Source organism: Curvibacter sp. APW13 (assembly GCF_032337135.1).
Classification (GTDB): domain Bacteria; phylum Pseudomonadota; class Gammaproteobacteria; order Burkholderiales; family Burkholderiaceae_C; genus Allorhodoferax.
In genome coordinates this window covers 57,104-165,022 of the sequence record NZ_JAVXZZ010000003.1, presented here as the reverse complement: position 1 = coordinate 165,022, position 107,919 = coordinate 57,104, and the positions used below count along the sequence as shown (strand labels likewise).

Sequence of the window (107,919 nt, the reverse complement as noted above, 5' to 3'; positions counted from 1 at the left end):
GAACGGGCCCTTCAGTTCGGCATGGGCGGTACCGGGGTTCCAGGTGGACCAGCGGTTGACATCCGACCACAGGGCCCAGACGGCTTGGCGGCTGGCAGTGGTGGTGGTCTTGAATTCACGGAAAAACATGGCGACTCCTTGTGGTTGAAGTCGACAGTGTGCGCAGGGGCTCCTGACAACGTGGTGTCAGGAGTGCAGCCAGGCCTTAGCGAAATTCCCGAAGCCACTGGCACGCCTCGGAGCCCTGCAGTGCCAAGGCAAAACGCTGCTTGGCCTGCGACCTGGCACCGAGCCGGTGGTAGAAGCGGATGGCGCCTTCGTTCCAATGGGGCGTCTGCCATTGCAAGTTGGAGCACCCCTGCGCACGTGCGAAGCGGATCGCCTCCTCGACCAGCAACTGCCCCGCACCAAGCCCACGCACTGGCGCGCTCAGGTACAGGCAGTCCAGGTGGGCAAAGGGTTGCGCCGCCAGGGTGGCCCAGTCCAGCGTGACGCTGGCATAGCCCACCGCGTCCTCGCTGCCCGACTGCTGCAACCACCAGGCGTGCACCCGGCCACTGGCCAGTGCGGCCTGCAGTCGCTGCACATGCCCTTGCGCCACGAAGTCGCATCGCTCATAGGTAGCATGGGCTGCGCACAGGGGCGAAAGCAGTTCGGCGTGCTCAGGCTGCGCGCGGTGCACCTGCCACGCACCCTGGGGCTGCGGCATCAGCACGCGCACTCGATGGCCGGTGCGTCGGCGGGCATGGCGCCGGGTTCGCTGCCCGTCGCAACCGGCTGGCCGTCGCGCACCCAGAAGTCCAGACCACCGAGCATCTCCTTCACGGTGAAGCCCAGGCTGGCGAGCTTGTAGGCCCCCTTGGTGGAGCCGTTGCAGCCGATGCCGTCGCAATAGGTCACGTACACCTTGCTGCGGTCCAGCGCGGCCGTGCTTTGCGCCGTCATCAGCCGGTGCGGAAAGTTGATGGCGCCGGGCACATGGCCGCGGGCGTACAGCAGCTCGGAGCGGGTATCGATGACCACCAGAGCGTCTACCCCAGAGCGCAGGTCTTCGGCCACGTCCCAGGCGTCGGCGTGGAAGCTGAGCTTGTGGGCCATGAATTCGGCGGTCTGGGCCGGGTTGGCCGGGGCGTAGGCAAGAACCTGGGATACGGGCTGCGTCATGGGGAACTCCTTGTTGGACAGGACTCCACTGTAGAAATGATTGGTCTTATGATTAATACCAATATTTAAACATCTATAAGACCAATGGAATCCACCCAACCCAGCTTGTGGACCACGCTGTTCGAAGGTGCTCCCGGCGCAGGAGGCTTGCGCGAGCGCCTGTGTGCGGCGCTGCGCCAGGCCATGCGCAGCGGTAGCCTGGCGCCGGGCCAGCGCCTGCCCGCCAGCCGCGTGCTGGCACAGGACCTCGGGGTCTCGCGGGTGACGGTAGAAGCTGCCTACGCGCAGCTAGAGACGGAAGGCTATGTGCTGCGCCATACCGGGCGCGGCAGCTTCGTGGCCGAGCTGCAAGGCGGCCTGCAGGCCCCGCCCGCGTTCCCCAGCCCAACCGCCCGCACACCAGCCACCCCGCTCGCCTTGCTCTCGCAGCGCGGCCAGACGCTGGTGGACACCGGCGGCTGCCAGGAGCCACTGCAGCTGCAGGCCTTTGCTGCCGGCAGCCCCGACCTGCGCGCCTTCGACCACGCCCTGTGGCGCCAGCTCAGCGCGCGCCAGTGGCGCACCCAGCCGCAGGCCCTGATGCGCTATGGCGACCCGCAAGGCCGCCAGGACCTGCGCGAGGCGCTCACGGCCTACCTCACGCAGTCGCGCGCGGTGGCCTGCACGGCCCAGCAGGTGCTGGTGCTCACCAGTTCGCAGCAGGCGCTGCAGCTGCTGGCCACCACCCTGATCGACCCGGGCCAGCGCGTCTGGGTCGAAGACCCGGGCTACCGCGGTGCACGCACCGCCTTCGAGGCTGCAGGTGCCACGCTGGTGCCGCTGCCCGTGGACGCCGACGGTCTGGTGCCCGACTTCAGCCTGCCACCGCCCCGACTCATCTACCTCACGCCTTCGCACCAGTACCCCACGGGCCACACGCTGAGCCTGGCGCGGCGCCTGGCCCTGGTGGACTACGCACGCCGCCACGGCTGCTGGATCATCGAGGACGACTACGACAGCGAGTTCCTGTACGACGGCCGCGCCACGCCCAGCCTGCAGGGGCTGGATGGCGGTGAGCGCGTGATCTACGTGGGCACGTTTTCCAAGACGCTATTCCCGTCGCTTCGCCTGGCCTATGCCGTGCTGCCGCCGGCGCTGGTAGCACCGCTGGTAACGGCACGCAGCGTGATGGACGGCCACAGCGCCCAACTGCCCCAGGCGGTGACGGCCGAGTTCATGGCCCAGGGCCACTTTGCCGCCCACCTGCGCCACATGCGCCGCCTGTACCGCAGCCGGCGCGACCTGCTGCTGCAGGCGCTTGCAAAGCACTGCCCTTGGGCGCAACCCTTGCCCTGCAACGGTGGCCTGCAACTGGGTGTGCTGCTGCCTGCGGGCTGCGAGCAGCGATTGACCCGCGACGCCGCGGCACTGGGCGTGGCCACGCCGCAGCTGGGGCCCTTGTATGCCAAATCTTCGGCAGTGGATGGCTGGTTGCTGGGCTTTGCGGCTCTGGAGCCGGCTGAGATCGAGGCCGCGGCGGAGCGCCTGGGCCGGCTGCGCCCCTGACCGCCGACGCCGCTCACGCCGGCAGCGGTGCCGTGTGCCCAGCCGCTTCCATGCGGTCGCGGTAGTGGCACAACGCCAGTGTGGTCAGGCGCAGGTAGGCGTTGGCATTGGCATTGATGTGGTCTTCCATCCACAGGGCTCCCGAGGTGGTTTCCTGCAGCCAGATGCGGTCCTGTCCGAAACCGGGCACCAGCTGCTGGCGCGGCAGGTCCACCGTCAGCCGGTCGAACGTGCCCCACAGGTATTCGGGGGGGCGCGGACCGCGCCACGAAAACCCATTGGCAATGGCGTAGTGGTGGTTGTTGCCGAAGGTCAGATCCACCAGCTCGCGAGGCGTGTGTCCATGCGACTCGATCCAGCAGTGGTAGGCGCCACCCTGCCCGTTGCCGAAGGCGCGTTCCTCGTCCATGGCGATGACTTCGTGGCCGGCGTCAAACGCAGCATGGCCCGCCACCGGGCGGTACTCCCGGCCCGTGGCAATGCTGGCCACATTCGAGCCCAGCACGGCGTAGGCGTGGCACAGGGAATAGAAGTTGTGCGGGAAATGGGTGCGCATGGTCAGGCGCACCCCCGCTGCCACCGCGGCTTGCACGGTGGGGCTGGGCAGGGCATCGGCCATGGCCGGGGCGCTGAAGACGTCGACGCTCGAATCGGGGGCCATGCCTTGGTATCGGCATCGGCGCCCGCGACTGTAGCGCTGACCGCACGTCAGTCCGGGTGGCGCAGTGCCTCCATGCGGCGCTCGCGTGCCGCCAGGGCTTGTGCCCACTGCGCCTTGCTCTCGGGGTAGATCAAGGACTCTTCCAGCGCAATGTGGTCGTTCATCAGTTCCAGAAACACCTCGGCGTAGCCCAGCAGTTCCATCTCGTCGATCCAGCCATTGCCCGAGGCCAGGGCGCGCAGGCGCGGCGCCAGCTCGATCCAGTTTTCCTCGATCCAGCCGTGGTCCTGCTGCAGCGAGCGCACCGCGGCCGCGAGCTCGTCATTGCCACTGGCCAGCAGCGCGGGGAACACGGTGGCCTCCTCCTGCGCGTGGTGCTGGCGTGAGGTGCCGGAGAAGAACGCTTCCACGGCCTGGGCCTGCTGGCGCACGCTATCGTCAATGCCATGGTCCACCACATGGTGGGCGAGCCGCCCCAGTTGCACCAGGTGCTGCTGGATCTGGCGGTGGCACGCGTCCAGGGCGTCGAAAGGGGGTGGTGTGTCCAGCTTGGCCATGCGCTCCTCCAGAGTCGTGAAGGGCCCCATTGTTGCGTTGCAACAATTCCGCAATCTTGACCGAAATCAAAGTTCCGCCACATCGCGCAGCGGGCAGCGTGCAGGCACAATGGCCGCCATGGCGACACCCATACCCACCTTCGAGTCGGACCGGTTGGTCCTGCGCGCCTTCCGCCAGGACGACTTCGAGCCCATGGCCACGTTCTTTGCCGACCCAGTGTCGGCGTTCTACGGCGGGCCCTGCAACCGCGAGGAAGCCTGGCGCAAGTTCGCGGTCTACAGCGGACACTGGGCGCTGCGCGGCTACGGCCCGTGGGCACTGGAGGAAAAGGCTACCGGGCAGTTCGTGGGCCTCAGTGGCCTGTGGTATCCCGAAGGCTGGATCGAGCCCGAAATCACCTGGGCACTGGTGCCCGGACAGCACGGCAAGGGCTACGCCACCGAGGCAGCCCTGCGGGCACTGCGAGCGGGCTACGAGAACTTTGGTTGGACCACCGCCGTGAGCGTGGTGTCGATGGCCAACAAGGCCTCCCAGGCCGTGGCACTGCGCATGGGCGCCGTGCTGGAGCGCGAGGTGAGCTACCGCCACGGTGCCGCCTACCTCTACCGCCACCGCGCACCGGGCTGAGCCGCAGACCACCGCAGCGCAACAGACGCTACGTTTTCGGTAGCAGCCTACGCTTGTTCTTCGCGGGCTCTGGCCGGATTTGACCCTCCTCCACCAGCAACGGGCGCCACTGGCCCGGCGCCAGGCCGTCGAGCGTGTAGGGGCCGATGGCGGCACGCACCAGGCGCAGCGTGGGGAAACCCACCGCAGCCGTCATGCGGCGCACCTGGCGGTTGCGGCCTTCGCGGATGGCCAGCTCGATCCAGCGGGTGGGAATGGACTGGCGAAAGCGCACCGGCGGGATGCGCTCCCACAGCCCGGCAGGCTCGTCGATGTGGCGTGCCCGTGCCGGGCGAGTCGGGCCGTCGTTGAGCTGCACGCCGCGGCGCAGCGCCTCCAATGCCGCCTCGTCCGGTTCGCCTTCCACCTGCACCCAGTAGGTCTTTTCCATCTTGTGGCGCGGGTCGCTGATGCGGGCCTGCAGTGCGCCGTCGCTGGTGAGCAGCAGCAGGCCTTCACTGTCGGCGTCCAGGCGCCCGGCCACGTACACGCCGGGCAGGTCGATGTAGTCCTTCAGGCCCGCCCAGCGCCCCTCGGGCGTGAACTGGCTCAGCACCCCATAGGGCTTGTTGAAGGCGATCAAGCGGGGCGTGCCGGGTGGCGCAGCCATGGCGCTCAGGCCGGGTGGGCACACACGTAGTCCAGCGCCGCGCACACCACCGCCACCTGGGCGGCAATGCACTGCTCGGGCGTGGCACGCGGGCTGTCGGGGTAGACCTCGGTCGTCGTGGTGTAGCGCGCGTCGCTGATGCCCGCGCACAGGCCCAACTCCTTCATGGCGTAATGGATGACGCCATGTGCCACCAGGGGCGAACCGATGATGCCGCCGTGCGCATCCGCCGGAGCGATGTGGGTGACCTGCTCCACCGCGCGAATCAGCGCCTGCTGGAACTCGGGCTGCGGGTTGGCGCTGTCGTCCACGAGGTAGAAGCCGTCGGGAATGGTGGCGGGCTCGAACGGCTTGCCGTCGCGCGCGGCCACGGCCGGGCGGTATTCGGACTCGTCGCTGTCGGTGGTTTCGTGCAGGTCCACATGGACCGCAAACTGCCCGCGCAGCGGCGCCACCAGGGCCATGAGCGCTGCAGACTCCTGGGCCGGGCTGTTGGGTCGGAAGTTGCGGTTGGGGTCCAACGCATCGAAGTTCCAGCGCTGGATGCGTTCAAAAGCCCAGGGGCTCACGCAGGGAGCCACCAGCAGGTTCACCCGCCCCGCCCAGCGCTGGGCATGGGCTTGCGCGAACCGCAGCGCACCGTGCACGCCGCTGGTCTCGTAGCCATGCACGCCACCGGTGACCAGCACGCTGGGCAGTTCGGCCTTCCAATCACGGCTGCGCAACGCCACCAGGGGAAAGCGCTCGTCGCCGTAGACGACTTCGCCGTAGCGCTGCATGTCCCAGTCGTCGTGCAGGGCCTGCACCGCCGTGAGCACGTCATCGGCATAACTGCGCTGGCGCACCTGGCGTGCGCGCCACTGGGCGACTTCGGCAGCGCCCCAGCGTTGGCCCGGGGTGCCAATGGGGTAGAAGCGTTCGGAGGGAGTATTCATGGAATGGAAAACGGCCCCGATGAGGAGCCGTTGCTATGGTTTCAGGAGCTGCCTACGCAGCATTCTCTTGGACTACAGGCCAATTTGACACCCAATCAGGCCGTCACTTGTGCTGGTACACCACGGCGTCGAGCTTGAGCCCCTTGATCTTCTTGGCCGCTGCCTGGGCCTCGGCCTTCTTGGCATAGGGCCCCACACGCACGCGGGTGAGCGAGCCCTTGGTCTTGGACTCCACCGTGTCGAAGAATACCGGCAAGCCTGCGCCACGCAGGATGCCGACGGCGTTGGAGCCATTGGTGGGCACGGCAAACAGGCCGACGTTGATGTAGAAGCCAGGCGTGTTGGGCACGACGTTGGCTGGCGCGGGCTTGGCGGCCGGGGCCTCAGCCGCCGCCTTGGGCAGCGGGCTCGGTGGCGTGAGCTCGGTGGCCACCGGCGCGGCAGGCATGCTCACGGGGCTGGCCACAGCTACCGGTTCGGCGGGAGCGGGGGCCGGGGCACTGGCGGGAAGGCTGGGGGGAAGCGCCTGCGGTGCGATGGGCTGGGCCTTGTCAGCCAAAGCGGGTGGCGTGGGTACCGGCACGGAAGGCGGAGGATCGCTGAAGATGGCATTCCACACCGCACAGCCACCCAAGGCAGTGCTGGCAGACACCAGCACCATGGCGCGCGCTGCGCGCCGTACCGTGGCAAGCGGCCACTGGCGAAGAGACAAGGCATCGACCGGGCGGAAGGAATTCATGCTGCACAGAAGGGAGTTGTGGGGTCTGCCCGCGACTGTAACGCACTGTGTGCACGGCACCTACCGTGAACCCGCCAGCGCAGCACGGGCCGTTGTCTTGGCGCAACCGCCCCCTGCCTCTTCCAAGTCCTCCGTGCGTCGGCGCCAGGACGGGAAGTTGCAGGCAGTGCTGGCATGGGGGTGAGGCGGAGCAACAACGAAATGGGTGAGGTTGGATGGCATTCACACGCTGCGTCCCAATGCCTGGGCCTCCTCCAGCCATTGCGCCCGCTGCGGTGCATGGGAGTGGATGACTGGCCCCCACAGCCGCGTGCGTCGGGTGCGGATACCGCAGAAGTCCAGTGTGGTCTTGCGCATCTGGTGCACGGCAGGCATGCGGTAGATCCAGCGGTAGTACCACGGCGGTGTATCCAGCGGCACCAGCAGATCGGCCGTGCGCCCGCGCAACAAGGGGGTCGGAAACGAGGCCCCGGGCTGGAACTTGTAGGCGTAACCGGAAGTGAAGGCCCGATCCAGAAACCCCTTGAGCAGGGCCGGCACACTGCCCCACCACACCGGAAACACCCAGGCCATATGCTGTGCCCATTGCATGTCCTCCTGGGCCGCACGCAGGTCCGCCTCCAAAGGCTGGAGATGGGGGTTCGAGCCATGCAGCACCGGGTCGAACGCCAACTCACCCAGGCGCAGCATGCGCACCTGGTGCCCGGCGGCGCGGGCCCCATCGGCATAGGCCTGCGCCAGGGCGGCACTCAGGCTGGTGGACGACGGATGGCCCAGGACAACCAGAACGTTGCGGGCAGAAGCGGTAGAAGGCATGAACGGGAACTCCAGGCAATGAAAGCCCCGACCCTAAGTCTGCCCCTCGGGACAGAGTCAAGCACCGTCTTCGCAGTTCGCCAGCTCGTCGGCCAAAGCGTCCAGACTGCGCAGCAAGGCTTGCAGGCGCGCCACCTCCTGCTGCACCTGCTGGCGCTGACGCTGCACCTGTGCGGCCACTGCGCCCCAGTCCGGTTGCGTGCCGGCGCCGCGCAGCACACCCTGCACATCACCCAGGCGCATGCCCAGTGACTGGGCATGGCGGATGAGCGCGACCTGGCGGACGTGGCGCTCGTCGTACACCCGGTACACGCCCAAACGCGCCACCCGCCCGAGCAAACCCAGCGACTCGTACAGCCGAATGGCCTTGGCGCTGGCGCCGGTGCGACGCACCAGTGCACCGATGTACATGGGCTTTTGTGCCGCTGCACCTTCGGCAGGCGCACACAGCGCCGGATCCACGCCTGCACCGGACACCACCGCCGGTCCCTTGCGTGCCGTCATCGCAACCGCTCCACGCGCAAGCCACGCTGGCGCAGCTGCTGCACCAGACCATCACGCCCCAACAGGTGCATGGCGCCCACCACCACCAGCGTGTTGTCGGGTCCGGGCTGGCGCAGCATCGCCTGCACCAGTGTCAGCCAGGCCCGGTTGCGCGCCACGTTGATGCTCTGGTACAGCGCCGGGTAATCGCGGCGCAGCTCGTGCAGCCCGATGCGTTCGATCGTTGCCTCGTCGGCCTGGCGCCAGGCCTGCAGCAGCTCGTCCATCTGCGCCTGGAAGCGTGGCAGGTCGGCCAGCGTTTCCTGCAGGAACTCCAGCTCGGCCTTCGGTCCCAGGCGGTCGAACAGTGCTATCTGCGACTCGGCGCTTTCCAGCCCATCAGTCGCCTTGCCGGCAGCGGCCGCGCGTGCCATGAAATGCTGGTCCAAGCCCTGCGCAGGGTCCAGACCGACGCGCATGCTCTCGGCACTGATGATCATCAGCGCCACGAACCAGGGTTTGAACTGCTGCAGCGCGTAGGACTGCATGCCGCGCGATGCCGCGTAGGCCTCCAGCGCCTTCCAGGTGGCCGGCGGCAGCGCCTGCTGCAGCGACTTGCCGTCGCGGCGCGTGCCCACCTGCAGCATCAGCGGCGCGACCCGTGCCGGGTCCATGCCCTGCGGCGCCACCTCGAACACCAGCTTGCTGCTGTCGTCGAACGCAGCCTCCACCACCGGCGCCAGCGGGTAGTCGTCTTTCGTGAGCATGTGCATGGAGCCCAGCAGGTACACGCTGTTGTCGGCATCGCTGACCTTCCACAGCAAGGGCACGGGAGGCTGGGCCCAGGCCGCAAAGGCTGCCAAGCACCAGAGCAGAACATGCAGCACTACGCGAATCATGGAAGGCAGTGTAAACGCAGGCGTATTGCCATAAACCTAGAATGCTCGTCCATTGCCCGCCAACTTCCACGGCGGGAACCTGGAGACCTCTCATGCCCCAACACACCCTCACCTATTTCGACTTCCATGGCGGCCGCGGCGAGCCTGCACGCCTGGCCTTTGCCGTGGGCGGCATCGCCTTTGAAGACAAGCGCTTCTCGGGTGCCAACTTTGGCGAGATCCGCAAGACCACGCCCCTGGGCCAGGTGCCCACGTTGCATGTGGACGGCGTGCAGGTCACCCAGAGCGATGCCATCACCCGCTACGCCGGCAAGCTCGCGGGCCTGTACCCCACCGACGCCTACCAGGCCCTGCTGTGTGACGAGGTGCTGGGCGTGGTGGAAGACGCCAACAACGCCATCGGCCCCACCTACCGCATGACGGGCGACGCCCAGAAGGCTGCGCGCGAAGCCCTGGCCCAGGGTCCGCTGCCCATGTACCTGGGCTGGATGGAAAAGGCCCTGCTGGCCCGCGGTGGTCGCTACTTCGTGGAAGACCGCCTCACCGTGGCCGACCTCAAGGTGTTCGTGTTCGTGCGCGGGCTCAATTCCGGCCGCCTCGACCACATCCCCGCCGACCTGGTGCAGAGCGTGGCCCCGGCACTCAACGCCCACGCCCAGCGCGTGGCCGAAACCCCCGCCATTGCGGCCTACTACGCCAAGTTCGCCCAGTAAGGGGCTTGCCGTGGCCGTTTCCCATTTCTCGGTACCCTCCATGCGCACGCAGGAGGACGCTGACGCCGTGATGTTCGAGCTGCAGGACTTGCCCTGCATCCATGTGGCCGACGTCGACCTGGCAAAGCGCACGGCCTGGGCAGAGCACACGGCCTTCATCAGCCCCGAGGAAATTGCCACTGCGCTGGCCGAAGCCGGGCACCCCGCCACCGTGCTGGCGCAGTGACCCACCGACCGGCATCAAGGTGCCGGTGGGTTACCCTCACACCTTTTGCAAGGCCTCCCCATGAAAAAACTCTCCGTCACCATCCAGGTTGAAATGTCCGTTCCCGACGACTGGGAACTGCACACCACCTCGGAGGGAACCCAGGTCGTGAAGATGCCCGACGGCCAATTCCTGGACCTGGCCATCGAGCCGCTCTTTGCCAGCGACCCCGAAGACACCTGGACCAGCACCGACAGCGACGACGAACTCAACGACATCCTGGACATGGTGGAAAGTGAGGAAGTCACCTTCACCATGGTATCGCACTGATTCAGCCCTGACCCACCACGCCCAGTGCCTGCGCCACGCGGGCCGCAGCGTAGGCATCGTTGGCGGCATACACCAGCTGCGCGTCGGTCAGGCGTGCATTGGCCCAGTTGCTGGTGGCCGCCTTCTTCGATTTGATGAAGCGCTGCGCAAACAGCGCCGCCACCGCGCCCTTCACGCCCATGTCCTTGCGGTAGCCCTGCGCACGGAACACCGTGTTCAGGTCCAGCACCCCCACCGGCACTACGCCGAGCTTGCGCACGATGCGCTTGTGGTCGTCCCCCAGCCCGAAACCGGCCTTCACGATGCCCGGTGCCGCCAGCAGCTGCGCTGCCACGGCCACGCAGTCGGGCTCGATGAGCTGGAACACCCAGGCATGCTCCAGGGTGGACAACTGAAGCACGTGCGGCCCGTCGGACTGCTGCCCCACATGGAAGGTGGGTTTGCTTTCGGTATCGAAGCCCCACAGCGGCGCCTGCAGCAAGGCTTGCGCCGCAGCCTGCGCCTGCGCGCCGGTACTCACCAGCGTGATGGCACCCAGCGCCAAGCGTGGGAACTCGGGCAGCAAGGCGATGGCGTCCTTGTCGGGAACGGTCTTGGGTGTGGGACGTGTGTGCATGGCAGCGATCATCGCAGCTTGCGCCGCCTTGTTCCGCCCTGGGGCAGCACCAAGAAGCAGGTTGGCCCCTGCGCCGGCTTTTCAAAGCCACGCCGGACCACTACAGTTGCCCCATGCGCCCCCGTTTCCAGCCCCAACCACTGCTCCTCCTACGCGGCGCATGCATTGCGCTGCTGGCAGGCCTGGGGGCCCACGGGGTGTTCGCCGGGTGCTCGCGCCCCATCATCGTCCCCGCAGCCCCCACGGGTTTCAACGTCATCGTTGACGGCGACAAGGTCTCGGGGGTATTGCCGGATTGGCTCAATGCGCTGGGGCGGCGCATCGGCTGCAGCTTCGAGTTTCCGGCGGTGCCCCGGGCCCGCGCCGACCAGATGGTGCTGGACGCCGCCAGTGCCGACATCCTGCTTCCTGCATCGCAGAACAGCGAACGCGACGCCAAGGCCGTATTCGTGCACCTCTACAGCCCCATGCCGGTACTCGTCTCGCACGGCAGCAAAGCGGGGGAGGCGCCCAGGGACACCGTGGCGCTGAAGAAGTCGGGCTGGCGCGCCGCCATGGTGCGCCGCTACAGTTTCGGCGCCGAATACGACGCCCTGGCCCGCGATCTGGACGCCGAGGGCCGCATCGACGCGGTGAACGACCTGGCCACCATCGAGCGCATGCTGCGCGCCGGCCGGGTGGAATTCACCATCCTGCCTGCGACCCTGATGCATGCGGCGCTGCTCGACGGCAAGCCGATCGACAATGCGGCCGAGTTCCGGTACCAGGAACTCACGGGCCTGGTCGCCAGCCCCGCTGGCGCCTACCTTTCGGCCCGCGCACTTCCTGCCAAAGACCTGGAACTGCTGCGCACTGCCCTGTCGCAAGGGGCCCGCGACGGTTCGCTCAAGCGCGCGTTCGAAGCCTATTACCCGCCCAACGTCCTGCGCAACGACCGATTCCTGCGCTGAAATCCGGAATCGCTGCAGACCGGGCGAACGCCCAAGGTCGACAGCCTTGAAATACTTGCCCCCAGCCGCTGTGGAAGCCCTTGTGGATAAGCACGGGGACAAGCGCCAGAACCCGCACCAGCACTGGGTTTGCAGAGCGTGCCGCTTTTTTGGGCAGCCCAGAGCCCGAAAAAAATACTTTCCCCCACCGTCTGTGGAAGCCCCTGTGGATAAGCGCGGGGACAAGCGCCGAAACCCCCGCCGGGCTTGGCTTTTCAGGCCGTGCCGCTTTTTTAGGCACTGTCTGAATGCCCCGAAATCCACCCGGAAAAGTGTGCTAGCGCGCCGATAATCGCCCCATGCAAACCCTCTCCTCCCTGTTTCCGCTGGGCTGGCAGCACTACCTGTTCGGCGGGCTGCTCATCGGTGCCGGTACCGGCTTCCTGTACCTCATGACCGGGCGCATTGGCGGCATGAGCACGGTGTTCTCCAGCACCTGGTCCTACCTGTTCAAGACCCCCTTCTTCCAGCAGGCGCGCTTCACCGGCTCGCGCCAGTGGCGCCTGGTCTATGCCGCCGGGCTCATTGCCGGGGCATTGGTCTGGTTCAAGCTATATGGCGGCGGTGTACCCCTGCGTACCAGCGTGCCCACCTGGCAGCTGGTGGTTGGCGGCTTCTTCGTGGGCTACGGCGCACGGCTGGGCAACGGCTGCACCTCGGGCCACGGCATCTGCGGCCTGGGTTCGCTGCAACTGCCCTCGCTGGGCGCCGTGCTCACCTTCATGGGCACGGCCTTCCTCACGGCCAACCTGATGGGGGCGCTGGCATGAACACCGTGATGCAACACTTTGGCCGCTCGGTCTCCACGCTGATCGCCGGCATGCTGTTCGGCTTTGGGCTCTCCTACGCCACCATGGTCCGCCCCGAAGTCGTACTGAGCTTTCTGCGCTTCCAGGACTGGGGGTTGATGCTGGTCATGGGCGGCGCGGTGGTCGTGGTGATGCTGAGCTACCAACTGCTCCCGCGCCTCATGCGCACCCCGGTGCTCGACGACCATTTCCACACCCACCCCAGCGTCTGGAACCGCGACACCGCCGTGGGCGCGGCGCTGTTCGGCATTGGTTGGGGCCTGTGTGGCGTGTGCCCGGGCCCGGCCATTGCCGGCTTGGGCACCGGCAATGTCGATCTGCTGTGGGCCCTGGGCGGCATTGCCGCCGGTGCCCTGGCCCAGGGGCTGCGGGCCAAGGCCTGAGCCCTGCTTTCAGTCGCTACTGTTTTTCTAGCGGCCTGCGCAATCCCCACAAGGGCTGCAGGCCAATTTGACACCCACAAGGAGCCAGCATGAGCCTTCACCTGTTCCCCGCCGCCATCTACCAGCAGCGCCGCGCGCGCCTGCGCACGCTCTTGCGTGAGCGCTTCGACGCCCGTGGCCTGGTGCTGCTGCCGGGCCACTTCGAAGCGCCCATGAACTATGCCGACAACGCCTACCCGTTCCGGCAGGATTCGAGCTTCCTCTACTTCTTCGGCCTCAACCAACCGGGCCGCTTTGGCCTGCTGGACCTGGACGCGGGTGACGACACCCTGTACGGCGACGACCCGGACCTGCTGTCCATCGTCTGGACCGGGCCGCTGCCCGCGCTGGCCGAACTCGGCGCGCAGGTGGGCACCGCGCACACCGGCACCGTGGCCGCGCTGCTGGCGCGCCTGCAGCAGGCCAACAGCCAAGGCCGCAGCGTGCACTACCTGGCCCCCTACCGCGGCGACACCGTGCTGTGGCTGGCCCAGGCCCTGAACCAAAGCAACGCCCAGGTGCAGCAAGGTGCCTCCACCGCGCTGACCGATGCCGTAGTGGCACTGCGCGAGATCAAGGGCGACGAGGAAGTGGCCGAGATGGAAAGCGCGCTGGCGGTCACCGCCGACATGCACCACGCCGCCATGCGTGCCAGCCGCGCAGGCACTGTGGAGCGCGAGGTGGTGGGGCTCATGGAAGGCATCATGCGCCGCCACGACTGGCAGCTGGCCTACCCCAGCATCTTCTCGGCCCACGGTGAAGTGCTGCACAACCACGGCCACGACAACGTGCTGCGCGAAGGCGACCTCATCGTCAACGACACCGGTTGCAGCTCGGCCCTCGGTTACGCCAGCGACATCACCCGCACCATCCCCGTGGGTGGCAAGCTGGCCGGGCTGCAGCGCGACCTGTACAACGCCGTGCTCGCAGCCCAGCAGGCCGTCATTGCCGCTGTGAAGCCCGGCGTGCCGTTCGTGGACATGCACCGCCTGGCAGCGGGCATATTGGTGGACGGCCTGCGCGACGCGGGCGTGTTCCGGGGTGCCACCGAAGACGTAGTGCACAGCGGTGCTTATGCGGCTGTCTTCCAGTGCGGACTGGGCCACCAGATCGGCCTGGACGTGCACGACATGGAAGGCCTGGGCGAAGACCGCGTGGGCTACGGCCCAGGCTACAGCCGCAGCCCCCTGTTCGGCATGCGCTCGCTGCGCCTGGCCAAGCCGCTGCAGGCGGGCATGGTGGTGACGGTGGAGCCCGGCTACTACTTCATTCCGCACCAGCAGGCCCAGTGGCGCGCCCAGGGCCTGTTTACCGATTTCATCGACTACGACGCCTTGGCGCGCATCACCCAGGTGCGCGGCATCCGCATCGAAGACAATGTGCTCATCACCCCCACCGGCTCCCGCACCCTGGGCCCCCACATCGCCCGCACGGCCGACGAAGTCGAAGCCGTGATGGCCGCCTGAACCACCGCCATGCCCCACCATCCCTGCGGTCGCTATGCTTTTGCTAGCTGCCTACGCAATGATTTCGCGGGCCAGGGGCCAAAAATGCATGCAAAAGAACCCATGAACACAAGGACAGACGCATGACACGATGGATTCGCTGGGTGGGGTTGCTGGCGCTGGTGTGCGGGCTGTGGGGTTGTGCGGCCAGTGTGGGCTCGGTGCAGTCCGTGGCGCCCAGCGCCAATGCCAGTACGGCGGGCACCAGCCAAGTCAAGGCCGGGGTTGCGCCGATTCCCGGTGGATATTGGATGTACTCCTATGGCCCAGGCCAGACGTACGCAAACTGGGCGAATGTTGAACTCGCTCAGTATGACTATGCCTTATGGGCTGGTCGGCGTTGGCGCGACATGGGAGCTCAAGGACGGGCTTCTGCAAACAAGCTCGGATTGCAAGCCTACTACCCCCTGCACGTGCGCTGGAAGCTCAAGGACGGGCGTGAGTTCATTCTGGAAAACATCGACACCGCCGCCGTCATGCGCGAGTACTTCAAGACCCACCAACTGCAACTGCAGTGGCAGCGCGAACGACGGCCACGCGATGGACTGGGAGACTACGAGCCATTGTTGGCCCACGAAGTCAAGGACAACACCGTGATACTCAAGTGGGTGATCACCATCAACCGCACACCCGTGAACGAGCGGACAGGGCCCGACGGTAAGACCAAGCCGTGGGACACCTACGACGAAGAGCACATCGTTGCCGTCCTTCCGGGCAATCCCACCAGTGGCATTGATTTCACCAAACCCTAGAGCAGCAATAGCGACTCCTGGGCCTATTTCATTTTTTCTCCACCCACCATGCACTTCGCCTCCCTTGGCCTTTCCCCCGCGCTGGCCCACGCCTGCGCCGCACTGGGCCTGGCCCAGCCCACCCCCGTGCAAGCGGCGGCCATACCCGCAGCGCTGGCCGGGCGTGATGTACTGGCCAGTGCGCAGACCGGCTCGGGCAAGACCCTGGCCTTTGCGCTGCCGCTTCTGCACCGCCTGCACAGCGGCGCTGCGCCCAAGACCGCGCCGCGCGGCGTGCGTGCCCTGGTGCTGGTGCCCACGCGCGAGCTGGCGCAGCAGGTGAGCACGGTGCTAGCCCAGGTGGCGCAGAACGCGGGCCTCAGCGCCCGGGTGGTCACGGCGGTAGGCGGTGTTTCCATCAACCCCCAGATGCTGGCCTTGCGCGGTGGCTGCGACGTGCTGGTGGCCACGCCCGGCCGCCTGCTCGACCTGGCGAACCACAACGCCGTGCAGCTGCACACCGTGGGCGTGCTGGTGCTCGACGAAGCCGACCGCCTGCTCGACCTGGGCTTTGCCAAGGAACTGCAGGGCGTGCTGGACCTGCTCCCCACGCGGCGACAAACCCTGCTCTCCAGCGCCACCTTCCCGCCCGAAGTGCAGGCGCTCACCGAAAAACTGCTGCGCGACCCGGTGCGTGTGGAAGTGCAGGCGGAGCAAGCAGCCCCCGTGTCCATCGCCCAGCGCGCGATCCGCGTGGACACCAAGAGCCGCACCCAGCTGTTGCGCCACCTGATCCAGACCGAAAAGTGGGGCCGTGTGCTGGTGTTCGTGGCCACCAAGTACGCGGCCGAGCTGGTTTCTGAGAAGCTCTACAAGGCCGGCATCTACGCCACGGCCTTCCATGGCGACTTGAGCCAGGGCGCGCGCCAGGAGGTGCTGGCCGAGTTCAAGGACGAGCGCTGGGAAGTGGTGGTGACCACCGACCTGGCCGCGCGCGGCATCGACATACTGAAGCTGCCCGTGGTGGTGAACTACGACCTGCCGCGCTCGGCCACCGACTACACCCACCGCATCGGTCGCACCGGGCGCGCGGGCGAAGCGGGCTTGGCCGTGAGCTTTGTCACGGCCGGCGAATTGGCACACTGGAAGCTGATCGAAAAGCGCCAAGGCGTGACGCTGGCGCTGGAGGAAATGGCGGGTTTCACGCCCAGCGAAGTGGCTGTGCCCGTGGCCCCTGCCCCGGTAGGGCCGAACAACGGCGGCATCAAGGGCAAGCGCCCGAGCAAGAAGGACAAGCTGCGCGCCGCTGGCCTGCTGCCACCCCTGCAAAATTAGCCCCTGGCCCGCACGGAATGTGCGCATGCAGCTACTGAAACAATAGCAACTGCTGCGAGGCCGCAGGCATTCAGGTGCTGGCTTCGGCCTGACGCACGCGCGCCACGATGCGGTTCAGCCCCACCGGCGTCAGGCCCAGGTGGCGGGCCAGGTCCTTCTGCGGTATGCGCCGCTCCAGCGCGGGGTAGGCATCGCGGAAGGCCACATAGCGCTCCAAGGGCGCCAGGGTCAGCAGCTCGCGTTCGCGCTGCTCCTTGCGGGCGGCAAACACCATGGTCAGCGCATGCAGCGCCCGCGCCCAGGGCAGGTGCTGCGCAGCCAGGGCGCTCAGCACCCGGTAGTCCACCTGCTCCAGCACGCAGGGCTCCACGGCCGTCACCATGAAGCTGGTGCGGCCCTGCGGCTGCAGCGCGGCAATGCTGGCAAAGAAGCGCCCCTCTTCCGCGAAGGACTTGATCCATTCGTTGCCGTCGTCGCTGTAGTAGCACAGCTTGACCAGCCCGCTGCGCACGCCATAGGCGTAGGGGTGGTGCACGTCCTGCAGGAACACGCTACCACCGGCCTCCACCGTGCGCACCTGCAAGGCGGGCACCACGGCTTGCTGCCACTGCGGCAGCGGCCCGCCGGCGGCGCTTTCGAGCAAGGGGCGCAGCACATCGAACAAAGCGCTGGGGCGATTAACTGCGGTTAATGACGGCATGGCGACGGATTTCTACAGTGACTCCCATGAACACCAAACCATTACAGCACGGCGCGCTGCGAGTCGCCACACAGGGTGCGGCACAGCCGCGTTGGCTGGTCACCGGGGCCAGTGCGGGCATCGGCGAGGCGCTGGCGCTGCAGCTGGCACAGGCCGGGTACGCGGTGCTGGCGCTCGGGCGCGACGCACGGCGGCTGCAGGCCCTGCGCGAACGCAGCCCGCAGATCGACACCGTGGTCTGCGACCTGGCCGACGTGGCCGCACTGCCCGCGCTGGCAGCGCAGTGGGTGCAGCAGTACCCGGATCTGGGCGGCGTGGTGCACAACGCGGGCATCCAGGACAACCTGCGCCTGGACGACACCGGCTACGGCGCGCGCCAGATTTGCCAGGAGGTGGACATCAACCTGGTGGCCCCCATGGTGCTCACGCAGGCGCTGCTGCCCCACTTGCAGTCGCGCCAGGCCGCCTGGGTGGTGAACATCACCTCGGGCCTGGGCTTTGCGCCCAAGCGCACATCAGCCGTGTACAGCGCCACCAAGGCCGGGCTGCACCTGTTCAGCGAAGGGCTGCGGGTGCAGCTGCAAGGCAGCAGCGTGCGCGTGGTCGAAGCCGTGATGCCGCTGGTGGACACGGCCATGACCGCCGGGCGCGGCAGCGGAAAGATTTCGCCCGCCCAGGCCGCCAGCGAGGTGCTGGCCGGGCTGCGCCGGGGCCGCAACGTGGTGTGGGTGGGCAAGGCCCGCGCCGTGCCCTGGCTACAACGCTTCGCCCCGGCCCTGCTGGCGCGCGTCCTGCAGCGCGGCTGAATCCGAACCGATTTTCATCAACCCAAGGAGAAAAGCATGAAACCCCCGCGCATGGCCACGCTCACGCTGGCCCTGACCCTGCTGGCCTGGGCACCTGCCCAGGCCCAAACCCCTGGCGCCGCCCCGGGCAGCGCCTACCTGGCCGACGTGAACACCCGGCTGGTGACCTATGCCCTGCCAGCGCCGGCCCAGGCGCTGCGCGGCATGGCGCGGCTGCAGGTGCCGACCGACCTGTCCAGCCCCGCAGCCCAGGCCCAGGCCGAGCAGCGGCGCGTGCCCGCCGTGGTGATCGTGCATGGCACCGGCGGCATGGACGCCAAGGGCCCGATGTACGCGCAGGCCCTCAATGCCGCCGGCATTGCCACGCTGGAAGTGGACCTGTGGTCACCACGCAACCTGGCTGGGGGCTGGGACGGCCGCCCGCGCCATGTGAAGGAAACGCTGCCCGATGCCTTCGGCGCACTGGCCTACCTGGCACAGCACCCCCGCATCGATGCGCAGCGCATCGGCATCATGGGGTTCTCGTGGGGTGGCGTGGTCAGCATGCTCAGTGCCGACAAGGGCTATGCCCAGCAGTTCGCCCCCGAAGGCCAGCGCTTTGCAGCGCACATGCCCTACTACCCCATCTGCTTCGGCTACAACCGCGTGCCCGGCTACCCGTTCAAGGACCTCACGGGTGCGCCCATCTACATCCTGACCGGGGCTGACGACAAGTACGACAACGACGCCAGCATGTGCCAGCGGCTGGCGGAGCAGTTGCCCGAGGCGCTGCGCGCCCAGGTAAAGGTCAAGGTGTACCCGAATGCCGAGCATGGCTTCAACAACCTGGATGCACCGCGCACCTACCTCGACCCGTTCCACTACCAGGGCAAGGGCGGCCTGGGAGGATCCACGCCCAACGCGGCAGCCCGCGAGGACTCGGTACTGCAGACCGTCACCTTTTTTCGCCAGAACCTGCTGAACCCGCCAGGAGCACAACCATGAACTACGTTTTCTTCATCCTGCTGCGCGCCACCCCGGCCTGGCTGTCGCTGCCCCGCGCGCGCCGCCGCGCACTCGCCGACGAGCACCTGGGCCCGATCCTGCAACGGCTGGAGGGCCAGCTGCAGATGCGCTTCTTTGATGCCGAAGCATTCACCGCGCAGTGCAGTGACGTGGTGATGACGCAGACCGCGGACCCGCAGCACCACTACTTCTTCATGGAAGGCCTGCGCGATTCGCCACTCATCACGCAACCGTACTTTGACGTGGTGCACATCATTCCCGCCATCGAAGAGGGCTACAAGGCCTACGAGGAAGCCACAGGCGCCTAGGTGCGCCCAGGCGGGCGCTGCGTGTCAGCCGCCCGCTTCGTCGTCCAGCAAGGCAGCGGCCGCGTCGGCAGCGCGCGGGCGGGCGGTACGCGGGCGTTCGCTGCGCAGGGCCGGCTTGGCGCGCAGCTCCACATAGAAGCTATCGGCCCCACCCTGGGTGATGGCGGTGATGAGGGCGGGCAGCTCGCCCACCTCGGCCGGCTCGGCCAGGGCCTCGCTGGCACCGAAGCGGCAGTCGAAGGCCCACATGTCGAAGCCCTCGGGCGGGGTGCGGCGCAGTTCGCGCTGCTGGTATTTGCGGATGTCGTGGCGCGCGGCGTCCAGCAGGCGGTCGCGGTTCTTGCCTTCGATATTCAGTTGGTAGGTTTTTTTCACGGTATTCCTATTCAGGGCCGCGATTATCCGCCTTAGGTGGCAGGTAGAAGTTGAGCAGGCGGGTGGCTATGACGGTTTCCACCAGAAAGCAGCCCAGCGCCAGCAGAAAACTGACCACGCCGCACAGGAAGCCCCCCACGGCCAGCTTGCCGCTTTCGAACTCGGTGGTCTCGCCCACGAACAACACGATGATGGTGGCGCCGATGAGGAAAGCGCACAGCGTGAGCAGCGCAATGCCGCTGTTGGCCAGGCGGCCGCGCAGGCGCAACTGGCGCAGCTCGACACGGGCCCGCTCGACGTAGGCGGCGTCCTGCGTGGCCAGGGCTTTTTCCTCGACCACGCGGGCGCGGTCGATGATGCGGGCCAAGCGCCCGGCGATCACGCCGATCATGCCGGCCACGGCAGTGAGCAGGAACACGGGGGCCACGGCCAGCTGGATGCCGTGGGTGACGGTGGTGGTATCCAAGGCAAACATGGTCACAGCGGCGTGGCGTTGAGTTTGCCTGCCAGCAGGCCCGGGAGCTGTTCGGCGCGCAGCTTGAAGCCGCAGGCCTGGGCGTGCCCGCCGCCGCCCATGCTCGACGCCAGCGGAATGCAGTCAAAGGGCTTCTGGGAGCGCAGGCCGACCTTGATGACGCCCTGGTTGGCAGTCCACATCAGCGCGAAGGTGCCGCTGCGCTTGGACAGCATCTCACCCACCAAGCTGTGGAACACGCCGGGCGCATTGACCATCAGGCCCTTGTGCCCGTTGAACACGACCTCCTGCGCGTTCTCGGCAATGTCGGCCGCCAGCTTGGTGAACTTTTCGTCCATGGCCGCGCCACGGGCCATGTATTCGAGCAGGGCCACTTCGTCCATCTGCGCGATGGCGTTCCAGCGCGGGAAATCGAAGGCCTCCATGTCCAGCGCCGCCAGGAAGGCCGCACTGTGTTCGAGCTTCCAGTTCCAGAGGTCGCGGTCTTCCACATGGGCCACCAGGGCAGGTACCCGCAGCTCCGGCTGGAAGAACTCCCAGGCCAGGCGCGCGCCGGACTTGTGCATGTCGAAATGCAGTGCGCCGCAGCGGCAGGCAAAGCCGGCCAGGCTGTCGGCGGCGCTCTTGTGGTGGTCCAGCAGCACGAGCTTGGCGCAGCGCGCATCGATCTCGCGCAGCAGCATCGGGGCAAAGGAGAAATCGAGCACATACACGGCACGGCCGTCCAGCGCCGGCAGGTCCGCCACCGAGCGCACCTGGCCGTGGTCCAGCCCCAGGTATTCGCCCTTGCCGCAGAAGAAGCGCCAGGCCGCCAGCGCGGCGGCAAAGCCGTCAGGGCAGCCCTTGCCGTGGTAGAGGATGAGCGGATTCGCCTCGTCCGCGCGGGGGGCGAACAACAGCGAGGGAGGAAGCAGGGAATGGCCGGTACGTTGCATGCCCCGCACTGTAGCGCCAACGCAGCCACTTTTCCCCACCACGGCGGGGGGTGGCGCCATTTGGCTTACAGTTACGCCCACTATGCAAAACACTTCCCTCGCCCGTCGCACCTTCACCCTCGGCCTGATCGCTGCCGCTGCCGGCACGCTGGTGGCCTGCTCCAAGAACAACGATGCCCCCGCTGCCGCAGCACCGGCACAGCTGAGCCCGGCACAGATGTACGACAAGATCGCCGCAGGCGGCAAGGGCTTCACCGTGGGCGCCATGATGAGCGCCAACACCGTGTATGTGATGTTCGATCCCCAGTGCCCGCACTGCGGCCACCTGTGGGAAGCCGCCAAGCCGCTGCTTTCCAAGGTGAAGTTCGTATGGGTGCCGGTGGCCATCATCAACCCTAAGAGCTCGGCCCAGGGCGCAGCGCTGCTGGCCTCGGACAAGCCGCTGGAAGCCATGACTGCGCACGAAGCCTCCATCCTCGCCGGCACCGGTGGCATGACCGCCATGGGCTCGGTTCCGGCCGAGATCGAAGCGGCCGTGAAGGCCAACACCGCCATCTTCAATGAGCTGGGCCTGGAGTCGGTGCCTTTCGTGGCCGCCAAGAATGGCAGCACCGGTGCCGTGCAGGTGAAGAACGGCGCCATGGAAACGCCGGTGCTGAGCGCCTGGCTGGGTCTGTAAGCGCGTCTGCCGCCGTTTTGCCCTGCCACTGCGCAGGGCCTTGCCGCCGTGCGTACACTGCGCGGCGTTTTGCACCCTCGCCACGCCCATGACCACCCCCACCTTGCTGACCGCCATTTCCGAAACCGAAGACCTGCAGGTGGATGCCTACAGCAACGAGCCGCTGCTGACGGCGCTGGAAATGGGTGGCAGCAACTGGCCCAGCTCCTGCCGCAATGGCTCCTGCCGTACCTGCGTCGGCCAGCTCACCCAAGGCGAAGTGCGCTATGAAATGGACTGGCCCGGGCTGACGGCGGAGGAGAAAGCCGAGGGCTACATACTCCCCTGCGTAGCCTTTCCGTGCACGCCGGTGCGCGTGCGCCAGGGCTACACCGCCTGAGCACACACCGGGGGTGTGTGCACATTGTCACACTTGACACGAAAATCTTGCGCCCCATGGATTGACGGCCACGCCCCAGTCCAATAATCGCGCGGTGACTACCCTCGAAATCGCCCTTTGGTCCTGCATGGCCGGCGGCATGCTCACCGTGTGCATGGCTGCGCTGGTCGACGCCATTTCCAGCCGCAGCAGCGGTGCGTTCATGGGCCTGAGCTACCTGATCGCCCTCACACTGTACGCCGTGCTGCTGTGTGGTCTGCTGCCCCTGGCCTTGCCCGGCCTGCCGCCCACCCTGCTACGCACCCTGCAAGTCGCCCTGGGCCCGTTGTGCTGCACCATGGCACTGGTATTCACCGGCCGCTGGCTCAACGCCCGTGACGATGACCGCTGGATCTGCCCCCTGATGCACAGCGCCATTGCAATCTCCCTGCTGGCGACGTTGGGACTGGGCGTTGCAGCAATCTGGCTGCCCGCCGACCGACAGTCCGAATTGCTGCTGGTTTCGGCCGCCACGTGCTTTGCCACGGTGATCCTGACGGGCCTGTGCTCTTGGCGTGCCTATCGGCTGGGCGACCGGTTGGCGCTGGGCGTGTTGCCTACCGCCGTAGCCCTGAGCGTGTCGATCATCGGCTTGTACAGTGAAGCTGCCCAACCCGGCCTGCTTGCCCCTGCCGCGATCGGACTCACTGCGCTGTGCACCGTCGCCTACGTACTGATGGTGGCCGCCCTGTCCATCATCCGCACACGCGAGTCCAAGCGGCTGGAACGGCTGGCCGGGCTGCACCTGGGCACGGACCCCGCCACCGGACTGCCCACAGGCTCTGCGCTGGTTGCCAAAGTGGACGACAGTTTCTGGCGCAGCGCACGCGCTGGCATGGCCTGCAACGTGGTGTGCATGCACCTGCACAACCTGTACGAACTGGCGGATGTTGCCGGCCACGGTGTCGAAAACCAGATTGCACTGACCATGAGTGCGCGCATACGCCGCGCCGTGGGTTTTCGCTGCGTGGTGGGCCTGTATCACGCACGCTGCTTCATCGCCGTGATTCCGGTCTCCAGGGAATCGAGTCAGACCCAGATCCAGGCCTTCGTGCAGCGACTGCGTGTCCTGATCTCCAAGCCGGTACCCATTACCGGCCACCAACGGACCCAGCATTCGTTCCAGCCCGATTGGGGCATTGCCGTGGTGTCTGCCACAGCACACGACCACGACAGCGCAGCGGTCTTGCGCCAGGCCGAGCGCATGGCCATGCAGGACGGAGCGACGGCTCCCGCCCCCCTTTCCGAAGCCGCCACGGTCACCGCATAAAAAAAGGCGCCGCATGCGGCGCCCGATCTTTGCCACGCAGTGGCAGCTGGCTTCAGCGCACCACGAGCACTGGCACGGGAGACTCGGCCACCACCTTGGCTGCCACGCTACCCAACATCAGGCGCGCAATGCCGGTGCGGCCGTGCGAGCCGACCACGATCAGGTCGGCACCTTCGGCCTGGGCGGCCTGCACAATGCCCGCTGCGGCAGAGACATCTTCCACCAGCTTGACCTCCAGCTGAACCGCTGCGCCGCCTTCAGAACACAGCGAGGCGATGCGGCTGTGGGCCGTGGCCGCGTGCTCCTGGGCCGCCGACATGTAGGCCTGGAACCCCATGGGATTGACTTCACCCAGCCCCACGTAGGGATAGGGGTCGACCGCATACAGTGCGGTCAGCTTGGCGCCATGGGTGCGCGCCAATCCCACCGCTACGGATGCGGCATGGTCTGATGCGGCGGATCCGTCGGTGGCCAGCAAAATGTTCTTGAACATGCAATTGCTCCTGAAATTGGTTAGTGGACCGATAGTGCCCACATCCGTATCCTAACGCCTTGATTCAAGTCAAAGCCGCGGCATTCACGCCGCACCGCGCCCTTTCTGGCTCTGGTAGTACACCACCTTGCGTGCCCGCATCACATCACCCAACGGGCGGTGGGCTGCGAGGGCCTGCCAGGGATCGAACACGCCCGCCTCGGCCTCGGTGGCCAGTGCCGAAGCTGCGTCCAGCGTCTGGCGTGGCAGGGTAAGGCGCGCCACCGTCGTGTAGGGCGTGGGCCAGTCCACGCTGGCATCTTCGATCGGGGTCGTGGCCTCGTCCACGAAGGGTTGCAATTGCAGTTCCCAGTGCAGGTCCTGGGCCTGCAATCGGGCGGCGAACTCGCCACCCCAATCATCGCAGCCGCCCTTGACGGCGGCACCGTTCGAGGCCGCCGGAACCAGCCGCACGCGTACCGCATACGGCCCGCAGGCAATGGGAGCTGCGCTGTACATCGGGTTGGCAGCAAAGCCGCCAAAGGCCTTGCCGAAGGTGCGGGCCGTCTGCGCCACGCGGCGGATGGCACCGACGATGCCGTAGCGCCGGACCAGGAACTTCATCAGGCTGCCCCCACCGGCTGAAGCGGCCACCACGAAGTCCACGAACTCGTCGCTGCGGGGAAAGGCAAAGGCCTCGTGGTTGATGAGCGCGAAGTCCTGGCTCACGGCCGGACCATTGCCCAGCGCGCTGTCACCCTGAACACCCAGCACGCGCAAGGCAAAGCCGCGCACATCGGGCACCTTGTCGGACGCCTTGTCCATGCCACCGTTGGACAGGCGTACGCGAACGTCAAACTGGCCAGGAGCAGCGAAGAGCCCCTGAGCGGCAAAGGCTGGCAAACCACCCAGTACCTTGAGCGTTCCATGAGCAGCAGCGAGCTGCTTGCGGTGCAGGGCACGCCCCTGCCCGTAGCGCTTGGACTTGCGCGCCTGCAGCGCTGCAAACTGTTCGGCATAAGCCGCAAAGCGCTGCGCCTCGTCGGGTGCTATCACTTCCTTCCAGGCAGTCGATGGGATATGTGGGGACATGGGCGTGCTCCTTGGTTCGGGTCGGTGGCCTTGCATGACAAATCTGTAATCGGCCTGCAGGGTTTGCTGCCATTCTGCCAGCGCAGCATCGGTGCCATGGATCAACTGCACGAAAGGCACCCCATGCAACCCAAGTTTTGCGCCCTGCTGCTGGGCACGCTGGTGTCGGCGTCCTGCGCCATGGCACAGGATGCTGCCTGGAACAACTCCTACCAGCTGGAGGCGGCCCAGAAGTACATCGAAGCCATCAATGCGCTGGACTTCGCCAACGCCAGCGGCTCGGAGCAGGAGTTCAAGAGCCTGCGCCGCGCCTGGCTGCTCTACCAGAGCGGCAAGTACGACGACGCGGCGCGCGAATACCGGCAGGCAGCCGAGCGCTACCCGCGCTCGGTCGACGCCCGCCTGGGGCAGGCCCTGGCCCTGCTGGGAGCCAAGCGCTGGCGCGAGGCCGAGACCGTGGCCCGCGGAACGCTGGAGCTGGCGCCCAACAGTTACCTCGCACTGCTGCGTATGGTGCTCGCCCAGGAGGGCGCGCAGGACTGGGCCGCCATGGCCCGCAGTGCCAACCAACTGGTGCAGGCCTACAACTCGGATGCAACGGCCCACCTGTACTTGGCCCGCGCCTATGCCTGGCTGGGTCGCCGCACCGAGGCCATGGCGGCCTACACGGCGGTACTCGCGCGCAACCCGTCGCAAGCCGAAGCCAAGGCCTATGTCGGCGCCAAATCCTGAGGAGAGCAGCATGCGCACATCCCACTTGCACCACGACTTCCGCTCGTTCCTCGCCCCCATCGAATCGGAGCACGCCCACCTGCAGCACGCCTTGCGCATGGCGGGTACACCTTTGGGTCGCCGCGCTTCCCAGGGATCGCAGGGCAAGACTGTTGTCCTGCGGTCGATCGAGGACATCAAGCGCCATTTCGCCCACAACGAGCGACCCTACTTCTTCATCAGCGCCACCCACTTCAACACGCTGGAAATGCACCGATGGGTGAACCACTGGCACAACATCACACTCATCGACTGCATGGACGGTTCGGAGCCAGCCATCTTCAACCATGCAGACGACCACAGCCGCAGCTTTTCCGGCATCGAGGATGTGAACCACTACCTGCTCGACAGCGCCGAGGTGCAGCGCCACATCCGCCGCCTGGCACCTCCGCGTTCGGGTGCACAAGCCCTGTTCCTGTTCTTCGACGAAGCACTCGAAGCCAAGGCGCAACAGCTCGGGCTGTCGGTGGCCTTGCCACGCAATGCGCTGGTACGCCAGGTCGACAGCAAGGTGGTCACCACCCGCATCGGCAACGCGGCGGGCGTGGCCAGTGTGCCCAATGTGTTGGCCCATGTGGACTCGTATGCGGCACTGCGCGCCGCGGCCGATGGCGCCAACCTCGGCCCCCACCTCGTGGTGCAACTGCCCTACGGCGATTCCGGCAAGACCACCTTCTTCATTTCCGACGAACAGGACTACCTCCGGGTTGCGGCTGCCATCGAAGCCGAGCGCACCGTCAAGATCATGCGCAGGGTGCGCTGCGTCGGCACCGCCATCGAGGCCTGCGCCACCCGCTGGGGCACTTTCGTCGGCCCGCTGCTGAAGGAGCTGATCGGCCAGAGCGCGCTCACACCCTACGCGGGCGGCTGGTGCGGCAACGAGAACCACCAGGGCGCGTTCGACATGACCACGCGGCGCGCGGTCCAGCGCAAGACTCAGGCCATCGGCCAGGCCCTCTACGAGCGGGGCTACCGGGGCACGTTCGAGATCGACTACCTGATCGACCTCGACAGCGCCGAGGTCTATCTGGGAGAACTCAATCCGCGCCTGACAGGGGTGACGACACTGACCAACACTTCCGAATTCACCCACCAGCAGCTGCCCCTGTTGCTGTTCCACCTGCTGGAATACGACCCGCAGGTCGACCTGCGCATGGACGTGGACGCCTTCAATGAGGCGGTGCTGCGCGACGGTGCGCAGGGGATCAGCAGCCAACTGATCCTCAAGCACACGCGCGAATCGCTGGAGACCATCAAGGCCGCGCCACCCTCTGGCGTCTACAGGCTGGATGACCACGGTGCGCTGCAATTGCGCAAGACCTCCAGCCTGCGCAGTGATGCCTGCGCGCCGGACGAGGCTTTTGTGCTGCGCATCCTGCGCCCCCATGACCTGGCCTACCGTGGCGCCGACCTGGCCATTCTGTTTGCGAACGAGCCCCTGAGCGATGAGCAAGGTGTGCTGAGCCCGCGTGGTGTCACATGGACCACTGCACTCAACCAGGCCTTCGATCGCACGCCGCTGTCCGCCGGTGCTGCCGAGGACGTGCCTGACGCCTTTGCGAACATCAAGGGGAGCGCATCTTCGAGCACCACGCCATGAGCACCCGGGAGCGTACCGATGCCGGGCTGCGTGCACTGAAAGCACTCATCACTTCCCTGCTGGCGCTGGCACAGGAAGTCAGCCGCGGATATGCCTGGGTTGCCCTGCTACCCCAAGCCCGCTGGGGCGCGCTACTGGCAGCCTTGACCTGGCTCGACAATCCCGGCGCCGCATCGCAGGGCCTGGCCGGTGCCGTGGCCGCATGGTGCGGCGCCGGGGCGGCGGGTGCGCAGACGGAAGAACGCCCCATTGCGGTGTTCAACGGACTGCTGCTGGGCCTGCTGCTGGCGCACACGGGCTGGGCGTCCACAGCACACGGACTGCTGCTGGTCACGGCCGCAGCCTTGTTGGGGGCTGTCACCACACTGCTGGGTACCGCGTGGCTGCGCCGCAGCGGGCTGGGGCTCTACAGCGCCCCGTTTGCCGTGCTGGCGCTGGCCTGGGGCATCCTGCAGACCCAGACCATCCCAACGGATCCCATGGCCACCACATGCCCCGGCGACCCAACGGCCTGGCTGTCCTCGCTGGGGCCCAGTGTGGGGGCGCTGCTGTTCCTGCAGTCGGCCTGGGCAGGCTGGGCCATGCTGCTGGTCCTGACCCTGGCCTCGCCCTACTACCTGTGGCTGCTGCTTTGCGCCGTGGGCATCAGCACCGGGGTCGCCGTGGTGGCTGGCGGCACCACCGAAACGATCAGTTGCTCGATGCACGCCAACGCCCTTCTGACGATGCTGCTCGTCGGCGGGCTGATGGCGGCGCCGGGGCTCATCAGCTGGCTGTACGCCGCGGTGGCCGCGGCACTGGCCGCCATGCTGGCGTGGGCATTTGCCAGCGCCACGCACCTGCCTGGCTATTCACTGCCGTTCGTGCTCGCCAGCTGGATGGCGCTGGCGGCCATGCGCCGCCACCCCAAATTGCAACACCTGCTGCATCCCCTTCCCCAACTCCCGGAGCAAGCCGCTGCCCGACGTACCATGGCCGCCAGCCATGCCGCCTACCGCCGCGCGCCCTGTCTGGCGGTGCCCTTCAATGGAACCTGGACCGTTTCCCAGGATATCGATGGACCGCACACCCACGTCGGTGCGTTGCGCTACGCACTGGACTTCATCCGCGTCGTCGATGGCGCCAGCTTTCGCGGCCTGGGGGCGATACCGGCCGATTTCCATGCCTTTGGCGAAGCGGTATATGCCCCCGCCGCCGGCGAAGTCGTCCAGGCGATCGGGCACTGTGCCGACAATGCCATTGGCGAAGTGGATACCGTCAACCGCTGGGGAAACCATGTCGTCATCCGCATGGACAACGGCCTGTACGTATTGCTGGCCCATCTGCGCCAAGGCAGCCTGTACGTGGCCCCTGGCAGCTGGGTGCACCAGGGACAGATCATCGGCCACTGCGGCAATTCCGGCCGCTCACCCCAGCCCCATCTGCACCTGCACGTACAGACCGCTCCCTACCCCGGCAGTCCCACCACACGCTTTCACTTGACCAACCTCTGGCTCGATTCCGGTCAACCCCTTGCACACCACGCCTTGCGGGCGCTGCCGGTCAGCGGGCAGGCCGTTTGCGGGGCGTCGTTGCCGAGCATCTACCCCCTGGCATTGCTACCCGGCCGCGGGCTGCGGTTCCGGACCAGCGTGGATGGTCAGGGCAGCGTGGACTGGACTCTGCTGTGCTCCCTGACCCCTGAAGGGCGCTGGCAGCTGCGCAGCAGCGCAGGCGCAACCTGCATTGTGACGGTGCACGATGCCATGTTCTGCTGCTCGGAACGCAATGCCGCACCCGACATCCTGTTCGACGCATGGACCCTGGCCTGTGCCAACGTATCGACATCCGCGGACGTGCTGCATTGGGAGTTACGCAACCAGGAAGCGCGCCACAGCGTCCAAGGCACGCATCGCGCCCTGTCGTTTCTGGGCCTGCCAGCGATGACGGTGCTCCACAGCACGGGCCATCGGACGTGGGATGCGTCTAGAGCCAGCTGGATACAGACAGCGACCCACCGCGCTGCATGGGGCGCCCGAGACGTGCAGACCCAAGCGCACATCCCAGTGCGCCTGGGTGCAGCGAACGTCGAAGCGAGCTGGGGCACTCACCGCCTGACGCTGACCGCCGTTTCCCTGATTCAACACGGAGACGTCGGCATTTCCGGATGGGAAAAGGAGATCAACCTGGCAGGTTGAACGCGCTGCGGGTTGTGCCAACCCGCCGAAGGGTCAGCGCAACGGCAGCAGCAGTGCGAACTCCACGCCGCCATCGGTGGTCTCCCCCTTGAACACCAGGTCACCACCATGGGCCCGGGCAATTTCGCGCGACACGCTGAGCCCCAGCCCCACCCCCTCGATCGTGCGACCATGGGCAGCATCGGCGCGGTAGAAGCGCTCGAACAGACGCTTTCGCTCGTGGGAGGCAATGCCTCGGGAGGCATTGGCCACGCTCACCTCCAGACGCTGACCCCAGCGCGCGGTCTGCACCCGGATCCAGCCTTCCGGAAGGTTGTACTTGATGGCATTGCTGAGCAGGTTGTGCAGCACCTGTCGCAAGAGGGTCTCATCACCGCTGATGCGCAAGTCGGCTTGGACGCGGCCCTGAATGTCCAGCGCAGGAGCCAGCATGCGGGCGTCCTCGATCAGATCCGCCAGCATCTGGCCCATGTCGATGGGCTCCTGGCTGACACGCAAACGTCCGGCATCTGCCTGCGCCAGGAGCAGCAACTTGCGGGAAATGGCCCCCAAGCGCTGCACCTCGTCCAGGGTGCTGGTCAGCGCCGCTTGCAGAGCAGGGTTGTCCTGGGCCTGCACCAGTGCGCGCTCCAATTGCCCCTGGATGATGGCCAGCGGCGTCTTGAGTTCATGCGCGGCGTCGGCAGTAAAGCGGTTAGCCTGACCGAAGCTGCGCTCCAGCCGGGCCAGCATGCGATTGAAGACCTCGATCAGCTCGGTGAACTCCCGGTCCTGCCCTTGTACTGCGATGCGCTTGTCCAAACCCTCCGCGGTCACCCGCCGGGCCGCCTGCGTAATCGCATCCAAAGGAACGAGGGCCCGCCCAGCACCCCACCAGCTCACCAATCCGGCCAATCCCAGGGCCAACGGCAGCACCAGCAGGAATCCGTTGCGCGTGCCCCGCAAATCCTCGTCGATGGCACGCAGGTTGGCCGCTACCACGAAACGCTGCTGCGGCAGCGAAGCCACCGCCACACGCCAGTTCTGCCCCCCCGCGGAGACCGCAATCAGGGTCAACGCCGGCGCAGGTCGGCCTGGCAAGGGCACATCGAAAGCCAAACGCTCTCGCGCGACTGGCGTCGCCTGGGGCTCAGGCGGCATGCGTACCGAGGGCGGGGGGGACTTCTCGCGCTGCTCAGACTCGCTTTCCGTGGCCTGGCTCTCCTGCTGCGCCGGCACGGAAACGACCACTGGGGGCAGCTCCCTGTCCCGCGTCGTCGCCGCGGGCACGCGCGGACCGTCCCTCGGCGATGCCGACAAGGGTTCCCGCTGTGCGGGTGGAAAGGCTGGCTGCACCGCACCTGCGGGCGGAACGGGTGGTCGGGGAAAAGGGCCCTCGCGCACCGCCCCTGGGCCAGCTCTGACCCCAGCGTCATCCGCCCCCCCCACTCCACCCGGAGGACCCGCGCCGTCCGCGCGCCCAGGAGGCGCTGCGTAGGCGATCGCTCCGGGCAACCAGCGCCACCCCTCGACCGCCGGATCCGACGCCGAGGCAGTCGACAGGCGTTTGGTGACCGTCGCAAGCACATCAGCAGGCCATTGGGCCGACTGGTAGCGCATCGTTCCCAACGGGGATTCCGCCAGCACCGCCACATCGCTCGCGGACCGCAATCCAAGGGCAGAGGCGAGATCAGATTCCCGGCCGATCGCCGATGACTCAGCGCGATCCAGCAGCCCGACTTCCCTGCCGGCCAACGCCTTCATCTCGCTGTCCAACTGCCCGAGCTTGGCATTACGGATGAGCCACCAGCTGCCAGCCCCGAAGGCGACCAGGATGGTGGCACTGAGCAAAGCGCTCACCACCGCCAGGCGCAAGCGGAACGAGCGCATCAGGCTGTCTTCCTGAAGCGGTACCCCACACCGCGCACGCTATCAATCGGCGACTCCGTGCCGTCCGCCACGCCAATGGCGGAGAGCTTCTTGCGGATGCGCTGGATGCAGACATCGACCACATTGGTGCTGGGATCGAAGTCGTAGCCCCACACATGCTCCAGAATCTGGGTGCGGGTGAACACACGCCCTGGCGAGCGCATCAGGTACTCGATAAGGTTGAATTCACGTCCCGTCAGGTCCACGCTCTGCGCTTTCCAGGTCACCTCCCGGGTGATTCGGTCCAGCCGGAGGTCACCCACCGCCAGGATGTTCTGCCGCTCGCCACTCACCCTGCGCACCAGTGCCTGCACGCGCGCCACCAGTTCCTCCACATAGAAGGGTTTGGCCAGGTAGTCGTCGGCGCCGCTGTGCAATCCGTCGATGCGGTCTTCGAGTTCGTTGCGCGCCGTAAGAAGGATGACCGGAGTGGCGATGCCGCCACGCCGCATTCCCTTGAGGATAGACAAGCCGTCGCGCCCGGGCAGCATGATGTCCAGCACCACGGCATCGTAGGCGCCATGCATGGCGCGCTCGTAGCCCTCATTGCCGTTGTCGCAATGGTCCAGCAGCATGCCCTGCTCCTTGAAGCCGGCCATGACAAAGGCGGCGATCTTGGGCTCGTCTTCCACCAACAGGATATTCATAGGTCCTCGCTCAGGCTCCAGCATACGCGCGCCACGGCGCCCATGCCATTACAAAACTGTCATGCAGACCCAGGGTCAACGGTCATCCAGGGCAGCCACCATGGCGCCACCCCAAGGAGAAGACCATGCCCAACGACGTCACGCGATCTCGACGCCTCGCCACGGTGCTGCTTCCATGGCTGGCGCTGCAGCTAGTCGCCCCCGTGTCTCACGCCCATGATGCGGGCGATGCCCGCGCGCTTGACCCGCGGGCACTCCCCCTGGGCGACGGCAAAATCAGCCACGCGCCCCAGGCCGGCCATGTCTGGGCCTGTCGCACCCCCATGGGCGGCGGCGGTGCCCATGCCCAGGGGCCGTGGATTGCCGGGAGCACCTGGGACAGCACGCGCAAGGCCTTTGTCGCTGGCGACGTCGCCTGGACCCACGGCTGGCTGGACATTACCCTTTCCGGTGCGATGCGCAGCATCGGCACCAATGGCGTCCCCGCCAGCCATGGAACAGGAACCTTCCCTATAGCGCGCAGTGACCCGGCGTACCAGTGGGACCGCAACCCCAACACCATCACACCCATGGTGCGCAGCTACACCGTTGCCGCAATGCCTGCCCTAGCAGCCCAGGCCTCGTGTCTGCCCATGGGTGCCATTGGCGTCATGCTGGACGGCGTTGCCGTATTCAACGCACTGGATGGCGAGGGCCGTGATGCTGTCGCCCACGAGGTCCAGGACCGCTGCAACGGCCATCCCGAGCGCAGCGGCCAGTACCACTACCATGGGCCCAGTCCATGCATACCGGGAGCACAGGACAGGAGTCGCCTGCTCGGCTATGCACTGGACGGATTCGGCATCTACAGCATGTTCGACGAAAACGGACGTGAACTGACCAATGCCGACCTCGACGAATGCCATGGCCGCACCAGCAAGGTGCTGTGGGACGGTACCGAGGTCGTGATGTACCACTACGTGCTGACGCGGGAGTACCCGTACACGGTCGGATGCTTTCGGGGCACACCCAGCAACAGTGGCGCGGGAGGGCCAGCCAATGGCACGCCGACACCGCGTCCAGGCATGCCACCCGCAGGCTTCGGCCCGCGACGCATGCCCTGGTAAGGGCGCTGGCGCTTTCGCGCTCAGACTTTCGGTGCCGGCTTTTTCTTCACGCGGATCAGCTTCGCTTCTGCCAAGGCTTCCTTGCGCAGCTGGCGCTCGGCGTCGAGTTGCTGTCCTTCGGCGAGCCACTGTGCAAACTCACTCGGTGTTTCCAGCGTGATGCGCCCGAGGCTGTTGGCGCGGAAGTCCATGATCGCGATCTCGGCGGCCTTCTGCAGGTTGACCTTGCCACCGCTTTGCAGCGCACCGCGCTTGCGCCCCAGCGCGTCCAGCAACTGCTCGTCCGTCATGCTGGCGACGCCCTGCAGCTTGTAGCGTGCTTCCAGCAGGGGCGCGTAGCTCTGGCGCAGGTAGTCCAGCATTTCCAGCGCCACCTCTTCCTCATCGAAGGCATTGCGCCCCACGGCACCGCTGGCGGCCAGGTTGTAGCCGGTCTTGGCCACGATGATCTTTGGCCACAGCACGCCCGGTGTGTCGTACAGGTAGAAGTCGTCCGCGATGGTGATGCGCTGTTCCATCTTGGTGACACCGGCTTCGTCGCCGGTCTTGGCAGCACGTTTGCCCTTCAAAGTATTGATGAGCGTGGACTTGCCCACGTTGGGAATGCCGCAGATCAGCACCCGCATGGGCTTGGCCAGCCCGCGCCGGTTCGGCGCCAGTTCATGGCAAGCAGCGATCAGCGCCTTGGCCGGTGCGGTGTTGCTGGCATCGAGCGGAATGGCCCGCACGCCCTCCTGGGCGTTGTAGTGCGCTAGCCAAAGCGCTGTTCGTTCGGGGTCTGCCAGGTCCTGCTTGTTGAGCACCTTCAGCGCCGGCTTGCCCTTGGTCAGCTCGGCCAGCATGGGGTTGGCACTGGACCCCGGCAGGCGGGCGTCCAGCAGTTCGATGACTACATCGATGTCCTTGATGCGCTCGGCAATTGCCTTGCGCGTGAGGTGCATGTGCCCCGGAAACCACTGAATTGCCATGTCTGCCTTGCTTTCGATGCTCTGCTGCTTGTGTCCAGGCGAGATTGTGGGGCAGTTTCCACACACCTCCACGCTTAGACAGCCCCCTCTAGGAAAGCCGCAGGATTTAAGGTGCCTTCACTAGGCCGCATTCGGACAATCCGTTCCATCATCAACCGCACTCAGGAGTGACGACCATGTCCAACAAGAACCTCGCCGCTGTTACCAACGAACTGGTCCAGACCTACGGCAACACCGCCAAGAACGTGATCACCGCCTACCGCGTGGGCAACGAGCGCGCCATCAGCTACGTGGACCAGAGCTGGGCCGCTGCTGTCAAGAAGGCCGGCAAGCGCCTGAACGCCGACGTGCGCAACAACGCCCTGGCTGCCCAGAAGAAGGTCACTTCCTTCTACGCCCAAGGCGTGGTGCTGACTTCCGACAGCGCTGAAGTCGCCGTGAACAAGACCGTCGAACTGGCCGGCAAGGGCATCGAGCAAGTCGCCGCCAACGCCAGCCGCTTCGAAAAGGCTACCGGCCTGGACCTGGGCCCCGTGGCCGTGGCCGTGGTGCCCGCCGCCCAAGCCGCTACCAAGGTTGCTACCCAGATCGAAGTGCGCACCAGCGAGTTCGCCAGCAAGATCGCCGGTGGCAAGGCCAAGGTGAAGGTTGCTTCCGTCAAGCGCACTGTCGCCAAGAAGGTTGCTCCCGTGGCCAAGAAGGCCGCTCCGGTTGCCAAGAAGGCTGCCAAGGCTGCTGAAGCCGTTGCCGCTTAATTCACCCTCACGTGAATGACGAAGCCGCCCTCGGGCGGCTTTTTTCATGGTGCATCGAAACGCGGGGGCACGCGAATCAGACCACGAGTTTGTCGTGCGAAAGGTACTGCGCCAGGTAGCGATCGAAATCCATGGTGTCTGCGGCTTCGATGCGGGCCTGCTCGGCCACGGATTCGGCACTCTCGCGAACAAAGGCTTCCTGTTGGGCGGCGTCGAGCGGGCGGGACAGCAGTTCGGCATGGATAGCCCGGCTTTGGGCCCGCACAAAGCCCACGAAGGAGCCCGCATGCTGCTCCGTGATGGCCTGCAGTACCCGTGCTGAAGGCGTCTCTTCCGGGTGGTCCAGCAGCCGCTGTGCATGGGATACGGCCTGGCCATAGGCATCGGTGCCCAATGCAGCATCCATGGCCTGGGCAATCGGCACCATCTGCGCCACCAGTTCGCGCCCCCAGTCGGTCAGGGTAACCTTGCCGTCACCACGCTCCAATTGCAGACCCGGCTCGCGTCCGCGCTCGGCCACCAGGTGCTGGTTGCGCCCCAGGGCCATGATCTCTGCCGGCGTATCGTCGGCGCTGGGCGAGCGCAGGCAGTGCAGCAGGAACACGTCGAGGAACTGCATGGTGCGGGTGTTGATGCCCACGGTCTCGAATGGGTCCAGGTCCATGAGCCGCACCTCCACGTATTCGACACCGCGCTCGCGCAGCGCATGCAAGGGGCGCTCGCCACTGCGGATGACGCGCTTGGGTCGGATGGTGCCGTAGAACTCGTTCTCGATCTGCAGCAGATGCGTGTTGAGCTGGCGGTAGGTGCCGTCGGGGGAACGCATGCCGATGGCCTCGTAGGCGGCATAGGGCTGGGTCAGCGCCGCCTCTAACGTGCGGCCATAGCCTTCCAGATTGTTGTAGCTCACGGCCAGCGAGGCCTGGGCTTCGCTCTGGTAACCCAGCCGTCCCATGCGCAGCGAGGTGGCGTAGGGCAGGTACAACGTGTGTTCGCTCAGCGGTTGCAGGGCGTGGTTGCGCCCGGCCACGAAGGTGGAACACACGGCTGGGCTGGCACCGAACAGGTACATCAGCAGGAAGGCGTGGCGGCGGAAGTTGCGGATGAGGGCGAAGTACTCGGCGCTGCTCACGCCCGGTAGCGACCAGTTGTAGTGGATGCCCGAAATGGTTTGCATGCGCCGGCCGTAGCGGTAACCCAGGCCGCGGCGGTACACCGTCTTGGAACGCCCGACATTCGATGTACCGTACTGCCCCAAGGGAATGTCGTCGTCGGCAGGCAAGCCGCAGGGCATGCTCGACACCCACATCATTTCCTCGTCCAGGTTCTGCGCCACGAAGCGCGAGACGGCGTCGAGTTCATCGACACAGGATTGCGCATCCGCGTGCACGCCGGTGATGAGCTCCAGCTGCGATTCGCTGAAATCGGTGGTGATGTGCGGATGGGTCAGCGCCGAGCCCAGTGCCTTCGGGTGCGGAGTGAGTGCCACACGGCCCCCCGGCAAAGCGCGCAGGCTTTCCTTTTCCAGTCCCCGGCGCATGCCCTGCAGGCGCTGCGGATCGATGCCACCCAGGGCCTCCTGCAAACCAACCATGATGAGACCCTTTCAGACTCGTAACGGGGGGCGAACGGTAGCACAGAGCGCGAAGCCTTGCCATTCGCTTGATTAAGGACAAGACGGTATACATTGTGGCCATGACCGAAAATTCAATGGATCTCGCTGCCTTGGTGGTGCAGCGACCCGAGCAAGCCGCCCAACTGGTACTGCTGTTTCACGGTGAATTCACCGATGCCCAGGCCATGGTGCCCTGTGCGCAGGCCCTGGCTGCCGTATTCCCGCAGGCCTTGGTGGCCTGCATCCAGGCGCCCCACGCCGCGACAGGAAGCGATGCTCGCCAGTGGCTGGGGCCCGTACCTGCCGGTGACGAAGCCGCATGGCAGACCGAAGTGCAGCAGGCCTTGCCGCGCTTTCAGCGTGCCATCGCCTGGTGGCAGACCCAGACCGGCGTCGCTTCCGATGCCACCGCCCTGGTGGGCTTCGGCCAGGGTGCCACACTGGTGCTGGAAAGCACCCAGTGCGCTCCCGCCCCGGCCAGCCGCGTGGTGGCCATTGCCGGGCGCTTTGCCAACCTGCCCGAGGACGACCGCTACCGCGGCACCATCCACTTCCTGCATGGCAAGAACGACAGCACCGTGTCGTACCACCACACCATTGCCGGGGCCTACCGCGTGCGCGACCTGGGCCTGGACCTGACCGCCGAAGTGGTGCCGTTCATTGGCCATGAACTACACGCCGACTTCATCGAGGCCACGGTAGAGAAGCTCAGCCAGCACATCTCCAAGCACCTGTGGGATGACGCGCTGGCCGCACGACAAGACCCACCGACGCCCCACTAGAGCGGCCCCATCAAGCGAGGTCGCAGTGGTCCGGGGTCACGCGCTCCACTGCGGGTCATCCAGCCACTGCTGCAACCACGCAGGAAACACGTCGCCCGGCATGGGGCGTGCAATGCCGTAGCCCTGGGCGTAGTCGCACCCAAGACTGCGCAGCAACTCGGCAGCAGCCCGCGTCTCCACCCCTTCGCCCACTACCGAGAGGTCGAAGACCCGGGCCAAACCGATGACCCCTTCGACCATGGCACGGTCGTCGGCATCGACCTCCATGTCCCGCACAAAGCTCTGGTCGATCTTGAGCGTCTGCGCCGGAAGGTGCCGCAAATGCGACAAGGACGAATATCCGGTTCCAAAATCATCCAGCGCAAACGCTACGCCCAAGCCGGCGCAGGCCTGCAATGTTTGCACGACGGCATCCACCCCCTTGACGGCGCTGGTTTCCAGTACCTCCACTTCCAGGCAATGCGCTGGAACCTGCGGGTACTGCGACAGCACGTCGGCGAGGAACTCCGGGAAAGCGCCATGCTGCAACTGATGGGCACCGATGTTGACACTGATGCCAATGTCCATGCCCTCCTCCCGCCAACGCGCCAACTGCGCCAACGCGGTACCCACGACCCACTCCCCCAGTTCGATGGACACGGCATGGCTCTCGATCGCAGGCAGGAATGCACCGGGCAGCAACAAGCCGCGCTGCGGATGGTTCCATCGAATGAGCGCCTCGACCCCGACCACTGACCCGCCTTCCAGTCGGATCTTCGGCTGGTAGTGCAAGACCAGCTCGTTGTTCGCCAGTGCTTCGCGCAGGGCTGCAACCTGGTCGCGCAGGGATACCATGGCACTCTCGCGAGCCATGTCAAAGAAGCAGTAGCGACTTTTGCCCGCCTGCTTGGCCTGGTACATGGCTTGGTCCGCGTGACGCAGCAGCAGGTCCGGCTCCGTGCCATCCTGCGGATACGTCGCTATGCCGATGCTGGCGGAAACCTGGGCTGAACCCTGATCCAGCGGCACGGCCAGCGCCGCTGCTTCCAGCATGCGCTCGAGCACCGGCTCGCAGTCCTGGGGGCTGTGCAGGTCACCCAGGATGACTACGAATTCGTCACCCCCCATGCGGGCCAGGGTGTCGCCATCGCGCAGGATTGAATGCAGGCGCTGGGACAGGGTGATCAGGAGCTTGTCGCCGGCGTCGTGTCCCCAGCGGTCGTTGACCGCCTTGAATCCATCCAGATCGAGGAAGGCCACCGCGAGCAAGGTATCTGACCGCTTGCAATGCGCCATGGCCTGGTGCAGCCGGTCCGCCAGCAACACCCGGTTGGGCAGGCCGGTCAGGGCGTCATAGTGGGCAATGCGCTCGAGCACCTGGCGCTGCTCCAGCATCTGCGTGATGTCGGAAAACAGCGAGACGTAGTGCAGCACCTTGCCGTCCTTGTCATAGACCGCGGTGATGGTCTGCAACTCTGCAAACAGCTCCCCATTCTTGCGCCGGTTCCAGATCTCACCGAACCAGTAGCCACAGTCCTTCAGGCGCTGCCACATGTCCGCATGGATGGCGGCCGCGTTCGGCTGGTGGGCACTGAGAATGCCCGGCGACTGCCCCACGGCATCGCTGCGCGAAAAGCCGGTGATCTGCGTGAAGGCATCGTTGACCTCGATGATGGTGCCGTCGGGGTCGGTCACCATGATGGCCTCGCGCGCATGGCGGAACACACTGGCCGCCAGTTGCAAGCCGGTTTCAGAGGCCTTGCGGGCCGTGATGTCATGCACCACCGCCACGAAGAAGCGCGGCGTTCCATCGGGGTTGCGCACGATGACGGTAGCCAGCTTGCCCCACACCTGCGAACCGCTCTTGTGCAGGTAACGCTTCTCTGCGGTGTACTGCTCGATATCCCCTTCCACCAGCCCCCGGACGCCCTGCACATTGTCCTGCCGATCATCGGGATGGGTGATGCGCTGGAACGTGAACCCCGGTTGCAGCAGTTCATCAGCGCTGTAGCCCGTGAATTCGCAATAGGCCTGGTTGACCTGCTGGTAGGAGCCATCGACCGAGACCAGCGCAATACCCACCGCGGCGTTGTCGAACACCGCACGGAACAGCGCTTCGCTCTGTGCCAGGGCACTGTGCCCGCGCTCGATGTCTTCCTTGTAGCGGCGAAACAGGACGCGCGACCAGCGCGCAAACGCCAGCGAGACCAACGAGCCCAGTAGCAAGGCCACCACCAATGCGACTGCCAGCTGCTGCCAGCGCTGCACGGCATGCTCGGAATTCATCTCCAGCTCCCGCTGCAGCGCCTGCGCAAACTCGTCGTCCTCCATGGTGGCCACCAGGGTCCAGCCCCAAGGCTCGACGCGCCGCACCACCGCGGTCTTCTGCACTGCCGTACCGCTGCGTGTATCGGGCCAGGTGTAGTGGACCGCGCCACCGCCCTGCATGGCCTTGCGGTACAGGGCCTCCACCGCGGCACCGGCCCCAGGCGGCATCGCACTGTAGTGCTGCCCCTCCAGAGCGGGATCGGAGTTGGACAGCAGCGAGTGCCCATCGGGATCGATCAAGCCCACATAGCCCGTCTTGCCGAAGCGCATGCCGCGCAGCCGGGCGATCACCTCCTGCTTTTGCAGCTGCTCCCACTTGTAGGTGTAGTCCCCGGTACCGATCAGCCAGTCGTACGGTGCAAAGTAGCGCACATAGGCTAGCTTGTCGGCCATCTCCTTCGGGGTATCGGGCGCGTACCAGCGGTAACGGGAAAACCCCTGCCCCTCGGGCTGGCGCGCCGCATCGATGAGCCCGCGCATGATGTAGTGGCCCTTGTCATCCCGATTGTCGAGGTTGGTCGTTCCTTCGAGCTTCGGCGCTGTCGGCAGCAGGACAAACTGCCCCTGCATGCTGTCGATGAAGTAATAGCCCCGGCCTTCGTAGAAGCGCGCAGGCCGCAGGGCCTCGACGATCTGGCGTTTCACCTGCGCCGCGGGGAGCCGACCGGAATCGCGCCGATGGATCCCTTCGGCAATCTGCATCGCCAAGTCGACCTGCTCGCGCAGGCTTCGGCGCAGCCGGTCTTCGGTCAGGGTACGGGTGAACTCCAGGTAGCTGGCCGCGGAGTCGAGTTCGGCCGCCAGACGCCCCTCGGTCTGCGCCGAGACGGACCGCTGGATGCGCTGCAAGGAGCGCTCGTGCTCCTGGGCACTGTCCCAGGTGAAGAACAAGCCCAAGGACACGGTCAGCACGAAGGCGATGCCCAACATGCCCAGGAGGTTGACCTTGGGAATACTCTGTTCGTTTGCCTCGATGCGCAAATCGGAACTCCAACGACGTTTTCAGCGGTCACATGCCGCCGTTTTTCTGATTCAACCCTGCATGGTCGCTCTGACCAAGCTTAGTGTAGAACGCCAGGCTTGCGCAACCTTGACGCAGTCAAGGTCGGCGCAGGCGGCGGCGCAGCGGCGGACCCGCCTCAGCCCAGCATGCGCTGGGCCCGTTCGATCTCGAACTGGCTTTGCTCCATGCCGCCCTGCGGCACCATGTCGCCCTGGCGGTCCAGCACCTGCGCCAGCTGCGCGGCCAGGCGTTCGGGCGAATCGCTATCCACCCCGATCCAGGCACCTTGCGTGAGCGTGATGTGGGCCGCCTCGACGCTGCCGGCACCGGCACACAGGATGGTGCGTGTAGGTGCTTCCTCGCCCACCAGCACCAGCATGGCCGGCACCACGGCTTCGGGCTTGAGGGCGTCGAGCACCGCTTCCGTCATGATGTTCTCGGTCATGCGCGTGGCGGCGGTGGGTGCCAGCGCGTTGACGCGGATGTTGAACTTGGCGCCTTCCAGTGCCAGGGTCTGCATCAGGCCCACCTGCGCCAGCTTGGCGGCGCTGTAGTTGCTCTGGCCAAAGTTTCCGTACAGGCCGCTGCTGGACGTGGTCATGAGCACACGGCCGTACTGCTGCGCCTGCATGAGGGGCCACACGGCCTTGGTGCAATTCGCGGCGCCCATCAGGTGCACTTCCACCACCATGCGGAAGTCGGCCATGTCCATCTTGGCAAAGGTCTTGTCGCGCAGGATGCCGGCGTTGTTCACCAGGATGTCCACCCGGCCCCAGGCGTCCACGGCCTGCTGCACCATGGCCTGCACGGCCGCAAAGTCGGTCACCGAAGCCCCGTTGGCCAGGGCTTCACCACCGGCGGCGCGAATCTCGTCCACCACGGCCTGCGCGGCACTGACCGAGCCACCCGAGCCATCCACCGCACCTCCGAGGTCATTGACCAGCACCTTGGCGCCACGGCGGGCCAGGGCCAGCGCGTGCTGCTTGCCCAGGCCGCCGCCCGCGCCGGTAACGATGGCGACACGCCCTGTGAAATCGAGGTTCATTGCAAAGTCTCCTGAAAGCAAGTTCTGTTAGTCTTTTGAGACCTCCAACTCTAACGGAAGCAAACCGTGCTCCAGGAAACCAGCCCCCAGGAAAGTGTCCCGCGCGACTCGGCCACCGTCGTGCTGTTGCGCGACGGTCCCACGGGCCTGGAAGTGTTCCTGATGAAGCGCAGCGGCCTGTCCGACGCCTTTGGCGAAGCCTATGTGTTCCCCGGCGGCAAGCTCGATGAGGCCGACAGCGGTGCGCCCGCGCTGGCGGCCCTGGACCAATCCCCCACCCTGCTGGCCGAACGCCTGGGTGAACCGGGCCTGGGCACCGATGTCGCTGCCGGACTCTTTACCGCCGCGCTGCGCGAACTGTTCGAGGAAGCCGGCGTGCTGCTGTCCCGCGGAACCAGCCGCCCCCCCTCGAACAGCGCCACAGACTGGGAAGCCTGGTTGGCTACGGCCACCGGGCAGCTGTGCGCCAGTGCGGTGCACCCCTGGTCGCGCTGGATCACACCGCGCATGGCGGCCATGAGCAAGAAGCGCTTCGATACCCGCTTCTTCCTCGCGGTGGCCCCACAGGACCAGGACGCCAGCCACGACAACTTCGAAACCACGGCCAGCGTGTGGCTGACACCCAAGGAAGCCTTGCTGCGCATGGAGCGCGGCGAGATCTCCATGGCGCCACCGCAGATCATGAGCCTGGCCCATCTGGCCCGCTTCACCACCGTGGCGCAGGCCTTGGCCGACGCGCAGACCCGCACGCCCCCCTGCATCTGCCCCGAGAACTACAGTGACGAGGGCGAGGTGTTCCTGTGCTACCCCGGCGACCCGCGCCATTCGGTCAGCGCTCGGGCCCTGCCGGGCCCCACCCGGCTCTATGTGCGCAACCGCAGCTTCGTGCCCAAGGAAGGGGGCATCGCTGCGCTGTGGGAATGAACTTGACTGACCTGTCCACCGAACGCCCCCAGGGGGTGCCCGAGGTGTTCGAGTCGCCGCGCGACAGCGCGCTGTACCGGCGCGTGCCGCACCGCAGCGGTGTCGAGCTGTACCGGGCCGAAATCGTGCACCACGCCTTTGCACCGCACGCCCACGACGCGTTTGGCATCGGCGCGGTGGAATGGGGCATCGAACGCTTCCGCTACCAGGGCAGCGAGCACCTGGCTGGCCCCGGCTCGGTGGTGCTCATGGACGAGGACGAGTTGCACACCGGCCGCGCCGACACCCATGAGGGCTGGCGCTACCGCATGATCTACCTGCAAGGCGATGTGCTGGCCGAAGTGGGCGGCCGCCCTTTGGCCCGGTTTGCCCAGCCCACCGTGGACGACCCGGCGCAGGGCCGCCAGATCACCGCCCTGCTCGACGCCCTGTGGCACCAGGCCGACGACCCGCTGGCCTTCGACAGCCTGCTGGCCACGCTGGTGGATGCCGTGCTGGAACGCCACAGCAGCAGTGCCCCGGCCCGACCCGCGGGCGCGCTGGCGCCGGAGGTGTTGGCCCGGGTGCGGGACTACATCGAGGCCCACCTGGACGGGACCATCCGCCTCGACGACCTTGCCACCGTCGCCGGGCAGTCGCCGTTCCATTTCCTGCGCCGCTTCAAAGCCGCCACACGCCACACGCCGCAGGTGTTCGTGCAGGCGCGCCGCGGGGCGCGCGCCAAGGCGCTGCTGGCCCAGGGGCTACCACCGGCCGAGGTGGCGGCTGCCGTGGGCCTGGTGGACCAGCCCCACCTGAACCGCTTGCTGCGCAAGCAGTTCGGCATCACCCCGGGGCTGTACCAACGCCAACTGCGTGCTTGAACCGGGATAGTCCCACAGCGCAATCCTGTACAAGACCGGCGCACGGATAGCTGCCACACTGCACCTTTTGCATGACAGTGGGTAGCTAGCGATGGTGGGTGGAAATCTGTGGCGCGGGGTGGCGTATGCCCTGCTGGCGGGAATGATCTGGGGCATGGTCTTCGTGGCCCCGGTGCTGCTGCCCGAATACAGCCCGGCGTCGCTGGTGTTCGGCCGCTACCTGGCCTTTGCCCTGGTGGCGCTGGTGCTGGCCTGGAGCGACCGTGCGCGCCTGCGCCAGCTGACCCGCGCCGACTGGCTGCGCGCCCTGCAGCTCACGCTGGTGGGCAACTTCATCTACTACCTGTTTCTCGCCAGCGCCATCCAGACCAGCGGCGTGCCGCTGGCCAGCGTGCTCATCGGCACCCTGCCGGTGGTGATTGCCGTCACGGCCAACTGGCACCAGCGCTCCCTGCCCTGGCGGCAGTTGCTGCCCTCGCTCGCGCTCATGGCCTGCGGCATCGCGCTGGTCAACCTGGCCGAGTGGAAGCTGCTGAGTGCCGGTGCCGGCGCGGGCTACCTGCTGGGTGGTGCCCTGGCGCTGGTGGCCGTAGCCGCCTGGACCTGGTACCCCATCCACAACGCGGCCTGGCTGCAGGCCCACCCGCAGCACGCGCCCAGCACCTGGACCACGGCCCAGGGCGTGGCCACGCTGCCGCTGGCGGTGCTGGGCTGGGTGGGCATGGGCCTGTGGCAAGGCGCCAGCGGCGGCGACTGGGTCTACGGGCTGGGCCCGCGTCCCGGCTACTACCTGGGGCTGATGCTGGCCATCGGCCTGCTGGCCTCGTGGGTGGGCACCTGGGCCTGGAGCCGCGCCAGCACCCTGCTGCCCACGGCGCTGTCGGGCCAGCTCATCGTGTTCGAGACCGTGGCGGCCCTGTGCTACGGCTACCTGCACCGCGGCGAGGGGCCCGACGCCTCGGCCCTGCTGGGCATTGCGCTGCTGGTGGCGGGGGTGATGGTGGGTGTGCGCGCCTTCCATCGGCAGCATAAAAACCAGCCCTAGCCCGCACATCAACTGCGTAACCAGCTATCCATTTCATAGCGATAGTTTGCCCACCGGGGAAAAATTGGCACCATGCAGCTAGGCATGCTTCGGCGAGACTGGTAGCCCATTTCCCTGACCTACGCAACGCTGTCCCCATGAACCTGCCACCGCACATCCGCAGTGACTTCTTCACCGTCACCCTGAGCGTGGCCATTCTCGGCATCGGCTGGGGCGCCACCCTGCCGCTGACCTCCATCCTGCTCACGCAGCGCGGCCATGGCACCGACGCCATCGGGTGGATCTCGCTGGTCACCGCCTGCGGGGGCGTGGTCGGCACGCTGCTGACGCCCACGCTTGCCGCGCGCCTGGGGCGGCGCAGCACCATGCTGGCCTGCCTGGTGCTGGCGATCCTGAGCATTGCACCGCTGGACCATGTGGATGCCCTGCCGCTCTGGGCCGTGTCGCGGTTTGCGTTCGGCCTGTCCATGGCACCGTTCTTCGTGCTGGGCGAGTCGTGGATCAACGAGATTGCACCCGATGCGCTGCGCGGCCGCCTCGTGGCCATCTACACCACCACCTTTACCCTGTGCCAGGTGGTGGGCCCCTTGCTGGCCGACCGCCTGATCGGCCTGCAGGGCTATGCCTTCCTGGTGTGCGGGCTGGTCTTTGCGCTGGGCGCGCCGGGGCTGCTGCTGGGGCACAGCGCCGCGCATCCTGCTACCCACCTTGCCCCTTCGGATGGCAAGCAGGCAGGCGCAGGGTGGCTCGCCATTGCGCGCACTGCGCCCGCCATCCTGGTGGGCACCGCCTTCTTTGCTGCCTTCGACCACATTGCCCTGAGCTTCCTGCCCCTGTTTGCCATGGACCACGGCATGGGCCAATCGCGCGCGCTGGCGGCCGCTTCCATCGTGCTGGCGGGCGATGCCTGCCTGCAGTACCTGGCCGGGCATCTGGCCGACCGCTATGGCCGCGAGCGCGTGCACCGGGCCTGCGGCCTGCTGGTCTGCGCCATGCTGCCCCTGCTGCCGTGGATGGTTGCTGTACCTTGGGGGTGGGAAGTGTTCCTGTTTGTGCTGGGCGGCGCGGCGGGGGCCATCTACACCCTGTCCATGGTGGCCAGTGGCCAACTCTTCCACGGCGCAGCCTTGGTGCGCGCCGCCAGCCTCATATCGCTGATGTGGAACGTGGGTGCCAGCAGCGTGCCGCTGGGCACCGGCGTGGCCATGCAGTGGTGGGGCAGTGGCGCCATGGTGTGGCTGCTGTGGGGCGTGGCCGTGCTGTTCGTGGCGTCCACCCTGGTGCGGGCGCAAGCTCGCCCCTGAATCGCAGCCCGGCAGTCGCTACACAATCGATAGCGGCTTACGCACATTCCATGCGGGCTGGAGGCCAATTTGGCACCAAAATTCGGCCGAGGCGACCTAACAGGCCTGGGGAATGCGCCTTTCCATCCAGTCCGCCACATCGGACGGCCGCACCAGCGTGCGCACATCGTCGAAGGCGTCCTGCGCCTGCGGGTAGTGGCGGCGCAGGTAGTTGAGCCACTGCTTCAGGCGCCCGGCCTGCTGCTTCTGCTCCAGCCGCGTGCTGGCCACGCCCCAGAAGGCGTGCATCAGCGGGCCCAGTGCTTCCCAGCTCCAGTCCGGCCCCGGCTGCCCCAGGTTGCCCGGCGCACTGCCCAGCTCGGCCAGGATGCAGCGCGCCAGCGCCGGGCGCGCCACCATGCCCCGGCCCAGCATGAGCGTGGTGGTACCGCTCTGCGCCAGCGCGGCGCGGGCGTCTTCCACGCTCCAGATCTCGCCATTCACCGTGACCGGCACCTTTACCGCCGCACGGATGTCGTCCACGCGCGGCCAGTAGGCCGGCGGCTTGTAGCCCTGCACCTTGGTGCGGGCGTGTACCACCAGTTCGGAAGCGCCCCCAGCTTCCAGGGCCTGCGCACAGGTCACGGCCCAGTCGTCATCCAGAAAGCCCAGGCGCATCTTGGCCGTGACGGGCACGTGCGCAGGCACCGCCGCGCGTACCGCAGCCACGATGCGGTGCAGCAGCTCGGGGTCCTGCAACAGCGCAGCGCCGCCGCCATGGCGGTTCACCACCTTGGCCGGGCAGCCGAAGTTCAGGTCAATGCCCGGCGAGCCCATTTCCGCCAGTCGGGCGGCGTTCTCGGCCAGGCACTGCGGGTCGCTGCCCAGCAGCTGCGCCCACACCGGCACCCCGGCCAGCGTGCGGGCGCCATGCGCCAGCTCGGGCACGGTGCGTAAGAGCGCCCGCTCGGGCAAGAGCGTGTCGGTGATGCGGATGAACTCGGACACGCAGCGCTCCACCCCGCCCACCCGGGTCAGGATGTCGCGCAGCACAAAGTCCAGGAGCCCCTCCATGGGGGCAAGGTAGATACGAACGGGCACGGGGGAAAGTAGGAAATGGGGGCGGATGCCGCACCCGTATTGTCCCGCAGGTCTCAGCCGGCGGTGTGGGCCACCTCGGCGGCCAAGCGCTGCAGGTTCTGCTCGTTGGCTGGCTCCACGATGTGGCGCACCGCCTGGGCCACGGCGGGGTCGTCAAACACCTGCGTCCACTGCACCCGCGTGCCCTGCCCTTCCGCGTGCAGCTCCACCGTCAGCACAAAGTGCGGTGCATTCACGTGGCGGATGACCACGCGCGCATTCGGCACCACCTCGACGAACTGCGACTCGTTGGGGTAGTCCTTGCCGTCCGGCCCGTGCATGGTGAAGCGCCAGGCACCGCCGGGGCGGAACTCGCACACGGCAAAGGTATTGCGGAAACCCGCCGGCCCCCACCAACGCGCCAGGCGCTCGGGTGCGGCGAAGGCGGCAAACACCTTGGAAGGTGCCGCAGCGAGGAATGCGTGGTGTGCAAAGACATGCATGGCAAGTGGCCTGGGCGTCACGGCGCGAGGACTTCGTTCCAATCCTGCAGTTCGTAGCGTGACACGACGCCATGCTCCACAAACGGATCACCCTGAACAAACTCCTGGGCCGCCGCCCGGTCGGTAAACACGCCCAAGGCTCCCACGGGTGGCACGCCATACGGGCCAGCCATGAGCAACACGCCACGCCGATGGAACTCTTCGAGTCGGGCACGATGCGCCGCGAAATGCTCCATGGCCTTGGGCATGGCTTCGGGCGCGGTTTCGTAGAACATCAGTACCTTCATCGTTTGCCTCCGGAAAAAAAGCTAGACAGATAACCCGGCCTCAAGGAGCCACCTCAGCCCCGGCCTCAACCAACAGATGCCGCAGCAGGGACCGATGGCAACGGGACTCATCGGCGCAATAGCAGCCCATGGAAAAATGGCTGCTGCGAGACAACGCAGCCAGCAGGGCCAGGGTATGGGCGGGCTCGGGCGCTTTCATCTCGCGCCGGTAGGCTTTTTCGAAGGCGGCCCATTGGGCATCGGTCTGTGCTTGCTGCCCCAGCTTCATGGTCTCCACACTCGGCGCGAGGTTGGGGTACCACACGTCATACCAGTTGCCCGAGGAAAATTCGCTTTTGGGCACACCCCGCGGCGGGCGGCGAACGGTACCGATGCGCAGCCCCTCCTGGGGCGCACGCGCACTGCCGAGGCGAACGATGCGGATGGCCATGCCATGCCCTCCTGTGCGAGCCTGTTTCCGGTCACGCGCCAGCAGTGGCGCGCTCCTGCGCTTCAATGAAGGCTTTGCGGAAGGCCAGCGGCTCGGCAATGCCATGCAGCGGTGCCTGGGCCGTGCCTGCGCCCGAGATGACCAGGGTGCCAAAGTCGAACACGCGCCCCAGCAGGCTCTGGTCCACCTGCACGCTTTCCACCTTGTTGATGTTGATCTCTACCGTGCTGCGGCGGATGAAGCCCACTTTCACGATCACGCGCTTGGTGGTGATGGCCAGCTCCGTGGTCTTGTAGCGGATGTAGGCCTGCAGCAGGAAGAACAGGCCGATGACCACCGGCAGCAGCAGGATGCCCAGCGCAATGAGGTGCCACAGCGACCACTTGCTGATGTGGCCAATGTGAACGATCTTTTCGTCCTGGATGAGTGCGCCTTCTACATAGCTGGTCATGGTGTTCCTGATGTTCGGGGGTCAGCAAAGGCCGCAGTATGCACCGACCAGGCCGACTACCACGGCCACCAGTAACACCACCCAAAGCCAGGCCAGGCTTTTCGCACTTCGTTGGCGCAGATCTTGAGCAGCGCCTTGGTCTCGGCATCCCGCGGTCGGCATTCGCGCCGAATGAGCAGCAGCACCCGCCCCAACTCCCCCAACAGTTCGGACGACGTGGTCCACACGCCCTGCAATACCGCGTCCAGCTGCGCAGCCTGTTCGGGAAAGCCCACCGCCTTCAACCGATGGGCCAGGCGTTCAAACGGTTCCGAGCTGGCGCTCTGCATGCAGGGCTTTCAGTCGATTGCGCGGTTGTAGGCGTAAAACACTTCGTCGCGCACCCAGCCCAGCGACTCGTACAGCGACTGGGCGCGCAGGTTGGTCTTGGCGGTGGTCAGGTCCATGCGCGCCTTGCCGTCCGCGCGGGCGCGGGCTTCGGCGGCCTGCATCAGCGCGCGCCCGGCACCGGTCTTGCGCGCACTCGGCGTCACAAACAGGTCGTACAGCACATAGATGGGTTTCGCCTCTACCGAACAGAAGCTCGGGTACAACTGGCAAAAGCCCACCAGCGCACCCGCATCGTCCTGCGCCACCAGCAGCACCGACTCCTGCCTAGCAAAGCGCTCGGTGATGAACTGCAGCGCCAGCGCCGCATCGGGCGCCTGTTCGTAGAACTGGCGGTACTGGTCAAACAGGTTGGCGACGGCCGGCAGGTCGTCGGCCGTGGCGGGGCGAATGGAAACGGTCATGGTGGCAAGCCCTTCGTGGAGGACCCGCATTGGAACACGGTGCGGGGCCCATGGCGGGCCCATGGCGGGCCAATGCTCAAGGTTTGTTCTGCACCAGGTCCCACAGGTTGCCGTACAGGTCGGCAAACACCGCCACGGTGCCGTAGGGCTGCTCCACCGGCTCGTGCACGATGCGCACGCCCGCCTGCCGGTAGCGGGCCACATCGCGCAGGCAGTCGTCGGTGTAGAGGAAAAAGCCCACGCGCCCACCAGTCTGGTCGCCTGCACGCGCGGCCTGCGCAGCCGTGGACGCCCGCGCCAGCAACAGCCGGGCACCGTAGCTGCCTGCAGGCCCCACCACCACCCAACGCTTGTCCTGCGCGGGTTGGTAGCTGTCTTCCAGCAGGGCGAAGCCCAGCTTGCCCACGAAGAAGTCTATCGCTTCGTCGTACTCACGCACCACCAGGGTAACGAGGCCAATGGACTGGCTCACGACGCGCAGCCCAGGGGTTTGAACACGCGCTCGGTAGAGGCCGGGTACTTGGCCAGCTTGGAGGCCGGTCGGCGCGGCCGTGCCACCAGTTCACCACCGCAGTTGGGGCAGGTGCCTTGGAGACGGGTGTCGGCACAGGCGGCGCAGAAGGTGCATTCGAAGGAGCAGATGCGCGCGTCCAGGGAGTCCGGCGGCAGGTCCTTGTTGCAGCATTCGCAGTTGGGGCGCAGGGTGAGCATGGTGAACTCAGACCGCTGCGGCACGAGAACGCCGACGCACCGGCACCGCGGGTGAGGCCGCTTCCAGCCGCTCGGCAATCCAGACCTTGATGATGGACTGGCGAGTCACCCCCAGCTTGCTGGCCTCGCGGTCCAGTGAATCGACCATCCACGTCGGGAAGTCCACATTCACGCGCTTTTGCTCCTGCAAGGCGCGCTTGGCCTTGGACAAGTCCAAGGCCGCAGTCAGATCCACATCGTCTTCAAACTGCTGGTCAAATTTCTTAGCTTTCATACAGGGCCACCTCTTCAGTACGGGAACGACGAACGGAAATGATGCGAATGCTGGTGTTTCGATAGGTGATGACCGCAGACCAGTGCTTGCCGTTCAACAAGCCGATGATCAGGTACCGGGGCTCGTCACTCGTCTTGGCGGGAATCTCCAGCAGCATAGGGTCATCCCACAGCCCTTGCGCCTCGACGAAGTCAATGCCGTGCTTATCGCGGTTGGACGCGCTCTTGGTTTCGTCGAATTCAAAAGCCTGCATGGTATAAAAAATATACCTTAATTGAAGCAATCCAACAACATCAAAAAAACCCGGCGGGTTGCGTACAGGATAGGAAACAAACGTGAAGATGCCCGGACCATCAACAATTGCGGCGAAGCAGCCTCCTGCTTTTGTGGGTCCGCGTCAATTGAGGGGTTAGCCGCCTGGTTGGCCATAACGCACCTTCAAACGGTTGTGCCTGTGGCGAAAGACCAGCCGATAGACGGGAAGCAGGAGCGCCGTGAACAACGGCACTCTGCCTTCAACCGAAACGGTGTCGGTGACGACGCACCCCTTGGCTGTGGCGGTAGTTGTGCGCTCATGCTGCCAGAGCCTATTGGCCCAGGAATGAGACCGCTCAAGGAAACCACTACCGGGAGAGATGTGCTCAAGACGCATCGAATGCACATCAACTGGCAGAAAGCCGAGAAAAAGGACGACGCTCCGAAACAGAACCTTCCCTGTGGCCCAGCGCTCAAGGGAGCAGTGTTGCCACTCGGAGGGACTGGTCATTCGAACAAGCGGCAACAACTCAGCATTGACCGCCGACATGGACATGCGGGCCCAGAACTCACTTGGTGCAATGCTCAGCTCGCTGGAGACGGTGAACGTGTGCATTTCGAAGTGAATGGGCGGCTAACGTCAAAGCTGCCCGGCACGCAGCAAGCGCCGCGAAGCGGCAATCTGCTGCTGCGTGTCCGCGCCGAGCGAAATGTTAAATTGCATTTGCAGCCCACCCTTTAAGCCCTTCGCTAAAACGAAGGTAGGAAAACGGGCTCTCTCGCAGTTGGCGTGCCAGTTCAGGACTGGCGAACAGGTACTCACCGCTGAGACCCAACAACCTGCAACCATCAAGATTCACATCGTTGATTTGGTCGGGGCGAAACTGCTGTCCAACGACAAGGCGCTCGTGAGTCCGAAATTCCTGACCAGTGCGTCGATGCCAAATGATCGCTGGCACAAACTTCACACGCTCCAACTGAAATCCTCGTAGGTGGTCTGCAAGTCGGTTCTCAACCAAAACGTAACCAGGTCCAACCATAAGCGGTGCGATTGGACCATCTTCAATAAGCTGAAAGCGACCGTCGGCCAACTCATACAAGCCGACTGCGGATTCACTGCAAGAAATGTGGAAAGGCAGCGCCATACTTTGCAATTTAACGTTGGCGCTGTCCGGCACGCAGCACGCGCCGCGCAGCGGCAATCTGATGCTGCGTCGTGCCCGCGACGAGCAACCAGTTAGCCCGCATCGCGGCTATTGACGCTTTGCTTTGTGCCATTTGCTGACCTTGCATTGCCCTGTCATTTCCTCTCTATTCCAAGAATTGGTGTCAATGCGGATTGCTCGAAATTCGAGTGAATCTTTGCCATTCCCGGCAGTGAACATGAAACGGATGATCGCAACAACACCTTCCGGGTAAAGATATTGCATTCCTTCTTCGAGGTTCCCAATTAGGTCATTCGAGGCCGGAACCAAGCGGATGCCCGACGGAAATTGCCTGATGCCGAAGCAGACTAGTTTGGCTGGCTCCCTAAACATAGCCGGGTCACTTGGGACGTATTCAGCAGTTGCCTGTCCAGAAATAACTGAGGCGGCAACGGCGAAGATGAATGCTTTAAGGTGATTGGCGTTCTTCATTTGACTCGCAACGAATGACGGATTGAGACGAGGGCTAACCTAATGTAGACGGCAAAACCCGGTGGATACATCCGGGACGCGCCGATACATCTTTTGGAAAAAAAGCTGGAAACCCGCTTGAACATTGGGCCAGCGGCCTACATGCTGTACCAATACACAGGTATAAATTTTTCATGAAGCCCGGCTCTCCCTTGTTGCAGTCAACCCGCCTTCTGGACCAGGTGCGTGAGCGGGTTCGTTATTTGCACTATAGCCTCAAAACCGAAAGGGCCTAACCGCATGCAGCACCACGGCAGGCCCCATGACAGGCGACCGAACTTCGGCGAGAGTTGCTATAAGAAAAGAAGCTAATAGCGCAGTGAATATGCGGGCCATAGCCACATTCCGCTTGCAGACCAGCCAACCTTAAGCATTAGCACAAACCACTCACGGAGTAGTGGCTGCCGCGGTTGATGGAAACAGTGTTATCCCGGCTGGGCAGGCTCCGTCGCCTGCGCCCGCTATTCCACCGGAGAATGCGCAAACAGGCTGTCCCTGCGCGTTGTACAGGTAGTTGAAGTGGTCGCAGCAAGGGGACTCGATGAACCACAGCGGTTCACCGCGCCACAGGTATTTCGACATGCCTGGCGTGGACTGTGAACTGGGCTTGGCCTCGAACAGCGCAATGCGCTGGCGAATGGATTCATGGCTCAGCACAATGGCATCGTCAGCCGCCAAGGCAAGGGCCGGGAGCGCAAACAGGGCCAGTACAGCGTGTTTTTTCATGGGTGAAACATGGGGAGCATTGTGCCCGCCCTGAGATGCAGCGCTGCCCCATCCAAACGCAGCAGGGCAAGGCACTACACCGCCCTGCCCCACTCCGCTCAGTGCCGGATCAGGTGGTCAAACGCGCTCAGCGCGGCCGTGGCACCCGCCCCTGCGGCAATGACAATCTGCTTGTAGGGCACAGTCGTGCAGTCGCCCGCCGCAAACACGCCGGGCAGGTTGGTGTGGCCCTTGGCATCGATGATGATTTCGCCGAACTTGCTCAACTCCACCGTGCCGCGCAGGAACTCTGTGTTGGGCACCAGGCCAATCTGCACGAACACGCCCGCCAAAGGCACCAGGGTCTCGACACCGGTTTCGCGGTTCTTGTACTTGATGCCGTTCACCTTGCCCTCGGCCCCGGTAATCTCGGTGGTCTGGGCGTTGGTGTGCACGGTCACATTGGGCAGGCTGTGCAGCTTCTTCACCAGCACGGCGTCGGCCTTCAGCTCGGGCATGAACTCGAACACGGTCACGTGCTTGACGATGCCGGCCAGGTCGATGGCGGCTTCCACGCCGCTGTTGCCGCCGCCGATCACCGCCACATCCTTGCCCTTGAACAGGGGGCCGTCGCAGTGCGGGCAGTAGGCCACGCCCTTGTTCTTGTACTCGGCTTCACCCGGCACGTTCACGTTGCGCCAGCGTGCTCCGGTGCTCAGGATGACGGTCTTGGCCTTGAGGCTGCCGCCGTTGGCCATGACCACTTCGGTCAGCCCACCGGGGGCCGCGGCAGGAATGAGCTTGTCGGCGCGCTGCAGGTTCATGATGTCCACGCCGTACGAACGGGCATGGGCTTCCAGGTCGGCCGCGAGCTTGGGGCCGGTGGTTTCCTGGATGGAGATGTAGTTTTCGATGCCCAGCGTGTCGTTCACCTGGCCGCCAAAGCGCTCGGCGGCCACACCCACGCGGATGCCCTTGCGGGCGGCGTACACGGCGGCTGCGGCGCCAGCGGGGCCACCACCGACGATGAGCACGTCGTACGCCTCCTTGGCGTTCATCTTGGCGGCTTCACGAGCGTCGCTGTTGGTGTCGAGCTTGGCCACGATCTCGGCCACTTCCATGCGGCCTGAGCCGAACACCTGGCCGTTCAAAAAGACCATGGGCACGGCCATGATCTGGCGCTTTTCCACTTCGTCCTGGAAGGCACCGCCTTCGATGACGGTGGTCTTGATCTTGGGATTGAGGATGGCCATGAGCGAGAGCGCCTGCACCACATCCGGACAGTTGTGGCAGGTGAGGCTCATGTAGACCTCGAAGTTGAAGTCACCGTCCAGACTCTTGATCTGGTCCATGACGTCCTGCTCTTCCTTCGGCGGGTGGCCGCCGGTCCACAGCAGGGCCAGCACCAGCGAGGTGAATTCGTGGCCCAGGGGCAATCCGGCAAAGCGCAGGCTGTTGGTAGCGCCCACGCGCTGCAGGCTGAAGGAAGGCTTGCGGGCGTCATTGCCGTCGAAGCGCACACTGATCTTGTCGGCGCGCAGGCTCTGGATGGTTTCGAGCAGCGAGCGCATGTCGCGGCTGGTTTCGCTGTCGTCCAGGGAGGCCACCATTTCGAAGGGCAGCGTCACGCGCTCCAGGTAGGCGGCGAGTTGGGCTTTGAGGGTGTCGTCGAGCATGGTGTTCTCCAATCAGTTGCTATCTTTTGAATAGCTGGTTGCGCAATGTCTACGCGGGCTAGAGGCTAAAAATACACAAATTTTGTGTACAAAAAAGCCGGACGGCAAGGCGCATACGCACCTTGACGCTGTCCGGCTTGTAGGCACCCCTTGCGGGGCACCGGGCCGAGGCTGAATCTGGATTAGATCTTGCCGACCAGATCCAGGGAGGGAGCCAAGGTCTTGGCGCCTTCCTTCCACTTGGCGGGGCACACCTGGCCGGGGTTGGCGGCGGTGTACTGGGCAGCCTTGAGCTTGCGCAGGGTCTCGGACACGTCGCGGGCGATTTCGTTGGAGTGGATTTCCAGGGTCTTGATCACGCCGTCGGGGTTGATGACGAAGGTGCCGCGCAGGGCCAGGCCTTCTTCTTCAATGTGCACGCCAAAGGCGCGGGTCAGAGCGTGGGTGGGGTCGCCTACCAGCGGGAACTTGGCCTTGCCCACGGCGGGGGAAGTCTCATGCCACACCTTGTGCGAGAAGTGGGTGTCGGTGGTGACGATGTACACCTCGGCACCAGCGGCCTGGAAGGCAGCGTAATTGTCGGCCGCGTCTTCGATTTCGGTGGGGCAGTTGAAGGTGAAGGCAGCCGGCATGAAGATCAGCACGGACCACTTGCCCTTGAGGGAAGCTTCGGTCAGGTCGATGAACTCGCCCTTGCCGCCACGGTTGACGAAGGCGGTGGTCTTGAACGGTTGAACTTGGGTGTTGATCAGGGACATGGTGTTTTCCTCTTGGTTACGTTCTACAGGGAACGGGGTGAATCTTATGCCTTCTATGGCCTGTCGTGCTTTGATTGATCCAATCAATAGGATTGGGATTTCCTATGGCGTTCTCAGCCGCCCTTTTGGAAAAGGCTATGGTGCATGCGGCGCAACGACCACCACACCCCACCGGCCACGAAGGGGATGGCAATGGCAGCGGTCATTTCCGGGGCCACGGGCCAGCCCACGTGCTCGGCCCCCTTGGCCAGATAGGTCACCAGGCCGACGATGTAGTAGCTGATGGCCGCCACCGACAGGCCTTCCACGGTGGACTGCAGCTTGAGCTGCGTGTCCTGACGTGTGATCTGCGCGGCCAGCAGCGCCTGGCTGCTTTGCTGCTGCTCGATCTCGACCCGTGTGCGCAGCAGGTTGCTGATACGCGATACCCGCTGCGAGAGCGCGTCCTGGCGGCGCGCAGCCCAGGCGCAGGTGCTGCGTGCGGGGGTCAGGCGGCGGTCCATGAATTCGCCGATGGTCTGCATGCCGGCCAGGCGCGACTCGCCGATGTCCTGAATGCGCTTGTCCACCAGTTCGAAATAGGCCGCGCTGGCCGAAAAGCGCGAGTGCGTGGCGGCGTGCTGGCTCTCCACCTGCCCGGCCAGGCGGGTCAGGCGGTCCAGCAGCTCGGGCTCGCTCTCGCGCGTGGCGGAGCGGATGGATTCGGCCAGTTCGGCCAGTTCACGCTCGGCGCTGCCCAGCACGGTGGACGCGGCACGCGCCGCCGGCAGGCCCAGCAGTGCGGCCATGCGGTAAGTCTCGATTTCCAGCAGGTTCTGCACCAGGCGGCCCAGGCGGCGTGGCGTCATGCCGCCAGCCAGCAGCAGCATGCGCGAGTAGCCATCGGCGTGCAGCGCAAAGTCGGTGTAGACCTCGCCATAGCCGTCGGCCACGGTGGAGGCCACCAGCGTCTCCTCGTGCAGGATGTTCTGCAGCACGCTGTCGGTGCTGAAGCCCTTGATGGGCAGCACCCACAGGTGCATGGCTGCCAGGCACTTGCCCGGCAGCTGCGCCAGAAAGTGCTGCGGCACGGTGGAGGTGGCCACTTCGGGCACACGCTCGCCGGTCTCCGTGCCCTTGAGCGGACGCGTGAAGGTCCAGGTCACGAACTCGGTGTGCAGTTCCCAACGCAGGCGGTACAGGCCGAAGTCGAGGCGCGCGTGGGTAGAGCCGGCATCGGGCTGGGCCAGGTGGTGGTCGCGCGCCAGGGCCGCAATGTGGGCGCGGCTGGCTTCGCGCTCGGCGGCCGAGCAGACCATGACGACCTGCGAAATGGCCAGGTTCGATTCCAGCGCTTCAGGGGGACGGGCATGCACTTCGTTGTGCAAGGCCATGCGTTCGGGGTGGAGGGTCAGCGGAGTAGTCATATTCTTTTCAGCGGAGGGGCGGAGTAGCCGCAAGCACCTCTTCCATCACGGTCTGGCCTTCAGCCACGCGCAGCGCACCGGCCAGGCGCAGCGGGCGCATGCCGTCCGCCACGCCCTGGCGGCGCAGGGCTTCGAGCGTGGCGTTCTTGCCCACCAGTTCCTTGAATTCTTCCGACACGGTGAGCAGCTCGTACAGGCCCATGCGGCCCATGTAGCCGGTCATGCGGCACTCGACACAGCCCACGGCCTTGTAGGGCTTGTAGCCACCGTTGATCTGCCAGGGCTTGACCATGTCGCTCAGGGCCTCGCGGCTGGCGTCGGGGTCGGGCGCACGGCAGTGCTTGCACAGGGTGCGCACCAGGCGCTGGGCCAGCACGCCCAACAGCGTGGCGTTGATGAGGTAGGCAGGCACACCCAGCTCCACGAGACGGATCACGGCCGAGGGCGCGTCGTTGGTGTGCAGGGTGCTGAACACCAGATGCCCGGTGAGCGCAGCCTGCACCGCCATCTCGGCGGTTTCCAGGTCGCGGATCTCGCCCACCATGATGATGTCCGGGTCCTGGCGCATGAGGGCACGCAAGCCCTGGGCAAAGCCGAAGTCCAGCGCGGGCTGGGCCTGGGTCTGGTTGAACGAGGGCTCGATCATTTCGATCGGGTCTTCCACCGTGCTCACGTTCACCTCTTCGGTGGCCACGCGCTTGAGGGTGGAGTAGAGCGTGGTGGTCTTGCCCGAACCGGTGGGGCCGGTGACCAGAATGATGCCGTGCGGGCGCTTTACCAGCTCTTCCCAGCGCGCCGCGTCGTGGGCCGAGAAGCCCAGGGCGTCCAGGTCTTTCACCGCCGCTTCGGGGTCGAAGATACGCATGACCATCTTCTCGCCAAAGGCGGTGGGCAAGGTGGAAATGCGCATTTCCACTTCGTCGCCGCGCAGGTCGCGGGTCTTGATGCGGCCGTCCTGCGGGCGGCGCTTCTCGATCACGTCCATGCGGCCCAGCAGCTTGATGCGCGCCGTCATGGCGTTCATTACGCCCAGCGGCATCTGGTACACCGGGTGCAGCACGCCGTCGATGCGAAAGCGGATGACGCCCTGCTCGCGCCGGGGTTCCAGGTGGATGTCGCTGGCGCGCTGGTCGAAGGCGTATTGCCACAGCCAGTCCACCACCTGCACCACACCCTGGTCGTTGGCGTCGAGCTGCTTGTTGGTCTTGCCCAGCTCCACCAGCTGCTCGAAGCTGGCACCGCTGGTGGCGCCACCGCCCTTGCCCGCCGCGCGCACCGACTTGGCCAGGGCATAGAACTCGGCCGTGTAGCGCGTGATGTCCTGCGGGTTGGCCAGCACGCGGCGCACGCTGCGCCGGCTCTGGCGCTCCACCTCGCCCACCCAGTCGTCCACGAAGGGCTCGGCCGTGGCGACCACGATTTCCGAGGGGCTGACCTGCACCGGCAGCACCTTGTGGCGCTCGGCGTAGTTGGCGGCCATGGCCTCCATCACGCGGCCCACGTCCACCTTGAGCGGGTCGATGCGCAGGTAGTTCAGGCCGCAGCGCTGCGCCAGCCACTGCGTGAGCAGCTCCACATCGAGCGTCTTGCCGTCCGCCGCGCGCTTGAGCGATACGCTGCCCAGGCGCATGAGCGGATGCTGTGCGCTTTCGGCGGAAGCACAGCGGGCCGTGACACGGGCGGCCTCTTCACTGGATACCACGCGGTCGTGCTCCAGCCACTGCAGCAACACACGCCAGTTCAGCGGCCCCAGGTGGACGGGTTTCTTGTGCATGGTCAGGCTTCCACGGGTTTGAAGACGCGCACCCACTTGTCCGCCGGCAGACCCCAGTGTTCCTGGATGTAGGCTGCGCGCTCCAGCAGCACGGCACGTTTGGGCCGTGAAGGCGTGCGCTGGGCCATGACCACGGTATTGCCCTCGCGCGTGGCCTTGAAGGCCCACAGGGCGTCAGCACCGAAAGCCTCGCGCATCTTGGCCACGCTGGCGTCGAAGCTGGAGCTGCGGCCAAACAGGTTCACCGTCATGCAGCCCTCTTCCGTGAGCATGGCGCGGCAGTCGGCGTAAAACTCGGCGCTGTCGAGCACGGGGGCCGCGGCTTCCTCGTCGTACAGATCCACCTGCAGGGCATCCACCACGCCCAGCCATTCGGGTTTGCGGATTTCCTGCGCCGCATCGGCCAGCACCACGCGCATGCGGCTGTTGTCGGCCGGCAGCTTGAACCAGCCGCGACAGGCGTGCAGCACCTGCGGGTTCCACTCGATGGCGGTGGTCTTCATGCGCACTTCCTTGTGGCAGAACTTGGTGAGCGACCCCGCGCCCAGACCGAGCTGCACCGCCTGGCGCTTGGGTGCGGTGGTGGGGTCCATGAACAGCAGCCAGACCATCATGCGCTGGATGTACTCGTGCACCAGCACCGTGGGCGCATCGATGAGCATGGAGCCCTGGATCCACTCGCTGCCCAGATGCAGATGGCGGATCGGCCCCTCCTCGGAGAAGTTCACTTCGGGGTAATCGGGCTGGTTTCTCTTCGCCATGACGCACGGCCCGGATGCCCCCTTGTCGGTTGCACCCAAGGCTTGTAAGGGTAAAGACAGGAACTTTAGCACCTGCACGGTGCCATTTGGCTCCGGCCAGTGGGCAAATTAGCGCGGCTTGCTGCGCGGTTTGAGCATGGAAAAGCGGGCATCGGGCGACTGCAGGGCGGCGCGCAGCTCGGCAATGGCATGGGTATGCAGCTGGGACACCCGCGATTCGCTCAGACCCAGCTCGGTGCCCACCTCGTGCATGCGCAGCCCCATGCCGTAGTACAGGTGCAGCACCTTCTGGGCCTGCGGCTCCAGCGCCGCCAGGGCTTGCGCCAGCCCCTGGCGGAACGCCGAACGCTCCAGCACCACCAGGGGATCTTCGTTACGCCTTGCGCACTCGCCCAGATAGTCCGGCGAGTCGGCTTCGTGTTCGAGGTCCTCCAGCACGAGCAGCTTGTAGCCCTGAGCCTGCTGCAGCAGGCGCTGGTAGTCGGCCAGCGGCATCTCCAGTTCGGTGGCCACTTCGCCTTCGCGGGGCAGGCGCCCGAGGCGGTGCCCCAAGCGCTGGATCGCCTGCTCCACCAGGCGCATATGGGCGCGCAGGGTGCGCGATGCCGGGTCCATGGCACGCAACCCATCGAGCATGGCCCCGCGCGCACGCTGCGCCACATAGTTCTCGAAGTGCTCGCCGTTGGTGGCGCGCGTCCAGCGCACCATGGCTTCCATGAGTCCGACGAAGCCGTCCTGCTCCAGGTCTTCGCGCTCGACGCTGGCGGGCAGCCTGCGCACCAGGCTGGCCGCCGTGGCGCGCACCCGCGGAGCCTGGTCTTCGACCAGGCGCTTCAGGCGGGTGCGGGACGCATTCTTGGGCATGGCAATCCTTGGGCTTCGCGAGCCATGTTACGCGATGCCCAAGGACTGCGTACCAAAAAGTAGCGCGCAGGCTCGCCGGTACTTTCGCTTCTTTCACGGCTATCGCCTCATGGCATCACAAACGTCGCTGAGGCGGCGGCGCCGGATTCTGAAATGGGGTGCGCAATCCGACGGTCGTCTTCCGCCGCAGCCTCAGTTCCATCCGATGACGTCGTAGCCCTTGTCCTTGAGGCAGCGCTGCACATAGTGCCGGTAGGTGCCGCTGGGTTTTTCGTGGAAGGCGCCGGCCACCGCGCCGGCCGACCCACCCACGGCGGCGCCTACGGCTCCATGCTCTACCGCGCGTTCAACGCCCTTGCCGCGCACCAGGGCGCCCACCGCCCCTGCCACGCCCCCGATGGCGGCACCCTTCTCGGCACCATGGAGCACCGCGTTGTCCTTCTCGTCCGGTGTCAGACCGGCGTTGCGGGCCTGGCCCATGCAGACATCCGCATCCTGGTTGGCGCGCTCCTGACCCACGGCGTTGAGCTTGGCATTGGGGTAGAAGACGGGACGGGCCGATGGACTGGATGGACCGGTGCTGGCACAGCCACCCAAGAGGCTGGCCGTGAGCAGGGCGGAACACAGGATGCGGGTGGAGGTGCTGGTCATGCTTGCGATTGTCGTTGTTGCCACCACTCCAACGGTCTGCATGCGCCCGAAGACGACAAGCGCTTGGTTGCAGACTGTAAAGTGATGCCTTCGACGACCGCTCCCGCCATGACGCTGGCCCATCTGGAAAGTACTGCCACCTGCCCCAGACGCCGGCCCTGCTCGCCTTTTCGATTGCGCAGCCACAACTGCCGGCCGTGTTCTTTGCCATCGGCATGGGCAAGCTGCTCAAGTACGACTTTGTCTGCTGGCTGGCTTCGCGCTTTCCCGACCACATGGCGCCGGGACTGCTTTCGCTGCTGCACCACCATTGGCACAGCCGGCGATCAGGCCGCCCTGGAATCCAGTAGCGCAAGCAACCGCGGCAAGGCCGCACAGGCATTGTCGGCATTGGTTTGCGCCACCGCTTCCAGCGGCAGGCCACGCAATGCGGCCATGCACTGCGCGATGCGCCCCAACTCGCCGGGCTCATTGCGCCCCTGGGGCTGACCCAACGCGCGCTGCTGCGCGTCGACGTAGAGCCAGTGCGGCGGAATGTCCGGCGCATCGGTCTCCAGCACCCAGGCATCGTTGGGCAGGGTGCTTGCCAGGCGACGCAGCTGCAGTGCGCGCTCAAAAGTCAGCGCGCCACCAAATCCGAGCTTGAGGCCCAGGTCGATACAACGCTGGGCCTGCGCATCGCTGCCATTGAAGGCATGGGCAATGCCGCGCCATCCCCCTTTCGGGCGCACCTGGCGCAGGTACTTGAGCACGCGGTCGACGCTGCGGCGCACGTGCACGAAGATGGGCAGGTCCAACGCGCGGGCCAGTTCCAACTGCTGCAGAAACACCTGTTCCTGCCACACCCGCATGGCATCGGTGCACAGCGTCGGCTCAAAAAAATCGAGGCCGATCTCGCCCACGGCCACCAGACGCGGATCATCGCGGTGCTGCTCCAGTTGTTTGCGCAGGGCCAGCAGGTCGTCGGGCGTGGCGCGCGGCACGTACAAGGGGTGGATGCCCAGCGCATAGCTGTCCCCGCAGGCATGGGCCAGCACGCGCACGGCTTCCCAGTTGCTGCGCTCCACCGCAGGGAGGACGCAGTGCACCACACCGGACTCACGGGCACGGGTGCGCACGGCCTGCACGTCGCCCGAGAACTCAGGCGCGTCGAGGTGGCAATGGGTGTCTATCCAGCGCATGCGGCGATGGTAGCGCCAGCCGCAGCGCGCGGTTGCGCAGTCAACCGCTGGTCTTCTTGCGCTGGATGATCAGGTTCTTCTTGCGATCGGCCGCATAGGCGAAGGTGACGGCGCCATTGCGCACCACGCCCATGACCAGCATGTTCTTCGAGATCGCATCCTTGTCGTCGCGGGAGAACGGCTGGTCGTGGGTGGTGACGACGCCGTAGTACACGCGCTTGAGGTTTTCCAGTGCGAACTTGACGTTGGGGCCACTGAGGTCGCCGTTGCGGATGGACAGCAGCGCGAAGGACAGCAGGTACACCGTATCGTAGGCCTGGGCCGCGGCCATGGGCACCGCAATGCGGTCGGTGGCATAGCGGCGCGCATAGGCACTCAGGAACGCGACACGGCGCTCGTTGCTGGGCTCGCCGATGAAGGTCTGGGCCATGAGCGAGCCCTCGGCCGCCTCCTTGGCCCCGTTGATGTAGGCGGGGAAGGACAGCGGCCACGCACCCACCTGCGGCACGTTCCACTTGAGCGCCTGGCGTGCCTTGGCAATGACGGCGGCTTCCGCACCCACGGTGTAGCTGAACACCACATTGGCCCCGGCTTCCTGCGCTGCCTTCACTTCGTCGCGCAGGTCCTTCACGCCGATGTCGAAACGCCCGATGTAGACGGGCTTGATCTCATACCCGGCCAGTGCCTTGATCACGTCGTTCATGCCGGCTTCGCCGTAGCCGGTCTTGTCGGCAAGGATGGCCACCTTGGTCCATCCCCGTGACACGATGTCCTCCACGACAAAGGGGGCCTGCAGGGCATCCCGCGGCGAGGTGCGGAAGATGTAGCTTTCGGGCGCGGGGAACTTCGCGGTGATGGGGGTGCCGGTAGCGCATGGAACGATGAGCGGGACGTGCGCGTTCTGGAACAGGTCCAGTGACTTCATGGCAACACCCGTGTTGCAGAACCCAATGGTGGCTACCACGCCTTCCTGCATCAGCTCCTGCGTGCGCTGTAGGCCAACGTCGGGGTTGGCGGTATCGTCCTTGATCACCAACTCGATGCGCCGACCCAAATAGCCACCGGCCGCATTGATCTCGTCCACGGCCAACTGGGCGCCGTTGAGCATGGGGATGCCGAAGTCGGACGATGGGCCGGAAAACGGCCCGATGAAACCAATGCGTACCGGCTTGGGCGCCTGCGCACACAGCGCCGTCGCCACCAGGAGGCTTGCGCCCAGCACGAAACTCTGCCGCGCCAAGCGGCTCCACGACGTTGCCTTCATAGTTTGCTCCTCGGGTCGAATCGGGGCGCAAGCTTAGGGGCGGACGTCACCGCGCTGCTACTGGTAAACCCTAGAAACGTCCCCCGTTGTCAGCCAGCCGAAAGCCTCGATACTTGGGGCATTCACCCTTTCCGCTGGAGTACCACCGTGTTCAATAGCCTCACCCTCAAGCAGCGGGTATTGCTGCAGCTGCTGCTCAATGTCTCGCTGCAGGTCGTGATCGTCACCGGTGTGCTGATGGACTGGGACAAACTCACCCTGATACTGGCCAGCGTGGGCCTGGGAGTCTTCATGCTGTGGCTGTACCTGGACAGCGCGCGCGCCAGTGCGCAGTTCGTAACCGAACTGATCGACGGCGCGCAACGCATGGCACAGGGCGACCTGACGCGCGATGTGAAGACCGATTTCGGCAATCCCACCCTGCGCGAGGGCCTGGGCGCCATGCAGGCGCTGCAAAGCAAGGTGCGCGGCATGCTCGGCACCCTGAACGACGGCGCCTGGCAGGTGAGCAATGCGTCCAGCGAAATCGCGGCCGGTAACCAGGACCTGAGCACCCGCACCGAGCGCAGCAGCGCGGAGCTTCAGCAGGCATCGAGTTCCATGCGCAACCTCACCGACGCAGCCAACCAAAGCGCCCAGGCCATGCAGTCGGCCACCGGCCTGAGCGAAAGCACACGCGCCCTGGTGCACAGCAGCGGTTCAGTCGTCAACGAGGCGGTGAGCACCATGGGGGAGGTACGCACGTCCTCGCACCGCATCAGCGAAATCATCAGCGTGATCGACGGCATCGCGTTCCAGACCAACATCCTGGCGCTCAACGCCGCAGTGGAAGCGGCCCGTGCAGGCGAACAGGGGCGTGGATTTGCCGTGGTGGCATCCGAAGTCCGCTCGCTGGCCGGACGCTCGGCCGAAGCCGCCAAGGAAATCAAGAGCCTGATCACCGCTTCGGTGGAACAGGTGGAAAAAGGCGCTGCCCTGGTCAATGAAGCGGGCAGCAAGATGCAGGAGGTGGTGAGCAGCATCGACGATGTGACCCGCCTCATTTCCCAGGCCAGCAGCATGTCGGCGCAGCAGAGCGACGGCCTGCACACTATTGCGGAAACCCTGGACCACCTGGACAGCGCCATGCAGCAGAACGCCGCACTGGTCGAAGAGGAGACCGCGGCAGCCTCCAGCCTGAGTACCCAGGCCTCGCTGCTGCACCAGCTGGTGGAGGAATTCAAGCTGCCGCCGGGCATGGCCGGCGCAGGGGCACCAGCGCCGACCCACCGCGCCAAGGCCTCACCGAAGCCCACCGTGACTGCAGCGCGCCCGGCACCGGTGGCAAAACGCCCAGTGCCGGCCAAACCCGCATCCGCCCTGCCCAAGCCGGCTGCGAAAACCGCTAGCGTGCAGGACGACGCCTGGGAGACGTTCTAAACCAGCCTAGGCAGAGGTATCGAGGCGCCCGCCGTCCAGGCGGATCTGGCGGCTGCAGCGGACCGCCAGGCTGGCATCATGGGTGACCAGCACAAAGGCCGTGCCCACGGCGTCGGACAACTCCAGCATCTGCGCAAACACGGCGTCGGCGGTGCTGCGGTCCAGGTTGCCGGTGGGCTCGTCGGCCAGCACGCAGTCCGGCCGGGTCACCAGCGCCCGGGCAATCGCCACGCGCTGGCGCTCGCCGCCCGAGAGCTCGCCGGGGCGGTGGTGCAGGCGGTGCTGCAGTCCGACCTTCGCTAGCATTTCAGTAGCTACCTGCGCAGATTCTTCGCGGGCTACACGCCGAATCGTCAATGGCATGGCGACGTTTTCGAGTGCGCTGAATTCGGGCAACAGGTGGTGGAACTGGTAGACGAAGCCCAGGTGCCTGTTGCGCAGGGTTCCCTGCCCTGCCGCGCTCAGGCTGGCCAGCGGCTGGCCCATGAGCGACACCTCACCCTGCGTGGGAGCATCCAGGCCACCGAGCAGGTGCAGCAGCGTGCTCTTGCCCGAACCCGAGGCGCCCACGATGGCCAGGGTCTCGCCGCGGTGCACGGTCAGGTCCACACCCTGCAGCACGGTCACGTCCAGCGTGCCGTCGTGGAAGCGCTTGGTCAGGCCGCGGGCTTGCAGCACCACTTCGGTCGATGGTGGCCGCACCGGGCGGGCACCGAGCGACGCCACCTCGCGGTAGTGGGCTGCGCCCAAGGCGGCCGAAACGGGGGTTGCGGTGCTGTCACTCATAGCGCAGGGCCTGTGCAGGGTTGACGCGGCTGGCACGCCAGCTCGGATACAGCGTGGCGGCAAAGGCCAGCACGAGGGAAATGATGCCTATGGGCACGATGTCGGCGGCCTGCGGGTCGCTGGGCATCTTGGAGATCAGGTAGATGTCCTTGGGCAGGAAGCTCGCCCCCAGCGCGTGTTCGATGGCCGGCACGATGACATCGATGTTGCAGGCCACGCCCAGGCCCAGGAGCAGCCCGGCCAGCGTGCCGATGACGCCCACCATGGCCCCCTGCACCACGAAGATGCCCATGATGGAGCCTGGGCTGGCACCCAGGGTACGCAGGATGGCAATGTCGGCATGCTTGTCGGTCACCGTCATCACCAGCGTGCTCACGAGGTTGAAGGCCGCCACCGCCACGATCAGGGTGAGGATGATGAACATCATGCGCTTTTCCACCTGCACGGCCGCAAACCAGGTGCGGTTCTGCCGCGTCCAGTCGCGCACCAGGTAGGCATCGCCCAGTTCCTGCTGCAGCACGGCGGCCAGTTCGCGCGCCTGGTGCAGGTCGCGCAACTGCAGGCGCAGGCCCGCAGGGCCTTCGAGGCGGAAGATGCGCGCCGCGTCTTCCCAGTGGATCATGGCCATGGACGAGTCGTATTCGTAATGGCCGGAGTCAAAGATGCCGCGTACCGTCATCTGCTTGATGCGCGGCACCACCCCAGCGGGAGTCACCTGCCCGCCCGGGGCGATCAGCGTGACGCTGTCACCGGGAAACACCGCCAGCGAACGCGCCAGCTCGGAACCCAGCACGATGCCGAATTCGCCACTGTGGAGCTGCTCCACCACCGCTGCGTTCTGGCTGCGGGTGAAGGTGGACACCTGGCCTTCCTGGGCCGGGTCAATGCCCCGCACCAGGATGCCTTTCATACCCTCACCCCTCGCCAACAATCCCTGGGCTGCTATGAAAGGTGCAGCACCGGTGACTTCCGGGTGGGCGCGCACCTTCTGCGTGAGCGCTGCCACGTCGGGCAGCGCCTGGCCGTCGGCGGCGTAGATCTCGATGTGCGACACCACGCTGAGCATGCGGTCGCGCACCTCCTTCTGGAAGCCGTTCATGACGGACAGCACGATGATGAGCGCCGCCACCCCGAGCGCAATGCCCAGCATGGACACGCCCGAGATGAAGGAAATGAAGCCGTTGCGGCGGCTGGCGCGCCCGGCGCGGGTGTAGCGCCAGCCGACCAGAAGTTCAAAGGGAATCTGTTTCACCCCGCCATTGTGGCATTGAGGCGCGCATCAAGAAGCGAGATGAAGCACGGAAACTAGCCACCGAAAATTGCAAGATACTCTGGTGCTGTCGATCATGCTGATCGATTCCACTACCGGGGACCCCGTAGCGGCACCCTATGCATTCCAAGCACCAGACATGTCCAAATATCTTTTTGCCCTCGGTCTCGTATTTGCGCTCTTTACCCCTGCGGGTGCCCAAACCAAGCAAGAACTGGCGTTTGAGCTTGCAAAGACAGCCATTGACGGACAATTCAAATACCTGAAACCTCTTTTGGACGGTAGCTTGGATAACCTCAAGCGCCAATCCCGGGATAGCGGAAAGCTAGATCGCGTGATGGAAATCTGGATTGATGAAATGAAAGGCTCCATGAATCCGGAAAGCTTTACCCAAATCCTTTCGAGGCTATGGGCTGAAGAACTCACGCAGCAGGAACTCCAGCAAGCATTGGAATTTATGCGATCTCCTGCCTACAAGAAGCTAGCTGAACTGTCGGAATCCATAGGGCAACCAAAGACTATTGCTCCCATCGTCAAGGAAGCGTGCAACCGGACGCGGGTGCGGGCGCAAAGTATCGGACTGTCAACCCGAGACCTTGACGTCATTTGCAAGCAGATGGCGCCCTGATTGCCCGTTATGTTCGGTGTCTCCATGCATCTGTTGATTCCCCATGCAGCCCCGCCCGGACCGGCCTGCCGCCAGACCATGGGCAGCTTGCAGCTCCCCCACTTGCAGGCGATGCTGCCACAGCTGAGCCCTGCCTGGAGCCTGAGTACCGACGAGGACCGGCTGACCCCGGCCTCGGAACTGGCCCATGCCAAGGCCTTGGGCTTGCCCGTGGTCGATGGCTTGGTGCCCTGGGCGGCACGGGCCGCCCGTGAAGCGGGACTGGCCGCTGACACAGGCTATGCGCTGCTGACTCCCTGCCACTGGGACATCCATACCCAGGCCGTGTTCATGGCCGACCCGGCCGAACTGCAGCTCAGCGAGGAAGAGTCGCGCACCCTGCTGGCAGCCATGCGCCCCTACTTCGAGGAAGACGGCCTGCAGCTGCACTGGCTGCGTGCGGACACCTGGCTGGTGGCGGGCGAAGTCTTGCGCGACCTGCCCACCGCCTCGCTGGCGCGTGTGTGCAACGCCACCGTGGACGACTGGATTCCACGCCAGGACCAAGCCCGTCTGCTGCGCCGCTTGCAGAATGAGATGCAGATGCTGCTGTATACCCACCCTGTGAACGACGCACGCGAAGCCCGCCGCGCCCCTACCGTGAATGCCTTCTGGCTCAGCGGCACCGGCACACTGGACACGGGCTGGACGCCACCCGCGGACGGCCCGGTGGTCGCCCACGATCTGGCGTCAGCCGCCCTGCGCGACGACGCGTCCGCCTGGACCACCGCCTTGCAGGCCTTCGATGCTGGCCCCGTGCAACGCGCCCTGGAGGCTGCACGCCAGGGCCAACCCGTGCAATTGACCCTGGCCAGCCTGGGCCACGCCCACAGCTTCCACACAGCCCCGCTCTCGCTCTGGACCCGCCTGCGCCGCCGTTTCTCACCCCTGAACGCCACCGCCCTCCTGCAAACCCTATGAAATTCGAAACACGCAAAGTGCCGCCGCGCAGCCAATGGGCCCTGGAGCAGGCCGGGGTGCACCCGCTCTTGGCCCAGCTCTATGCCGCGCGTGGCGTGCACAGTGCCACCGAACTGGACCCGGCCCTGAGCCATCTACTGCCGCCCGACAGCATGAAGGGCACGCTGGATGCCGCCGTGCTGCTGGCCGACGCCATGGCAGCCAACAAAAAGCTGTGCATCGTGGCCGACTACGACTGCGACGGCGCCACGGCCTGCGCCGTGGCCGTGCGCGGCCTGCGCCTGCTCGGCGCAAAGCGGGTGGACTACCTGGTACCCGACCGCGTGGTGGACGGCTATGGCCTCACCCCCCCGATTGCCCAACGCGTGAAGGACATCGGTGCAGACGTGCTCATCACCGTGGACAACGGCATTGCCAGCGTGGCCGGTGTGGCGCACGCCAAGGCATTGGGATTGCAGGTGCTGGTCACCGACCACCACTTGCCCGCCACCGGCGAGCAGCCGCAGGCTGACGTGATCGTCAACCCCAACCAGGCCGGGTGCGGCTTCGAGAGCAAGTCCATCGCCGGCGTGGGCGTGATGTTCTACGTGCTGATGGCCCTGCGCTCCGAGCTGCGCAAGCGCGGTGTGTTCGATGCGGGCAATCAGCCCAAGCTCGACACCCTGCTGCCGCTGGTGGCGCTCGGCACCGTGGCTGATGTGGTGCGGCTGGACGCCAACAACCGCCGCCTCGTGGCCCAAGGGCTCAAGCGCGTGCGGGCACTGGCCATGCCGCCGGGCATGGCGCGCCTGTTTGCGGCTGCGAGCCGCAAGCCCGAAGTTGCCACCACCTTCGATTTCGGCTTTGCGCTGGGCCCGCGCATCAACGCCGCCGGGCGCCTGGCCGACATGACGGTGGGCATTGAGTGTCTGCTGACCGACGACGAGGGCCGCGCCCAGGAGCTGGCGCAGGCGCTGGACGCCATGAACCGCCAGCGCCGCGAGATCGAAGGCGACATGCGCGAGCAGGCGCTGGACATTGCCGAGAGCCTGTTCGACGAAGGCGACGAGCCACCGCCAGCCATCTGCGTGTTCGACCCCGACTTTCACGAAGGCGTGGTGGGCATCGTGGCCAGCCGCATCAAGGACAAGCTGCACCGCCCCACCTTCGTGTTCGCCCCCAGCAGCGCGCCGGGCAAGGAGCACGAGCTCAAGGGCTCGGGGCGCTCCATTCCCGGCTTTCACCTGCGCGATGCGCTTGACCTGGTGGCCAAGCGCTACCCGCACGCCATTCTCAAGTTCGGCGGCCACGCCATGGCGGCTGGCTGCACCGTGGCCGAGGAATTCTTCGACGAGTTCGAGCAGGGCCTGAACGAAGTGGCCCAGGAATGGCTGGACGAAGCCACCCTGCAGCGCCGCCTGGAAACCGACGGCCCGCTGCCCGCCCAGTACCGGCGCGTGGACCTGGTGGACACGCTGCACAAGGAGGTGTGGGGCCAGGGCTTTGCGCCGCCCACCTTCAGCGAGGTGGTGGAAGTGGTGTCGCAGCGGCTGGTGGGCGAAAAGCATCTGCAGCTCAAGCTCAAGCACCAGGGCGAACCCATCGACGGCATCTGGTTCAACCACACCGAGCCGCTGCCGGCCAAGGCCCACATTGCCTTCCGGCTCGACGCCGATGAGTGGAACGGCCAGCGGCGGCTGAAATTCTTTGTTGACGCCCTGCAGACGGAGTAGTACTGTTTTAGGCACCTAGCCCGCGTGGAATGTGCGCAGACCGCTAGTTTTTCCATAGCAACGATGAATACCCCAAAACCACTCACGATCCTCACCGGTGCCTCGCGCGGCATGGGATTGGCCATGGCCCGCGAACTGCTGGTGCGTGGCGGCACCCTGCTGTGCATATCGCGCCAGACTTCGCCCGAACTCGACATGCTGGCCAAGGCCCATGGCACCGAGCTCATCCAGTGGAAACACGATCTGGCCCAGCCGGAGGCCGTCGCTGCGGCGCTGCAGGCCTGGCTCGATTGGCAGGACGGCAGCGGCTTCTCCAGCGCCACACTGATCAACAACGCCGGCGTGATCCCGCCCCTGGTGCCGCTGGAGCGCGCCCGCGCCAGCGACACCGCCCAGGCCTTGCGCGTCGGTCTGGAAGCGCCCATGGTGCTGACCAGTGCCTTTCTGGCGGCCACCGCGAACTGGCACGCAACACGCCGCGTACTGAACATTTCCTCGGGGCTGGGGCGCCGGGCCATGGCTTCGCAGGCTGCCTACTGCGCCGCCAAGGCCGGGATGGACCATTTCACCCGCTGTCTGGCGCTGGACCAGGCCCACAGCGCCAATCCGGCCCGTGTGTGTTCACTGGCACCGGGTGTCATCGACACCGACATGCAGGTGCAGTTGCGCAGTACCGACCCTGCAGGCTTTCCCGACCAGGCCAGTTTTGCCCACCTGCACGCCAACGGCCAGCTCAGCAGCCCGACCCAGGCCGCCCAGCGGGTGCTGGCTTACCTGGAGCGCAAGGACTTCGGCAACGAACCCGTGGCCGACATCCGCGACCACTGAAACCACTGACCGCCATGGGCATCCGCATCATTCCCCCGGACAGTGGCGAAACCCCCGCACCGGTGCACGCGCCCGCCACAACCCACCCCAGCCTGGCGCCGGTCCGGCTGGAAGCCCCATTGCTGGACAAGATTGCGGCAAAGGTGCCCGTGTTTGCCGGCATGCCCCGTCCGGTGCTCGAAGAACTGCTGGCCAGTGCCCGCCGCGTGCACCTGGCCCCCTGGGACAACCTGTTCGAGCAAGGCCAGGCGGGGCAGGACTTCTTTGTGCTGCTGGCAGGCGAGGTATCGGTAACGCGGTTGCATGCAGGCCAGCGCGTGCAACTGGCGCGGCTGGGGCCCGGCGAGTGCGTGGGCGAGATGGCACTGGTGCGGCATGAAAACCGCAGTGCATCGGTGACCGCCATCAAGGAAACGGTGGCCTTGCAGCTGGAGCAGCAGGCCATCGATGCCAACAGCGAGGCTGCCCACCACATCTACCGCAATATCGCGCGCATTCTGGCAGCGCGCCTGTCGGAATCCAGCACCACATTGACGCTGCTGGCATCGCAGCAACGCGAGGGCCACTGAACCCGCCTCCGTGCCCAGGGGTTCAGTCAGGCACCAGCACCCGTATTTGCAGCAGGCGGACTTCCGCCACCTCGGCACTGCGGCTGCTGTAGGCACCGTCGGCCTGCATGGCCGGCCGTGGTCCGGAACGGGCCAGGGTGACCCATTGACCCAGGGGGGCCAGGACGACCGTCTGCACCTTGCTGGAACGCGGCTGGGGCAGAACGCCGTCGACCAGGCCCCTGCCGCTCTCGGCCACCTGCAGCGCCACGTCCACGCGCGCCGGCTTGTTGCCGCCGGGCCAGCGCACTTCGCACTCCATGGTGCGCAGATCCTGTGTCCACTGCAGGGACTGGCCCACACCATCGACACTGCCCGGGCCGTTGCCGCGCACGGCGGTGTGGGTCCAAGCCCAGGCCTGGGCCTGTGCAAATTCGAAGCGGGCTTTCTCGCCATTGGCCACGCTGAGCTTCTGCCACTCTTCATCGGCCACTGCCCTGGTTCCCCATTGCTGGCTGGTGGAGCTTTCGGTGGACTCGGTGCCAACGCGCAGCTCCACGGTCAGCATGCGGTTGGGCAGCGCCGACGGGGTCTTCTTGGGGGTGGGCGCCGACTGAGCCCCGGCAAGCGTGCACAGGGCCACCAGCAGCCAGGGTGCAACGCTGCGCAGAAGGGTCGGGAGCATGGGTGCGGCCATGCCGCATTGTCAGCGGCAGGCCGTTCCTGCGCAAACCGGTAATGGAGCGGTTTTCCGGACAGTTGGTGCCTTTGCAGATGCCCGATGGCCGCACGTCAAGTGTCCAACAGGTACGCAACACTACGCATCGCCTGCGTGATGAGTTCATGCAAAATTGACGTTTCGCCCTTTCCCGCCCTATTTGGAACAACAGGAGTTAATCATGTCCCGTGAAGTCGTTGTCGTCAGCGCCGTGCGCACTGCCATTGGTACCTTTGGCGGAAGCCTCAAGGACACCCCCCCCACCGAACTGGGTACCATCGTCGTCAAGGAATCGCTGGCACGCGCCAACACCGAAGGCAAGGACGTAGGCCACGTGGTGTTCGGCCATGTGGTGAACACCGAGCCCAAGGACATGTACCTGAGCCGCGTGGCCGCCATCAACGGTGGCTGCGCCGAGGGCACGCCCGCCTTCAACGTGAACCGCCTGTGTGGCTCGGGCCTGCAGGCCATCATCTCGGCCAGCCAGAGCATCCTGCTGGGTGACGCCGATGTGGCCATCGGCGGTGGTGCCGAGAACATGAGCCGCGCCCCCTTCGCGTCCCTGAACATGCGCTGGGGTGCCCGCATGGGTGACACCAAGATGGTGGACATGATGATCGGCGCGCTGCACGACCCCTTCCACACCATCCACATGGGTGTGACAGCCGAGAACATTGCCGCCAAGTGGGGCATCAGCCGCGAAGAGCAGGACAAGCTGGCCGTGGAGAGCCAGAACCGCGCCCAGCGCGCCACGGAAGCGGGCTACTTCAAGGACCAGATCGTGCCCGTGATGCTCAAGAGCAAGAAGGGCGACGTGGCCTACACCACCGACGAACACTTCCGTGCCAACGCCACCCTGGAGGACATGGCCAAGCTCAAGCCCGTGTTCATCAAGGAAAACGGTACCGTGACGGCCGGTAACGCCTCCGGCATCAACGACGCTGCTGCTGCCGTGGTGATGATGGAAGCCAAGACCGCCGAAGCCCGTGGCTTGAAGCCCCTGGCCCGTCTGGTGGCCTACGCCCACGCCGGTGTGGACCCCAAGTACATGGGTATCGGCCCTGTGCCCGCGACCCAGCTGGCCCTGAAGAAGGCTGGCCTGACCGTGAACGACCTGGACGTGATCGAAGCCAATGAAGCCTTCGCCGCCCAAGCCTGCGCCGTGACCAAGGACCTGGGCCTGGATCCGGCCAAGGTCAACCCCAACGGCTCCGGCATTTCGCTCGGTCACCCCATCGGTGCCACCGGCGCAGTCATCACCGTGAAAGCCCTGCACGAGCTGCAGCGCATCCAGGGGCGCTACGCGCTGGTGACCATGTGCATCGGCGGCGGCCAGGGTATTGCCGCCATCTTCGAGCGCATCTGATCCCACCCCGTGCGTGTTTTTGGCATTGCCGGCTCGTCCGGCATGGGCAAGACCACCCTGCTGGAGAAACTGATCCCCGTGCTCACGGCACGGGGCTTGGTGGTGTCGCTCATCAAGCACAGCCACAAGGCGATCGAGATCGACCGCCCTGGCAAGGATTCCTACCGCCTGCGTGAAGCCGGCTGCCAGGAAGTGCTGCTGCTGGGCCTGGAGCGCTGGGCGCTGATGCACGAATTGCGCGGCGCCGAAGAGCCCGACCTTGACTATTTGATCGACCGCATCCAGAACTGCGATCTGGTGCTGGTCGAAGGGTTCAAGGGCGGGGAATTTCCCAAGCTGGAGATCTGGCGTGCCAGCGAAGGACGCGCACCCTTGCATCCCGTGTGGCCGGGAATCATCGGCTTTGCCTGTGATGCGCCGGTACCTGGCGGCGATGCGCTGACCCAGATTGCGCTCGACCAGGTCGAAGCGATTGCCGACTTCGTTCAGAAAAGGGCGGTCTTGCGCTAGGCCATCGCCCGCCGAACCCCTGCCCACAAGCCGCCCGTGCCCTCGCACCGGCGGCTTGTTTTCTTCCAGCTCTTCCCATTCTTGACCCGTATTAAGGACTCCCGCGCACCTAAACCCTACCCTTGCGAGGCCCATTTTTTAGGAGTTCAACACATGAATCAGGTCAAAAGCAGCGGATTCACTAAGCAAATGGCCCGCAATATGTTTTATGGAGGAACCGTTTTCTTCATATTGGTGTTTGCGGGTCTGATTTTTGATACCGAGAAGAAGATTCCCCAGCGTTCCAACGCGCAGGAAATCACACCGGCCGTGGTACGCGGCAAGCACATCTGGGAAACGCGCAACTGCATCGGCTGCCACACCCTGCTGGGCGAAGGCGCCTACTTTGCCCCCGAGCTGGGCAATGTGTACAAGCGCCGTGGCCCGGACTTCATCAAGGCCTGGATGGCCTCGCAACCCTCGGGCACCCCGGGCCGTCGCCAGATGCCGCAGTTCAACCTCACGGAAGAGCAGCTCAATGACCTGGTCGAATTCCTGAAATGGACCGGCAACATCAACACTGAAAAGTGGCCACCGAACATCGAAGGCTGATCGTTGAGGCAACCTGAACGAGAAGGAAACGCAAAATGCAAGCACTAACCCTCAAATACCAATCCCAGTCGGTGGCGAAGTACTACTTCATAGCCGCACTGGCGCTGTTTACCGGCCAGATCGTCTTTGGCCTGACGCTCGGTCTGCAGTACATCATCGGTGACTTCGGCACCCCCTTCGTGTACTTCAACCAGGCCCGCATGGTCCACACCAACCTGCTGATCGTGTGGCTGCTGTTCGGCTTCATGGGCGCAGCCTACTACCTGATTCCCGAAGAAGCGGAAACCGAGCTGTACAGCCCCAAGCTGGCCCTGGCCCTGTTCTGGATCTTCCTGGTGGCCGGCGCGCTGACCATCGTGGGCTACCTGACCGTGCCCTACGCCAAGCTCGCTGAGCTGACCGGCAACGACCTGCTGATGACCATGGGACGCGAATTCCTGGAGCAACCCCTGCCCACCAAAGTGGGTATCGTGGTGGTGGCCCTGGCCTTCCTGTTCAACATCACCATGACCGTGCTCAAGGGCCGCAAGACCAGCATCGCCCTGGTGCTGCTGCTGGGCCTGTGGGGCTTGGCCGTGATGTTCCTGTTCAGCTTCGTCAACCCCTCCAACCTGGTGCGCGACAAGATGTACTGGTGGTTCGTGGTGCACCTGTGGGTGGAAGGTACCTGGGAACTGATCCTGGGCTCGCTGCTGGCCTTCGTGCTGGTCAAGACCACCGGTGTGGACCGTGAAGTGATCGACAAGTGGTTGTACGTGATCATCGCCCTGGCGCTGGTTACCGGCATCCTGGGTACCGGCCACCATTTCTACTTCATCGGAACCCCCGAGTACTGGAAGTGGATCGGCTCGATCTTCTCCGCCATGGAACCCATCCCCTTCTTCGCCATGACCATGTTTGCCTTCAACATGGTGCAGCGTCGCCGCCGTGAACACCCCAACCAGGCCGCCATGCTGTGGGCCGTGGGCTGCTCCGTCATGGGCTTCCTCGGTGCCGGTCTGTGGGGCTTCATCCACACCCTGAGCGCTGTGAACTACTACACCCACGGTACGCAAGTCACCGCCGCCCACGGTCACCTGGCCTTCTATGGTGCCTACGTGATGGTGGTGCTGGCCCTGATCAGTTATGCCATGCCCATGCTGCGTGGCCGTGAGGCCAACAACCGCCGTGCCCAGAACATCGAGATGTGGGGCTTCTGGCTCATGACCCTGTCCATGGGCGTGATGGTGCTGGCCCTGACCGGCGCCGGCATCCTGCAGGTCTGGCTGCAACGCATCCCGACCGAAAACGCCATGTCCTTCATGGCCACCCAGGACCAGCTGAACTTCTTCTACTGGATCCGTCTGGGTGGTGGTGTTGGCTTCCTGGCTGGCTTGGTGGCCCACCTGTGGAGCTTCTTCGCCGGCCCCGGTGCCGACGAACAGGCCGCCTGATACGCACCCACGCCATCGACCAACCCGTACCGCAACCCGAAAGAGCCCCATGACCGAGCCCGCTGTTCCCTTCTACGCGCCGCAAGGCGACGAGTGCATGCTGTTCGAACATGCCTGGAAGCAGCAGCTGCCTCTGCTCATCAAGGGCCCGACAGGTTGCGGCAAAACGCGGTTTGTCGAGCACATGGCCGCGCGCCTGGGGCGTCCACTGATCACGGTGTCCTGCCATGACGATCTGAGCGCCTCCGACCTGGTCGGGCGCTTCCTGATCGGCGATGGCAGCACTGTCTGGTCGGACGGTCCCCTGGCCCGCGCCGTGCGCAGCGGCGCCATCTGTTATCTGGACGAGGTGGTGGAAGCCCGCAAGGACACCACCGTCGTTCTCCATCCATTGGCTGATGACCGGCGCGTTCTACCGATAGAGCGCACCGGTGAAGAGCTCGTGGCCCCAGCAGAATTCATGCTGGTCATTTCCTACAACCCCGGTTACCAGAACCTGCTCAAGGGCCTCAAGCCCAGCACCCGCCAGCGCTTTGTCGCGCTGAGCATGGGCTACCCGCAGCCTGAAGTGGAAACCGGCATCGTGCAACGCGAGACCGGTGTCAGTGCCGCCCATGCACAGCAGCTGGTACAGCTGGCCCAGGCCTTGCGCAAGCTCACCGAGTACGACCTGGAGGAAACGGTCAGCACGCGCTTGCTGGTGTCGGCGGGCCGCCTGGTCGCATCCGGGGTTCCGCTGGCTGGCGCCTGCCGCGCCGCCATCATCGACGCACTGACCGACGACGCCCCCACGGCCATGGCCCTGGCCGAAGTGGTACGCGCCCTGGTGGGCGATGCGCCCTGAACACATGGCACTGGCCAAGCCAATCGCCTTGGCCAGCTCGCAGTCCTCGGCAGCGGCTGACGGCGCGACGCTGCAGTTCTGGCGCCGCTGCACACAGACCGGCTTCTTCCTGCTGTTCCTGCTGGCCCCGGCACTGAATCTGCTGCGCTTTGACCTCAACGAAACCCAGCTCTGGTTCCTGGGCATGCGCTGGAGCCTGGGCATCGATGAATTCATGGCGGGCCGCATGACCGGGGCCGAGGTGAGTCTGGCCATCACGCTGCGCGCCATTGTTCCCGTGGTGCTGCTGATCGGCACCTTTTTGACCATCGCCTACCGATGGGGGCGCCTGTATTGCGGCTGGCTGTGCCCGCACTTTTCGGTGGTGGAAAGCCTCAACCGCCTGATGCACAAGGCCAGCGGCAAGTTCAGCCTGTGGGACAGCAGCCCGACCGCGCGCGCTGGCGTACAGTCCAGCTCGCACTACTGGCCGGTGTTTGCCCTGGCGTGCGTGCTGATGGGCTTTGCATGGGCCATCACCTTGCTGACCTACCTGTTGCCGCCGGCAGAGGTGTGGGGCAACCTGGTCGACGGCTCCCTGACCGCCAACCAGACCCGCTTTCTGGTCGCCGCAACGACCATCTTCACACTGGAATTCACGCTGGCACGGCACCTTTTCTGTCGGTTCGGCTGCGCCGTGGGTTACTTCCAAAGCGTGGCCTGGATGGCCAATCCGCGCGCCATGGTGGTCGCGTTCTCGCGCGACCGGGCCCGTGAATGCAAGCAATGCGACCTGCCGCGTGGCTCGGCCTGTGACAGCGCCTGCCCGATGCGCCTGAACCCGCGCAACATCAAGCGCATGATGTTCTCCTGCGTGCAGTGCGGTCAGTGCATCAGCGCCTGCGACCAATCGCAGTCTACCCAGGGTCGCACCCGCACCCTCGAATGGAAAGTGGGGCTCGATGCCCTGCGCGAGACCCTGCACCAGCGCCGGCATGACGCCGGGGAGCAGCACTGATGGAAGAAATCTTCGGTCGCTGGTGGCACAACGCCATTACCCGTCTGGCCAACCACCGCCATCCCGAAGCGGAGGTTCGACTGGAAGAGGTACAGAAGTCCATCGGCATTCTGTTTCGAGCTGCCGGTGGTTCACATGCCCTGCGCATGGCAGCTGCAACAGAACAAGTCCGCGGCGGCTACCGCAATATGCTGCAGCGCATTGCAGGCAGTGGCAGGCGCGCCGACACGGCCCAGTTGGAGCCCGATGTGCTGGCCCTGCCAGCCACCCTGGCCGTATTTGCGCAGCGTGAGCTCAACCACGACCTGTACCTGTGGCTGTCGCTGCACGCCGCCTGCTTCGTGCCCAGCGGACATTGGCTGCATGACAATGTGGAGGCCACCCGTACAGCCCTGGCTCTGTTTCCCGGTTTCTCGCCGCGCTACCAGCGCTTGTGCCAGGCCCAGATGGCGCTGCGCGGCCATCCCGGTAGGCTGTATGGTGCTCAGCAACATGCGGAAACGCGGGTACAGGCAGCACTGCAAGGTCAAGATGTGGACGAAGACGTCGACCCCGCAGCGGTGGCACCGGTATGGATCTGGGTCAGTGCCCGTGCCACACAGCCATTGCATGCTTCCCCCGCTGCCAACGAAGCAGATTCCAGCGAACGTCAGAACCAGGTGGAAGACGGCAAGCGTCGCCGTACCCGGCAGGTGAAGGAGGACGACCGCTCCAACCCCTTCGTGCTGCCGTTCCGCGCCGAGTCCCTGATGACCTGGAGCGAGCTCATCAAGGTCAACCGCGCCACCGATGACGACGAGGACGGCAATGCACTCACTGCCGCCAACGACATGGACACCTTGGCGGTGGCACCGGACGGTGCCACGCTGGCCGCTCGCGTCAAATTCGACCTCGACCTGCCCAGCGCCAGCGTGGACGATCGACCTCTGGGGCCGGGACTGCGGCTACCCGAATGGGATTACAGGCTCGGCAAACTGCTGCCCGACTACTGTGCGGCGCAGACCGTCACCAACGACACCGCAGTCGCGTTCACACCCAACCCCGCCCTGCGGAACACGTCACGGCAGTTGCGACGGCGCCTGGAAGTGCTGCGCGATGTTCCACGCCCGCTGCACGGCCAGGAGAGCGGCGACGCCATCGACCTCGATGCCTGGGTTCGTTACGCCACCGACGAAGTCGCCCACCGTGGACCGCGCACCGACACGCCTGCGGTCTACACGCGCCAGGCCCGCAGCGAGCGCAGCCTGGCCACGCTGCTGCTGGCGGACCTGTCGCTATCGACCGATGCCTATGCCGCCAATGACCAACGCGTCATCGACGTGATCCGCGACGCCCTGTTCGTGTTTGGCGAGGGTCTGCAGGCAACCGGTGACGCCTTTGCCATGTGGGGCTTCAGCTCGGTACGCCGCCACCATGTCCGGCTGAACCACCTCAAGCGCTTTGATGACGCCTGGAACGCCCAGGCGCGCAATCGGGTCGGTGCCATCAAGCCCGGCTATTACACCCGCATGGGGGCCGCGATCCGATTCGCCACGCGTGAACTGCAGGAGCGCCCGGAACGGCGCAAGCTGCTCATGCTGCTAACCGATGGCAAGCCCAACGACCTGGACCACTACGAAGGCCGCCACGGCATCGAAGACACCCGGCAGGCGATCCATGAAGCCCATGGCATGGGCCTGACCCCGTTCTGCGTCACCATCGATGAATCCGGTCACGATTACCTGCCCTACCTGTTCGGGCGCCAGGGCTACGCTCTGGTGCATCGACCCGCCGATCTGGTCACGCGCCTGACCCAGGCATGGGCCACGCTGGCACATTAGCCGATGGCGAATGACGCCGCACCGTACAATCTTTCCACTGCAGCACCCTGAACCTGCCCACCGCATGCACAACAAGGCTGACACCCCCCATTTCGACATGCCCCGGTACCTGTCGGTACTGCCACTGTTCAGCGACCTCGATGCAACCGAGCGCCAGCGTCTGGCCATGGGCTGCGTACAGAAGCGTTTGACCAAAGGCGATCTGGTGTTTCGCCAGGGAGAGATCTGCGACGCCTTCTACATGGTGGTGACCGGTCAGGTGAAGCTTTTCATCACGTCGCCCGCTGGGCAGGAAAAGGTGATCGAACTCATTGGTCCGGGCAACAGCTTCGGCGAGGCCCTCATGTTCCTGGAGCGCCCCTTCATCGTCAGCGCCCAGGCCTTGGCGGACTCGCTGCTGATTCGCGTCAGCCGGCAGGCCGTGATGCAGGAAATTGAACGAGACCCCCGCTTTTGCACACGGCTACTGGCCGGCATGGCGCGCCGCCTGCACGGTCTCGTCACCGATGTCGAAGGCTACTCGCTGCACAGCGGCATGCAGCGCCTGATTGGCTTCCTGCTGCGCGACATCCCGGAGGACATGGAGAACACCAAGGGTGTGTTCACCGTCGCCCTGCCAGTCAGCAAGGCAACGCTTGCGTCGCGCCTATCGCTGACCCCCGAGTATTTCTCTCGCGTGCTCCACGAACTGGAAGCCGAAGGCCTGATCGAAATCGACAAGCGCAACGTGCGCATTCTGGACATTCCGCGCCTGGCGCGCTACGGCTCGCACTAAGTCAACTGATCGATAGAAATTCGGCTTAGCCCGCATATTCATTGCGTAGCGCGCTACCTATTTCATAGCTACTGACGCCTGCACTCGACCCACGGCGAGTTAGTCGCGGGAGACTCCTGAATAGGTTTGCGGACATCCAGATGCACCAGTGTCGGAGGGGGGTGTTGCCCGTGTTCGGCGCGCAGCTCCAGCACCACCGAATGGCCGTCCTGTCCCAAGGCCGCACGTACCACGGTCGACGGCAGACTGGTTCGCAGGGGATGCAGGTAACCAGGAGCGAACTGGCCTTCGCGGTACTGGAAGTCGTGCACCATTCCCAGCCCGATTTCCGGTGCACTGGGGTTGTAGCTGACCTCCCAGAGTTCGGGCATGTCGGCAAACAAGACCAGGAAACTGTTGCGCGCGGGAGCGACCAGGATTGCACACGCTGCAGAACTCAAGCGACCGGTACGGTCCCTGATGATTTGGCGCCGCAATTCGCGTCCACCGCCATCCTGAAACACCAGCTCCGCAGGCGTGACTGTGGCGAGCACCGTGACGGCCGGGAACTCACCACGCGACTGGGCCGTCGCACTGAACGCGCCCTGCTCAGCGGCACATGCACTGGGCGGGCACGCCACCACAGCAGCACAAAAGAAAGCGGCCGCCTGCATGAGCAGGGGCCGCAGGACACCGGGGGGCAGACGGCGCTTCGATGGAGGCATCGTGCGCTGTCCCCGCTCCCGTTGAGCGTCGCTTACTTGGCCGCCTTCACGTCGCCGTCCGCGCCAATGCCGATGGTGTAACCGAGCGACACGTGGTGGAAGCGGCCGGAGGCGTTGTCGGCGTGGATAGCGACGCCAAACGGAACGACCTTGCCTTCGCCTGGGTTCTTGCGGGTGAAGGTCACGGTGTAGGTCTCACCGGACTTCGCACCTTCTGCCTTGGCTCCCAGGCTACCACCGTCCATCTTGCGTTCGGTGGTCACGGTGCCGTCGGCCACCTTGGCACCCTTGCCACTGGCCCATTGCATCAGCTGGTAGGAACCTTCCTTGGTGTACTTGGTCTTCTTGTCGTCGGCACCCGGCATGGTGCGGGCGTCGTTGTGACAGCTGGCCCAGCAACCGACCTGCGAAGCCAAGGGCACCTTGTCGTCGGGGAACAGCATGGTGGCCTTGACTTCATTGACCTTGTCTCCCTTGTTGGCGCCGCCGGTGGGGGCCTTGAAGGTCAGGCGAATGTAGAGGTTGCTGGCGTCATAGGCTGCCTGCACCGTCACCGGGTAGTTCATGGTCTTGGGCGCACCTGCGGGCTCCAATTCCTTGTCTGCCAGACGCTTGAAGTTGAAGTTCAGGCCACCTTTTTCCTCATGGCACCCGACACAGGTTTCGCCCTTCTTGAGGCCAGCGGTACCGCTGTGGTCAGACTTCTTGCCCACCCACTCCATCGCTGCGGTGCCGGGATGAAACACCGTGATGTCGCGTTTGGGAGCCTTGCTCCAGTCGGGAGCCGCCCAAGCCGAGCCAGCGGCAGCGCCCATCAGGAGCCCAAGCGTCACCATGGAAAGTGCAGTTTTTTTCATTTCACAAGGTCCTTTCTTCGTTTGCTAACAGGTGTGTCTGCTGACGCGCACCCACTCATAAATCGTCTTCTGACTCTTCCTTCATGCCTTTGGGCTTGTTGTGCGCAATACCCTTGTGGCAATCGATGCAGGTCTGCTTTTCATCCTGCGCGATCTTGTGCATCTTGGCAGCACGGGTCTTTTGCTTTTCGACATCCATGCCATCAAAGCTGTGACAGTTGCGGCACTCACGCGAGTCGACCGACTTCATGCGGGCCCATTCGTGCTCTGCCAGACGCAGGCGGTTGGCTTCGAACTTTTCCTTGGTGTCGATGCTGCCGACAATCTTGCCCCAGACCTCGCCGCTGGCCTGGATCTTGCGGATCATCTTGTGGGTCCAGTCCTTGGGCACGTGGCAGTCCGAACACACGGCGCGCACCCCGGTACGGTTGCTGTAGTGGATGGTCTTCTTGTATTCCTGGTACACGTTGTCGCGCATCTCGTGGCACGAAACACAGAACTCCAGCGTGTTGGTCGCTTCCATGCCGGTGTTGAATCCACCCCAGAACAGGATGCCCGAAACGAACCCTATCGACAGCAAGGCCAGCAGCGAATACTTTGCGCTGGGCTTGCGCAGCACTGCCCACCACCCTGCAATTTTTGAAGCCATTTCCAACTCTCCAGTTCTCAACAATGAAACCCTATGGCCACAAATAGTAAGGGGGCATAAGCCCCCTTCTCCTTGCATCAGATCAAGTTTTGATCAATAGATGTCGTGCTGTGTGTTGTACACATTGAACTTGCCGGTCGGGGTGATCATCTTGGGATCGGTGATCACTTTCTTGACCTTCAGAGTCGCATCGTCGTACACCACGATGGCCGACTGGTCGGTCTTGCCACCCCACAGGGAAATCCACACTTCCTTGCCGTCAGCCGAGTACTCGGGATGCACCGCACGCTTGGTGGCCTTGGTGGCGGGCAGACCGGAATCCTTGGCCACGTTCAGGATGGCCTTGGGCTTGGACAGGTCGGCCATGTCCCACACCGCCACGGATTCGGCGAGATCCTTGTCGGAGTTCTGGGGCGAGTCGGCCCAGAAATGCTTGGACACCGGATGGGTCTTCACGAACAGGTTACCCGGCACGTGTTTCATTTCCTGAACCACTTTCCAGTTGTACTGCTTGTACTGTGCGTACTTCGGATCGTCGGAAGGTGTCGAGATCAAGGTCACCACGTCGGCGCCCAGGTGACCGGTGGCCCAGACAGGACCGTACTTGGGGTGCACGAAGTTGGCGCCGCGACCCGGATGGGGGATCTTGGCCACATCGACCAGGGCCGCCAGTTTGCCGGTCTTCAGGTCCACCGCAGCGATCTTGTTGGATGCATTGGCAGCCACCAGGAAGTAGCGCTTGGAGGCGTCAAAGCCACCGTCATGCAGGAACTTGGCGGAACCAATGGTCGTGGTCTTCAGGTTCTCGATGTCGGAGTAGTCCACCAGCAGGATCTGCCCGGTCTCCTTGATGTTGACCACCCATTCCGGCTTGATCTCGGACGACACGATGGACGCCACACGCGGCTCGGGATGGTATTCACCGTCCACGGTCATGCCGCGGGTGCTGACCACCTTGCGGGGCTTGAGGGTGTCACCGTCCATGATGACGTATTGGGGCGGCCAGTAGGAACCGGCAATCGCGTACTTGTCGTCGTAACCGGCGAACTTGGAGGTGTCGACCGAGCGGGCATCGAAGCCAATCTTGACTTCAGCCACCACCGAGGGACGTTCCATCCACAGGTCGATCAGGCTCAGGCGACCATCGCGGCCAATCACGTACACGTAGCGGCCCGACTTGGACAGACGGGAGATGTGCACGGCGTAGCCGGTCTTCACGATGGAGCGGATTTCCTTGGTGTCGCCATCGATCAGCGCCACTTCACCGGTGTCACGCAGGGTGACCGAGAACATGTTCTTCAGGTTGAAGTTGTTCATCTGCTTGGTAGGACGCTTGTCCACCGGCACGATGACCTTCCAGGAGTCCAAGGTGTCCTTGAGGCTGTACTCCGGCGGCACGTCGGGGGTGTTCTGGATGTACTTGGCCATCAGCGAGATCTCATCCTTGGTCAGGATGTCGTCGAAGTTCACCATGCCACCGTCGGTGCCGTAGCCAATGATCTTTTCCAGACGGGACTGACCCAGGGCCAAGGTACCACCTTCAGTCTTCTTGCCATCCTTGTCGACCTTGGCCCAATGGGGTTCCAGGTTCTTGCCGGTAGCACCTTTGCGCAGCACGCCGTGGCAGCCGGCGCAGCGCTCAAAGTAGATCTTCTTGGCCGCTTCCTTTTCCGAAGCCGACAACGTGGGGGCCGCATTTTGTGCGAATGCCGAGGCAGCAAGGCCGGTCAGCAGCACGGCAGCGGCTACGCTGGAAAGACGTGGAACATTCATTTGTATTACTCCGTAGTACCTCACAACCATTCAGACGTCGATCAACGCCACGCCCGGCGAGGTTGTGAACGTCATCACTCCGGGCCCTAGGATTCTTCGGTGTCGCAAGGGGTCACGTCCTTAACCTAGGTTAACTGAATCACGCTTTGGCAGCAGAGCACCCGACAGCCCCAGGACATGACTTGCATCAAGTTTCCAGATGCATCCCCCCTTTAGAATGGTGGCTTCGTTCGTTTCTGCCTGCCCCACCCCTCCATGACCCTTCGATTCAGCAAGCTCGGTTGCAGCAAGGGTGGCAGACGGCTGTTCCGCGACATCGACTGCGAGGTTCCTGCGGGCCGTTGGCTCTACGTCAAGGGGCCCAACGGCGTGGGCAAGACCAGCCTGCTGCGCATGGTGTGCGGACTATCCAGTCTGGACCAGGGTGACATCGCGTGGCATGGAGCGTCCATTCGCGGCCTACCCGAAACCTACCGCCGAGACATTCGCTTTCTGGGGCACCTGAATGCATTGCAAGACGCCATGACCGTGGCCGAGAACCTGCGCTTCGGTTGTGCCCTTCATGGGGTGGCGCTGGAGCAGGAGGCTTGCCGCGCCGTATTGGCACGGTTCGGATTGCGTGGTCGCGAACAGCAGATTGCCCGCCACCTTTCGCAGGGACAGCGTCGTCGGGTCGCCCTCGCGCGCCTGACCCTCAGCCCCGGACGGCTTTGGATTCTGGACGAACCCTATGTGGCCATGGACGATGCGGGCATCGGTTTGCTGGCAGACATGATCGCCAACCATCTCGACGGTGGCGGAACAGCAGTCATCACCAGCCACCAGCAGGTCGCCATACCAGGCCACCCGCCGCTGCTGCTGGAGTTGGGGGCGTGAGCACCATGGGCGTCCGCTTGTCCATACTGGGTGTCCTGGGCGCCGTCTTGCGCCGAGAACTGTCCCTGGCCGTGCGCCAGAAGGGCGAGGTTCTCACGCCCATCGTGTTTTTCGTGGTCGTCGCCAGCCTGTTTCCCTTGGGCGTGGGGCCGGAATCCAACCTGTTGCTACAGATGGCACCGGGCGTAGTGTGGGTCAGCGCGCTGTTGGCAACCATGCTGTCCTTGCCCCGCATGTTTGCCACCGATTACCTGGATGGTTCGCTGGAGCAACTGATGCTGTCCCCCACCCCGCTGGCCTTGCTGGCCGCAGCCAAGGCGCTGTCCCATTTCCTGATGTCGGGACTGCCGCTGGTGCTGGTGGCTCCGGTGCTGGGCCTACAGTTCGGCATGGATACTGCCAGCCTGGGCACCTTGGTGCTGACGCTGCTGCTGGGAACGCCCACGCTGAGCCTCATCGGCAGCATTGGGGCCGCACTGACATTGGGCGTGCGCGGCTCGGGGGTTTTGCTGTCCTTGCTGATCCTGCCGCTGTACATTCCGGTGTTGATTTTTGGCGCTGGCGCCGTAGGCGCGCAATCGTCCGGCAGTGTCAACGCCCATTATTCGCTGCTGGCGGCCCTCCTGGTGCTGGCCGGTTTTTTCTCGCCCCTGGCCACTGCGGCCGCTCTGAAAATCTCGCTTGAATGAACCTCCGCGATATCCACTGGTTCAAATACGCCTCACCGCAGCCCTTTTACGTCCTCGCTGGTCGGATGTGGCCATGGTTCGCCATCCTGGCAACCGTGCTGACGGCCATCGGTTTATGGATCGGCCTGTTCGTTGCCCCCACCGATGCGCAGCAAGGAGAGGGGTACCGCATCATTTTTGTCCATGTACCGGCCTCACAAATGTCCATGTTCATCTACGTGGTCATGGCTTTCTGGTCAGCGATCGGCCTGGCGTTCAACACCCGCCTGTCGGGCATGATGACGGCAGCCCTGGCCCCGACCGGGGCCCTGTTTGCATTCCTCTCCCTGCTGACTGGCGCCTTGTGGGGCAAGCCGATGTGGGGTGCATGGTGGGTCTGGGACGCGCGCCTGACCTCGGAATTGATTCTGCTGTTCCTCTACCTGGGTTTTCTGGCCCTGCAGGCCAGCATCGATGACCCGCGCCGAGCCGACAAGGCTGGTGCCGTGCTGGCCCTGGTCGGCGTGATCAACGTGCCGATCATCTATTTTTCCGTCACCTGGTGGAATACCTTGCACCAAGGTGCTTCAGTCTCCATGACGCGCGCGCCCAGCATGGCAACCACCATGTTGTGGGGCATGCTGATCATGGTGGTGGCGTGCTGGATGTACACCATCGCCATCGCCTTGTACCGCGTGCGCAGCATCATTTTGGAGCGTGAACGTCACGCCGAATGGGTAAAACATGCAGTGGAATAGCATTCAGGAATTCCTGCACATGGGCGGATACGCCCTGTACGTGTGGGGCAGTTTTGGCGCCACCGCCGCCGTGGTCGCCATGGAAGTTCTCCAGGCACGCGCCCATCGCAAGAGTGTGATCAAAAGCCTAGCCATGGAACTGGAACACGAGGACAACACGCCATGAAACCCCGCCACAAACGCGCCGCCATCATTGCCGGTGGTTTGGCTGCCCTCAGCTTGGCAGCCTACTTTGTGCTCAATGCCTTCGAGAGCAATCTGGTCTTCTTCTATACACCCACCCAGGTTTCCAATGGGGAAGCTCCGCAAGGACGCACGTTCCGTATTGGAGGCATGGTGAAAGAGGGTTCGGTGGTGCGCGACAACCTGACGGTTCGCTTTGTCGTGACCGACACGGCCAAGGAAATGGAAGTGCGCTACACCGGCATCCTGCCCGACCTGTTCCGCGAAGGCAAAGGCGTGGTGGCACAGGGAAAAATCGGTGAGGACAAGGTGTTTACCGCCACCGAGGTGTTGGCCAAACACGATGAGAACTACATGCCACCGGAAGCCCAGCATGCCGTAGACCAGGCCCAGAAGGCCGCCAAATCGCTGAAATGACGACCCGCGGCGCCCCGGCGCCGCGCGAGGACCACCATGATTCCTGAACTCGGGCACTACGCCCTCATCCTTTCTGTTTTCGTCGCTGCCCCGCTCGGCCTGCTGGGTATTTGGGGACCCGCCAGCGGGCGCTACGCCTGGATGGCTTTTGCCCGACCGGCAGCCCAAGCGCTTTGGGCGCTCACGGTCGTGGCATTTGCGTGCCTGACCTACGCGTTCTACTTCAACGACTTTTCAGTCAGCTATGTAGCACAGCATTCCAACTCACAGTTGCCCGGCATCTACCGTATTGCGGGCGTTTGGGGCGGGCATGAAGGCTCGCTGCTGCTGTGGCACCTCATGCTCACGAGCTGGATGCTCGCTGTGTCGTTGTTTTCGCGCCAGTTGCCCGACGAAATGGTGGCGCGCGTTCTGGGCGTGCTGGGTCTTGTCGCCGTGGGATTCCTCGCCTTCATGCTGATCACCTCCAGCCCCTTCGTGCGGCTGGACCAGGTGCCTGCAGATGGTCGCGACCTGAATCCGCTGCTGCAGGACCCGGGTTTGGTATTCCACCCCCCGCTGCTGTACATGGGCTACGTGGGCATGGCCATCCCGTTTGCTTTTTCCATTGCGGCGCTGCTCAATGGCCGGCTCGACGCCGCTTGGGCGCGCTGGTCGCGCCCCTGGGGAACGGTGGCCTGGATTTTCCTGACCATGGGCATCGCGCTGGGCTCGTGGTGGGCCTACTACGAACTGGGCTGGGGTGGCTGGTGGTTTTGGGACCCTGTGGAAAACGCATCCTTCCTTCCGTGGCTGGTCAGCACCGCCCTGATCCACTCGCTGGCAGTCACAGAGAAACGTGGCCTGTTCCGGAACTGGACCATCGTGCTGGCGATCAGCGCGTTTTCGCTGAGCCTGCTCGGCACCTTCCTGGTCCGCTCCGGGGTGTTGACTTCAGTACACGCGTTTGCATCGGACCCCAAGCGTGGCATCTTCATTCTGGTGTTCCTTGCCGTCGTGGTCGGCAGCTCGCTCACGCTGTTTGCGGCACGTGCCAGCAAGGTAGCCTCCGTCGGTAGCTTCCAGCCGCTGTCGCGCGAAACATTGCTGCTGCTGAACAACCTGCTGCTGGGCACGGCCGCAGCTGCCGTGCTGCTGGGCACGCTGTACCCGCTGATCGTCGATGCGCTGAATCTCGGCAAGCTGTCGGTCGGCCCCCCCTATTTCAATGCCGTGATTGTGCCGCTCATGGCGCCGGTCATGCTGCTGATGGTGGTGGGTACCTATGCACGCTGGAAGGGAGACAGCCTGGAGGCCATTGCCCGCAAGCTGGGCCCCATCGCAGCGCTGTCGGTCGTACTGGGGTGCATCGCGCCCCTGGTGGCAGGCCATTGGTCTGCGCTGGTGGCAATGGGCCTCACGTTGGCGTTCTGGATCATCCTGTCGTCACTCTGGGATGTGGTACGCCAGATCCGCAGCACGTCCCAATGGCGCTCGACACCTTGGTCGTTCTGGGGCATGCACATCGCCCATATCGGCATTGCCGTCACCGCCATCGGCATCACCATGGTGAAAGGTTATGAGACCGAACGCGACGTGCGCATGGCTCTGGGCGACACCGTGGCAGTGGGAGGCTACACCTTCAAGCTGACCGGTATTCGCAAGGAGCAGGGCCCGAATTACGTCGCGGACCGGGGCGAAGTGCAATTGCTGCAGGGTGACCGTCTGCTGCGCACGCTGCACCCCGAGAAGCGCGCCTATGCATCATCGAGCATGCCCATGACCGAGGCCGCCATTGACACTGGCTGGACCCGCGACGTTTACGTCTCACTGGGCGAGCAGCTGGAACAAGCACCCAATGAAGCCTGGGCTGTGCGGGTGTACCACAAGCCCTACGTGACTTGGATCTGGGGTGGTTGCTTGCTCATGGCCTTCGGAGGACTGCTCGCCGCCGCCGACAAGCGCTACCGCCGCAAGAAATCGCTTGCGGCACGCGCACTTTGAAGGAGGTCGCTCCATGAAGAAAACACTGATTCCCCTTGCAATCTTCATTGTCCTGGTCATCTTCCTGGCCATCGGACTGACGCGCGACCCTCGTGAAGTGCCCTCGCCGCTGATCAACAAGCCCGCACCTGTGTTCAGCCTGAAGCAGCTGCATGAACCCCAAAAGATTTTTGATTCGAAGTCCATGCTGGGTCAGGTCTGGCTGCTCAACACCTGGGCGTCCTGGTGCGTCGCATGCCGCGAAGAGCATCCCATCCTCATGGAGTACGCCAAGGCCAAGACGGTCGCATTGGTCGGACTGGACTACAAGGACAAACCGGAAGAGGGCCTCAAGTGGCTTGCACGCCACGGCAACCCGTACGACCTGTCCATCAGCGACCTCGACGGCCGCGTGGGCATCGACTTTGGCGTGTACGGTGTGCCCGAAACCTTCCTGATCGACAAGCAAGGCATCATCCGCTACAAGCAGATCGGTCCCGTGACCCCCGATGCGCTGCGTGACAAGATCATTCCGCTGATCCTGGAGTTGCAGAAATGATCCGCAGCCTTGGACTATGGCTGATCGGCGCCCTGCTGGCCTGCGGTGCTGTGCAAGCCAACACGGCCATAGACCTGGCCGAAGACCCGGTGGTGGAGCAGCGCCTGATTGGCATTTCTGAAGAGTTGCGCTGCCTGGTGTGCCAGAACGAATCGCTGGCGGGCTCCCGTGCCGACCTGGCCAATGACCTGCGCCGCGAAATTCGCACCCTGATCAAGGATGGACGCACTGACGCCGAGATCATGGATTTCATGGTCAGCCGATATGGCGACTTCGTGCGCTACCGCCCCCCCGTCAAACCGTTGACTTGGGCACTGTGGTTCGGCCCTGCTACCCTGCTGCTGCTGGCCGGATGGGGCCTGTGGCGCATGGTGCGCAACCACCGCCGCAACGTCATTGTCAGCCCCCCCCTGACTCCCGAGCAGCAGGCCCGCGCACAAGCCCTGCTGAACGACAACAAAGACCCGTCATGACCACTTTTTACCTTCTGGCCCTGCTGCTTACCGCGCTGGTCACCGCCTGGGTCTTGCGCCCCCTGTTGCGCACCGCCCCACGTACCGCGGTTTCTAGCGTGCAGCTCAATGCCTCGATCTACCGCGACCAGCTCGAAGTGCTGGAACGTGACTTTACCGAAGGCCGCATCGACGCCGCCGAACTGGAGACTGCACGCAACGAGCTGCAATTGCGCCTGCTGGAAGACACCGCAGATACCGCCGCGCCGGCCGCGGCGCCCAGCTTGGCCTCCAAGCGCACGGCTTGGGTCGTAGCACTGCTCTTGCCGCTGGGTGGCGCCGCTGGTTACGCCTGGCTCGGACACCCTGCTTCGGTCGACCCGCAAGCCGCACAGGTGGCGGGGCGTGCCCAGATCGAGAAAATGGTAGCCAACCTGGCGGAGAAGCAACGTGCCAACCCCGGCAACCTGCAGGGCTGGGCCATGCTGGGCCGATCGTACAAGGTGCTGGGCCGCCTGGACGAAGCGGTACAGGCCTACGCCAAGGCGGGCAGCTTCGTCGAAGGCAATGCTGACCTGCTGGTGGAGTACGCCGATGTGCTGGCACTGAGCCGAGAGAGCAATCTGCAGGGACAACCCACCGAGTTGCTGCGCAAGGCTCTGGCGCTGGACCCCAAACACCCCATGGCTTTGTTGATGATGGGCGTATCCGCTTACCAACGCGAAAACTATCGCGAGGCCATCGCCCTGTGGGAGCGACTGCTGGCCGAACTGGAGCCGGGCTCTGAAGACGCTCAGCAGGTGGAAAGCAATATCAGCCAGGCACGCGAGCGCTTGGGGAAACCAGCGAAGAAACAGCCCTGATCAGTCCAAGTAACCTGGGCAGCGATTGGCAACAGGCCAATCATGCCTGCAGTCAGAAGAGATCGACATCCATGTCGTCGGTCTTTTCCTGCACCGCGCCGGATTGGACCAGATCCTCATAATTGACGACCTGATTTCGGCCATGGGATTTGGCATGGTAGACCGCCTTGTCTGCCCGCCCGAATGCCGCACCAGGTGTGTCGTGCGGGTGCAAGCCAGAAAACCCGATACTGACGGTAATGGTACCGACCTGTGGAAACACGTAGTGCTCGACGTTGTGCCGCAGACGTTCCAACGCATGTGCAGCATCCTGGAGCTCGCGGCAGCGCATGAGGATGACAAACTCTTCGCCACCAAACCGATACAACTGGTCATGAAAGCGGAAACTGTTGCGCATGATGCGGGCCACCAGCAACAGGACCTCGTCTCCAATCAGGTGCCCAAAGCTATCGTTGACCCGCTTGAAATGGTCGATATCCAGCACTGCCAACCAGTAGTCGCCTGCGCCCTCGCTACTGCGTCGCTCGGCGTCACTGCTGTCAGTCGTCCCTTGGTCAGCCGTGGCCTTGAAGAACGCGCCGTCAAAGGTCTTTCGATTCAGGAGCTCAGTGAGCGCATCTTTCTCACCATAGTCCAGCAAGCCCAGCACATTTTGGTAGGTCACGATGAGTGCGGCCACCAGCCTTTCCAGTTCCGGAGGCAGGGGACCGTGCGCCTTTAGCTCCAGCAACCCCCAGGGTCCCTGCTCCCCAACCACGAGAAACACCTGGGCCTGATCCTCAACGGAATACGCGCAAACACCCTGACCGGCGAATACCTGCGCATGCAGCGCCCTCGTCGACAACTTCGGAAGCAGCGACCAGTCCTGCCAGATAGGGTCACAATCGACCGCATCAGATCCCGAGCGCATGTGGGCACGCACCAGGCATCGGCGATCCTCCCCCTCTCCAACGATACGCAGGAGGCTGACCTCCTGGACCTGGTCCTGCGTCGTCTGAAGGACCAGACGAACGAAGGCGGCATCCAGTGCGTCTCGATCACGCACACCACTTAACGCAGCGATGCCTTGCACAAATACGTCCATTGGGGCAGTGTACCCTTGGAAGGCACGAATTGGCACGTTCCAGCCGGGACATTGGGGCAAACCCGATATCTGTGAATTTGTTGCCTTTCATCAAATGTCGCCAGCGGCAAAACACCTAAGCTTGTCCGGATTGGCACCCTGGCCTAGCTTCATTCATTCATGCCGCTCAAACCGATTTCCTCCGATGAACCGCGCCCCCCCCATTGGCAACGGCCAGCAGCGGCACCAGTGGCCCCCACCCCCGCTAACCGCGCCCGCTGGTCGCCGAAGCGATTCCTTGAGGCCCCCCATCGTCTGGGGTTCAGCGCTGCGGCCTTGGTGCTGGGTCTTTCCGGACTCTGGTGGGCTCTGGTGCTCTGCATGCGGTTCACCGGCAGCCAGCCGCCCCTGACATTGCCCGAGCCCTTGGCCCATGCGCTGCTGATGACCTGGGGGTTCATGCCACTGTTCATTGTCGGTTTCCTATTTACCGCCGGCCCCCGCTGGTTGCAGGCAGCGGAGGTGTCTGCCGCGCAACTGGCACCGTCCGTCTCGTTATACGTTGGCGGTGTGTTGCTCATCATGCTCGGTTTTCATGCTGCACGCTGGCTCTCGGTGCTTGGTGGGCTGGCACTGACCCTTGCGTGGGCGTCGCTATGTTGGCGCTACAGCCGCTTGTGGCGGGCTGGCCGATCCGATGACAAGACCCATGCAAGCGTGATCCTCTGCGCCAGTTGGAGCGGCCTGGCTGGCCTGGTATTGACACTGGTTGGACTAGCGTTTGCCGATGACAACGTGCTGCGCAGTGGCATATACATCGGCCTGTGGTGCTTCATTGCGACAGTCTTTGCGGCGGTTTCACATCGCATGATCCCGTTCTTCACCGCCAGTGCATTGCCCGCACTCGATGCCTGGCGGCCGCTATGGCTGCTATGGTGTCTGGTCGGCGCCCTGTGGTGGCTGGCACTGGGCCAGGTGCTGGATCTTTGGTTCTGGCCCCTACCAGCGGTGTGGCGGACTCTGCAGGCAGCGCTGGAAGCCTTCTCCGCAAGCATCTTCCTGTGGTTGGCCGTACGCTGGGGGTTGGTTCAAAGCCTCAAGATCCGCCTCCTCGCCATGCTGCATGGCGGGTTTCTGTGGCTCGGTATCGGGCTCGCGCTCCAAGCCATGCACCACATCTGGATGGCAGTGACTGGCGAGTCATCACCGCTGGGCTTGGCGCCATTGCACGCACTGACCATGGGATACCTCGGGGCCACCCTGTTTGCGATGGCGACCCGTGTGGCTGCGGGGCACAGTGGTCGAAGCCTGGTTGCCGACAATTACGCATGGGCGCTCTATGTACTGGTGCAGTTGGCCATCATCATCCGACTATGGGCAGCACTCCCTTGGAGTCCCAACAGCATGCTGCTGATCGCCATTGCCCTCTGGGTTGCAGCAACCTGCGGCTGGGCATTGCGCTATGTGCGCTGGTTTGGCCTGCCACGCCAAGACGGTCGTCCTGGCTAGAAGGAGCCTGCCATGGAGTACGCCCAAGTCCGCGCCTTGCATATCATGTGTGCTGGTATCAGTGTGGCACTGTTTACCCTGCGCTGGGGTCTGTCGCTGCACGGCATTCGCTGGCGTCAGTGGCGCTGGCTACGTGTTGCGCCACATGTCAATGATGCCGTCCTCCTGGGCGCTGCCATCGCACTGGCCACCTGGAGTGAGCAATACCCCTGGCAGCAGGCCTGGCTAGGCTCCAAGGTGATGCTCTTGATGCTGTACATATTTCTGGGCAAACTGGCCTTGCGCGACGCTCAAGGCCACCGCGCCCGCTGGATCTGGGGAGGCAGCGCCTTGACTACTGTCTTTTCCATCATCACCATCGCCAGAACACGCTGGCCCACTGGACTCCTCTAACCCGTTCTTCACCGTCCCGCCCTTCAACTCTACATCATGACCACCACTGAACACACCCCCGTTGCACTGGAATTGCCCGCCCAAGCCATCAGCGAAGAAGTGCTGCTGGAAAAATATGCCAAGGCCGACGAAAAGTCGGTACTGGACGTCAACCGGCGCGTCGCCAGTGCGCTGGCCGCCATGGAAGCACCCGAGCAGCGCGAACACTGGGATGCACGCTTCCTTGAAGCGCTGCAGGGCGGGTTCCTGCCGGCTGGCCGCATCCAATCTGCCGCGGGCACCGACCTGGCGGCCACCTTGATCAACTGCTTTGTGCAGCCCGTCGGGGATTCGATTGCCAGCGAAGACGACGCCCATCCCGGCATCTACACCGCCCTTACGCAGGCCGCGGAAACCATGCGCCGCGGCGGCGGCGTGGGCTACGACTTCTCGCGCATCCGGCCGCGCGGATCGTGGGTTGGCAGCACCCAGAGCAGTGCATCCGGTCCTGTGAGCTACATGCGCGTATTCGATCGCTCCTGCGAAACGGTGGAGTCGGCCGGCGCCCGCCGAGGCGCCCAGATGGGCGTGCTGCGCTGCGACCACCCCGATATCGAGGAGTTCATCCACGCCAAGGACAGTGGCGACCTGCGCAATTTCAACATTTCCGTCGGGGTGACTGATGCCTTCATGCAAGCGGTGCAGGACAACGGTATGGTGGAACTGGTGCACAAGGCCCGTCCCAGCCAAGCCCAGCTGGACGCAGGTGCTTATCCGCGCGAGGACCACGGGGACTGGGTCTACCGCAAGGTACCGGCGTCTGAGCTGTGGGATCAGATCATGCGCTCCACCTACGACCATGCCGAACCCGGCGTTCTGTTCCTGGACCACATGAACAAGGACAACAACCTGTCCTACTGCGAAACCATCGCCGCCACCAACCCCTGCGCCGAACAGCCCCTCCCCCCTTATGGCTGCTGCTGCCTGGGCTCGGTGGATCTGACCCGTTTTGTACGCGACCCGTTCGGCCCGGGCGTGCACTTCGACGAGGAAGGTTTTGCTGCCCTGTGTCGGGTAGCAGTGCGCATGCTCGACAACGTGCTCGATGCCACTGTGTGGCCCTTGCCGCAGCAGCAGGAAGAAGCGCGCAGCAAGCGCCGCATCGGCCTGGGCTTCACTGGCCTGGGCGACACCCTGGTCATGCTGGGCCTTCCCTACAACACGCAGCAGGCCCGTGACTTCGCCTCCCACATCTCGCGCCTGATGCGCGACACTGCCTATGCGGCGTCCAGCGACCTGGCCGCCGAGCGTGGTGCCTTCCCGCTCTTCAATGCCGACTTGTACCTCTCGGGCTCCAACTTCGCTTCGCGCCTGCCCAATGGGCTCAAGGAGCGCATCCGGGCCCAAGGCCTGCGCAACTCGCACTTGCTGTCCATTGCACCCACAGGCACCATCAGCCTGGCCTTTGCCGACAATGCCTCCAACGGCATCGAGCCGCCCTTCAGTTGGACCTACAACCGCAAGAAGCGCATGCCCGACGGCAGCTTCAAGGAGTACGCGGTGGAGGACCACGCTTGGCGCTTGTTCCGCCACTTGCATGGCCCTGATGCCCCACTGACACCGGCCTTCATCACCGCACTGGAGATGAGCGCACAGGACCACGCCAGCATGGTTGCAGCGGTCGCGCCCTACATTGACACTGCGATCAGCAAGACCGTCAACGTGCCAGCCGACTACCCTTACTCCGACTTCCAGGGCCTGTACATGCAGGCCTGGAAGTCCGGCCTGAAAGGACTGGCGACCTACCGCCCCAATTCCGTGCTGGGTTCGGTGCTGAGCGTGGCACCGCAGACGACCGCGGCGCCACTGCAGATCTCCGATGCCAACCAACGCTTGGCGCTGGACAAGCTGCCTGCACCGGTGCTTTCGTCGCTACAGTGGCCCAGCCGTCCCGAACTGCCCGCCGGAAACTCGGCTTGGACTTTCATGGTGCACCACCGCTTCGGCGACTTCGCCCTGTTCGTGGGTGAACTGGCCGCCGAGGGCGCTAGCCCCAAACCCTTCGAGGTCTGGGTCAATGGCACGGACGAACCGCGCGGCCTGGGTGCACTGGCCAAAACCCTGTCGATGGACATGCGCACCAACGATCCAGCCTGGCTGCGCCTCAAGCTGGATGCCATGTCCACCGTGGCCGAGGAACACGCCTTTGAGATGCCATTCCCTCCCCATGGGCACCAGCGCCTGTTTCCGGGGGTAGTGGCCGCCACGGCGGCGGTGATCCGCTGGCGCTGCGAGCAGCTCAATGCCTTCGAAGGTGCCCAAGACCCGCAGAAAACCCCGGTGCTGAACGCGATGTTCAGCCGCAGCGAGCCGCAGACCGGCCCCTCGGGGACCTTGGCCTGGTCGGTGGACATTGACAACCCGGCTACCGATGAAGCCTTCACGGTGACCCTGAAAGAGGTGACCCTTCCCAATGCGGACGGCACCCTGGTGACCCGCCCCTGCGCCATCGGCTTCTCGGGCAACTACCCCAAGGCCTACGATGGCTTGGCCCGCGTGCTGTCACTGGACATGCGTGTCATCGACCCGGCCTGGATCGGCATGAAGCTGCGCAAGCTGCTGAACTACGCCGAGCCACTGGGACACTTCATGGCCTTCGTACCCGGCCTGCCGCATGGCGAACGCCGCCAGCAGACCTGGCCCTCTACCGTTGCCTACATGGCGCGTCTCATCATCCACCGCTACGCCATGCTCGGCGTGCTCAATGAGGAAGGCTACCCACTGCGCGACATGGGGGTACTGGATACTCCCCAAGACGCCCAGACCACCCACACCATGGCGGGCAAGAACTGCCCTGAGTGCGGCAATCCCACCGTGATTCACAAGGATGGATGCGACTTCTGCACCGCCTGCGGCTATGTGGGACAGTGCGGCTAACGGTAGCCCACGTGGGTCGCTTTCATTTTGATAGCGACTCACCCAATTGAATCAAGGGGCAGGGGCAAATTCGGTAGGTACTATCACGCGGGGACCACGATAGTGGGGCTGACTGCCACGCGATTGCGTCCGGCCGTCTTTGCTTGGTACAGGCGCTCATCGGCACAAGCCAGCACCGCGTCTGCGCTGTCACCGGTCTGCCATTGGGCCACGCCAGCAGAGAAGCTGCACTGGAAGCGCTTTTCCCCTGCCTCATGCACGATGCAGGCAAAGTCTTCACGGATGGCATTGAGCAACTGGGCCACCTGCACTTCCGTGCTGTCGGGCAACATGAGTACAAATTCCTCACCGCCATAGCGGCCCACCACGTCCGTGGTGCGCAGGCGCTGCTTGACCAACCAGGCCATGCTGCGAATGACCTGGTCGCCCGCGGGGTGACCATAGCTGTCATTGACGCGCTTGAAATGGTCGATATCAACCATGGCCACGCAAAAGCCAGCACCACCGCGAACGGCCGAAGCAGCCAAGCCATCGAGCCGCTGCTTGCAGGTAGTGTGGTTCAGGAGCCCCGTCAGGCTGTCACACACCATGTGCTTGCGCAAGGCCCGGTAACGTTCAATCTTGCTCTTGATCACCGCATTGAGAATCACCGGATTGAACGGCTTGGTCAGGAAGTGGTCACCGCCCAGGCGCAACGCGTCGACTTGCAAGGCGATATCACTGTCTCCAGAAAGGTAGACCACCGGCGTGGACAAGAACTCGGGGTGCTGTCGCAGTACCCGGGTTACCTCCACACCATTGCAGCCGGGCATGTGCATGTCCATCAGTACCAAGTCGGGAGTCACGCGCTGCAGTGCGTCCAGCACCTGACGTGGATCGTGGATCACTGTAGCCTGCATGCTGGCCTCGGACAGGGTGCGCTGGATCATCGCCGCCGCGGTGCGCGAGTCTTCCACCACCAATACCCGGTAGGGATCTTCATCGCGCACTTCGCTCACCCGCATGATGCGGTCGATCAGCACCGAATGGGCCGTTCCGGCCACAAAGCAATAGTCACAGCCGGCCGCGAGGACCGATTTCTGGCTGTCGAAATCGGGGGGGACCTCGCAGGCGATAAGGCAGCTGGCAGCGAGGTGGCCGCGCAACATGCGCACGGTCTGCGCCACCTCCGACGGGCTGCGCCCACGGTGATCGACCAGGACCGTGGTGGCCTCGTGTTGGCCCACCAGCTGCTGCGCGAGCGCCTGCACCATGGTCGGAATGTTGAAATAGCGCAACTGGCGAATCAGCTCGGACCAGTGCTCGGCTTGGTCTGTCACCAAACCAATGCCGCGCTGGGCCTGCAACTGCTGCAGCACATCCTGGCCCGCGGCCGCACTGCGGCGCTCGCCGAACTCCAGTGTGTTTCCCTCGATGAATGCAGCCACCCGCGCTTCAAACTGCGACAGGCGCCGCCCCAGAGCCGACACCACCTCCGGGCCTGGCGGACTGGTGCTCCAAGCCTCGAAATAGGTCAGGACGTTTTGTTCCAGTGCATGTGCCTCCTGGTGCAATCCGGCCAGGCTGCGTGAAGAGAGAAACTCGGTGAACGCCGAGACGGCCACCGCAAATTCGACAAACCGCTCAAACGCAGGCGCCGCCGCAAATGCTTTCCACGGGTCCAGCAGCGCCCGGCAACGCAAGGTCAACTCGTCAGCATTCACAGCCATGGATGGGATACCCGTTTGAGGAAAGTACACGAACTGCCTTAAGGTCAGACAGCGCACAAGGCGCTAGTATGACGCAGTCCCCCTTCACTTCCATCCGCCGTGTCACACTCCTTCCCCGGTTTCAATTCCCCCGCAGTCGGCTTCGAAGATCCCCAGGCAATGCTCAGCGCCTGCCATGATCGCGTGCAGCGCAGCCTTGACCTCCTTGGGCGCTTGGTAGAGCACGTTGATCTCCACGGGCACGACGCATCCAGTCGCAGCGCCGCCGCGGACGTCCTGCGCTATTTCACGCTGGCCGCCCCGCTTCACCATCAGGACGAAGAACTTCACCTGTTTCCCTTGTTGCTGGCGCATGGCTCTGCGGCGCTGGTGGCACAGGTGGAGCGACTGCAACACGACCATGCCCAGATGGAGTCCTTGTGGCGAGGCATCGAACCGGCGTTGCGTGCGTGGTCCAGCGGTGTCACGACGCCATTGACATCGCCCCAGCGAGACGCCATTCAGGTCTTTCGGGCTCTCTACCCACCGCACATCGCACTGGAAGAGTCCAGCGTCTTCCCGCAGGCCTTCGCACTACTGGGGCCGCAGGCCAGTTCCGACGCTGGTCGCGAAATGCAGTCGCGCCGAGGCGTCGGGCACAATGCGGGGCTGGACAAGGACAGGGTATGACGCAAGCGACGATGAACGACTCCATGCAGTGGAGCGATGACTACCTATTGAACAATTCCACGATGGACGACACCCACCGTGAATTCGTGGACCTGCTCAACGCAGTACTGGCCGCGCCGGAACACGAACTGCTTCGACACTGGGAGGCTCTGGTAGACCACACCCAGGAGCACTTCGACCGCGAAGACCGCTGGATGCTGCGTACCGGCTTCACGGCTGACAACTGCCACGCCAGCCAGCACGCCATCATCCTGAAGATCATGCGCGAGGGCACCCAGCGTGGCCGCTCTGGCGAGTTACATGTCCCGCGCCAGATGGCGCGTGAGTTGACAGTTTGGTTTCCGCAACACGCCCAGGCCATGGACGCTGCACTGGCCATGCATTTGCACGAACTGGGTTTCGACCCGGCCACGGGTTCGATTGCGCGCCCGCAAGCGTTGCCGATGCAGGCCATCGAAGGCTGCGGTGGTGCAACATGCACCGACTCGGAGCACAAATGACCCGATTCGGGCGCACCGCCAGCAGTATCTGACGACGCAGCGTTGATGTGCGACATCGGGCCGAGTGCCCCTGATGGGCGTACAGTTTTACACCCGCGTAAACCCTGTGAAATGTGGCACGCTGCTTGCAGTACATTCGTTCGTATCACGCACCGTTGCGTGTTGGTCGGCGCATACTGTGCCGAACTTTCCTTTATCTCATTGGAGCTGAAAACTATGAAACTGAACGCTGTCAAAGCCATTGCAGTTGCAGTCGCCGCCTTCGGCACACTGGCCGCTGCGCCTGCCCATGCCGGCAAGACACTCGATGCCATCAAGGCGCGCGGTCAAGTGATCTGCGGGGTGCACACCGGTCTGGCAGGCTTCAGCGCTGCTGACTCCAATGGCAAGTGGACTGGCATTGACGTCGACGTCTGCCGCGCGGTGGCTGCCGCGACGCTGGGCGACGCAGAAAAGGTGAAGTATGTCCCGCTGGTGGCCCAGGCCCGTTTCACGGCCCTGCAATCCGGTGAAGTGGATGTGCTTTCGCGCAATACCACCTTCACCCTGACCCGCGACGCTTCGCTGGGCCTGAGCCAGACCGCCGTGGTGTACTACGACGGCCAGGGTTTCATGGTCCCGGTCAAGAGCAAGATCAAGAGCGCCAAGCAGCTCAAGGGCCAGACCGTGTGCGTGCAGTCGGGCACCACAACGGAAAAGAACCTGACCGACTTCTCCAAAGCCAACAACCTGGGCATCAAACCCGTGGTGTTCGAAAAGCTTGACGCCGTGGAAGGTGCTTACTTCTCCGGTCGCTGCGTGGCCTACACCACCGACGCCTCGGGTCTGGCATCGGTCCGCAACAAGTCGGCCAAGAATCCCGCAGACCACCTGATCCTGCCTGAACTGATCTCGAAGGAACCGCTCGGACCATTGGTACGCCGTGGCGACGATGAATGGGCGGCCATCGTGAAATGGACCGTATACGGTCTGCTCGAAGCCGAGGAGGCTGGCATTACCCAGGCCAATGTGGACGACCTCAAGGTGAACACCAAGGATCCCGCGATTGGCCGCATGCTCGGAACCACCGAAGACACTGGCAAGCTGCTCGGTCTGGACAAGGAATGGTTGGCCCGCGCCGTCAAGGCCACCGGCAATTACGGCGAGATCTTTGAACGCAACGTCGGCCCCAAATCGGCACTGCAGCTGCCTCGCGGCCTGAACAACCTGTGGACCAAAGGCGGCATCCAGTACGCCCCACCAATCCGCTGATGCGCTCTGCGGCCTTCGGAATTGCGGAGGCCGCGACAAGGCAGTTGCAGTACCCACCACTGCACTGCCTTTTTTGTTTGATGCTTAGCTTTCGTTCCAAGGGTTCCCATGGCTGAACCATCCCTCCCTCCCAAGAAGAAGTGGTCCTGGCGTAGTCAGGCCTTCCGTGCGCTGGTGTACCAGGTTGTGGCAGTAGCAGTCATCGTGCTGACCGTGCTCTATCTGGCCAACAACACGGCCACCAACATGCGCGCCCGCGGCATCCAGAGCGGCTTCGACTTCCTCAACAGTGCTGCGGGCTTCGATATCGGCGAAAGCCTGTTTGCGTTTGACTCCGGCGAATCCTACTGGCGTGCCTATCTGGTCGGCATGGTCAACACCCTGCGCGTTGCCATCGTCGGTATCATCCTGACGACGCTGCTGGGCACCCTGATTGGTGTCGGACGCTTCTCCCGCAATGCACTGGTCCGGGGACTCTGTGTCGCCTACGTCGAGTTCTTCCGCAACATACCGGTGCTGCTCCAGTTGCTGATGTGGTACCTGTTCTTCACCGAGGTTCTTCCGGCCGCCAACGAGCCCATATCCTTCGGCCCTTTCTTCCTCAGCAAGATGGGGCTCAACTTCCCCATGCCGGTTCCCGGCAATGAGCACTTCATCACATTGGCCGGTGCAGCCGTTGGGATTGCAGGTGCCTATGGATACCGCGTCTGGGCGTTACGGTCTTTCGAAGCCACCGGTGTGGCACGCAGCATGTTCTGGGGCCCCGCAGGTATTGCGCTAGGCGGTACGCTGGCTGGCTGGGTGCTGGCAGGATCCCCAACGGCTTGGAACCTGCCCGTCATGGGTGAATTCGCCATCGAACATGGTGGTGCGCTCACTCCTGAATTTTTGTCGCTGCTCTTGGGTTTGGTGATCTACACGGCTGCCTTTGTGGCGGAGGTCGTGCGCGCAGGGATCCAGTCAGTGTCCCTCGGACAATCCGAGGCAGCCAGTGCACTGGGCCTGAGCCGAGGCCAAACGATGCGCCTGGTGATGTTGCCGCAGGCCCTGCGCGTCATCATTCCCCCGATGACCAACCAGTACCTGAACCTGACCAAGAATTCGTCCTTGGCGGTGGCCATTGGCTACCCGGATGTGGTCTCGATCGCGAACACCGCCATCAACCAGACCGGCCGCGCCGTGGAATGTATCGCCATCATCATGCTGGTGTACCTGACTACCTCGCTTTCCACGTCCTTCCTGATGAACTGGTACAACGCCCGCGCTGCCATCAAGGAACGTTGAGACACACCATGACCGCACAAGTATTTCAACCGATTGCAGCCCGCCCGGCACCGAACCGGACCACGGGCTGGCTGGCGTGGATGCGCAGCAACCTTTTCAGTGACTGGAGGACGACCTTCGGTACCGTTGCCGTCGTGGCCGCACTGCTCTACCTGCTCCCGCATTTCCTGCGTTGGGCTGTCCTTGACGCCGTCACCATTGCCAGTCCCGATGCTTGTCACGCTGCCCACGGTGCCTGCTGGGGCGTGGTCAAGGAGAAGTTCCGTTTCATCCTTTTCGGGCGCTATCCATTCGAGGAGCATTGGCGGGCCTTGATTGCCACTGCAGTGCTGCTGACGCTGATCATTGCCAGTTGCGTGCGCATGTTCTGGAAACCCTGGCTGGCGGGCCTGTGGTTGCTGGTACTGGCCTTCTACTTCACCATTATGTACGGTGGCGTGTTTGGTTTGCGCAAGGTAGAGACTGACCTCTGGAGCGGCTTGCCACTGACCATCCTGCTGGCGTCCTTGTCCATGATCATGGCCTTCCCCATTGCGCTGTGCATCGCGCTGGGCCGGCGCTCAGGCATGCCCGCCATTCGCAGCCTGTGCACGGTGTACGTCGAACTCATCCGCGGTGTGCCACTGATTTCGGTGCTGTTCATGGCGTCCTTCATGTTTCCGCTGCTCATGCCTTCGGGATTCAATATCGACGTCCTGATCCGGGTACTGGCAGGCATCACCCTCTTTGCCGCAGCCTATATGGCCGAGGTAATTCGCGGTGGCCTGCAGGCCATTCCAAAAGGCCAGCTCGAAGCTGCGGCGACGCTGGGCCTGAGCTACTGGCAGACGCAGCGCAAGATCGTGCTGCCCCAAGCCCTGGCCATGGTGGTACCAGGCATCATGAACAACTTCATTTCCACCTTCAAGGACACCTCGCTGGTGGCCATCGTGAGCCTGTACGAGCTGACCGGTGCGATGGGTATGGCCATGAATGCCGAAGCAGACTGGCGCCCGTTCCGGTTGGAGGGCTACCTGTTCATCGCCGTCATCTATTTCATCTTTTGCTACTCGATGTCGCGCTACAGCAAGTGGATTGAAGCGCAGGTCAACAAGAGCAAGCAACGCTAAAGGATTTCCCGATGTCTGAATCGATCATCAGCTTCAACAAGGTCAACAAGTGGTACGGCAACAGTTTCCACGTATTGCGCGATATTGACCTGACCGTCACCAAAGGGGAGCGCATCGTCGTGTGTGGCCCCTCAGGATCTGGCAAATCGACCATGATCCGATGCATCAACCGCCTGGAAGAGCACCAGCAGGGGCAATTGGTGGTTGACGGCGTGGAACTCACGGATGACATCAAGGCCATCGACGACGTGCGCAAGAAAGTCGGAATGGTGTTCCAGCAGTTCAATCTGTTCCCGCACCTCACGGTACTCGAAAACCTCACGCTCTCACCGATGTGGGTTGGCAAGATGCCAAAACGGGATGCCGAGGAAAAGGCCATGGAGCAGCTCAAGCGGGTGCGCATTGCCGAACAGGCACACAAGTACCCGCTACAACTGTCGGGTGGACAGCAGCAACGCGTTGCCATCGCTCGCGCACTGTGCCTGAAGCCGAAGATCATGCTGTTCGATGAACCAACCTCGGCCCTCGACCCGGAGATGATCAAGGAGGTGTTGGACGTGATGATCGAGATGGCATCGCAGGGCATCACCATGATCTGCGTGACGCACGAAATGGGGTTTGCCAAGGCTGTGGCCGACCGCGTGATCTTCATGGATCAGGGTCAGATCGTGGAGCAGAACACGCCGCACGAGTTCTTCAACCACCCGCAAAGCGAGCGCAGCAAAGACTTCCTGTCCAAGATCCTGGGACACTAAGTGGGGCCTCTACCCCGGGAGCTAAATGGCGCGAGGACGCCGACTCAAGGTTTAGCCGCCTTGGCTACCGCCCCCGCTGCCTGTGGCTGGATGCGCTCGGCAGTCCAACGCAACAGGTCCAGCCACATCTGGCGCACCTCACCTTGCTGAGGCAGCTGACCCGCGCTGGGGAGTTCAATGGTCACCACCGGCACGCCCTTGTGCACGCCGCCATAGTTGCCGAGTGAACCAGGGTAAATGCCAACCTGATCCAGGTAGAGGCGCCCCAGGCGAGTCGGCGGAACCGTGGGTCCGTCAAAATCCAACACACCGAAGGGCGCGTGAACGCTTACGATCAGATGCGGCTTGAATTGTGCGATCTGATCGACCACATACCGCGACTCCGGCTCGGACAAGGCGGTCTTTCCTGGCCAGCGCCTCGGATCCCGTCGCGTACGTATCTCCCAGTACTCCTTTGCGTCCCTGGACCAATTGGGCGTAGGAAAATTCCGGTTCAAGTCCACCCCATGCGCATTGACCCGCTTTGATGGATGGGCAAAAAGACCATCCGGATTGAGCGATGGTACAAACCGCCAATGGACCGGCTGCGGCATGTCGGCCACACCTTGGCGGGCCAACGCAATCCAGTGGTACACCAGCGACACGGACGACATTTCATCGCCATGGATACCCCCCAGCACGAGCACCCGGACAGACGCATTGGGCGCCGCCACTTCAGTGCCCCAAAGGGTACGCCCCTGAACCGAACGCACCTTGAGATCGGACAGCGCCGCCGCCTCGCATAGCTCCACCCCTGCGCCAGGGATACGGGAAACGTAGTCGCGGCATATCCTGGCTTCGGCTGCCCACCCAGCTACAAAACTTGCAGCAAACAACACACCTACAACGGCTTTCTTGAACATCACTGGATTGTAGGTAATCCCCCGTCCCCTGCGGTCTTTGACCTTCATGTACATTCAGCGCATGGTCACGCAATGCACCACTTTGTCGGCAAGCCCGCCCTTGTCCAGCCAGTCGTTCCGCGCGGCGCTCGGCATGTTCGCCACCGGCGTCACCATCGTTACGGCTCGTCGGGTGGATGGAGGCTTGGTGGGATTGACGGCAAACTCGTTCAATTCGGTCTCCCTGTCCCCCGCACTGGTGTTGTGGAGTCTGGCGCGTTCAGCCGGCTCGTTCGAGGCCTTCCGAAACGGGGAACACTACGCCATCAACATTCTCGGGGCAGACCAGCAGGACCTGGCGCGCCGTTTCTCCGAAAAGATCCCGGACCGATTCGACGGCGTACCTTGGCAGCCGGGGCTGGGTGGCGCACCCTTGATAGGTGGGGCGATTGCACATTTCGAATGTTCCAACCGCAGTCAATATGCCGAAGGGGACCACATGATCTTTGTGGGAGAGGTCGAGCGGTGCGACCACCTACCCGGCGCATCACCGCTCCTGTTTCATGGGGGCAAGTTCTATGCTGAACACCCTCTGTAGGTTGCAAAAGGTATCCAACCGGTCACCGTTTCCGGTCAACTTTCGGACATGACGCTGCGATATGCCCCGCAGCCCACCAGCAATTGCTGATCCAGCGGAAGGATATAGGAAGCCTTTGCGCGCACATCGCGGGTGACCGGATTGACGATCGTGTACTCGACCCATCCGCCACCTTGCTCTGCCCGCTCCCATGCGTCGTCCAGCAATCCTTGGGCATCCAGGCCTTGCGCTTCGAAGAGCGATGTTCCGACCTTTTGAAGGTCGGCCCCCATGACACGATATACACCCTGCCGGTCAAAAACGAAAACGTACAGGTCCCGGTCGACAAACCCGCCCGCTTTGTCGTGCAAGATCGGAAATGCAGCGTCGAATCCGACACGTTTGATGAGCTCATGCGCCTTGCGGGTCAAATGCATCGCTTCATCAGTGGTACCCTGACGAAGCTTGATGTGGGTGACAGCTTCTTCCAACTGCTTGGAGCGCTGCATGAGGCGATTGCTGCGATGGGAGGTGCGGTCCACCAAACCCGAATTCTCAATCGTCACCTTGTCCAAATCGCCAACCGCCTGCACCACTTCGGCCAGGGCGATGCTTTGCTTGGCACTGCCCTCCGCCATGGTGTCGATGTTCTGGGCAATCTCGCTAACGCCTGTTACCAGACTGGTCATCAACTGATTGACGGCCTGAATTTCCGTCACGGTAGTTCCCACGCGGCTGGTTGACTCCGCAATCAGCGCACGCACCTCCGCGGCCGCACTCTGACTTCTGCGGGCAAGGCTGCGCACCTCGGCAGCCACCACGGCAAAGCCTTTGCCCTGTTCACCGGCGCGCGCAGCCTCCACGGCAGCGTTGAGTGCCAATAAATTGGTCTGGAACGCAATCCCGTCAATCGTGCCAATGATCTCGTTCATCCGCTTGGAAGTTGCCTGCAGCGCCACCATTCCGCCAACGGTCTGCTCCATCAAGCCACTGGCATGGCGTGCCTCGTCATGGAGGTTGCGGGTCATGAGGCTGACTTCCTGCGCAGCCTCGGAATTGCGTGAAACGGTGTCACTGACCTCGCCGACATTGGCAGTGGCCTCTTCCAGACTGGCAGCCTGGGATTGCGTGCGCTGTGACAGGGAGTGGCCATCCTCCACCAACTGCGAACCGACATGCGTCACCATGCTCGACGCACTGCGGACATCGGCCACCAAGGTAGACAACACATCCAGCATGCGTTCAAACTCGCGACCGATCAGAGCCAATTCGTCCGAACCCGGAGTTTCCACTTTCGTGGCCAAGTTGCCTCGGGTTCCTTCCTTCAGTGCCGCGTGCAGCACCTTTATCCCCTGCAGCGTCGCCACCATGAAGCCCAACCCCAGATACAGCGCCACACATGCCATCACCAGCGAGATGAGCAAGCCCGCCATGTGCTCGGCCAGGAAGAAGATATAGGCCAACCCCAGCAATGGCAGCAGCGCCAAGGCCATAAGTATGAAGAGCTTGATGCGCATGGGCATCCGCTGCATCAACGCTACACTGGGCTGCAGCCAGCGACCAACTGAATGTGTTTGTGCCATGGTATTCGTGAAATGGGTTTCAGAAATATACTGCCAGTTCCAGCTTTCCAGAGCCTGATAAACCTGCTCATCCGCGCACTATTCAATTCCGTCCCATCACGCGCGCCAGTTCGGTCCGCAGAGCCTCAAGCTCGATAGGCTTGGCGACAAAGCCGTCCGCACCCGCCTTGCGAAACCGTGTGCGCTCTTCCGGTTCCGTGTGGGCAGTAGCCATGATCACCGGCATATGGC

General features: G+C 64.5%; 121 protein-coding genes and 1 pseudogene (2 of these 122 only partly in view). 62 read left to right on the top strand and 60 right to left on the bottom strand.

Annotated elements, in window-relative coordinates; genetic code table 11:
• From RQP54_RS14030 to RQP54_RS14020, 3 genes are all read right to left on the bottom strand, one after another.
• Positions 1 to 129, bottom strand: partial view of a polyketide cyclase/dehydrase gene (locus tag RQP54_RS14030; protein WP_315679004.1) — the start only. Its footprint begins 291 nt before the window's first position; only the first 129 of its 420 coding nucleotides appear in the window; it begins with the start codon at positions 127 to 129; its stop codon lies off the left edge, out of view.
• 76 nt (positions 130 to 205) lie between these two features.
• Entirely contained in the window at positions 206 to 709 is a 504-nt protein-coding gene (locus RQP54_RS14025) for a GNAT family N-acetyltransferase (RefSeq protein ID WP_315679003.1), read from the bottom strand.
• Entirely contained in the window at positions 709 to 1,164 is a 456-nt protein-coding gene (locus RQP54_RS14020) for a rhodanese-like domain-containing protein (protein WP_315679002.1), read from the bottom strand. The genes RQP54_RS14025 and RQP54_RS14020 overlap by 1 nt, the downstream gene beginning before the upstream one ends.
• A gap of 84 nt (positions 1,165 to 1,248) precedes the next feature.
• Here RQP54_RS14020 and RQP54_RS14015 point away from each other — a divergent pair, with 84 nt between their 5' ends.
• Positions 1,249 to 2,709 (top strand): PLP-dependent aminotransferase family protein, encoded by a 1,461-nt coding sequence (locus RQP54_RS14015; RefSeq protein WP_315679001.1) that lies wholly within the window; start codon positions 1,249 to 1,251, stop codon positions 2,707 to 2,709.
• Positions 2,710 to 2,722: 13 nt separating this feature from the next.
• Here the strand turns inward: RQP54_RS14015 and RQP54_RS14010 are convergent, their stop codons facing one another.
• Positions 2,723 to 3,370 carry a hypothetical protein gene (locus RQP54_RS14010; protein WP_315679000.1) on the bottom strand — a complete coding sequence of 216 codons (648 nt, stop codon included), beginning with the start codon at positions 3,368 to 3,370 and terminating at the stop codon, positions 2,723 to 2,725.
• 47 nt (positions 3,371 to 3,417) lie between these two features.
• On the bottom strand, positions 3,418 to 3,927 hold the full coding sequence (locus RQP54_RS14005; protein WP_315678999.1) for a hemerythrin domain-containing protein: 510 nt from the start codon (positions 3,925 to 3,927) through the stop codon (positions 3,418 to 3,420).
• A gap of 118 nt (positions 3,928 to 4,045) precedes the next feature.
• On the opposite strand from RQP54_RS14005, the gene RQP54_RS14000 reads away from it, so the two are divergent.
• Positions 4,046 to 4,555: a GNAT family N-acetyltransferase gene (locus RQP54_RS14000; RefSeq protein WP_315678998.1), complete on the top strand. Its 510-nt coding sequence runs from the start codon at positions 4,046 to 4,048 to the stop codon at positions 4,553 to 4,555.
• A 28-nt stretch (positions 4,556 to 4,583) separates the two neighbouring features.
• On the opposite strand, the gene RQP54_RS13995 is transcribed toward RQP54_RS14000, so the two are convergent.
• From RQP54_RS13995 to RQP54_RS13970, 6 genes are all read right to left on the bottom strand, one after another.
• Entirely contained in the window at positions 4,584 to 5,204 is a 621-nt protein-coding gene (locus RQP54_RS13995; RefSeq protein ID WP_315678997.1) for a pseudouridine synthase, read from the bottom strand.
• A gap of 5 nt (positions 5,205 to 5,209) precedes the next feature.
• Positions 5,210 to 6,139, bottom strand: a complete 930-nt coding sequence (locus tag RQP54_RS13990) for a M14 family metallocarboxypeptidase (RefSeq protein ID WP_315678996.1) — start codon at positions 6,137 to 6,139, stop codon at positions 5,210 to 5,212.
• A gap of 103 nt (positions 6,140 to 6,242) precedes the next feature.
• Positions 6,243 to 6,878 (bottom strand): SPOR domain-containing protein, encoded by a 636-nt coding sequence (locus RQP54_RS13985; RefSeq protein WP_315678995.1) that lies wholly within the window; start codon positions 6,876 to 6,878, stop codon positions 6,243 to 6,245.
• Positions 6,879 to 7,100: 222 nt separating this feature from the next.
• Positions 7,101 to 7,694 carry an NAD(P)H-dependent oxidoreductase gene (locus RQP54_RS13980; protein WP_315678994.1) on the bottom strand — a complete coding sequence of 198 codons (594 nt, stop codon included), beginning with the start codon at positions 7,692 to 7,694 and terminating at the stop codon, positions 7,101 to 7,103.
• Positions 7,695 to 7,751: 57 nt separating this feature from the next.
• Positions 7,752 to 8,198, bottom strand: a complete 447-nt coding sequence (locus tag RQP54_RS13975; RefSeq protein ID WP_315678993.1) for a MerR family transcriptional regulator — start codon at positions 8,196 to 8,198, stop codon at positions 7,752 to 7,754.
• Positions 8,195 to 9,076 (bottom strand): TraB/GumN family protein, encoded by an 882-nt coding sequence (locus RQP54_RS13970; protein ID WP_315678992.1) that lies wholly within the window; start codon positions 9,074 to 9,076, stop codon positions 8,195 to 8,197. The genes RQP54_RS13975 and RQP54_RS13970 overlap by 4 nt, the downstream gene beginning before the upstream one ends.
• A gap of 92 nt (positions 9,077 to 9,168) precedes the next feature.
• On the opposite strand from RQP54_RS13970, the gene RQP54_RS13965 reads away from it, so the two are divergent.
• The 3 genes from RQP54_RS13965 to RQP54_RS13955 are packed head-to-tail and all read left to right on the top strand — an operon-like array spanning position 9,169 to position 10,324.
• Complete coding sequence (locus RQP54_RS13965; protein ID WP_315678991.1) at positions 9,169 to 9,789, top strand: glutathione S-transferase family protein; 621 nt, start codon at positions 9,169 to 9,171, stop codon at positions 9,787 to 9,789.
• Positions 9,790 to 9,799: 10 nt separating this feature from the next.
• Positions 9,800 to 10,015, top strand: a complete 216-nt coding sequence (locus tag RQP54_RS13960) for a hypothetical protein (RefSeq protein ID WP_315678990.1) — start codon at positions 9,800 to 9,802, stop codon at positions 10,013 to 10,015.
• Positions 10,016 to 10,075: 60 nt separating this feature from the next.
• Positions 10,076 to 10,324, top strand: a complete 249-nt coding sequence (locus RQP54_RS13955) for a hypothetical protein (protein WP_315678989.1) — start codon at positions 10,076 to 10,078, stop codon at positions 10,322 to 10,324.
• 1 nt (position 10,325) lies between these two features.
• Here RQP54_RS13955 and RQP54_RS13950 read toward each other — a convergent pair whose 3' ends face one another.
• Complete coding sequence (locus RQP54_RS13950; RefSeq protein WP_315678988.1) at positions 10,326 to 10,940, bottom strand: 3'-5' exonuclease domain-containing protein 2; 615 nt, start codon at positions 10,938 to 10,940, stop codon at positions 10,326 to 10,328.
• A gap of 113 nt (positions 10,941 to 11,053) precedes the next feature.
• Between RQP54_RS13950 and RQP54_RS13945 the strand changes: the two genes are divergently transcribed.
• The 6 genes from RQP54_RS13945 (at position 11,054) to RQP54_RS13920 (ending at position 16,731) form a co-directional block, all read left to right on the top strand.
• The gene (locus RQP54_RS13945; protein WP_315678987.1) at positions 11,054 to 11,890 is read left to right on the top strand and encodes a transporter substrate-binding domain-containing protein; all 837 of its coding nucleotides are present in this window, start codon (positions 11,054 to 11,056) and stop codon (positions 11,888 to 11,890) included.
• 338 nt (positions 11,891 to 12,228) lie between these two features.
• A complete protein-coding gene (locus tag RQP54_RS13940) occupies positions 12,229 to 12,699 on the top strand; it encodes a YeeE/YedE family protein (protein ID WP_315678986.1) in 471 nt (156 codons plus the stop codon).
• Positions 12,696 to 13,121, top strand: a complete 426-nt coding sequence (locus RQP54_RS13935) for a DUF6691 family protein (protein ID WP_315678985.1) — start codon at positions 12,696 to 12,698, stop codon at positions 13,119 to 13,121. The genes RQP54_RS13940 and RQP54_RS13935 overlap by 4 nt, the downstream gene beginning before the upstream one ends.
• A gap of 89 nt (positions 13,122 to 13,210) precedes the next feature.
• On the top strand, positions 13,211 to 14,626 hold the full coding sequence (locus RQP54_RS13930; protein ID WP_315678984.1) for a Xaa-Pro aminopeptidase: 1,416 nt from the start codon (positions 13,211 to 13,213) through the stop codon (positions 14,624 to 14,626).
• Positions 14,627 to 14,748: 122 nt separating this feature from the next.
• Positions 14,749 to 15,417, top strand: a complete 669-nt coding sequence (locus RQP54_RS13925; protein WP_315678983.1) for a hypothetical protein — start codon at positions 14,749 to 14,751, stop codon at positions 15,415 to 15,417.
• Positions 15,418 to 15,465: 48 nt separating this feature from the next.
• Positions 15,466 to 16,731, top strand: a complete 1,266-nt coding sequence (locus RQP54_RS13920; protein WP_315678982.1) for a DEAD/DEAH box helicase — start codon at positions 15,466 to 15,468, stop codon at positions 16,729 to 16,731.
• Between the two features lie 70 nt (positions 16,732 to 16,801).
• Here the strand turns inward: RQP54_RS13920 and RQP54_RS13915 are convergent, their stop codons facing one another.
• The gene (locus RQP54_RS13915) at positions 16,802 to 17,431 is read right to left on the bottom strand and encodes a Crp/Fnr family transcriptional regulator (RefSeq protein ID WP_315678981.1); all 630 of its coding nucleotides are present in this window, start codon (positions 17,429 to 17,431) and stop codon (positions 16,802 to 16,804) included.
• 26 nt (positions 17,432 to 17,457) lie between these two features.
• Between RQP54_RS13915 and RQP54_RS13910 the strand changes: the two genes are divergently transcribed.
• Genes RQP54_RS13910 through RQP54_RS13900 form a run of 3 tightly spaced genes read left to right on the top strand, consistent with a single transcriptional unit; the run spans position 17,458 to position 19,550 of the window.
• Positions 17,458 to 18,237 carry an SDR family oxidoreductase gene (locus tag RQP54_RS13910; protein ID WP_315678980.1) on the top strand — a complete coding sequence of 260 codons (780 nt, stop codon included), beginning with the start codon at positions 17,458 to 17,460 and terminating at the stop codon, positions 18,235 to 18,237.
• 36 nt (positions 18,238 to 18,273) lie between these two features.
• Entirely contained in the window at positions 18,274 to 19,221 is a 948-nt protein-coding gene (locus RQP54_RS13905; RefSeq protein ID WP_315678979.1) for a dienelactone hydrolase family protein, read from the top strand.
• Positions 19,218 to 19,550, top strand: coding sequence for a darcynin family protein (locus tag RQP54_RS13900; protein WP_315678978.1), 333 nt, complete (start codon positions 19,218 to 19,220; stop codon positions 19,548 to 19,550). The genes RQP54_RS13905 and RQP54_RS13900 overlap by 4 nt, the downstream gene beginning before the upstream one ends.
• Positions 19,551 to 19,574: 24 nt before the next feature.
• On the opposite strand, the gene RQP54_RS13895 is transcribed toward RQP54_RS13900, so the two are convergent.
• Genes RQP54_RS13895 through RQP54_RS13885 form a run of 3 tightly spaced genes read right to left on the bottom strand, consistent with a single transcriptional unit; the run spans position 19,575 to position 21,335 of the window.
• On the bottom strand, positions 19,575 to 19,925 hold the full coding sequence (locus RQP54_RS13895; protein ID WP_315678977.1) for a DUF6172 family protein: 351 nt from the start codon (positions 19,923 to 19,925) through the stop codon (positions 19,575 to 19,577).
• Between the two features lie 7 nt (positions 19,926 to 19,932).
• The gene (locus RQP54_RS13890; protein WP_315678976.1) at positions 19,933 to 20,400 is read right to left on the bottom strand and encodes a DUF2721 domain-containing protein; all 468 of its coding nucleotides are present in this window, start codon (positions 20,398 to 20,400) and stop codon (positions 19,933 to 19,935) included.
• Positions 20,401 to 20,402: 2 nt separating this feature from the next.
• Positions 20,403 to 21,335, bottom strand: a complete 933-nt coding sequence (locus tag RQP54_RS13885; RefSeq protein ID WP_315678975.1) for a DHH family phosphoesterase — start codon at positions 21,333 to 21,335, stop codon at positions 20,403 to 20,405.
• A gap of 82 nt (positions 21,336 to 21,417) precedes the next feature.
• Here RQP54_RS13885 and RQP54_RS13880 point away from each other — a divergent pair, with 82 nt between their 5' ends.
• From RQP54_RS13880 to RQP54_RS13870, 3 genes are all read left to right on the top strand, one after another.
• Positions 21,418 to 22,014: a DsbC family protein gene (locus RQP54_RS13880; RefSeq protein ID WP_315678974.1), complete on the top strand. Its 597-nt coding sequence runs from the start codon at positions 21,418 to 21,420 to the stop codon at positions 22,012 to 22,014.
• Positions 22,015 to 22,102: 88 nt separating this feature from the next.
• Complete coding sequence (locus RQP54_RS13875; protein WP_315678973.1) at positions 22,103 to 22,393, top strand: 2Fe-2S iron-sulfur cluster binding domain-containing protein; 291 nt, start codon at positions 22,103 to 22,105, stop codon at positions 22,391 to 22,393.
• A 94-nt stretch (positions 22,394 to 22,487) separates the two neighbouring features.
• Positions 22,488 to 23,702, top strand: coding sequence for a GGDEF domain-containing protein (locus tag RQP54_RS13870; RefSeq protein WP_315678972.1), 1,215 nt, complete (start codon positions 22,488 to 22,490; stop codon positions 23,700 to 23,702).
• Between the two features lie 52 nt (positions 23,703 to 23,754).
• Here the strand turns inward: RQP54_RS13870 and RQP54_RS13865 are convergent, their stop codons facing one another.
• Both RQP54_RS13865 and RQP54_RS13860 read right to left on the bottom strand, forming a co-directional pair.
• The gene (locus RQP54_RS13865) at positions 23,755 to 24,195 is read right to left on the bottom strand and encodes a universal stress protein (protein WP_315678971.1); all 441 of its coding nucleotides are present in this window, start codon (positions 24,193 to 24,195) and stop codon (positions 23,755 to 23,757) included.
• An 84-nt stretch (positions 24,196 to 24,279) separates the two neighbouring features.
• Positions 24,280 to 25,266, bottom strand: coding sequence for a catalase (locus RQP54_RS13860; protein ID WP_315678970.1), 987 nt, complete (start codon positions 25,264 to 25,266; stop codon positions 24,280 to 24,282).
• A gap of 123 nt (positions 25,267 to 25,389) precedes the next feature.
• Between RQP54_RS13860 and RQP54_RS13855 the strand changes: the two genes are divergently transcribed.
• Genes RQP54_RS13855 through RQP54_RS13845 form a run of 3 tightly spaced genes read left to right on the top strand, consistent with a single transcriptional unit; the run spans position 25,390 to position 29,814 of the window.
• Complete coding sequence (locus RQP54_RS13855; protein ID WP_315678969.1) at positions 25,390 to 25,998, top strand: tetratricopeptide repeat protein; 609 nt, start codon at positions 25,390 to 25,392, stop codon at positions 25,996 to 25,998.
• A gap of 10 nt (positions 25,999 to 26,008) precedes the next feature.
• Entirely contained in the window at positions 26,009 to 27,637 is a 1,629-nt protein-coding gene (locus RQP54_RS13850; RefSeq protein WP_315678968.1) for a biotin carboxylase, read from the top strand.
• The gene (locus RQP54_RS13845) at positions 27,634 to 29,814 is read left to right on the top strand and encodes an urea transporter (protein ID WP_315678967.1); all 2,181 of its coding nucleotides are present in this window, start codon (positions 27,634 to 27,636) and stop codon (positions 29,812 to 29,814) included. The genes RQP54_RS13850 and RQP54_RS13845 overlap by 4 nt, the downstream gene beginning before the upstream one ends.
• Positions 29,815 to 29,847: 33 nt before the next feature.
• On the opposite strand, the gene RQP54_RS13840 is transcribed toward RQP54_RS13845, so the two are convergent.
• The gene (locus tag RQP54_RS13840) at positions 29,848 to 31,683 is read right to left on the bottom strand and encodes a sensor histidine kinase (protein ID WP_315678966.1); all 1,836 of its coding nucleotides are present in this window, start codon (positions 31,681 to 31,683) and stop codon (positions 29,848 to 29,850) included.
• Positions 31,683 to 32,369 carry a response regulator transcription factor gene (locus RQP54_RS13835; protein ID WP_315678965.1) on the bottom strand — a complete coding sequence of 229 codons (687 nt, stop codon included), beginning with the start codon at positions 32,367 to 32,369 and terminating at the stop codon, positions 31,683 to 31,685. Before RQP54_RS13835 ends, RQP54_RS13840 begins: the two co-directional genes overlap by 1 nt.
• Before the next feature lie 125 nt (positions 32,370 to 32,494).
• Between RQP54_RS13835 and RQP54_RS13830 the strand changes: the two genes are divergently transcribed.
• Entirely contained in the window at positions 32,495 to 33,475 is a 981-nt protein-coding gene (locus RQP54_RS13830; RefSeq protein ID WP_315678964.1) for a YHYH protein, read from the top strand.
• Positions 33,476 to 33,495: 20 nt separating this feature from the next.
• Here the strand turns inward: RQP54_RS13830 and ylqF are convergent, their stop codons facing one another.
• Positions 33,496 to 34,443: a ribosome biogenesis GTPase YlqF gene (gene ylqF, locus RQP54_RS13825; RefSeq protein WP_315678963.1), complete on the bottom strand. Its 948-nt coding sequence runs from the start codon at positions 34,441 to 34,443 to the stop codon at positions 33,496 to 33,498.
• Positions 34,444 to 34,619: 176 nt separating this feature from the next.
• Here ylqF and RQP54_RS13820 point away from each other — a divergent pair, with 176 nt between their 5' ends.
• Entirely contained in the window at positions 34,620 to 35,198 is a 579-nt protein-coding gene (locus tag RQP54_RS13820) for a hypothetical protein (RefSeq protein WP_315678962.1), read from the top strand.
• 76 nt (positions 35,199 to 35,274) lie between these two features.
• On the opposite strand, the gene gshA is transcribed toward RQP54_RS13820, so the two are convergent.
• Positions 35,275 to 36,792 (bottom strand): glutamate--cysteine ligase, encoded by a 1,518-nt coding sequence (gshA, locus tag RQP54_RS13815; protein ID WP_315678961.1) that lies wholly within the window; start codon positions 36,790 to 36,792, stop codon positions 35,275 to 35,277.
• 101 nt (positions 36,793 to 36,893) lie between these two features.
• Here gshA and ypfH point away from each other — a divergent pair, with 101 nt between their 5' ends.
• Positions 36,894 to 37,595 carry an esterase gene (gene ypfH, locus RQP54_RS13810; protein WP_315678960.1) on the top strand — a complete coding sequence of 234 codons (702 nt, stop codon included), beginning with the start codon at positions 36,894 to 36,896 and terminating at the stop codon, positions 37,593 to 37,595.
• 36 nt (positions 37,596 to 37,631) lie between these two features.
• Here the strand turns inward: ypfH and RQP54_RS13805 are convergent, their stop codons facing one another.
• Positions 37,632 to 40,883, bottom strand: coding sequence for a cache domain-containing protein (locus RQP54_RS13805; protein WP_315678959.1), 3,252 nt, complete (start codon positions 40,881 to 40,883; stop codon positions 37,632 to 37,634).
• A gap of 158 nt (positions 40,884 to 41,041) precedes the next feature.
• Positions 41,042 to 41,950, bottom strand: a complete 909-nt coding sequence (locus RQP54_RS13800; protein ID WP_315678958.1) for an SDR family NAD(P)-dependent oxidoreductase — start codon at positions 41,948 to 41,950, stop codon at positions 41,042 to 41,044.
• 66 nt (positions 41,951 to 42,016) lie between these two features.
• On the opposite strand from RQP54_RS13800, the gene RQP54_RS13795 reads away from it, so the two are divergent.
• The 4 genes from RQP54_RS13795 to RQP54_RS13780 all read left to right on the top strand — a co-directional run bounded on the left by RQP54_RS13795 (position 42,017) and on the right by RQP54_RS13780 (position 46,086).
• Complete coding sequence (locus RQP54_RS13795) at positions 42,017 to 42,874, top strand: NUDIX hydrolase (RefSeq protein ID WP_315678957.1); 858 nt, start codon at positions 42,017 to 42,019, stop codon at positions 42,872 to 42,874.
• Positions 42,871 to 43,737 (top strand): AraC family transcriptional regulator, encoded by an 867-nt coding sequence (locus RQP54_RS13790; RefSeq protein WP_315678956.1) that lies wholly within the window; start codon positions 42,871 to 42,873, stop codon positions 43,735 to 43,737. Before RQP54_RS13795 ends, RQP54_RS13790 begins: the two co-directional genes overlap by 4 nt.
• A gap of 91 nt (positions 43,738 to 43,828) precedes the next feature.
• Positions 43,829 to 44,782, top strand: coding sequence for a DMT family transporter (locus RQP54_RS13785; protein ID WP_315678955.1), 954 nt, complete (start codon positions 43,829 to 43,831; stop codon positions 44,780 to 44,782).
• 137 nt (positions 44,783 to 44,919) lie between these two features.
• Positions 44,920 to 46,086, top strand: coding sequence for an MFS transporter (locus tag RQP54_RS13780; RefSeq protein WP_315678954.1), 1,167 nt, complete (start codon positions 44,920 to 44,922; stop codon positions 46,084 to 46,086).
• A gap of 96 nt (positions 46,087 to 46,182) precedes the next feature.
• Here RQP54_RS13780 and RQP54_RS13775 read toward each other — a convergent pair whose 3' ends face one another.
• The 14 genes from RQP54_RS13775 to RQP54_RS13710 all read right to left on the bottom strand — a co-directional run bounded on the left by RQP54_RS13775 (position 46,183) and on the right by RQP54_RS13710 (position 52,484).
• The gene (locus RQP54_RS13775; protein ID WP_315678953.1) at positions 46,183 to 47,139 is read right to left on the bottom strand and encodes a tRNA dihydrouridine synthase; all 957 of its coding nucleotides are present in this window, start codon (positions 47,137 to 47,139) and stop codon (positions 46,183 to 46,185) included.
• A gap of 80 nt (positions 47,140 to 47,219) precedes the next feature.
• Positions 47,220 to 47,648, bottom strand: coding sequence for an SRPBCC family protein (locus tag RQP54_RS13770; protein ID WP_315678952.1), 429 nt, complete (start codon positions 47,646 to 47,648; stop codon positions 47,220 to 47,222).
• Positions 47,649 to 47,665: 17 nt separating this feature from the next.
• Complete coding sequence (locus tag RQP54_RS13765; protein WP_315678951.1) at positions 47,666 to 47,935, bottom strand: YciI family protein; 270 nt, start codon at positions 47,933 to 47,935, stop codon at positions 47,666 to 47,668.
• A 40-nt stretch (positions 47,936 to 47,975) separates the two neighbouring features.
• Positions 47,976 to 48,365 (bottom strand): DUF488 domain-containing protein, encoded by a 390-nt coding sequence (locus RQP54_RS13760; RefSeq protein ID WP_315678950.1) that lies wholly within the window; start codon positions 48,363 to 48,365, stop codon positions 47,976 to 47,978.
• Positions 48,366 to 48,396: 31 nt separating this feature from the next.
• Positions 48,397 to 48,816, bottom strand: coding sequence for a PH domain-containing protein (locus RQP54_RS13755; RefSeq protein ID WP_315678949.1), 420 nt, complete (start codon positions 48,814 to 48,816; stop codon positions 48,397 to 48,399).
• Between the two features lie 56 nt (positions 48,817 to 48,872).
• Positions 48,873 to 49,145, bottom strand: coding sequence for a hypothetical protein (locus tag RQP54_RS13750; RefSeq protein ID WP_315678948.1), 273 nt, complete (start codon positions 49,143 to 49,145; stop codon positions 48,873 to 48,875).
• 9 nt (positions 49,146 to 49,154) lie between these two features.
• Positions 49,155 to 49,607, bottom strand: a complete 453-nt coding sequence (locus tag RQP54_RS13745) for a GNAT family N-acetyltransferase (RefSeq protein ID WP_315678947.1) — start codon at positions 49,605 to 49,607, stop codon at positions 49,155 to 49,157.
• 76 nt (positions 49,608 to 49,683) lie between these two features.
• A complete protein-coding gene (locus RQP54_RS13740; protein WP_315678946.1) occupies positions 49,684 to 50,079 on the bottom strand; it encodes a VOC family protein in 396 nt (131 codons plus the stop codon).
• Positions 50,076 to 50,318: a DUF1272 domain-containing protein gene (locus tag RQP54_RS13735; protein WP_315678945.1), complete on the bottom strand. Its 243-nt coding sequence runs from the start codon at positions 50,316 to 50,318 to the stop codon at positions 50,076 to 50,078. The genes RQP54_RS13740 and RQP54_RS13735 overlap by 4 nt, the downstream gene beginning before the upstream one ends.
• A 7-nt stretch (positions 50,319 to 50,325) precedes the next feature.
• On the bottom strand, positions 50,326 to 50,592 hold the full coding sequence (brnA, locus tag RQP54_RS13730) for a type II toxin-antitoxin system BrnA family antitoxin (RefSeq protein ID WP_315678944.1): 267 nt from the start codon (positions 50,590 to 50,592) through the stop codon (positions 50,326 to 50,328).
• On the bottom strand, positions 50,582 to 50,845 hold the full coding sequence (locus tag RQP54_RS13725) for a BrnT family toxin (RefSeq protein WP_315678943.1): 264 nt from the start codon (positions 50,843 to 50,845) through the stop codon (positions 50,582 to 50,584). The genes brnA and RQP54_RS13725 overlap by 11 nt, the downstream gene beginning before the upstream one ends.
• A gap of 156 nt (positions 50,846 to 51,001) precedes the next feature.
• Positions 51,002 to 51,463, bottom strand: a complete 462-nt coding sequence (locus RQP54_RS13720) for a hypothetical protein (RefSeq protein ID WP_315678942.1) — start codon at positions 51,461 to 51,463, stop codon at positions 51,002 to 51,004.
• A gap of 97 nt (positions 51,464 to 51,560) precedes the next feature.
• Positions 51,561 to 52,025, bottom strand: coding sequence for a hypothetical protein (locus RQP54_RS13715; RefSeq protein WP_315678941.1), 465 nt, complete (start codon positions 52,023 to 52,025; stop codon positions 51,561 to 51,563).
• Positions 52,026 to 52,100: 75 nt separating this feature from the next.
• On the bottom strand, positions 52,101 to 52,484 hold the full coding sequence (locus RQP54_RS13710; protein ID WP_315678940.1) for a hypothetical protein: 384 nt from the start codon (positions 52,482 to 52,484) through the stop codon (positions 52,101 to 52,103).
• A gap of 173 nt (positions 52,485 to 52,657) precedes the next feature.
• Here RQP54_RS13710 and RQP54_RS13705 point away from each other — a divergent pair.
• Positions 52,658 to 52,756 (top strand): annotated as a pseudogene (locus RQP54_RS13705) (integrase); the annotation flags it as partial.
• Positions 52,757 to 52,910: 154 nt separating this feature from the next.
• Here the strand turns inward: RQP54_RS13705 and RQP54_RS13700 are convergent.
• From RQP54_RS13700 to RQP54_RS13665, 8 genes are all read right to left on the bottom strand, one after another.
• On the bottom strand, positions 52,911 to 53,249 hold the full coding sequence (locus RQP54_RS13700; RefSeq protein ID WP_315678939.1) for a DUF6970 domain-containing protein: 339 nt from the start codon (positions 53,247 to 53,249) through the stop codon (positions 52,911 to 52,913).
• A gap of 98 nt (positions 53,250 to 53,347) precedes the next feature.
• Positions 53,348 to 54,904, bottom strand: coding sequence for an alkyl hydroperoxide reductase subunit F (gene ahpF / locus RQP54_RS13695; RefSeq protein ID WP_315678938.1), 1,557 nt, complete (start codon positions 54,902 to 54,904; stop codon positions 53,348 to 53,350).
• A 182-nt stretch (positions 54,905 to 55,086) separates the two neighbouring features.
• Positions 55,087 to 55,662, bottom strand: coding sequence for an alkyl hydroperoxide reductase subunit C (gene ahpC / locus RQP54_RS13690; protein ID WP_315678937.1), 576 nt, complete (start codon positions 55,660 to 55,662; stop codon positions 55,087 to 55,089).
• A 113-nt stretch (positions 55,663 to 55,775) separates the two neighbouring features.
• Complete coding sequence (locus RQP54_RS13685) at positions 55,776 to 57,068, bottom strand: DUF3422 domain-containing protein (protein WP_315678936.1); 1,293 nt, start codon at positions 57,066 to 57,068, stop codon at positions 55,776 to 55,778.
• 7 nt (positions 57,069 to 57,075) lie between these two features.
• Positions 57,076 to 58,842 (bottom strand): GspE/PulE family protein, encoded by a 1,767-nt coding sequence (locus RQP54_RS13680; RefSeq protein WP_315678935.1) that lies wholly within the window; start codon positions 58,840 to 58,842, stop codon positions 57,076 to 57,078.
• A 2-nt stretch (positions 58,843 to 58,844) separates the two neighbouring features.
• Positions 58,845 to 59,603 carry a spermidine synthase gene (locus RQP54_RS13675; protein WP_315678934.1) on the bottom strand — a complete coding sequence of 253 codons (759 nt, stop codon included), beginning with the start codon at positions 59,601 to 59,603 and terminating at the stop codon, positions 58,845 to 58,847.
• A gap of 108 nt (positions 59,604 to 59,711) precedes the next feature.
• Entirely contained in the window at positions 59,712 to 60,467 is a 756-nt protein-coding gene (locus tag RQP54_RS13670) for a FliA/WhiG family RNA polymerase sigma factor (RefSeq protein WP_315678933.1), read from the bottom strand.
• A gap of 192 nt (positions 60,468 to 60,659) precedes the next feature.
• Positions 60,660 to 61,118 (bottom strand): glycine zipper family protein, encoded by a 459-nt coding sequence (locus RQP54_RS13665; protein ID WP_315678932.1) that lies wholly within the window; start codon positions 61,116 to 61,118, stop codon positions 60,660 to 60,662.
• A gap of 197 nt (positions 61,119 to 61,315) precedes the next feature.
• Here RQP54_RS13665 and RQP54_RS13660 point away from each other — a divergent pair, with 197 nt between their 5' ends.
• Entirely contained in the window at positions 61,316 to 61,468 is a 153-nt protein-coding gene (locus RQP54_RS13660; RefSeq protein ID WP_315678931.1) for a hypothetical protein, read from the top strand.
• Here the strand turns inward: RQP54_RS13660 and RQP54_RS13655 are convergent.
• Positions 61,445 to 62,299 carry a TatD family hydrolase gene (locus RQP54_RS13655; protein WP_315678930.1) on the bottom strand — a complete coding sequence of 285 codons (855 nt, stop codon included), beginning with the start codon at positions 62,297 to 62,299 and terminating at the stop codon, positions 61,445 to 61,447. The two genes, RQP54_RS13660 and RQP54_RS13655, sit on opposite strands and share 24 nt — an antisense overlap.
• A 40-nt stretch (positions 62,300 to 62,339) precedes the next feature.
• Positions 62,340 to 63,563: an ABC transporter substrate-binding protein gene (locus RQP54_RS13650; RefSeq protein WP_315678929.1), complete on the bottom strand. Its 1,224-nt coding sequence runs from the start codon at positions 63,561 to 63,563 to the stop codon at positions 62,340 to 62,342.
• Between the two features lie 147 nt (positions 63,564 to 63,710).
• Between RQP54_RS13650 and RQP54_RS13645 the strand changes: the two genes are divergently transcribed.
• Positions 63,711 to 64,982 carry a methyl-accepting chemotaxis protein gene (locus RQP54_RS13645; RefSeq protein WP_315678928.1) on the top strand — a complete coding sequence of 424 codons (1,272 nt, stop codon included), beginning with the start codon at positions 63,711 to 63,713 and terminating at the stop codon, positions 64,980 to 64,982.
• Between the two features lie 6 nt (positions 64,983 to 64,988).
• Here the strand turns inward: RQP54_RS13645 and lolD are convergent, their stop codons facing one another.
• Together lolD and RQP54_RS13635 are read right to left on the bottom strand one after the other, a co-directional pair.
• Positions 64,989 to 65,768, bottom strand: a complete 780-nt coding sequence (gene lolD / locus RQP54_RS13640; protein ID WP_409997575.1) for a lipoprotein-releasing ABC transporter ATP-binding protein LolD — start codon at positions 65,766 to 65,768, stop codon at positions 64,989 to 64,991.
• A complete protein-coding gene (locus RQP54_RS13635) occupies positions 65,761 to 67,020 on the bottom strand; it encodes a lipoprotein-releasing ABC transporter permease subunit (protein WP_315678927.1) in 1,260 nt (419 codons plus the stop codon). The genes lolD and RQP54_RS13635 overlap by 8 nt, the downstream gene beginning before the upstream one ends.
• A gap of 94 nt (positions 67,021 to 67,114) precedes the next feature.
• Here RQP54_RS13635 and RQP54_RS13630 point away from each other — a divergent pair, with 94 nt between their 5' ends.
• The 5 genes from RQP54_RS13630 to RQP54_RS13610 all read left to right on the top strand — a co-directional run bounded on the left by RQP54_RS13630 (position 67,115) and on the right by RQP54_RS13610 (position 71,735).
• On the top strand, positions 67,115 to 67,666 hold the full coding sequence (locus RQP54_RS13630; RefSeq protein ID WP_315678926.1) for a DUF2059 domain-containing protein: 552 nt from the start codon (positions 67,115 to 67,117) through the stop codon (positions 67,664 to 67,666).
• A 24-nt stretch (positions 67,667 to 67,690) separates the two neighbouring features.
• Positions 67,691 to 68,626 carry a phosphoglycerate mutase gene (locus tag RQP54_RS13625; RefSeq protein ID WP_315678925.1) on the top strand — a complete coding sequence of 312 codons (936 nt, stop codon included), beginning with the start codon at positions 67,691 to 67,693 and terminating at the stop codon, positions 68,624 to 68,626.
• A complete protein-coding gene (gene recJ / locus RQP54_RS13620) occupies positions 68,623 to 70,338 on the top strand; it encodes a single-stranded-DNA-specific exonuclease RecJ (RefSeq protein ID WP_315678924.1) in 1,716 nt (571 codons plus the stop codon). The genes RQP54_RS13625 and recJ overlap by 4 nt, the downstream gene beginning before the upstream one ends.
• Positions 70,339 to 70,401: 63 nt before the next feature.
• Positions 70,402 to 71,166, top strand: a complete 765-nt coding sequence (locus RQP54_RS13615) for an SDR family NAD(P)-dependent oxidoreductase (protein ID WP_315678923.1) — start codon at positions 70,402 to 70,404, stop codon at positions 71,164 to 71,166.
• A gap of 14 nt (positions 71,167 to 71,180) precedes the next feature.
• Positions 71,181 to 71,735 (top strand): cyclic nucleotide-binding domain-containing protein, encoded by a 555-nt coding sequence (locus tag RQP54_RS13610; RefSeq protein WP_315678922.1) that lies wholly within the window; start codon positions 71,181 to 71,183, stop codon positions 71,733 to 71,735.
• Positions 71,736 to 71,757: 22 nt separating this feature from the next.
• Here RQP54_RS13610 and RQP54_RS13605 read toward each other — a convergent pair whose 3' ends face one another.
• Entirely contained in the window at positions 71,758 to 72,411 is a 654-nt protein-coding gene (locus RQP54_RS13605; protein WP_315678921.1) for a hypothetical protein, read from the bottom strand.
• Between the two features lie 202 nt (positions 72,412 to 72,613).
• Here RQP54_RS13605 and bktB point away from each other — a divergent pair, with 202 nt between their 5' ends.
• The 8 genes from bktB to RQP54_RS13565 all read left to right on the top strand — a co-directional run bounded on the left by bktB (position 72,614) and on the right by RQP54_RS13565 (position 80,768).
• Complete coding sequence (bktB, locus tag RQP54_RS13600) at positions 72,614 to 73,798, top strand: beta-ketothiolase BktB (RefSeq protein ID WP_315678920.1); 1,185 nt, start codon at positions 72,614 to 72,616, stop codon at positions 73,796 to 73,798.
• A 9-nt stretch (positions 73,799 to 73,807) separates the two neighbouring features.
• Entirely contained in the window at positions 73,808 to 74,308 is a 501-nt protein-coding gene (mobB, locus tag RQP54_RS13595) for a molybdopterin-guanine dinucleotide biosynthesis protein B (protein ID WP_315678919.1), read from the top strand.
• 153 nt (positions 74,309 to 74,461) lie between these two features.
• Positions 74,462 to 74,899 (top strand): cytochrome c, encoded by a 438-nt coding sequence (locus RQP54_RS13590; protein WP_315678918.1) that lies wholly within the window; start codon positions 74,462 to 74,464, stop codon positions 74,897 to 74,899.
• A 35-nt stretch (positions 74,900 to 74,934) separates the two neighbouring features.
• Positions 74,935 to 76,332: a cbb3-type cytochrome c oxidase subunit I gene (locus RQP54_RS13585; RefSeq protein ID WP_315678917.1), complete on the top strand. Its 1,398-nt coding sequence runs from the start codon at positions 74,935 to 74,937 to the stop codon at positions 76,330 to 76,332.
• Positions 76,333 to 76,381: 49 nt separating this feature from the next.
• Positions 76,382 to 77,176, top strand: a complete 795-nt coding sequence (locus tag RQP54_RS13580; protein WP_315678916.1) for a CbbQ/NirQ/NorQ/GpvN family protein — start codon at positions 76,382 to 76,384, stop codon at positions 77,174 to 77,176.
• Complete coding sequence (locus tag RQP54_RS13575) at positions 77,166 to 78,173, top strand: 4Fe-4S binding protein (RefSeq protein ID WP_315678915.1); 1,008 nt, start codon at positions 77,166 to 77,168, stop codon at positions 78,171 to 78,173. Before RQP54_RS13580 ends, RQP54_RS13575 begins: the two co-directional genes overlap by 11 nt.
• Positions 78,173 to 79,993 carry a nitric oxide reductase activation protein NorD gene (locus RQP54_RS13570; protein WP_315678914.1) on the top strand — a complete coding sequence of 607 codons (1,821 nt, stop codon included), beginning with the start codon at positions 78,173 to 78,175 and terminating at the stop codon, positions 79,991 to 79,993. The genes RQP54_RS13575 and RQP54_RS13570 overlap by 1 nt, the downstream gene beginning before the upstream one ends.
• A 64-nt stretch (positions 79,994 to 80,057) precedes the next feature.
• Entirely contained in the window at positions 80,058 to 80,768 is a 711-nt protein-coding gene (locus RQP54_RS13565; protein ID WP_315678913.1) for a Crp/Fnr family transcriptional regulator, read from the top strand.
• Between the two features lie 68 nt (positions 80,769 to 80,836).
• Here the strand turns inward: RQP54_RS13565 and RQP54_RS13560 are convergent, their stop codons facing one another.
• The 4 genes from RQP54_RS13560 to RQP54_RS13545 form a co-directional block, all read right to left on the bottom strand.
• Positions 80,837 to 81,472, bottom strand: a complete 636-nt coding sequence (locus tag RQP54_RS13560; protein ID WP_315678912.1) for a hypothetical protein — start codon at positions 81,470 to 81,472, stop codon at positions 80,837 to 80,839.
• Positions 81,473 to 81,504: 32 nt separating this feature from the next.
• On the bottom strand, positions 81,505 to 82,329 hold the full coding sequence (locus RQP54_RS13555) for an ethylbenzene dehydrogenase-related protein (RefSeq protein ID WP_315678911.1): 825 nt from the start codon (positions 82,327 to 82,329) through the stop codon (positions 81,505 to 81,507).
• A 55-nt stretch (positions 82,330 to 82,384) separates the two neighbouring features.
• On the bottom strand, positions 82,385 to 82,978 hold the full coding sequence (locus RQP54_RS13550) for a NapC/NirT family cytochrome c (protein WP_315678910.1): 594 nt from the start codon (positions 82,976 to 82,978) through the stop codon (positions 82,385 to 82,387).
• Positions 82,979 to 83,071: 93 nt separating this feature from the next.
• Complete coding sequence (locus RQP54_RS13545) at positions 83,072 to 84,751, bottom strand: cytochrome D1 domain-containing protein (protein ID WP_315678909.1); 1,680 nt, start codon at positions 84,749 to 84,751, stop codon at positions 83,072 to 83,074.
• Between the two features lie 255 nt (positions 84,752 to 85,006).
• Between RQP54_RS13545 and ccmA the strand changes: the two genes are divergently transcribed.
• The 9 genes from ccmA to ccmI are packed head-to-tail and all read left to right on the top strand — an operon-like array spanning position 85,007 to position 91,489.
• The gene (gene ccmA / locus RQP54_RS13540) at positions 85,007 to 85,627 is read left to right on the top strand and encodes a cytochrome c biogenesis heme-transporting ATPase CcmA (protein ID WP_315678908.1); all 621 of its coding nucleotides are present in this window, start codon (positions 85,007 to 85,009) and stop codon (positions 85,625 to 85,627) included.
• Between the two features lie 5 nt (positions 85,628 to 85,632).
• Complete coding sequence (gene ccmB / locus RQP54_RS13535) at positions 85,633 to 86,316, top strand: heme exporter protein CcmB (RefSeq protein ID WP_315679340.1); 684 nt, start codon at positions 85,633 to 85,635, stop codon at positions 86,314 to 86,316.
• Entirely contained in the window at positions 86,313 to 87,053 is a 741-nt protein-coding gene (gene ccmC / locus RQP54_RS13530; RefSeq protein WP_315678907.1) for a heme ABC transporter permease CcmC, read from the top strand. The genes ccmB and ccmC overlap by 4 nt, the downstream gene beginning before the upstream one ends.
• The gene (ccmD, locus tag RQP54_RS13525) at positions 87,040 to 87,219 is read left to right on the top strand and encodes a heme exporter protein CcmD (protein ID WP_315678906.1); all 180 of its coding nucleotides are present in this window, start codon (positions 87,040 to 87,042) and stop codon (positions 87,217 to 87,219) included. The genes ccmC and ccmD overlap by 14 nt, the downstream gene beginning before the upstream one ends.
• Positions 87,216 to 87,653, top strand: a complete 438-nt coding sequence (gene ccmE / locus RQP54_RS13520) for a cytochrome c maturation protein CcmE (RefSeq protein WP_315678905.1) — start codon at positions 87,216 to 87,218, stop codon at positions 87,651 to 87,653. The genes ccmD and ccmE overlap by 4 nt, the downstream gene beginning before the upstream one ends.
• A 36-nt stretch (positions 87,654 to 87,689) precedes the next feature.
• On the top strand, positions 87,690 to 89,636 hold the full coding sequence (locus tag RQP54_RS13515; RefSeq protein WP_315678904.1) for a heme lyase CcmF/NrfE family subunit: 1,947 nt from the start codon (positions 87,690 to 87,692) through the stop codon (positions 89,634 to 89,636).
• A 13-nt stretch (positions 89,637 to 89,649) separates the two neighbouring features.
• Positions 89,650 to 90,174 (top strand): DsbE family thiol:disulfide interchange protein, encoded by a 525-nt coding sequence (locus RQP54_RS13510; protein ID WP_315678903.1) that lies wholly within the window; start codon positions 89,650 to 89,652, stop codon positions 90,172 to 90,174.
• Positions 90,171 to 90,647 (top strand): cytochrome c-type biogenesis protein, encoded by a 477-nt coding sequence (locus RQP54_RS13505; protein WP_315678902.1) that lies wholly within the window; start codon positions 90,171 to 90,173, stop codon positions 90,645 to 90,647. Before RQP54_RS13510 ends, RQP54_RS13505 begins: the two co-directional genes overlap by 4 nt.
• Positions 90,644 to 91,489 (top strand): c-type cytochrome biogenesis protein CcmI, encoded by an 846-nt coding sequence (gene ccmI, locus RQP54_RS13500; protein ID WP_315678901.1) that lies wholly within the window; start codon positions 90,644 to 90,646, stop codon positions 91,487 to 91,489. Before RQP54_RS13505 ends, ccmI begins: the two co-directional genes overlap by 4 nt.
• A gap of 52 nt (positions 91,490 to 91,541) precedes the next feature.
• On the opposite strand, the gene RQP54_RS13495 is transcribed toward ccmI, so the two are convergent.
• Entirely contained in the window at positions 91,542 to 92,573 is a 1,032-nt protein-coding gene (locus tag RQP54_RS13495) for a GGDEF domain-containing protein (RefSeq protein WP_315678900.1), read from the bottom strand.
• 228 nt (positions 92,574 to 92,801) lie between these two features.
• Here RQP54_RS13495 and RQP54_RS13490 point away from each other — a divergent pair, with 228 nt between their 5' ends.
• From RQP54_RS13490 to RQP54_RS13480, 3 genes are read left to right on the top strand one after another with little or no spacing between them, the layout of a single operon-like run.
• Positions 92,802 to 94,061, top strand: coding sequence for an NnrS family protein (locus RQP54_RS13490; RefSeq protein WP_315678899.1), 1,260 nt, complete (start codon positions 92,802 to 92,804; stop codon positions 94,059 to 94,061).
• A 12-nt stretch (positions 94,062 to 94,073) separates the two neighbouring features.
• Positions 94,074 to 94,454 (top strand): SirB2 family protein, encoded by a 381-nt coding sequence (locus tag RQP54_RS13485; protein WP_315678898.1) that lies wholly within the window; start codon positions 94,074 to 94,076, stop codon positions 94,452 to 94,454.
• 36 nt (positions 94,455 to 94,490) lie between these two features.
• Positions 94,491 to 97,370, top strand: a complete 2,880-nt coding sequence (locus RQP54_RS13480; RefSeq protein WP_315678897.1) for an adenosylcobalamin-dependent ribonucleoside-diphosphate reductase — start codon at positions 94,491 to 94,493, stop codon at positions 97,368 to 97,370.
• Between the two features lie 83 nt (positions 97,371 to 97,453).
• On the opposite strand, the gene RQP54_RS13475 is transcribed toward RQP54_RS13480, so the two are convergent.
• Entirely contained in the window at positions 97,454 to 99,079 is a 1,626-nt protein-coding gene (locus RQP54_RS13475; protein WP_315678896.1) for a diguanylate cyclase, read from the bottom strand.
• Positions 99,080 to 99,178: 99 nt separating this feature from the next.
• Between RQP54_RS13475 and RQP54_RS13470 the strand changes: the two genes are divergently transcribed.
• From RQP54_RS13470 to RQP54_RS13445, 6 genes are all read left to right on the top strand, one after another.
• On the top strand, positions 99,179 to 99,748 hold the full coding sequence (locus RQP54_RS13470) for a hemerythrin domain-containing protein (protein WP_315678895.1): 570 nt from the start codon (positions 99,179 to 99,181) through the stop codon (positions 99,746 to 99,748).
• Positions 99,745 to 100,248 (top strand): hemerythrin domain-containing protein, encoded by a 504-nt coding sequence (locus RQP54_RS13465; RefSeq protein WP_315678894.1) that lies wholly within the window; start codon positions 99,745 to 99,747, stop codon positions 100,246 to 100,248. The genes RQP54_RS13470 and RQP54_RS13465 overlap by 4 nt, the downstream gene beginning before the upstream one ends.
• A 216-nt stretch (positions 100,249 to 100,464) precedes the next feature.
• Complete coding sequence (locus RQP54_RS13460; protein ID WP_315678893.1) at positions 100,465 to 101,499, top strand: amino acid ABC transporter substrate-binding protein; 1,035 nt, start codon at positions 100,465 to 100,467, stop codon at positions 101,497 to 101,499.
• Between the two features lie 108 nt (positions 101,500 to 101,607).
• Complete coding sequence (locus RQP54_RS13455) at positions 101,608 to 102,783, top strand: ABC transporter permease subunit (RefSeq protein ID WP_315678892.1); 1,176 nt, start codon at positions 101,608 to 101,610, stop codon at positions 102,781 to 102,783.
• Between the two features lie 8 nt (positions 102,784 to 102,791).
• A complete protein-coding gene (locus tag RQP54_RS13450; RefSeq protein ID WP_315678891.1) occupies positions 102,792 to 103,892 on the top strand; it encodes an amino acid ABC transporter permease in 1,101 nt (366 codons plus the stop codon).
• A gap of 11 nt (positions 103,893 to 103,903) precedes the next feature.
• A complete protein-coding gene (locus RQP54_RS13445) occupies positions 103,904 to 104,647 on the top strand; it encodes an amino acid ABC transporter ATP-binding protein (RefSeq protein ID WP_315678890.1) in 744 nt (247 codons plus the stop codon).
• Positions 104,648 to 104,691: 44 nt separating this feature from the next.
• On the opposite strand, the gene RQP54_RS13440 is transcribed toward RQP54_RS13445, so the two are convergent.
• A complete protein-coding gene (locus RQP54_RS13440; protein WP_315678889.1) occupies positions 104,692 to 105,597 on the bottom strand; it encodes a M14 family murein peptide amidase A in 906 nt (301 codons plus the stop codon).
• Positions 105,598 to 105,610: 13 nt separating this feature from the next.
• Here RQP54_RS13440 and RQP54_RS13435 point away from each other — a divergent pair, with 13 nt between their 5' ends.
• Positions 105,611 to 106,126 carry a flavin reductase family protein gene (locus RQP54_RS13435; protein WP_315678888.1) on the top strand — a complete coding sequence of 172 codons (516 nt, stop codon included), beginning with the start codon at positions 105,611 to 105,613 and terminating at the stop codon, positions 106,124 to 106,126.
• A gap of 35 nt (positions 106,127 to 106,161) precedes the next feature.
• Here the strand turns inward: RQP54_RS13435 and RQP54_RS13430 are convergent, their stop codons facing one another.
• The gene (locus RQP54_RS13430; RefSeq protein ID WP_315678887.1) at positions 106,162 to 107,502 is read right to left on the bottom strand and encodes a methyl-accepting chemotaxis protein; all 1,341 of its coding nucleotides are present in this window, start codon (positions 107,500 to 107,502) and stop codon (positions 106,162 to 106,164) included.
• 268 nt (positions 107,503 to 107,770) lie between these two features.
• Positions 107,771 to 107,919, bottom strand: partial view of a response regulator gene (locus RQP54_RS13425; protein ID WP_315678886.1) — the end only. It continues 286 nt past the right edge of the window; only the last 149 of its 435 coding nucleotides appear in the window; its start codon lies off the right edge, out of view — the gene reads right to left on this strand; its stop codon occupies positions 107,771 to 107,773.

Excerpts from the sequence above, each read along its gene's own strand:
- RQP54_RS14025 (WP_315679003.1), bottom strand. The coding sequence starts at position 709 with ATGCCGCAGCCCCAGGGTGCGTGGCAGGTGCACCGCGCGCAGCCTGAG.
- RQP54_RS14020 (WP_315679002.1), bottom strand. The coding sequence starts at position 1,164 with ATGACGCAGCCCGTATCCCAGGTTCTTGCCTACGCCCCGGCCAACCCG.
- RQP54_RS14015 (WP_315679001.1), top strand. The coding sequence starts at position 1,249 with ATGGAATCCACCCAACCCAGCTTGTGGACCACGCTGTTCGAAGGTGCT.
- RQP54_RS14010 (WP_315679000.1), bottom strand. The coding sequence starts at position 3,370 with ATGGCCCCCGATTCGAGCGTCGACGTCTTCAGCGCCCCGGCCATGGCC.
- RQP54_RS14005 (WP_315678999.1), bottom strand. The coding sequence starts at position 3,927 with ATGGCCAAGCTGGACACACCACCCCCTTTCGACGCCCTGGACGCGTGC.
- RQP54_RS14000 (WP_315678998.1), top strand. The coding sequence starts at position 4,046 with ATGGCGACACCCATACCCACCTTCGAGTCGGACCGGTTGGTCCTGCGC.
- RQP54_RS13995 (WP_315678997.1), bottom strand. The coding sequence starts at position 5,204 with ATGGCTGCGCCACCCGGCACGCCCCGCTTGATCGCCTTCAACAAGCCC.
- RQP54_RS13990 (WP_315678996.1), bottom strand. The coding sequence starts at position 6,139 with ATGAATACTCCCTCCGAACGCTTCTACCCCATTGGCACCCCGGGCCAA.
- RQP54_RS13985 (WP_315678995.1), bottom strand. The coding sequence starts at position 6,878 with ATGAATTCCTTCCGCCCGGTCGATGCCTTGTCTCTTCGCCAGTGGCCG.
- RQP54_RS13980 (WP_315678994.1), bottom strand. The coding sequence starts at position 7,694 with ATGCCTTCTACCGCTTCTGCCCGCAACGTTCTGGTTGTCCTGGGCCAT.
- RQP54_RS13975 (WP_315678993.1), bottom strand. The coding sequence starts at position 8,198 with ATGACGGCACGCAAGGGACCGGCGGTGGTGTCCGGTGCAGGCGTGGAT.
- RQP54_RS13970 (WP_315678992.1), bottom strand. The coding sequence starts at position 9,076 with ATGATTCGCGTAGTGCTGCATGTTCTGCTCTGGTGCTTGGCAGCCTTT.
- RQP54_RS13965 (WP_315678991.1), top strand. The coding sequence starts at position 9,169 with ATGCCCCAACACACCCTCACCTATTTCGACTTCCATGGCGGCCGCGGC.
- RQP54_RS13955 (WP_315678989.1), top strand. The coding sequence starts at position 10,076 with ATGAAAAAACTCTCCGTCACCATCCAGGTTGAAATGTCCGTTCCCGAC.
- RQP54_RS13950 (WP_315678988.1), bottom strand. The coding sequence starts at position 10,940 with ATGCACACACGTCCCACACCCAAGACCGTTCCCGACAAGGACGCCATC.
- RQP54_RS13945 (WP_315678987.1), top strand. The coding sequence starts at position 11,054 with ATGCGCCCCCGTTTCCAGCCCCAACCACTGCTCCTCCTACGCGGCGCA.
- RQP54_RS13940 (WP_315678986.1), top strand. The coding sequence starts at position 12,229 with ATGCAAACCCTCTCCTCCCTGTTTCCGCTGGGCTGGCAGCACTACCTG.
- RQP54_RS13935 (WP_315678985.1), top strand. The coding sequence starts at position 12,696 with ATGAACACCGTGATGCAACACTTTGGCCGCTCGGTCTCCACGCTGATC.
- RQP54_RS13930 (WP_315678984.1), top strand. The coding sequence starts at position 13,211 with ATGAGCCTTCACCTGTTCCCCGCCGCCATCTACCAGCAGCGCCGCGCG.
- RQP54_RS13925 (WP_315678983.1), top strand. The coding sequence starts at position 14,749 with ATGACACGATGGATTCGCTGGGTGGGGTTGCTGGCGCTGGTGTGCGGG.
- RQP54_RS13920 (WP_315678982.1), top strand. The coding sequence starts at position 15,466 with ATGCACTTCGCCTCCCTTGGCCTTTCCCCCGCGCTGGCCCACGCCTGC.
- RQP54_RS13915 (WP_315678981.1), bottom strand. The coding sequence starts at position 17,431 with ATGCCGTCATTAACCGCAGTTAATCGCCCCAGCGCTTTGTTCGATGTG.
- RQP54_RS13910 (WP_315678980.1), top strand. The coding sequence starts at position 17,458 with ATGAACACCAAACCATTACAGCACGGCGCGCTGCGAGTCGCCACACAG.
- RQP54_RS13905 (WP_315678979.1), top strand. The coding sequence starts at position 18,274 with ATGAAACCCCCGCGCATGGCCACGCTCACGCTGGCCCTGACCCTGCTG.
- RQP54_RS13900 (WP_315678978.1), top strand. The coding sequence starts at position 19,218 with ATGAACTACGTTTTCTTCATCCTGCTGCGCGCCACCCCGGCCTGGCTG.
- RQP54_RS13890 (WP_315678976.1), bottom strand. The coding sequence starts at position 20,400 with ATGTTTGCCTTGGATACCACCACCGTCACCCACGGCATCCAGCTGGCC.
- RQP54_RS13885 (WP_315678975.1), bottom strand. The coding sequence starts at position 21,335 with ATGCAACGTACCGGCCATTCCCTGCTTCCTCCCTCGCTGTTGTTCGCC.
- RQP54_RS13880 (WP_315678974.1), top strand. The coding sequence starts at position 21,418 with ATGCAAAACACTTCCCTCGCCCGTCGCACCTTCACCCTCGGCCTGATC.
- RQP54_RS13875 (WP_315678973.1), top strand. The coding sequence starts at position 22,103 with ATGACCACCCCCACCTTGCTGACCGCCATTTCCGAAACCGAAGACCTG.
- RQP54_RS13865 (WP_315678971.1), bottom strand. The coding sequence starts at position 24,195 with ATGTTCAAGAACATTTTGCTGGCCACCGACGGATCCGCCGCATCAGAC.
- RQP54_RS13860 (WP_315678970.1), bottom strand. The coding sequence starts at position 25,266 with ATGTCCCCACATATCCCATCGACTGCCTGGAAGGAAGTGATAGCACCC.
- RQP54_RS13855 (WP_315678969.1), top strand. The coding sequence starts at position 25,390 with ATGCAACCCAAGTTTTGCGCCCTGCTGCTGGGCACGCTGGTGTCGGCG.
- RQP54_RS13850 (WP_315678968.1), top strand. The coding sequence starts at position 26,009 with ATGCGCACATCCCACTTGCACCACGACTTCCGCTCGTTCCTCGCCCCC.
- RQP54_RS13845 (WP_315678967.1), top strand. The coding sequence starts at position 27,634 with ATGAGCACCCGGGAGCGTACCGATGCCGGGCTGCGTGCACTGAAAGCA.
- RQP54_RS13840 (WP_315678966.1), bottom strand. The coding sequence starts at position 31,683 with ATGCGCTCGTTCCGCTTGCGCCTGGCGGTGGTGAGCGCTTTGCTCAGT.
- RQP54_RS13835 (WP_315678965.1), bottom strand. The coding sequence starts at position 32,369 with ATGAATATCCTGTTGGTGGAAGACGAGCCCAAGATCGCCGCCTTTGTC.
- RQP54_RS13830 (WP_315678964.1), top strand. The coding sequence starts at position 32,495 with ATGCCCAACGACGTCACGCGATCTCGACGCCTCGCCACGGTGCTGCTT.
- ylqF (WP_315678963.1), bottom strand. The coding sequence starts at position 34,443 with ATGGCAATTCAGTGGTTTCCGGGGCACATGCACCTCACGCGCAAGGCA.
- RQP54_RS13820 (WP_315678962.1), top strand. The coding sequence starts at position 34,620 with ATGTCCAACAAGAACCTCGCCGCTGTTACCAACGAACTGGTCCAGACC.
- gshA (WP_315678961.1), bottom strand. The coding sequence starts at position 36,792 with ATGGTTGGTTTGCAGGAGGCCCTGGGTGGCATCGATCCGCAGCGCCTG.
- ypfH (WP_315678960.1), top strand. The coding sequence starts at position 36,894 with ATGACCGAAAATTCAATGGATCTCGCTGCCTTGGTGGTGCAGCGACCC.
- RQP54_RS13800 (WP_315678958.1), bottom strand. The coding sequence starts at position 41,950 with ATGAACCTCGATTTCACAGGGCGTGTCGCCATCGTTACCGGCGCGGGC.
- RQP54_RS13790 (WP_315678956.1), top strand. The coding sequence starts at position 42,871 with ATGAACTTGACTGACCTGTCCACCGAACGCCCCCAGGGGGTGCCCGAG.
- RQP54_RS13785 (WP_315678955.1), top strand. The coding sequence starts at position 43,829 with ATGGTGGGTGGAAATCTGTGGCGCGGGGTGGCGTATGCCCTGCTGGCG.
- RQP54_RS13780 (WP_315678954.1), top strand. The coding sequence starts at position 44,920 with ATGAACCTGCCACCGCACATCCGCAGTGACTTCTTCACCGTCACCCTG.
- RQP54_RS13775 (WP_315678953.1), bottom strand. The coding sequence starts at position 47,139 with ATGGAGGGGCTCCTGGACTTTGTGCTGCGCGACATCCTGACCCGGGTG.
- RQP54_RS13770 (WP_315678952.1), bottom strand. The coding sequence starts at position 47,648 with ATGCATGTCTTTGCACACCACGCATTCCTCGCTGCGGCACCTTCCAAG.
- RQP54_RS13765 (WP_315678951.1), bottom strand. The coding sequence starts at position 47,935 with ATGAAGGTACTGATGTTCTACGAAACCGCGCCCGAAGCCATGCCCAAG.
- RQP54_RS13760 (WP_315678950.1), bottom strand. The coding sequence starts at position 48,365 with ATGGCCATCCGCATCGTTCGCCTCGGCAGTGCGCGTGCGCCCCAGGAG.
- RQP54_RS13755 (WP_315678949.1), bottom strand. The coding sequence starts at position 48,816 with ATGACCAGCTATGTAGAAGGCGCACTCATCCAGGACGAAAAGATCGTT.
- RQP54_RS13750 (WP_315678948.1), bottom strand. The coding sequence starts at position 49,145 with ATGCAGAGCGCCAGCTCGGAACCGTTTGAACGCCTGGCCCATCGGTTG.
- RQP54_RS13745 (WP_315678947.1), bottom strand. The coding sequence starts at position 49,607 with ATGACCGTTTCCATTCGCCCCGCCACGGCCGACGACCTGCCGGCCGTC.
- RQP54_RS13735 (WP_315678945.1), bottom strand. The coding sequence starts at position 50,318 with ATGCTCACCCTGCGCCCCAACTGCGAATGCTGCAACAAGGACCTGCCG.
- brnA (WP_315678944.1), bottom strand. The coding sequence starts at position 50,592 with ATGAAAGCTAAGAAATTTGACCAGCAGTTTGAAGACGATGTGGATCTG.
- RQP54_RS13725 (WP_315678943.1), bottom strand. The coding sequence starts at position 50,845 with ATGCAGGCTTTTGAATTCGACGAAACCAAGAGCGCGTCCAACCGCGAT.
- RQP54_RS13720 (WP_315678942.1), bottom strand. The coding sequence starts at position 51,463 with ATGCACACGTTCACCGTCTCCAGCGAGCTGAGCATTGCACCAAGTGAG.
- RQP54_RS13710 (WP_315678940.1), bottom strand. The coding sequence starts at position 52,484 with ATGAAGAACGCCAATCACCTTAAAGCATTCATCTTCGCCGTTGCCGCC.
- RQP54_RS13700 (WP_315678939.1), bottom strand. The coding sequence starts at position 53,249 with ATGAAAAAACACGCTGTACTGGCCCTGTTTGCGCTCCCGGCCCTTGCC.
- ahpF (WP_315678938.1), bottom strand. The coding sequence starts at position 54,904 with ATGCTCGACGACACCCTCAAAGCCCAACTCGCCGCCTACCTGGAGCGC.
- ahpC (WP_315678937.1), bottom strand. The coding sequence starts at position 55,662 with ATGTCCCTGATCAACACCCAAGTTCAACCGTTCAAGACCACCGCCTTC.
- RQP54_RS13685 (WP_315678936.1), bottom strand. The coding sequence starts at position 57,068 with ATGACTACTCCGCTGACCCTCCACCCCGAACGCATGGCCTTGCACAAC.
- RQP54_RS13680 (WP_315678935.1), bottom strand. The coding sequence starts at position 58,842 with ATGCACAAGAAACCCGTCCACCTGGGGCCGCTGAACTGGCGTGTGTTG.
- RQP54_RS13675 (WP_315678934.1), bottom strand. The coding sequence starts at position 59,603 with ATGGCGAAGAGAAACCAGCCCGATTACCCCGAAGTGAACTTCTCCGAG.
- RQP54_RS13670 (WP_315678933.1), bottom strand. The coding sequence starts at position 60,467 with ATGCCCAAGAATGCGTCCCGCACCCGCCTGAAGCGCCTGGTCGAAGAC.
- RQP54_RS13665 (WP_315678932.1), bottom strand. The coding sequence starts at position 61,118 with ATGACCAGCACCTCCACCCGCATCCTGTGTTCCGCCCTGCTCACGGCC.
- RQP54_RS13655 (WP_315678930.1), bottom strand. The coding sequence starts at position 62,299 with ATGCGCTGGATAGACACCCATTGCCACCTCGACGCGCCTGAGTTCTCG.
- RQP54_RS13650 (WP_315678929.1), bottom strand. The coding sequence starts at position 63,563 with ATGAAGGCAACGTCGTGGAGCCGCTTGGCGCGGCAGAGTTTCGTGCTG.
- lolD (WP_409997575.1), bottom strand. The coding sequence starts at position 65,768 with ATGAGTGACAGCACCGCAACCCCCGTTTCGGCCGCCTTGGGCGCAGCC.
- RQP54_RS13630 (WP_315678926.1), top strand. The coding sequence starts at position 67,115 with ATGCTGATCGATTCCACTACCGGGGACCCCGTAGCGGCACCCTATGCA.
- RQP54_RS13625 (WP_315678925.1), top strand. The coding sequence starts at position 67,691 with ATGCATCTGTTGATTCCCCATGCAGCCCCGCCCGGACCGGCCTGCCGC.
- recJ (WP_315678924.1), top strand. The coding sequence starts at position 68,623 with ATGAAATTCGAAACACGCAAAGTGCCGCCGCGCAGCCAATGGGCCCTG.
- RQP54_RS13615 (WP_315678923.1), top strand. The coding sequence starts at position 70,402 with ATGAATACCCCAAAACCACTCACGATCCTCACCGGTGCCTCGCGCGGC.
- RQP54_RS13610 (WP_315678922.1), top strand. The coding sequence starts at position 71,181 with ATGGGCATCCGCATCATTCCCCCGGACAGTGGCGAAACCCCCGCACCG.
- RQP54_RS13605 (WP_315678921.1), bottom strand. The coding sequence starts at position 72,411 with ATGGCCGCACCCATGCTCCCGACCCTTCTGCGCAGCGTTGCACCCTGG.
- bktB (WP_315678920.1), top strand. The coding sequence starts at position 72,614 with ATGTCCCGTGAAGTCGTTGTCGTCAGCGCCGTGCGCACTGCCATTGGT.
- RQP54_RS13590 (WP_315678918.1), top strand. The coding sequence starts at position 74,462 with ATGAATCAGGTCAAAAGCAGCGGATTCACTAAGCAAATGGCCCGCAAT.
- RQP54_RS13585 (WP_315678917.1), top strand. The coding sequence starts at position 74,935 with ATGCAAGCACTAACCCTCAAATACCAATCCCAGTCGGTGGCGAAGTAC.
- RQP54_RS13580 (WP_315678916.1), top strand. The coding sequence starts at position 76,382 with ATGACCGAGCCCGCTGTTCCCTTCTACGCGCCGCAAGGCGACGAGTGC.
- RQP54_RS13575 (WP_315678915.1), top strand. The coding sequence starts at position 77,166 with ATGCGCCCTGAACACATGGCACTGGCCAAGCCAATCGCCTTGGCCAGC.
- RQP54_RS13570 (WP_315678914.1), top strand. The coding sequence starts at position 78,173 with ATGGAAGAAATCTTCGGTCGCTGGTGGCACAACGCCATTACCCGTCTG.
- RQP54_RS13565 (WP_315678913.1), top strand. The coding sequence starts at position 80,058 with ATGCACAACAAGGCTGACACCCCCCATTTCGACATGCCCCGGTACCTG.
- RQP54_RS13560 (WP_315678912.1), bottom strand. The coding sequence starts at position 81,472 with ATGCCTCCATCGAAGCGCCGTCTGCCCCCCGGTGTCCTGCGGCCCCTG.
- RQP54_RS13555 (WP_315678911.1), bottom strand. The coding sequence starts at position 82,329 with ATGAAAAAAACTGCACTTTCCATGGTGACGCTTGGGCTCCTGATGGGC.
- RQP54_RS13550 (WP_315678910.1), bottom strand. The coding sequence starts at position 82,978 with ATGGCTTCAAAAATTGCAGGGTGGTGGGCAGTGCTGCGCAAGCCCAGC.
- RQP54_RS13545 (WP_315678909.1), bottom strand. The coding sequence starts at position 84,751 with ATGAATGTTCCACGTCTTTCCAGCGTAGCCGCTGCCGTGCTGCTGACC.
- ccmA (WP_315678908.1), top strand. The coding sequence starts at position 85,007 with ATGACCCTTCGATTCAGCAAGCTCGGTTGCAGCAAGGGTGGCAGACGG.
- ccmB (WP_315679340.1), top strand. The coding sequence starts at position 85,633 with ATGGGCGTCCGCTTGTCCATACTGGGTGTCCTGGGCGCCGTCTTGCGC.
- ccmC (WP_315678907.1), top strand. The coding sequence starts at position 86,313 with ATGAACCTCCGCGATATCCACTGGTTCAAATACGCCTCACCGCAGCCC.
- ccmD (WP_315678906.1), top strand. The coding sequence starts at position 87,040 with ATGCAGTGGAATAGCATTCAGGAATTCCTGCACATGGGCGGATACGCC.
- ccmE (WP_315678905.1), top strand. The coding sequence starts at position 87,216 with ATGAAACCCCGCCACAAACGCGCCGCCATCATTGCCGGTGGTTTGGCT.
- RQP54_RS13515 (WP_315678904.1), top strand. The coding sequence starts at position 87,690 with ATGATTCCTGAACTCGGGCACTACGCCCTCATCCTTTCTGTTTTCGTC.
- RQP54_RS13510 (WP_315678903.1), top strand. The coding sequence starts at position 89,650 with ATGAAGAAAACACTGATTCCCCTTGCAATCTTCATTGTCCTGGTCATC.
- RQP54_RS13505 (WP_315678902.1), top strand. The coding sequence starts at position 90,171 with ATGATCCGCAGCCTTGGACTATGGCTGATCGGCGCCCTGCTGGCCTGC.
- ccmI (WP_315678901.1), top strand. The coding sequence starts at position 90,644 with ATGACCACTTTTTACCTTCTGGCCCTGCTGCTTACCGCGCTGGTCACC.
- RQP54_RS13495 (WP_315678900.1), bottom strand. The coding sequence starts at position 92,573 with ATGGACGTATTTGTGCAAGGCATCGCTGCGTTAAGTGGTGTGCGTGAT.
- RQP54_RS13485 (WP_315678898.1), top strand. The coding sequence starts at position 94,074 with ATGGAGTACGCCCAAGTCCGCGCCTTGCATATCATGTGTGCTGGTATC.
- RQP54_RS13480 (WP_315678897.1), top strand. The coding sequence starts at position 94,491 with ATGACCACCACTGAACACACCCCCGTTGCACTGGAATTGCCCGCCCAA.
- RQP54_RS13475 (WP_315678896.1), bottom strand. The coding sequence starts at position 99,079 with ATGGCTGTGAATGCTGACGAGTTGACCTTGCGTTGCCGGGCGCTGCTG.
- RQP54_RS13465 (WP_315678894.1), top strand. The coding sequence starts at position 99,745 with ATGACGCAAGCGACGATGAACGACTCCATGCAGTGGAGCGATGACTAC.
- RQP54_RS13460 (WP_315678893.1), top strand. The coding sequence starts at position 100,465 with ATGAAACTGAACGCTGTCAAAGCCATTGCAGTTGCAGTCGCCGCCTTC.
- RQP54_RS13455 (WP_315678892.1), top strand. The coding sequence starts at position 101,608 with ATGGCTGAACCATCCCTCCCTCCCAAGAAGAAGTGGTCCTGGCGTAGT.
- RQP54_RS13450 (WP_315678891.1), top strand. The coding sequence starts at position 102,792 with ATGACCGCACAAGTATTTCAACCGATTGCAGCCCGCCCGGCACCGAAC.
- RQP54_RS13445 (WP_315678890.1), top strand. The coding sequence starts at position 103,904 with ATGTCTGAATCGATCATCAGCTTCAACAAGGTCAACAAGTGGTACGGC.
- RQP54_RS13440 (WP_315678889.1), bottom strand. The coding sequence starts at position 105,597 with ATGAAGGTCAAAGACCGCAGGGGACGGGGGATTACCTACAATCCAGTG.
- RQP54_RS13435 (WP_315678888.1), top strand. The coding sequence starts at position 105,611 with ATGGTCACGCAATGCACCACTTTGTCGGCAAGCCCGCCCTTGTCCAGC.